Source organism: Paracoccus sp. SMMA_5_TC, assembly GCF_009696685.2.
Classification (GTDB): Bacteria; Pseudomonadota; Alphaproteobacteria; order Rhodobacterales; family Rhodobacteraceae; genus Paracoccus.
The window spans coordinates 222474-332996 of sequence record NZ_CP102355.1; the positions used below are offsets into that span (position 1 = coordinate 222474).

111 protein-coding genes (2 of these 111 running past the window's edge) are annotated in these 110523 nt (G+C 66.3%); 33 read left to right on the forward strand and 78 right to left on the reverse strand.

Annotated elements, in window-relative coordinates:
* Positions 1-402, forward strand: the 3' portion of a protein-coding gene (locus GB880_RS01120; RefSeq protein WP_154493795.1) for an outer membrane protein. Its footprint begins 201 nt before the window's first position; only the last 402 of its 603 coding nucleotides appear in the window; its start codon lies off the left edge, out of view; the stop codon is at positions 400-402.
* Between the two features lie 62 nt (positions 403-464).
* Here GB880_RS01120 and GB880_RS01125 read toward each other — a convergent pair whose 3' ends face one another.
* The 3 genes from GB880_RS01125 to GB880_RS01135 are packed head-to-tail and all read right to left on the reverse strand — an operon-like array spanning position 465 to position 4026.
* The gene (locus GB880_RS01125; protein WP_229774411.1) at positions 465-1853 is read right to left on the reverse strand and encodes an oligosaccharide flippase family protein; all 1389 of its coding nucleotides are present in this window, start codon (positions 1851-1853) and stop codon (positions 465-467) included.
* Position 1854: 1 nt separating this feature from the next.
* Positions 1855-3321 (reverse strand): GumC family protein, encoded by a 1467-nt coding sequence (locus GB880_RS01130; protein ID WP_154493800.1) that lies wholly within the window; start codon positions 3319-3321, stop codon positions 1855-1857.
* Positions 3322-3378: 57 nt separating this feature from the next.
* The gene (locus GB880_RS01135; RefSeq protein ID WP_263467228.1) at positions 3379-4026 is read right to left on the reverse strand and encodes a chromosome partitioning protein; all 648 of its coding nucleotides are present in this window, start codon (positions 4024-4026) and stop codon (positions 3379-3381) included.
* A gap of 180 nt (positions 4027-4206) precedes the next feature.
* Here GB880_RS01135 and GB880_RS01140 point away from each other — a divergent pair, with 180 nt between their 5' ends.
* On the forward strand, positions 4207-5100 hold the full coding sequence (locus tag GB880_RS01140) for a glycosyltransferase (RefSeq protein WP_154550641.1): 894 nt from the start codon (positions 4207-4209) through the stop codon (positions 5098-5100).
* Here GB880_RS01140 and GB880_RS01145 read toward each other — a convergent pair.
* Positions 5097-7913 carry a glutamine-synthetase adenylyltransferase gene (locus GB880_RS01145; protein ID WP_263467229.1) on the reverse strand — a complete coding sequence of 939 codons (2817 nt, stop codon included), beginning with the start codon at positions 7911-7913 and terminating at the stop codon, positions 5097-5099. The genes GB880_RS01140 and GB880_RS01145 overlap by 4 nt on opposite strands.
* A 211-nt stretch (positions 7914-8124) precedes the next feature.
* On the opposite strand from GB880_RS01145, the gene GB880_RS01150 reads away from it, so the two are divergent.
* From GB880_RS01150 to ilvN, 3 genes are all read left to right on the forward strand, one after another.
* Positions 8125-8958 carry an arginyltransferase gene (locus GB880_RS01150; protein WP_154493426.1) on the forward strand — a complete coding sequence of 278 codons (834 nt, stop codon included), beginning with the start codon at positions 8125-8127 and terminating at the stop codon, positions 8956-8958.
* Positions 8959-9120: 162 nt separating this feature from the next.
* Complete coding sequence (locus tag GB880_RS01155; RefSeq protein ID WP_154493424.1) at positions 9121-10875, forward strand: acetolactate synthase 3 large subunit; 1755 nt, start codon at positions 9121-9123, stop codon at positions 10873-10875.
* An 18-nt stretch (positions 10876-10893) separates the two neighbouring features.
* A complete protein-coding gene (ilvN, locus tag GB880_RS01160) occupies positions 10894-11454 on the forward strand; it encodes an acetolactate synthase small subunit (RefSeq protein WP_154493422.1) in 561 nt (186 codons plus the stop codon).
* A gap of 6 nt (positions 11455-11460) precedes the next feature.
* On the opposite strand, the gene GB880_RS01165 is transcribed toward ilvN, so the two are convergent.
* Complete coding sequence (locus GB880_RS01165; RefSeq protein WP_154493420.1) at positions 11461-11799, reverse strand: hypothetical protein; 339 nt, start codon at positions 11797-11799, stop codon at positions 11461-11463.
* Positions 11800-12049: 250 nt separating this feature from the next.
* The gene (locus GB880_RS01170; protein WP_154493418.1) at positions 12050-12796 is read right to left on the reverse strand and encodes a M48 family metalloprotease; all 747 of its coding nucleotides are present in this window, start codon (positions 12794-12796) and stop codon (positions 12050-12052) included.
* A gap of 118 nt (positions 12797-12914) precedes the next feature.
* Between GB880_RS01170 and GB880_RS01175 the strand changes: the two genes are divergently transcribed.
* Entirely contained in the window at positions 12915-13166 is a 252-nt protein-coding gene (locus tag GB880_RS01175) for a hypothetical protein (protein ID WP_154493416.1), read from the forward strand.
* On the opposite strand, the gene GB880_RS01180 is transcribed toward GB880_RS01175, so the two are convergent.
* Complete coding sequence (locus GB880_RS01180) at positions 13145-13411, reverse strand: DUF167 domain-containing protein (protein ID WP_154493414.1); 267 nt, start codon at positions 13409-13411, stop codon at positions 13145-13147. The two genes, GB880_RS01175 and GB880_RS01180, sit on opposite strands and share 22 nt — an antisense overlap.
* 106 nt (positions 13412-13517) lie before the next feature.
* Here GB880_RS01180 and GB880_RS01185 point away from each other — a divergent pair, with 106 nt between their 5' ends.
* Both GB880_RS01185 and GB880_RS01190 read left to right on the forward strand, forming a co-directional pair.
* Positions 13518-14087 carry a nitroreductase family protein gene (locus GB880_RS01185; RefSeq protein ID WP_263467230.1) on the forward strand — a complete coding sequence of 190 codons (570 nt, stop codon included), beginning with the start codon at positions 13518-13520 and terminating at the stop codon, positions 14085-14087.
* Positions 14084-14785: an EI24 domain-containing protein gene (locus GB880_RS01190; protein ID WP_154493412.1), complete on the forward strand. Its 702-nt coding sequence runs from the start codon at positions 14084-14086 to the stop codon at positions 14783-14785. Before GB880_RS01185 ends, GB880_RS01190 begins: the two co-directional genes overlap by 4 nt.
* Here GB880_RS01190 and GB880_RS01195 read toward each other — a convergent pair.
* On the reverse strand, positions 14751-15011 hold the full coding sequence (locus tag GB880_RS01195; protein WP_154493410.1) for a DUF1467 family protein: 261 nt from the start codon (positions 15009-15011) through the stop codon (positions 14751-14753). The two genes, GB880_RS01190 and GB880_RS01195, sit on opposite strands and share 35 nt — an antisense overlap.
* Positions 15011-15415, reverse strand: a complete 405-nt coding sequence (gene mce, locus GB880_RS01200; protein ID WP_154493408.1) for a methylmalonyl-CoA epimerase — start codon at positions 15413-15415, stop codon at positions 15011-15013. Before mce ends, GB880_RS01195 begins: the two co-directional genes overlap by 1 nt.
* Positions 15416-15554: 139 nt before the next feature.
* Between mce and GB880_RS01205 the strand changes: the two genes are divergently transcribed.
* Entirely contained in the window at positions 15555-16277 is a 723-nt protein-coding gene (locus tag GB880_RS01205) for a response regulator (protein WP_154493406.1), read from the forward strand.
* Between the two features lie 18 nt (positions 16278-16295).
* Here GB880_RS01205 and GB880_RS01210 read toward each other — a convergent pair whose 3' ends face one another.
* The 13 genes from GB880_RS01210 to GB880_RS01270 all read right to left on the reverse strand — a co-directional run bounded on the left by GB880_RS01210 (position 16296) and on the right by GB880_RS01270 (position 29518).
* Positions 16296-16997, reverse strand: coding sequence for a GNAT family N-acetyltransferase (locus GB880_RS01210; protein WP_154493404.1), 702 nt, complete (start codon positions 16995-16997; stop codon positions 16296-16298).
* A gap of 22 nt (positions 16998-17019) precedes the next feature.
* Entirely contained in the window at positions 17020-18192 is a 1173-nt protein-coding gene (locus tag GB880_RS01215) for a DUF1501 domain-containing protein (protein WP_154493402.1), read from the reverse strand.
* A gap of 13 nt (positions 18193-18205) precedes the next feature.
* Positions 18206-19561 (reverse strand): DUF1800 domain-containing protein, encoded by a 1356-nt coding sequence (locus GB880_RS01220; RefSeq protein ID WP_154493400.1) that lies wholly within the window; start codon positions 19559-19561, stop codon positions 18206-18208.
* Between the two features lie 100 nt (positions 19562-19661).
* A complete protein-coding gene (gene aspS / locus GB880_RS01225; protein WP_154493398.1) occupies positions 19662-21440 on the reverse strand; it encodes an aspartate--tRNA ligase in 1779 nt (592 codons plus the stop codon).
* Between the two features lie 61 nt (positions 21441-21501).
* On the reverse strand, positions 21502-22167 hold the full coding sequence (locus GB880_RS01230; protein WP_263467231.1) for a CPBP family glutamic-type intramembrane protease: 666 nt from the start codon (positions 22165-22167) through the stop codon (positions 21502-21504).
* A complete protein-coding gene (locus GB880_RS01235) occupies positions 22134-22919 on the reverse strand; it encodes a glycoside hydrolase family 25 protein (RefSeq protein WP_154493396.1) in 786 nt (261 codons plus the stop codon). The genes GB880_RS01230 and GB880_RS01235 overlap by 34 nt, the downstream gene beginning before the upstream one ends.
* A 197-nt stretch (positions 22920-23116) precedes the next feature.
* Complete coding sequence (locus tag GB880_RS01240; RefSeq protein WP_154550579.1) at positions 23117-24523, reverse strand: PepSY-associated TM helix domain-containing protein; 1407 nt, start codon at positions 24521-24523, stop codon at positions 23117-23119.
* 29 nt (positions 24524-24552) lie between these two features.
* Positions 24553-24951 carry a hypothetical protein gene (locus GB880_RS01245; RefSeq protein ID WP_154493394.1) on the reverse strand — a complete coding sequence of 133 codons (399 nt, stop codon included), beginning with the start codon at positions 24949-24951 and terminating at the stop codon, positions 24553-24555.
* Between the two features lie 51 nt (positions 24952-25002).
* Positions 25003-26391, reverse strand: coding sequence for an FAD-binding oxidoreductase (locus GB880_RS01250; RefSeq protein WP_154493392.1), 1389 nt, complete (start codon positions 26389-26391; stop codon positions 25003-25005).
* Between the two features lie 81 nt (positions 26392-26472).
* The gene (locus tag GB880_RS01255) at positions 26473-27438 is read right to left on the reverse strand and encodes a DUF808 domain-containing protein (RefSeq protein WP_154493390.1); all 966 of its coding nucleotides are present in this window, start codon (positions 27436-27438) and stop codon (positions 26473-26475) included.
* 165 nt (positions 27439-27603) lie between these two features.
* Positions 27604-28167 (reverse strand): fasciclin domain-containing protein, encoded by a 564-nt coding sequence (locus GB880_RS01260; protein ID WP_154493388.1) that lies wholly within the window; start codon positions 28165-28167, stop codon positions 27604-27606.
* A gap of 89 nt (positions 28168-28256) precedes the next feature.
* A complete protein-coding gene (locus tag GB880_RS01265) occupies positions 28257-28967 on the reverse strand; it encodes an anti-sigma factor (protein WP_154493386.1) in 711 nt (236 codons plus the stop codon).
* A complete protein-coding gene (locus GB880_RS01270; protein ID WP_154493384.1) occupies positions 28964-29518 on the reverse strand; it encodes a sigma-70 family RNA polymerase sigma factor in 555 nt (184 codons plus the stop codon). Before GB880_RS01270 ends, GB880_RS01265 begins: the two co-directional genes overlap by 4 nt.
* A 150-nt stretch (positions 29519-29668) precedes the next feature.
* On the opposite strand from GB880_RS01270, the gene cobS reads away from it, so the two are divergent.
* The 4 genes from cobS to GB880_RS01290 all read left to right on the forward strand — a co-directional run bounded on the left by cobS (position 29669) and on the right by GB880_RS01290 (position 35807).
* Positions 29669-30643: a cobaltochelatase subunit CobS gene (cobS, locus tag GB880_RS01275; RefSeq protein ID WP_154493382.1), complete on the forward strand. Its 975-nt coding sequence runs from the start codon at positions 29669-29671 to the stop codon at positions 30641-30643.
* Between the two features lie 88 nt (positions 30644-30731).
* Positions 30732-32594, forward strand: coding sequence for a cobaltochelatase subunit CobT (gene cobT / locus GB880_RS01280; RefSeq protein ID WP_154493380.1), 1863 nt, complete (start codon positions 30732-30734; stop codon positions 32592-32594).
* Between the two features lie 92 nt (positions 32595-32686).
* Complete coding sequence (gene epsE, locus GB880_RS01285; RefSeq protein ID WP_263467232.1) at positions 32687-33979, forward strand: exopolysaccharide biosynthesis GT4 family glycosyltransferase EpsE; 1293 nt, start codon at positions 32687-32689, stop codon at positions 33977-33979.
* A gap of 10 nt (positions 33980-33989) precedes the next feature.
* Complete coding sequence (locus GB880_RS01290; protein ID WP_154494507.1) at positions 33990-35807, forward strand: aminopeptidase P family protein; 1818 nt, start codon at positions 33990-33992, stop codon at positions 35805-35807.
* Here the strand turns inward: GB880_RS01290 and GB880_RS01295 are convergent.
* Positions 35804-36850: a DUF475 domain-containing protein gene (locus tag GB880_RS01295; RefSeq protein WP_154494506.1), complete on the reverse strand. Its 1047-nt coding sequence runs from the start codon at positions 36848-36850 to the stop codon at positions 35804-35806. The genes GB880_RS01290 and GB880_RS01295 overlap by 4 nt on opposite strands.
* A gap of 88 nt (positions 36851-36938) precedes the next feature.
* Here GB880_RS01295 and GB880_RS01300 point away from each other — a divergent pair, with 88 nt between their 5' ends.
* Positions 36939-37604, forward strand: coding sequence for a DUF1045 domain-containing protein (locus tag GB880_RS01300; protein ID WP_263467233.1), 666 nt, complete (start codon positions 36939-36941; stop codon positions 37602-37604).
* Here GB880_RS01300 and GB880_RS01305 read toward each other — a convergent pair.
* From GB880_RS01305 to GB880_RS01330, 6 genes are read right to left on the reverse strand one after another with little or no spacing between them, the layout of a single operon-like run.
* A complete protein-coding gene (locus GB880_RS01305) occupies positions 37601-38563 on the reverse strand; it encodes a magnesium transporter CorA family protein (protein WP_229774511.1) in 963 nt (320 codons plus the stop codon). The two genes, GB880_RS01300 and GB880_RS01305, sit on opposite strands and share 4 nt — an antisense overlap.
* Positions 38560-39870 (reverse strand): glycerate kinase type-2 family protein, encoded by a 1311-nt coding sequence (locus GB880_RS01310; RefSeq protein WP_263467234.1) that lies wholly within the window; start codon positions 39868-39870, stop codon positions 38560-38562. Before GB880_RS01310 ends, GB880_RS01305 begins: the two co-directional genes overlap by 4 nt.
* Positions 39870-40820 carry a 2-hydroxyacid dehydrogenase gene (locus GB880_RS01315; RefSeq protein WP_154550765.1) on the reverse strand — a complete coding sequence of 317 codons (951 nt, stop codon included), beginning with the start codon at positions 40818-40820 and terminating at the stop codon, positions 39870-39872. The genes GB880_RS01310 and GB880_RS01315 overlap by 1 nt, the downstream gene beginning before the upstream one ends.
* Positions 40820-41149 carry a tRNA-binding protein gene (locus GB880_RS01320; RefSeq protein ID WP_154494571.1) on the reverse strand — a complete coding sequence of 110 codons (330 nt, stop codon included), beginning with the start codon at positions 41147-41149 and terminating at the stop codon, positions 40820-40822. The genes GB880_RS01315 and GB880_RS01320 overlap by 1 nt, the downstream gene beginning before the upstream one ends.
* Entirely contained in the window at positions 41146-41949 is an 804-nt protein-coding gene (proC, locus tag GB880_RS01325) for a pyrroline-5-carboxylate reductase (protein ID WP_154494570.1), read from the reverse strand. The genes GB880_RS01320 and proC overlap by 4 nt, the downstream gene beginning before the upstream one ends.
* A gap of 36 nt (positions 41950-41985) precedes the next feature.
* Entirely contained in the window at positions 41986-42489 is a 504-nt protein-coding gene (locus GB880_RS01330) for a YbjN domain-containing protein (protein WP_154494569.1), read from the reverse strand.
* A 233-nt stretch (positions 42490-42722) separates the two neighbouring features.
* Here GB880_RS01330 and cobD point away from each other — a divergent pair, with 233 nt between their 5' ends.
* Positions 42723-43697: a threonine-phosphate decarboxylase CobD gene (gene cobD / locus GB880_RS01335; protein WP_263467235.1), complete on the forward strand. Its 975-nt coding sequence runs from the start codon at positions 42723-42725 to the stop codon at positions 43695-43697.
* Here cobD and GB880_RS01340 read toward each other — a convergent pair.
* From GB880_RS01340 to GB880_RS01350, 3 genes are read right to left on the reverse strand one after another with little or no spacing between them, the layout of a single operon-like run.
* Positions 43681-44724, reverse strand: a complete 1044-nt coding sequence (locus tag GB880_RS01340; protein ID WP_154493900.1) for a 5-(carboxyamino)imidazole ribonucleotide synthase — start codon at positions 44722-44724, stop codon at positions 43681-43683. The genes cobD and GB880_RS01340 overlap by 17 nt on opposite strands.
* Positions 44717-45202, reverse strand: a complete 486-nt coding sequence (purE, locus tag GB880_RS01345) for a 5-(carboxyamino)imidazole ribonucleotide mutase (protein ID WP_154493901.1) — start codon at positions 45200-45202, stop codon at positions 44717-44719. Before purE ends, GB880_RS01340 begins: the two co-directional genes overlap by 8 nt.
* A 49-nt stretch (positions 45203-45251) precedes the next feature.
* A complete protein-coding gene (locus tag GB880_RS01350) occupies positions 45252-45470 on the reverse strand; it encodes a YdcH family protein (RefSeq protein WP_154493916.1) in 219 nt (72 codons plus the stop codon).
* A gap of 186 nt (positions 45471-45656) precedes the next feature.
* On the opposite strand from GB880_RS01350, the gene GB880_RS01355 reads away from it, so the two are divergent.
* Positions 45657-46067 carry an Hsp20 family protein gene (locus tag GB880_RS01355; RefSeq protein ID WP_154493902.1) on the forward strand — a complete coding sequence of 137 codons (411 nt, stop codon included), beginning with the start codon at positions 45657-45659 and terminating at the stop codon, positions 46065-46067.
* A 13-nt stretch (positions 46068-46080) separates the two neighbouring features.
* On the forward strand, positions 46081-46308 hold the full coding sequence (locus GB880_RS01360) for a DUF1150 family protein (protein WP_154493903.1): 228 nt from the start codon (positions 46081-46083) through the stop codon (positions 46306-46308).
* 90 nt (positions 46309-46398) lie between these two features.
* Here the strand turns inward: GB880_RS01360 and trxB are convergent, their stop codons facing one another.
* A complete protein-coding gene (gene trxB, locus GB880_RS01365) occupies positions 46399-47409 on the reverse strand; it encodes a thioredoxin-disulfide reductase (RefSeq protein WP_154493904.1) in 1011 nt (336 codons plus the stop codon).
* Positions 47410-47571: 162 nt separating this feature from the next.
* On the opposite strand from trxB, the gene GB880_RS01370 reads away from it, so the two are divergent.
* Positions 47572-48072, forward strand: a complete 501-nt coding sequence (locus GB880_RS01370) for an Lrp/AsnC family transcriptional regulator (RefSeq protein WP_154493905.1) — start codon at positions 47572-47574, stop codon at positions 48070-48072.
* Between the two features lie 7 nt (positions 48073-48079).
* On the opposite strand, the gene pgeF is transcribed toward GB880_RS01370, so the two are convergent.
* The 3 genes from pgeF to lgt are packed head-to-tail and all read right to left on the reverse strand — an operon-like array spanning position 48080 to position 50762.
* Positions 48080-48844 (reverse strand): peptidoglycan editing factor PgeF, encoded by a 765-nt coding sequence (gene pgeF, locus GB880_RS01375; protein WP_154493906.1) that lies wholly within the window; start codon positions 48842-48844, stop codon positions 48080-48082.
* Positions 48844-49887: a class I SAM-dependent methyltransferase gene (locus GB880_RS01380; RefSeq protein ID WP_154493907.1), complete on the reverse strand. Its 1044-nt coding sequence runs from the start codon at positions 49885-49887 to the stop codon at positions 48844-48846. Before GB880_RS01380 ends, pgeF begins: the two co-directional genes overlap by 1 nt.
* Positions 49884-50762: a prolipoprotein diacylglyceryl transferase gene (lgt, locus tag GB880_RS01385; RefSeq protein WP_154493908.1), complete on the reverse strand. Its 879-nt coding sequence runs from the start codon at positions 50760-50762 to the stop codon at positions 49884-49886. The genes GB880_RS01380 and lgt overlap by 4 nt, the downstream gene beginning before the upstream one ends.
* Before the next feature lie 110 nt (positions 50763-50872).
* On the opposite strand from lgt, the gene GB880_RS01390 reads away from it, so the two are divergent.
* On the forward strand, positions 50873-51121 hold the full coding sequence (locus GB880_RS01390; protein WP_154493909.1) for an accessory factor UbiK family protein: 249 nt from the start codon (positions 50873-50875) through the stop codon (positions 51119-51121).
* On the opposite strand, the gene GB880_RS01395 is transcribed toward GB880_RS01390, so the two are convergent.
* Positions 51112-51417 (reverse strand): DUF6476 family protein, encoded by a 306-nt coding sequence (locus GB880_RS01395; protein WP_229774419.1) that lies wholly within the window; start codon positions 51415-51417, stop codon positions 51112-51114. The two genes, GB880_RS01390 and GB880_RS01395, sit on opposite strands and share 10 nt — an antisense overlap.
* Between GB880_RS01395 and GB880_RS01400 the strand changes: the two genes are divergently transcribed.
* The 3 genes from GB880_RS01400 to GB880_RS01410 all read left to right on the forward strand — a co-directional run bounded on the left by GB880_RS01400 (position 51416) and on the right by GB880_RS01410 (position 54550).
* The gene (locus GB880_RS01400; protein ID WP_154550652.1) at positions 51416-52441 is read left to right on the forward strand and encodes an RluA family pseudouridine synthase; all 1026 of its coding nucleotides are present in this window, start codon (positions 51416-51418) and stop codon (positions 52439-52441) included. The genes GB880_RS01395 and GB880_RS01400 overlap by 2 nt on opposite strands.
* 66 nt (positions 52442-52507) lie before the next feature.
* Positions 52508-53413: an RNA polymerase sigma factor RpoH gene (gene rpoH, locus GB880_RS01405; RefSeq protein ID WP_154493911.1), complete on the forward strand. Its 906-nt coding sequence runs from the start codon at positions 52508-52510 to the stop codon at positions 53411-53413.
* Between the two features lie 117 nt (positions 53414-53530).
* The gene (locus GB880_RS01410) at positions 53531-54550 is read left to right on the forward strand and encodes a hypothetical protein (RefSeq protein WP_154493912.1); all 1020 of its coding nucleotides are present in this window, start codon (positions 53531-53533) and stop codon (positions 54548-54550) included.
* 5 nt (positions 54551-54555) lie between these two features.
* On the opposite strand, the gene GB880_RS01415 is transcribed toward GB880_RS01410, so the two are convergent.
* From GB880_RS01415 to GB880_RS01440, 6 genes are all read right to left on the reverse strand, one after another.
* Positions 54556-55641 carry an SPOR domain-containing protein gene (locus GB880_RS01415; RefSeq protein WP_154493913.1) on the reverse strand — a complete coding sequence of 362 codons (1086 nt, stop codon included), beginning with the start codon at positions 55639-55641 and terminating at the stop codon, positions 54556-54558.
* A 66-nt stretch (positions 55642-55707) separates the two neighbouring features.
* Complete coding sequence (gene upp / locus GB880_RS01420) at positions 55708-56340, reverse strand: uracil phosphoribosyltransferase (RefSeq protein WP_154493914.1); 633 nt, start codon at positions 56338-56340, stop codon at positions 55708-55710.
* Positions 56337-57296: an adenosine deaminase gene (locus tag GB880_RS01425; protein ID WP_154493917.1), complete on the reverse strand. Its 960-nt coding sequence runs from the start codon at positions 57294-57296 to the stop codon at positions 56337-56339. Before GB880_RS01425 ends, upp begins: the two co-directional genes overlap by 4 nt.
* A gap of 5 nt (positions 57297-57301) precedes the next feature.
* Positions 57302-58456 carry a phosphopentomutase gene (locus GB880_RS01430; protein WP_229774420.1) on the reverse strand — a complete coding sequence of 385 codons (1155 nt, stop codon included), beginning with the start codon at positions 58454-58456 and terminating at the stop codon, positions 57302-57304.
* Positions 58457-58478: 22 nt separating this feature from the next.
* Positions 58479-59768 carry a thymidine phosphorylase gene (locus tag GB880_RS01435; protein ID WP_263467237.1) on the reverse strand — a complete coding sequence of 430 codons (1290 nt, stop codon included), beginning with the start codon at positions 59766-59768 and terminating at the stop codon, positions 58479-58481.
* Positions 59765-60160 carry a cytidine deaminase gene (locus GB880_RS01440; RefSeq protein WP_154490967.1) on the reverse strand — a complete coding sequence of 132 codons (396 nt, stop codon included), beginning with the start codon at positions 60158-60160 and terminating at the stop codon, positions 59765-59767. Before GB880_RS01440 ends, GB880_RS01435 begins: the two co-directional genes overlap by 4 nt.
* 160 nt (positions 60161-60320) lie before the next feature.
* Between GB880_RS01440 and GB880_RS01445 the strand changes: the two genes are divergently transcribed.
* Complete coding sequence (locus GB880_RS01445) at positions 60321-62600, forward strand: NADP-dependent malic enzyme (protein WP_154490964.1); 2280 nt, start codon at positions 60321-60323, stop codon at positions 62598-62600.
* 228 nt (positions 62601-62828) lie between these two features.
* Complete coding sequence (locus GB880_RS01450) at positions 62829-64745, forward strand: propionyl-CoA synthetase (RefSeq protein WP_154490961.1); 1917 nt, start codon at positions 62829-62831, stop codon at positions 64743-64745.
* On the opposite strand, the gene aroA is transcribed toward GB880_RS01450, so the two are convergent.
* The 28 genes from aroA to moaA all read right to left on the reverse strand — a co-directional run bounded on the left by aroA (position 64742) and on the right by moaA (position 92428).
* Positions 64742-66073, reverse strand: coding sequence for a 3-phosphoshikimate 1-carboxyvinyltransferase (gene aroA, locus GB880_RS01455; protein WP_154490958.1), 1332 nt, complete (start codon positions 66071-66073; stop codon positions 64742-64744). The two genes, GB880_RS01450 and aroA, sit on opposite strands and share 4 nt — an antisense overlap.
* A 57-nt stretch (positions 66074-66130) precedes the next feature.
* Positions 66131-66844, reverse strand: coding sequence for a tRNA (guanine(46)-N(7))-methyltransferase TrmB (gene trmB, locus GB880_RS01460; RefSeq protein ID WP_154490955.1), 714 nt, complete (start codon positions 66842-66844; stop codon positions 66131-66133).
* A gap of 36 nt (positions 66845-66880) precedes the next feature.
* On the reverse strand, positions 66881-68557 hold the full coding sequence (locus GB880_RS01465) for a ribonuclease J (protein ID WP_154490952.1): 1677 nt from the start codon (positions 68555-68557) through the stop codon (positions 66881-66883).
* Positions 68550-69329, reverse strand: coding sequence for a type III pantothenate kinase (locus GB880_RS01470; protein WP_154490949.1), 780 nt, complete (start codon positions 69327-69329; stop codon positions 68550-68552). The genes GB880_RS01465 and GB880_RS01470 overlap by 8 nt, the downstream gene beginning before the upstream one ends.
* 2 nt (positions 69330-69331) lie before the next feature.
* Entirely contained in the window at positions 69332-70090 is a 759-nt protein-coding gene (locus tag GB880_RS01475; RefSeq protein WP_263467238.1) for a biotin--[acetyl-CoA-carboxylase] ligase, read from the reverse strand.
* Entirely contained in the window at positions 70083-71567 is a 1485-nt protein-coding gene (gene nuoN / locus GB880_RS01480; protein WP_154490943.1) for an NADH-quinone oxidoreductase subunit NuoN, read from the reverse strand. Before nuoN ends, GB880_RS01475 begins: the two co-directional genes overlap by 8 nt.
* Positions 71568-71576: 9 nt before the next feature.
* On the reverse strand, positions 71577-73118 hold the full coding sequence (locus GB880_RS01485) for an NADH-quinone oxidoreductase subunit M (RefSeq protein ID WP_154490940.1): 1542 nt from the start codon (positions 73116-73118) through the stop codon (positions 71577-71579).
* Between the two features lies 1 nt (position 73119).
* Positions 73120-75231: an NADH-quinone oxidoreductase subunit L gene (gene nuoL, locus GB880_RS01490; protein WP_154490937.1), complete on the reverse strand. Its 2112-nt coding sequence runs from the start codon at positions 75229-75231 to the stop codon at positions 73120-73122.
* A gap of 6 nt (positions 75232-75237) precedes the next feature.
* A complete protein-coding gene (nuoK, locus tag GB880_RS01495; protein WP_010392916.1) occupies positions 75238-75543 on the reverse strand; it encodes an NADH-quinone oxidoreductase subunit NuoK in 306 nt (101 codons plus the stop codon).
* A 93-nt stretch (positions 75544-75636) separates the two neighbouring features.
* The gene (locus GB880_RS01500) at positions 75637-76239 is read right to left on the reverse strand and encodes an NADH-quinone oxidoreductase subunit J (protein WP_154490934.1); all 603 of its coding nucleotides are present in this window, start codon (positions 76237-76239) and stop codon (positions 75637-75639) included.
* Positions 76236-76640, reverse strand: coding sequence for a carboxymuconolactone decarboxylase family protein (locus GB880_RS01505; protein ID WP_154490931.1), 405 nt, complete (start codon positions 76638-76640; stop codon positions 76236-76238). The genes GB880_RS01500 and GB880_RS01505 overlap by 4 nt, the downstream gene beginning before the upstream one ends.
* A complete protein-coding gene (nuoI, locus tag GB880_RS01510) occupies positions 76637-77128 on the reverse strand; it encodes an NADH-quinone oxidoreductase subunit NuoI (protein ID WP_154490928.1) in 492 nt (163 codons plus the stop codon). The genes GB880_RS01505 and nuoI overlap by 4 nt, the downstream gene beginning before the upstream one ends.
* Before the next feature lie 91 nt (positions 77129-77219).
* Positions 77220-78257 carry an NADH-quinone oxidoreductase subunit NuoH gene (nuoH, locus tag GB880_RS01515; protein WP_154490924.1) on the reverse strand — a complete coding sequence of 346 codons (1038 nt, stop codon included), beginning with the start codon at positions 78255-78257 and terminating at the stop codon, positions 77220-77222.
* Positions 78258-78275: 18 nt separating this feature from the next.
* Positions 78276-79055 carry a hypothetical protein gene (locus tag GB880_RS01520; protein ID WP_154490921.1) on the reverse strand — a complete coding sequence of 260 codons (780 nt, stop codon included), beginning with the start codon at positions 79053-79055 and terminating at the stop codon, positions 78276-78278.
* Between the two features lie 5 nt (positions 79056-79060).
* Positions 79061-81079 carry an NADH-quinone oxidoreductase subunit NuoG gene (nuoG, locus tag GB880_RS01525; protein WP_154490918.1) on the reverse strand — a complete coding sequence of 673 codons (2019 nt, stop codon included), beginning with the start codon at positions 81077-81079 and terminating at the stop codon, positions 79061-79063.
* Positions 81080-81212: 133 nt separating this feature from the next.
* Entirely contained in the window at positions 81213-81665 is a 453-nt protein-coding gene (locus GB880_RS01530) for a hypothetical protein (protein ID WP_229774284.1), read from the reverse strand.
* Positions 81662-82060, reverse strand: coding sequence for a DUF5333 domain-containing protein (locus tag GB880_RS01535; protein ID WP_154490915.1), 399 nt, complete (start codon positions 82058-82060; stop codon positions 81662-81664). Before GB880_RS01535 ends, GB880_RS01530 begins: the two co-directional genes overlap by 4 nt.
* A gap of 163 nt (positions 82061-82223) precedes the next feature.
* A complete protein-coding gene (gene nuoF / locus GB880_RS01540) occupies positions 82224-83519 on the reverse strand; it encodes an NADH-quinone oxidoreductase subunit NuoF (protein ID WP_154490912.1) in 1296 nt (431 codons plus the stop codon).
* Positions 83520-83526: 7 nt separating this feature from the next.
* Complete coding sequence (locus tag GB880_RS01545; protein WP_154490909.1) at positions 83527-83787, reverse strand: DUF5337 domain-containing protein; 261 nt, start codon at positions 83785-83787, stop codon at positions 83527-83529.
* Positions 83787-84341: a hypothetical protein gene (locus tag GB880_RS01550; protein WP_154490906.1), complete on the reverse strand. Its 555-nt coding sequence runs from the start codon at positions 84339-84341 to the stop codon at positions 83787-83789. Before GB880_RS01550 ends, GB880_RS01545 begins: the two co-directional genes overlap by 1 nt.
* A gap of 26 nt (positions 84342-84367) precedes the next feature.
* Entirely contained in the window at positions 84368-85090 is a 723-nt protein-coding gene (gene nuoE / locus GB880_RS01555; RefSeq protein WP_154490904.1) for an NADH-quinone oxidoreductase subunit NuoE, read from the reverse strand.
* Positions 85090-86328: an NADH-quinone oxidoreductase subunit D gene (locus tag GB880_RS01560; RefSeq protein WP_154490901.1), complete on the reverse strand. Its 1239-nt coding sequence runs from the start codon at positions 86326-86328 to the stop codon at positions 85090-85092. The genes nuoE and GB880_RS01560 overlap by 1 nt, the downstream gene beginning before the upstream one ends.
* Before the next feature lie 5 nt (positions 86329-86333).
* Positions 86334-86756, reverse strand: coding sequence for a GFA family protein (locus GB880_RS01565; RefSeq protein ID WP_154490898.1), 423 nt, complete (start codon positions 86754-86756; stop codon positions 86334-86336).
* Positions 86756-87364, reverse strand: a complete 609-nt coding sequence (locus tag GB880_RS01570; protein ID WP_154490895.1) for an NADH-quinone oxidoreductase subunit C — start codon at positions 87362-87364, stop codon at positions 86756-86758. Before GB880_RS01570 ends, GB880_RS01565 begins: the two co-directional genes overlap by 1 nt.
* Positions 87365-87367: 3 nt before the next feature.
* The gene (locus GB880_RS01575; protein ID WP_154490892.1) at positions 87368-87901 is read right to left on the reverse strand and encodes a NuoB/complex I 20 kDa subunit family protein; all 534 of its coding nucleotides are present in this window, start codon (positions 87899-87901) and stop codon (positions 87368-87370) included.
* Positions 87892-88257, reverse strand: coding sequence for an NADH-quinone oxidoreductase subunit A (locus GB880_RS01580; protein WP_263467239.1), 366 nt, complete (start codon positions 88255-88257; stop codon positions 87892-87894). Before GB880_RS01580 ends, GB880_RS01575 begins: the two co-directional genes overlap by 10 nt.
* Positions 88258-88454: 197 nt before the next feature.
* Positions 88455-91313 carry an excinuclease ABC subunit UvrA gene (gene uvrA, locus GB880_RS01585; RefSeq protein ID WP_154490889.1) on the reverse strand — a complete coding sequence of 953 codons (2859 nt, stop codon included), beginning with the start codon at positions 91311-91313 and terminating at the stop codon, positions 88455-88457.
* Positions 91314-91420: 107 nt separating this feature from the next.
* Complete coding sequence (gene moaA, locus GB880_RS01590; RefSeq protein WP_154490886.1) at positions 91421-92428, reverse strand: GTP 3',8-cyclase MoaA; 1008 nt, start codon at positions 92426-92428, stop codon at positions 91421-91423.
* A gap of 140 nt (positions 92429-92568) precedes the next feature.
* Here moaA and GB880_RS01595 point away from each other — a divergent pair, with 140 nt between their 5' ends.
* Complete coding sequence (locus tag GB880_RS01595) at positions 92569-93123, forward strand: hypothetical protein (protein ID WP_154490883.1); 555 nt, start codon at positions 92569-92571, stop codon at positions 93121-93123.
* On the opposite strand, the gene GB880_RS01600 is transcribed toward GB880_RS01595, so the two are convergent.
* The 3 genes from GB880_RS01600 to glmU are packed head-to-tail and all read right to left on the reverse strand — an operon-like array spanning position 93120 to position 96984.
* Positions 93120-93788 (reverse strand): DNA alkylation repair protein, encoded by a 669-nt coding sequence (locus GB880_RS01600; protein WP_154490880.1) that lies wholly within the window; start codon positions 93786-93788, stop codon positions 93120-93122. The two genes, GB880_RS01595 and GB880_RS01600, sit on opposite strands and share 4 nt — an antisense overlap.
* A 35-nt stretch (positions 93789-93823) precedes the next feature.
* Positions 93824-95641 carry a glutamine--fructose-6-phosphate transaminase (isomerizing) gene (gene glmS / locus GB880_RS01605; protein ID WP_154490877.1) on the reverse strand — a complete coding sequence of 606 codons (1818 nt, stop codon included), beginning with the start codon at positions 95639-95641 and terminating at the stop codon, positions 93824-93826.
* Positions 95642-95643: 2 nt separating this feature from the next.
* Complete coding sequence (gene glmU / locus GB880_RS01610; protein ID WP_154490874.1) at positions 95644-96984, reverse strand: bifunctional UDP-N-acetylglucosamine diphosphorylase/glucosamine-1-phosphate N-acetyltransferase GlmU; 1341 nt, start codon at positions 96982-96984, stop codon at positions 95644-95646.
* A 103-nt stretch (positions 96985-97087) separates the two neighbouring features.
* Here glmU and GB880_RS01615 point away from each other — a divergent pair, with 103 nt between their 5' ends.
* Positions 97088-97765, forward strand: coding sequence for an HAD-IA family hydrolase (locus GB880_RS01615; protein ID WP_154490871.1), 678 nt, complete (start codon positions 97088-97090; stop codon positions 97763-97765).
* A 48-nt stretch (positions 97766-97813) separates the two neighbouring features.
* Here GB880_RS01615 and bfr read toward each other — a convergent pair whose 3' ends face one another.
* Together bfr and GB880_RS01625 are read right to left on the reverse strand one after the other, a co-directional pair.
* Positions 97814-98299, reverse strand: coding sequence for a bacterioferritin (bfr, locus tag GB880_RS01620; protein ID WP_154490868.1), 486 nt, complete (start codon positions 98297-98299; stop codon positions 97814-97816).
* A complete protein-coding gene (locus GB880_RS01625; protein ID WP_154490865.1) occupies positions 98247-98537 on the reverse strand; it encodes a (2Fe-2S)-binding protein in 291 nt (96 codons plus the stop codon). The genes bfr and GB880_RS01625 overlap by 53 nt, the downstream gene beginning before the upstream one ends.
* Positions 98538-98651: 114 nt before the next feature.
* Here GB880_RS01625 and queA point away from each other — a divergent pair, with 114 nt between their 5' ends.
* The 4 genes from queA to lpdA are packed head-to-tail and all read left to right on the forward strand — an operon-like array spanning position 98652 to position 103030.
* Positions 98652-99707: a tRNA preQ1(34) S-adenosylmethionine ribosyltransferase-isomerase QueA gene (queA, locus tag GB880_RS01630; protein ID WP_154490973.1), complete on the forward strand. Its 1056-nt coding sequence runs from the start codon at positions 98652-98654 to the stop codon at positions 99705-99707.
* A complete protein-coding gene (locus GB880_RS01635; RefSeq protein WP_154490862.1) occupies positions 99707-100951 on the forward strand; it encodes an MFS transporter in 1245 nt (414 codons plus the stop codon). Before queA ends, GB880_RS01635 begins: the two co-directional genes overlap by 1 nt.
* Positions 100952-101011: 60 nt before the next feature.
* The gene (locus tag GB880_RS01640) at positions 101012-101593 is read left to right on the forward strand and encodes a DUF924 family protein (RefSeq protein ID WP_154490859.1); all 582 of its coding nucleotides are present in this window, start codon (positions 101012-101014) and stop codon (positions 101591-101593) included.
* 45 nt (positions 101594-101638) lie between these two features.
* Positions 101639-103030, forward strand: coding sequence for a dihydrolipoyl dehydrogenase (lpdA, locus tag GB880_RS01645; protein WP_154490856.1), 1392 nt, complete (start codon positions 101639-101641; stop codon positions 103028-103030).
* Between the two features lie 846 nt (positions 103031-103876).
* Here lpdA and GB880_RS01650 read toward each other — a convergent pair.
* The gene (locus GB880_RS01650; RefSeq protein WP_154490853.1) at positions 103877-105046 is read right to left on the reverse strand and encodes a M20 aminoacylase family protein; all 1170 of its coding nucleotides are present in this window, start codon (positions 105044-105046) and stop codon (positions 103877-103879) included.
* 69 nt (positions 105047-105115) lie between these two features.
* Positions 105116-106948, reverse strand: coding sequence for an ABC transporter ATP-binding protein (locus GB880_RS01655; protein ID WP_263467240.1), 1833 nt, complete (start codon positions 106946-106948; stop codon positions 105116-105118).
* A 175-nt stretch (positions 106949-107123) separates the two neighbouring features.
* On the opposite strand from GB880_RS01655, the gene GB880_RS01660 reads away from it, so the two are divergent.
* The 3 genes from GB880_RS01660 to GB880_RS01670 all read left to right on the forward strand — a co-directional run.
* Positions 107124-108827, forward strand: a complete 1704-nt coding sequence (locus GB880_RS01660; protein WP_154490850.1) for a peptide ABC transporter substrate-binding protein — start codon at positions 107124-107126, stop codon at positions 108825-108827.
* A gap of 270 nt (positions 108828-109097) precedes the next feature.
* A complete protein-coding gene (locus GB880_RS01665; protein WP_154490847.1) occupies positions 109098-110105 on the forward strand; it encodes an ABC transporter permease in 1008 nt (335 codons plus the stop codon).
* On the forward strand, positions 110098-110523 hold the start of the coding sequence (locus GB880_RS01670) for an ABC transporter permease (protein WP_229774283.1). Its footprint extends 519 nt past the window's final position; only the first 426 of its 945 coding nucleotides appear in the window; its start codon is at positions 110098-110100; the stop codon falls past the right edge of the window. The genes GB880_RS01665 and GB880_RS01670 overlap by 8 nt, the downstream gene beginning before the upstream one ends.

Sequence of the window (110523 nt, forward strand, 5' to 3'; positions counted from 1 at the left end):
CGTCCTGATTTCGGCGATTTCGATGCCTATGGCCTGCACGCGGGTTATCAGCACGGTTTCGGCAAATTCGTTCTGGGTGGCGAACTTGACTACAACCGTGTTTCGCCCGACGAGAATTACAGCAACGGCGACCTGACGCGCCTGCGTCTGCGCGCCGGTGCCGACATGGGCAAGTTCCAGCCCTATGTCACCGTGGGTGCCGCCAAGCTGAAAACCGACGAGTTTTCGGACACCGGCATGACCTATGGCCTGGGTGTCGACTACAAGCTGGCCGAAAACTTCAGCGTCGGCGCCGAATATACGCGCAACGACTTCAAGGATGTGCTGGCCGATAGCGAAGGCATCAACGGCAATGATCTTGACCTGAACCTGGTGCAGCTGCGCGCCTCGTTCCGGTTCTGAACCAGACACGACCACAATCCCCCGCGCAGCCCGGGGGATTGTCCCCTCTGCACTGCCCCGCGTCAGGAAAACAGGGCCTTGGTGATCGCATCGCGGTGCGACGTCAGCGCCATCGCGATGGCCACAGTGGCGATGATGACGGCGACAAGGTCGTGGCGGGGATCCCAGGCATGATGGCGCCTGGCCAGCCAGACCGTCACCGGATAGCACAGAACCAGCGACAGTGCCTGCCCCACCAGCAACCCCGGCAGCCCATAGAGAAACGCCCCTGCCGAAACCATCGACATGTAGATCAGCGCCCGCAGCGACTGCATGACGAAAAATCCGCGCGAGTCGCCCGCCGCCAGCGCCGAATAATCATAGCTGATCGGAATGACCTGCAGCATCTGGATGCAGGCGATTGCCACCAGAACGCCACCGGCCGTAGCATAACGCGGATCATACAGCAATTCGACCAGAGGCGGTCCGATCCAGGCCAGCAGCACGGCAACACTGAGCAGCAGCGCCGTCAACCCGGCGCGCGTGCGCGCCAGCACCCGGCGATGGTCTGCGCCCTCTGCCGGCGGATGGTTGCGATACATCGGAATGAAAAGACGGCTGGCAATGGACGAACCCAGCATCATCGGCACGGTCGCCAGGAAAAGCCCGATATTGTAGATGCCAAGCTGATGCAGGGTCAGCACCAGGCCCAGGATGATGCGGTCGCCCTGAAACAGCATGAAACCGCAGATGGTGCTGAAAAAGATCCACTTGCCGAACTTCATCACCTCGGCCCGGGCCTCGGGCTCGATCCGCAGGCGATTGCGATGACCGGGCAGGAACAGCCGGAACATCAGCAACTGCACCAGCGAGCCCAGCACATTCCCCCAGACCAGTGCCCAGACCGATTGCAGGATCCAGGCCGCGGCAATCGTCAGCAGAATGCCGATCAGCTGGTTGGCCAGTTCGATCACCGTCAGCCGGCCGATCTGCAGATGGCGCGCGGCGGAATCGATGCGCGTGGGCAGAAAGCCCCCAACCAGCAGCGACAGCGCGGCCACCGGAAACACGACGGCAAATTCCGGCGCGTCATAGAACCAGGCCAGCGGCAAGGCCATCGCCGCCGCACTGAGCCACAGCAGACCCCCGCGGATGATCTTGAGCGTCCAGATCGTGTCGACAAAGTCCGGATCGTCGCCGCGCTTGCTTTGCATGATCGCCGGGCCGAAACCCATGTCGCTGAACATGGTCAGGGCGATCAGAAAGCTTGTGACCAGCGTCATCAGCCCGAAATCATCGGGACTAAGCAACCGCGTCAGCACTAGGTTCGACACCAGGCGCATGATCTGACCAAGACCGAAATTGGCCATGGACCAGGCGCCGCTTCCCAAGGCGCGCGACGCAAGGCTTTTGCGTGCGGCCTGACTTTCGTCACGGTCCGAACTGGACTGGGTGGCCGGCATCTCGTTCATCTCAGCCCATCCCGTCGGTGGGTAGCGGCACCACCGCGGGCGAGGGCAGACCGGGGATCATCCCCAGCATCCAGAGGGCCGCCAGCAGACCGAACACCACCAATGCCGCGACATAGATCAACCGCAGCCGCTGACGACGGAAATCCGCTTCGGACCAGCGATAGGGCAAAGAGATCACCGGCCGCGTTCCCGTGGCCCGCGCGAATTGTTCGCTGCGCCGCAGAACCGGATTCAGCATTTCCAGCAGCAGCGCCACCCCCAGGGAAAGCGCACCGCTGGCCCCGACCCCCAGAACCGCCATTTTCTTGCGGTTCGACAAGGCGGGATATTCCGGCGGCAGCGCAGGTTCCAGCACCACGAACCGTTCGGTCTGATCGTTGTCCATCAGCAGCTGCTGGGTTTCCACCTGCGCAAGCTGGCGGGAAATTTCGGCATAGCGATCCTGCAGGCGGCGCTGTTCGCGGGTCATCGCCTCCAGCTCGCGCGCGACCAGCGCACCTTGCGCCCGGGCGCGATCGATCTCGTCCCGACGGGCCTGGACATCGGATTTCTGTTTCTGCAGATCGGCCAGTTGCCGGTCGATCAGTTCCATCTGTCGACGCACGACGTCGGAACCTCCGCTGCCTGCCCCGCTGTTCAACCGGTCGAGCGTATCCTGCAGCCGCTTGATTTCGGGATGATCCGGCGCAAGCGTGCGACGCGCCTGGGCCAGTTCGACCTCGGCCGAGCGGATTTGCTGCACCAGCGTGGCCGAGGGGCGCGTCTCCGGGCCACCCCCGGCCTCGAGCGAAAGCCTTTCCCGCTGCAAGGTCATCACGTCGCGGTCGATGGTCGCCTCGGTCGCGGTCAACTGCGTCAACTCTGTCTGCAGATACTCTTGCGAGGTGGGCAGAGCATCCTGGTTACGGGTGCTGAACTCGACGATCTTGCGGTCCTGTTGGGACAGTTGCTCGTTCAGACGACGCTCTTCCTCGCGCAGGTAGTCCTGCGATTCCAGGATACGCCGGCTGCGGTTTTCACGGTCGCGATTGACCACGCTGTCCGCAAAGTCATTGGCCAGCGCCGCCGCCATGGTCGGGGTTTCGGCCGTCGAGGTGATGACGATGGCCGCAAGCGACATCCGGCTATCGACCGACACACCCGGGGCGGTAATGCTCTCGATGCGGGTCGAGGCGCGCAGAGCAGCGATTTTCTGGCTTTCGCTCAGCCCGGGGTTGTCCTCGAACAGGTTCATCCGATCGATCACTTCCAGCAGGTTGGCACGTGCCATCAGGCGCTGTTCGATCAACTGCACCCGACGCGAGGCCGGCAGGGAACTGTCGTTGCCTTGGTCGATGGCCGCGGGCACATCCAGCTGGATCACCGCCGAGGCCTGGTAGATACGCGGCGACGAGACGATCAGATACAGCGCGATCAGCACGCCCAGCACGGCAATTGTCATCACCAGCGGCAATCGCCGCCAGATCATCGAGATCAGATCCTGAACGGATTTAATCGGTCCCAATTCGTCACCCTGCCTGCTGCGTCAATCTTCGGACTGGTTCAGAACCACACCCATGACCGGGGGCATGCCGGTCAGCAGCCGCTCGGCCTCTTTCATGTGCGCGGCCGTCCCGCGACGGCCATCGGCAACCAGCAGGATGGCATCGGCCAGCGGCAGTGCGGCCAGCGCCGCATCCTCGGCCAGAAGCGCGGCCGTGTCGTATATGACGATGTCGGCCGGTTGCGCCTGCTGCAATTCGGCCAGGGCCTGGGACAGGCTTTCATCCTGAAGCATTTCCGCGGCGTCGGGCTCGGCGCCTTCGGGGGCCAGAACGCGCAGATTGGGCGCCTCGGCCACGGCGCTGACCAGCCTGGCCAGGCCTTTGCCCGACCCCAGGCAGGCCGAGACCGGGCCCGACCCCGTGACGCCCAGTTCCCCCGCAACCCCGGGCTTCCCCAGATCGAGGTCGATCAGCGTCACCCGTGTGTGCGGCTGACGCGCCAGCGCCAGGGCAAGGTTCACGGCGACGAATGTGCCCCCTGCCCCGCGCGTGACCGGAACCACCGCCAGGCGCGACCAGCCGCGGCTGCGCATCTCGCGCAGGATGCGCGTGCGCAGCAGGGCAAAGCGCTGGGCAATCACCTGGGCGTGCTTGGCGTCTGCTGCCGCCAACCCGGCCGCACGTCGCACCAGTCTGCTGGAAACCTGCGCTTGCGCGCCATTTTCCGCCGGCGCGCGGGGTTCAAGGGGGGCATGGTCGCTTGCCGGTGTCACAGCTGTGGCCTCTCTGCCGCTGACAAGTTTTCGCCGCCCCTGCAGGCGGCGTTGCGCCGATGACTTCCATCGACGGCTCATGGTAGCTTCCGCGCCATGAGCCCCACAACCCCAAACCCGCCCGATCACGACAATGCGCCGCATTTCGGCGCCCAACCCCGTGCCCAAGGCTGCAGTATCATCCTGCCCGCGCATGACGAGGCCGCGTATATCGGCGATTGCCTGCATCATGTTCTGGCCCAGGACTATCAGGGCGCCCTGCAGGTGATCGTGGTGGCCAACGGCTGCCGCGACGACACCGCGGCGCGGGCGCGGGCGCGGGCAGGCGATTTTGCGGCTCGCGGCTGGCAGTTGCAGGTCGAGGAACTGGCCCAGGGCGGCAAGATCGGTGCCCTGAACCATGGCGATGCCTGCGCGGTTGCCGGTATCCGCATCTATCTGGATGCCGATATCCGCATGGGGCCACGACTGCTGTCGGGCCTGCATCGGGTTCTGGACACGGATGTGCCGCGTTACGCCGGTGGGCGGCTGCGCGTGACCCCGGCCCGCAGCCGGGTGTCGCGCGCCTACGCCCGCTTCTGGCAGCGGCTGCCCTTTGTCGCGCAAGGCGTGACCGGGGCCGGACTGTTTGCGGTCAATGCCGCCGGCCGCGCCCGCTGGGGGGCGTTTCCGGCAGTGATTTCGGACGACACCTTTGCGCGGCTGCAATTCGCCGAATCCGAGCGTTTCCTGGTCGACGAACCCTATGACTGGCCGCTGGCCGAAGGGTTTGCCACCCTGGTGCGGGTGCGTCGGCGTCAGGACAACGGCGTGGCCGAGATTGCCCGGCTGTTTCCCGACCTGCCGGCGCGCCAGGGCCATGTGCGCCCGACGCGGGGCGAAGTGTTGCGCCTGGCGGCCGCCGATCCGCTGGGCTTTGCCGCCTATGCCAGTGTCGCGCTGGCCGTGCGGCTGGGCCGCAACCGGCAGGGCTGGGCGCGCGGACGCTAGAGCGCCGCCGCGTTCTGGCCTGCGCCCGCCAGCGCCGAATCGATCAGATCGCCAGCCTCGGCGACCGTGGCGGCAAGGCGCTGCGCCAGATCGTCAAGGCTTTCGGCGCCGGTTTCCCGCAGCAGGAATGCCTGCCCGCCCTCGCCCAGGCTTTCCATGTCCAGCGGCCGATCGGTCAGCAGCCGCGCCGCGCATTGCAGGTTCCACAGAAAGCGGCGCGCGGATGCCAGCCGTTCAGCGGCAGGCCGCGCGATCAGCCCGGCGCGCGGACCGGCGCGCAGCTGCGCCGCCACCCCCCGCGCCGCGGAGCCCGCGCGCAGGGCAAGGCTTTGCGCCAGCAATTCGATATCCTGCAGCCGGCCACGCCCGATCTTGCCTTCCCACGCGCCATCGGGGGCCTTGGCGGCAAAGATGCGCGCGCGCATCTCGGCCAGGTCGGGCAGAACGCGCGGATCGCCGCCGCGCGCCTGCAGGATCTCGACGCGCAGCGCCTCGACCTCGGCCGCAAGCTGGACGCCGTGATCGCCGCACAGCCCGACCACCCGTGCGCGCGTCAGCGCCAGATGCTCCCAAGTCCAGGCTTCGGTCATCTGATAGTCCCGGAACCCCTGCACCGAGGTCGCCACCGGCCCCTGCCGCCCCGAGGGGCGCAGCCGCATGTCCACCTCGTAAAGACGGCCGGCGGCGGTCGGCGCCGACAGCGCGGTGATCAGCGCCTGGGTCAGCCGCGCATAATAGCTGCGCGTGGCCAGCGGCTTGGTGCCCTCGGAGGTCTCTTGCCCGGCGGCGTCATAGATCACGATCAGATCAAGGTCCGAGCCGGCATTGAGCTGCCGCGCCCCCAGCGAGCCCATGCCCAGCACCACCGCACCCCGCCCCGGCGGCGGACCGTGGCGGCGGGAAAATTCGGCGGAGACCACCGGAAACAGCGCCGCCACCACGCTATCGGCAATATCGGCATATTGCCCGCCGGCCTCTTCGGCGCCGATCAGCGCGCGCAGGTGATGCACGCCGATGCGAAACTGCCATTCATGCGCCCAGCGCCGGGCCGCATCCAGCGCCCGCTCATAGCCGCCCGCCGGCGCCGCAAGCGCTGTATCGATGCTGTGGTCGAGATGACGGCGCAGTTCCTCGGACCCCGGCCAGGGCGAAAAGAAACTGCCGCCCAGCACCGCGTCCAGCACCTCGGGATGCTGCCCCAGATAGGCCGCAAGCCCCGGCGAGGTGGCGCAGATGTCGACGATCAGGTCGATCAGCTGCGGGTTGGCCTCGAACAGGGAAAACAGCTGCACCCCGGCCGGCAGGCCCGCCAGAAAGGTGTCAAAGCGTGCCAGCGCCTCGCCCGCATGGGCGGCGGCGGTCAGGCGGGTCAGCAGCTCCGGCTCGATGCGGGAAAAGACCTCGCGCCCGCGTTGCGAGCGCAGCGCCGGATAGCTGCGCCAGCGTTCGACCAGCGCCTCGGCCTCGGGCGACAACGCCGGGCGGGCGCGTTGTTCGCCGGGGGCAAAGAAATCGCCGGTCAGCGCCTCGACCCGGGCCAGGCGGCCTGCCAGCCGTTCGGCCCAGGCATCGGCATCGGCCTGTCCCGACAGCAGCGCGATGGTGCGCACACCCTCGGGGGTGGCGGGCACGGCATGGGTCTGGGCGTCGTTCACCATCTGGATGCGGTGTTCGATCTCGCGGTGTTCGCGATAATGCGCGGTCAGTTCCTCGGCCACCTCGGGCGGCACCCAGCCCTTGCGGGCCAGCTGGGCCAGCCCCTCGACGGTGCCGCGCGCGCGCAGGTCGGGATCACGGCCGCCGGCGATCAGTTGCCGGGTCTGGGTGAAGAATTCGATCTCGCGGATGCCGCCCTGACCCAGCTTCATGTCATGGCCGGGCACCTCGATCCGGCCGTGCAGCCCCTTGTGCCGCCGGATGCGCAGCCGCATGTCATGGGCATCCTGGATGGCGGCGAAATCCAGATGCCGCCGCCAGACAAAGGGCGTCAGCTCGCGCAGGAAGCGTTCCCCCGCCGCCAGGTCGCCGCCACAGGGCCGCGCCTTGATATAGGCGCTGCGTTCCCATGTGCGCCCCTCGGCCTCGTAATAGGCCAGCGCCGCCGAGAACGAGATGCAGACCGGCGTGACCGAGGCATCGGGCCGCAGCCGCAGGTCGGTGCGGAACACGTAACCCTGATCGGTATTGTCCGACAAGGTGGCCGCCGCCCGCCGGGTGGCGCGGATCAGGCAGGCGCGGGCCTCGTGCTGGTCGTCGGCAGCATAGGCGCTGTCGTCGTAAAGCACGATCAGGTCGATGTCCGAGGAATAGTTCAGCTCGGCCGCGCCCATCTTGCCCATGGCCAGCGCGACGATGCCGCCGGCATCGGCAGCGGTGGGCGGCAGCTTGCCGCGGGCAAGCTCGGCCGCCACATGCACGCGCAGCGCCAGATCGGTGGCGCGGTCGGCCAGATCGGTCAGCGCGCCGGTCACCTGCTCGAGCCGCCAGACCCCGCCCAGATCGGCCAGCGCCGTCCACAGCGCCACCCGCCGCTTGGCCCGGCGCAGCGCGGGGCCAAGCACGTCGGCCGTCAGCGCCTCGAACCCGGCGGTCTCGCGGGCCACGACATTCTCATGATCCTGATGGCTCAGGGCCTCGCCCAGCCAGTCGGCCTCGCGCTGGATCAGCCCGGCCAGATAGGGACTTGACCCTGCCGCGCCGCGGATCAGATCGCCCAGGCGCGGGTCGGAAATGCCCGTCGCCTGCCAGGCTGACAGCCCGCGGTCAGGGTCGGCGGCAAGTGGCAGGCGGGTGATGCGGGCAGCGAAATCCATGTCGAAACCCTAACCGCAGCAAGGCCAAGGTCAATGCCGCCCGACAGATCGCCGAGACACAAATCTTAGTCTTTTCGCCGCTTGGCCTGCGCCACAACTGTTGCTAGGCTTTGTCACGACGCGACCACGGACAGCCAAAGCGTGCCCAGATGACCCACCGACCGCACCCGCGCCCCTGCGTGCTGTGCCCGGAGAGCCGGGGACGCGATTGATGCGCCACAGCTTGCCCCACGCGCCGCAGTTCTATGTGACGGCCCCCCAGCCATGTCCCTATCTGCACGGTCGCGCGGAACGCAAGCTGTTCACCGCCCTGGCCGGCAGCGGCGCCAGCGAACTGAACAATGCCCTGTCGCGGCAGGGGTTCAGACGTTCGCAGAACGTGCTGTATCGGCCCAGTTGCGAAAGCTGCGTTGCCTGCATGTCGGCCCGGATCCGGGTGGCGGATTTCCAGCCCTCGCGCACGCAGCGGCGAATCCTGCGCCGGAATGGTCATCTGCGACGCCTCGCCACCAGCGCCTGGGCGACCGAGGAACAATACGACCTGTTCCGCGCCTATCTGGATCAGCGCCACGCCGATGGCGGCATGGCCGACATGGACATCTTCGAATTCGCGGCCATGATCGAGGAAACGCCGGTGCGCACCCGGGTCATGGAATATCGCACGCCGCAGGCCCCGCAGCTGGATCCGGCGGCGGACCGGCTGATGGCGGTATGCCTGACCGACGTGCTGGATGACGGGCTCAGCCTTGTCTACAGCTTCTATGACACGGCCGATGCCTCTGCCAGTCTGGGCACCTATGTCATTCTGGATCACATCGAACTGGCCCGCGCCGCCGGCCTGCCCTTTGTCTATCTGGGCTATTGGGTGCCGGGCAGCCGCAAGATGGAATACAAGGCCCGCTTTTCGGCGCTGGAGATCTACAAGGGCGGGGTCTGGCAGCCGATGGGCGACCCCAAGCTGCACAGTTCCGACATCCATCCGCTGTCGATCGATCCCATTGTCGAACAGGTGGCGCGCATCACCCTGCCGCAAATGCGCGGCTGATTGCGCAATGAACGCAGTTTCGGAAATATAATTTCAATAATTCGTTCCATCCGGTCATTTTCTTGGACAATCGCCATTGACCATCGCCGCGCGCGCAAATAGTTTCCCGCGACGCGGCGCAGCATTGCCCGCCGCAAGATGATACAGAGATGGAGAATCGGCATGTCCCGACAGATGACGGGTGCAAGAATGGTTATCGAAGCCCTGCGCGATCAGGGTGTCGATACGGTATTCGGCTATCCGGGCGGGGCGGTGCTGCCGATCTATGACGAACTATTCCAGCAGAACGACATCAAGCACATCCTGGTGCGCCATGAGCAGGGTGCTGTGCACATGGCCGAAGGCTATGCCCGCGCCACCGGCAAGCCGGGGGTTGTGCTGGTGACCTCGGGGCCGGGGGCGACCAATGCGGTCACCGGGCTGACCGATGCGTTGATGGATTCGATCCCCATCGTCACCCTGACCGGCCAGGTTCCCACCTTCCTGATCGGCACCGACGGCTTTCAAGAGGCCGACACGGTCGGGATTACCCGGCCGTGCACCAAGCACAACTGGCTGGTGAAGGACACCGACGAGCTGGCGGCAACCATTCACAAGGCCTTTCATATCGCCACTTCCGGCAGGCCGGGGCCGGTGTTGATCGACATTCCCAAGGATGTGCAGTTTGCCACCGGCGAATATGTCGGGCCGCAGGAAATCCAGACCCCCAGCTATCAGCCGGCACGCCAGGGCGATACCGCCACCATCACCCGCCTGGTCGAGTTGATGGAAACCGCCCAGCGCCCGATCTTCTATACCGGGGGCGGGGTAATCAACTCCGGCCCTCGCGCCAGTCAGCTGCTGCGCGACCTGGCCGAGGCGACGGGGTTCCCGGTGACCTCTACCCTGATGGGGCTGGGGGCCTATCCTGCCTCTGGCAAGCTCTGGATCGGGATGCTGGGGATGCATGGCCTCTACGAGGCGAACATGGCCATGCATGACTGCGATCTGATGATTGCGGTGGGGGCACGGTTCGATGACCGCATCACCGGTCGCGTCGCCGACTTCAGCCCCGGTTCGATCAAGGCGCAGATCGACATCGATCCCAGTTCGATCAACAAGGTGATCCACGTCGATCTGCCCATTGTCGGTGATGTGGCCCATGTCCTGGAACAGATGCTGGAAATCTGGCAGGCCCGCGGTCGGCGCACCAATAGCGAGGCGGTGGCCCGATGGTGGCAACAGATCGCACAATGGCAGGCACGCAAATGTCTGGCCTATCGCAACTCTGACCAGGTGATAAAACCGCAATATGCGCTGGAACGGCTGCAGGCGCTGACAGCCGATCGCAACCCCTATATCGCCACCGAGGTGGGGCAGCATCAGATGTGGGCGGCGCAATTCCTGCGCTTTGAGGATCCCAATCACTGGATGACCTCGGGCGGGCTGGGAACCATGGGCTATGGCCTGCCCGCCTCGATCGGCGCACAGATCGCGCACCCCGACGCCTTGGTCATCAACGTCGCAGGCGAAGCCAGCTGGCTGATGAACATGCAGGAAATGGGCACGGCGGTTCAGTTCCGCGCGCCGGTCAAGCAGTTCATCCTGAACAACGAACGCCTTGGCATGGTTCGGCAGTGGCAGCAATTGCTGCATGGCGAACGCTATAGCCAAAGCTGGTCCGAAAGCCTGCCCGACTTCGTCAAGCTGGCCGAAGCTTTCGGCTGCGGCGGCCGCACGGTCTCGGACCCGGCCGAGCTGGACGACGCGATCCGCGAGATGCTGGAATACGACGGCCCGTTCATCCTGGATGTGCTGGTCGAAAAGCACGAAAACTGCTTTCCGATGATTCCGTCGGGCAAACCGCACAACGAAATGCTGCTGGGCGAGGCATCGACCGAGGGCGCCATCACCGGCGCCGGCGCGGCGCTGGTCTGACAGACAGGGAACAGGAAAATGGCAGCTTTGAACATCCAGAAGGGCGCGTCCAGCCATTCGGCCTATGATCTGCGCGATCCGAACACGCAGGCGATCGAATCGCACACGCTGGCTGTATTGGTGGATAACGAGGCCGGGGTTCTGGCCCGGGTCATCGGCCTGTTTTCCGGGCGCGGCTACAACATCGACAGTCTGACCGTGGCCGAGGTGGACCACCTGGGCCACCGCTCGCGCATCACCATTGTCACCCGCGGCACGCCGGCGGTCATCGAGCAGATCAAGGCCCAGCTGGGGCGCATCGTCCCCGTGCACGAGGTTCACGACCTGACGGTCGAGGGACCACGGGTCGAGCGGGAACTGGGACTGTTCAAGGTCGCGGGCAAGGGGGACAAGCGGGTCGAGGCCTTGCGGATCGCCGAGATTTTCCGCGCCAGCGTGGTGGATTCGACCCTGGAAAGCTTTGTGTTCGAGATTACCGGCACCCCCGAAAAACTGGATGCCTTTGCCGAACTGATGCGGCCGCTTGGGCTGGCGGATCAGGCTCGAACCGGGGTAGCCGCCCTCGCCCGCGGCATCTGAACGCGATCAGCCGGCCGCCGCGACCTTCAGCGGGGGCCGGTATTCCGGCTCTCCGCCCGGAATGACGCGCAGCACCGGCCGGTTGTCGGTGCTTTTCTCGCTCATGCTGCGCAGCAGCCCGGGCAATTCGGGACGACGGTTGCCGTCCACCACATGCACCGCACGCGCGTGACGCAACCCGTCCAGCATTTCAACCTCAAGCTCGACCAGATCCCCCGCCTCGGGCCATGCCGCGGCGGTCATCAGATCCTCGGTGCCCTTCAGATAGGCCAGGGCGCCATGATCCTCGCACCAGATCACGGCCTTTTGTCTGGCCGGACTGCTCCACAGAATGACGCCGATCATGAAAGCTCCTAAAACAACCATCCGAAAATGCGGATGCGCTCAACCCAGACCGGAAACTATCGGCAGGTTCTCGCCTATGAAAGAAGATTCGCGCATCTGGATACAATTTGACGTTGCGTCGGATGGCTGAACCTAACTTTTTATACAGGCCGATGCGCGCTAGGACCAAGTTTTGCTGAATTGCACGCGGCCGATCCATGGCCGGGCGCGGCAAGGCCGATGCAAAGCTGCAACAGCCTTGGCCGGTGACCTAGCGCACAAGCCCCGCGCGGTAATCGGCAACTGCCCGTGACACCTGATTCATGCGCGCGGCCCGCGACGGGTGTGTGCCCAGGATCTTGTCACCGGGATCGGGGATCCGGGCAAAGAACAATGCGCCTCTCTCGGGGTCATAACCCGCATTAAGCGCGATGATCGCGCCCAGATAATCGGCCTCAAGTTCCCAGTCCTTGGAATAGTATCTTGCGCCGAACTGGGCACCGAAATCCTGCGCGCTGCGAATAGCCTCGGGGTTGCCGCCGTAGGCGCTTGCGAGACCGCCCAGAATCACCGCCCCCATCGTCGCTGCGCTGGTCTTGCGGTTGATGTGGCCAAGGATGTGATGGCTGGCCTCGTGTCCGACGACAAAGGCCAGTTCGTCGGCGTTGCGTGCCTCGCCGATCAGCGACAGGGTAAATCCGATGATCGGGCGCCCCGTGGCATCGACGGTCTGAAACGCGTTCGGCTCCAACCCTGGCCGGTCATCGACGACAAACTGGAAATCGCAGCTGATTGGCTGGGTGCGGCGGGCAGCACATTCGCGTTCGACCATCGGCTCCATCCGGTTGATGACCGAAATGAACGATCGTGCCGAGGCCTGCGCAGGTGTCGGGGCAACATCTGGCCGAACAGCCGTCGGCAGCGGACGGTTACCCGAGGCCGGCGGTGTTTCCGGCACCACGACACAGCCGGCCAATGCCAGCACGATGATCGACGCAGCCTGCCAGATCCGGATCATGCCATCCCCCGCGTTTTGCGCCACTGTAGCCATGGGGGCAGCGCGGCGCAAAGCCCTGCACTTGTCCGCCGACGACTATCACGCGATTGTTGAAGAAAGCTGAAGCGAAAGGATCGTGATGTTTACCATCGAGCACGAATTTGACGCCACGATCATCACCCTGATCGACGAACTGCCCGCGGGTGCCGGCGCCAGCCGTCCCTTGAACGAGGATGTCGTGATCCAAAGCTTCGACGACCGGGTGGTGATCGAGCAGTTCGATCCCGACACCGGCGAGCTGGCGCAGATCGTGATGACCATCGAACAGCTCGAAGAGCTGCGGGCGGCGCTGAACCTGCCGGAAGGGAATTACCGGCTCGACCGCGGCTGATCGAGGCGGAACAGCTTGTCCCGCGCAGAGGTACCGCGCAGCAGTGTCAGACGCGAAGGCGCCACGCCCAGAGCCTTGGCCAGCAGACGGACCACCGCATCATTGGCCTGCCCGTCATGCGCCGGGGCGGTGACCATGACCCGCAAACCGCGGTCATCGCAGATCACGGCATTGCGCCGGGCCCGCGGCGTCACCCGCACCCGGAATTGCCCGCCCGGGGCCACGAGGTCTTGCAGATCGTTCATGGCGCGATCAAGGTCGGCGGCGGCGAAAAAATCAACCCTGTGCCTTGGCGTCAGCGGCAGTCGGTGATTATCTGCCACGGACTGCAACATCCAGAACAATATCTTCATGCCCGCCCCAGACAACGCTGCCCTGTCCTTTCTGCGTAACCGTCGTTCGCACCCGCCCAAGCTGCTGCGCGGTCCGGCCCCTGATCGGGCGCAGCTGCTGGATCTGTTGACCTTGGCGGCGCGCGCCCCCGATCACGGCAAGCTGGAGCCCTGGCGTTTCGTGGTGCTGGAACGTGCCGCGCTGGACCGGCTGGCACCGGTGCTGGCCGATCACGTCGCGCAGAACGGCGGCGATGCGGCGGCAGTCGAAAAGGCCCGCAGCGCCTTTGCATCACCCGTCATCGTGGCGGTGGTCTTTTCTCCGGTGGACAGCCCCAAGATTCCGCAATCGGAACAGTTCCTGTCGACCGGCGCGGTCTGTCTGGGGCTGGTCAATGCCGCGCTGGCCGCGGGCTATGGCGCGGCCTGGCTGACCGGCCCGGCGGCGCAGCCCGATTTCGCCCGCGCCCATCTGGGTGTGGGCGCCAGCGAACAGGTCGCCGGCCTGATCCACATCGGCCATAGCGACAGCGCCCCGCCGGACCGCCCGCGTCCCGACATCGCGGCCAAGACGCTGTTCCTGTCATGATCCTGCGCGCGCTGATCCTGGCTTGGGGGGATCTTTTGCGCCCGCGGATCTTTCGCGTCGTGCTGTTGGGCGTTGCCTTGACCCTTCTGCTGTTCGTGGCGCTGCAAGCCGCAGCCTTCTGGGCCATACGCAGCTTCGCCCCCGACGCGCTGATGCTGCCCTGGGTGGGCGAAGTGCCGGTGGCGGCGCTGTTGTCCTGGAGTTCGCTGCTGCTGTTTCCGGTCATGAGCATCCTGCTGATGGCCCCTGTGGCCGCCGGATTCTCGGGACTGTTTGCCGAACAGGTGGCCGAAGCGGTCGAAGCCAGCCATTATCCGGCCAGGCAAGGCCTGCCGCTGCCCTTCTGGGAAGGATTGGGCGAATCGGCTGCGGTAATGGGGGCGGTGATTGCGGTGACGCTCGTCACCCTGATGCTGACGCCCTTTCTGGGACCGCTGGCATCGGTGCTGTTCTATGGCGGCAACGGCTGGCTTCTGGGGCGCGAATTCTTTCAGATGGCGGCCCGACGCCACCTGCACGCGCCGCAGGCGCATGCGCTGCGCCGGGTCATGGCGGCACAGGTCACCGGCCTTGGGGTGCTGATCGCGCTGCTGTTGACGGTTCCGGTGCTGAATATCCTGGTGCCGGTGCTGGCGGCGGCGGGCTTTACCCACCTTTACCATCTCAGCGCGTCCACGCCTCGAGATCGGCGCGTGTAATGACATCCGCCAGGATGATATAGGCGATTCCGGCCCACAGCAGCGCGGAAATCAAGGTCGCCCACAGCATCTTGCGGCGCAATTGCGGCTCGTGCGGGGCGCCTGCCGGTGTGCCTGGTGTGACCTGCCCCACATCGGCCTGGCTTTTCTGGCCGATCGGCAGCAGCACGAACAGCACCAGAAACCACAGCACCGAATACAGCACGATTCCCCCGGTCAGGCTCATCAGACCTGCTCCAGTTCGATCAGGCAGCCGTTGAAATCCTTGGGGTGCAGGAACAGCACGGGCTTGCCATGGGCGCCGATCTTGGGTTCGCCGTTCCCCAGGACACGGGCGCCTTCGGCCTTGAGCCGGTCGCGCGCGGCCAGGATATCCTCGACCTCGAAACACATGTGATGGATGCCGCCGGCAGGGTTCTTGTCCAGAAAGCCCTGGATAGGGCTGTTTTCACCCAGCGGATAAAGAAGTTCGACCTTGGTGTTGGGCAGTTCGATGAACACCACGGTCACACCGTGATCCGGCTCGTCCTGCGGCGCACCGACGCGCGCGCCCAGCGTGTTGGCGTATTGCGCCGCAGCCGCATCCAGGTCTGGCACGGCGATGGCGACATGGTTCAAGCGTCCGATCATGGCGTCCTCCTGTTCTCTGCGATGTTCTAGGGCGTTGCGCGGGCGAGGGGAAGGAAAACCCGGCGGCGTTAACCAGTTCTTAGCTGCTTCGGGGCAGGCTTGGGTTACCGGATGTGATTCTCAGGTCAGGATTTTAACGATGACGGAACAGCACCCTATCGAAACTGGCGCCCTGCCCGGCTGGCGGGTGACCCTGCCCCAGCGGCCGTTGACCGGCCTGACAATCCTGGTGGTCGAGGATTCGCGCATCGCGTCCGAGGCCGTGCGCCTGCTGTGCCTGCGTTCGGGTGCCCGCATCCGCCGCGCCGACAGCGTGCGCGCCGCGCTGCGCCATCTGCAGGCCTATCGTCCCGGCGCGGTGCTGGTCGACATGGGGCTGCCCGATGGCGATGGCGCGGGGGTGATCGCGACATTGGCCCAGGCACGCCCGCGGGTGCCCGCGATCCTGGGAATTTCGGGCGATCCGGGCAATCGCGACGCGGCGCTGGCCGCAGGGGCCGACGGTTTTCTGGCCAAGCCGATCGAAAGCCTGGCAGTATTTCAGCAGGCGATCCTGGCAGCGATGCCGGCAGAGTGTCAGCCGGTTGGACCGCGCCCTTTGCCCGACGATGTGATCGCGGCCGACCGGGACGCGCTGCGCGATGATCTGGCGCATGTGGCAGATGTGCTTGCCAACGCCGACGACACCGGCGCCATCGATTACATTGCCCGCTTTCTGGCCGGCGTCGCCCGTTCTGCGCATGACCGCCCGCTTGAAGAAGCCGCCGCAGCGCTCGCGCGCGATTACAGCGCGGGTCGGGCGCTGGCCGCCGATCTGGTCCGCATCAGCGGCATGGTGCACGACCGCCTTGCCCGGGCCTGAGCGCGGGCCGGCGGTTGCCTACGCACGGTCACCGCCCGCCGCCGCGATCACCTCGGAGAGGCGGCGGCGCTGCTGCCCCGTGGCGTCGAAGTTCTGCGGCTCCAACCAGTCACGATGCGCACGACCCATGCGTGGCCAGTCGCGGTCCAGCATCGCAAACCATGCGGTGTCGCGGTTGCGCCCCTTGTAGATCATGTGCTGGCGAAATACGCCCTCGAAACTGAAGCCATAGCGCAGCGCCGCCCGGCGCGAAGGCGCGTTCAGCGCATCGCATTTCCATTCCACCCGGCGATAGCCCGCGCCAAAGGCCCAGCCCAGCATCAGCGAAATCGCCTCGGTCACGGCGGGGCTGCGTTGCAGCGCGGGCGCGATCTGGATATGGCCGATCTCGATCACACCGTTTGCGCGATCGATGCGCATGAAGGCTGCCAGCCCGCCGACCCTGCCGCTGTGCTGCGCCCGCAGCGCGTAGAAACACGGATCGGACAGCGATGCCATTTCCGCCTGCCAGGCGCGATAGCCCTGCAAGTCGTCGAAGGGGCCATAGCCCAGGTAATCCCACAGCCAGTCATGGCCGCTGTTGGCCGCGAACAGGTCGGGGGCATGGGCATCGGGGCTAAGACGCTCCAGGGTGACATGCCGGCCAGGGATACTCGTCGGACCGGGCCCGGGCGGCGGGGTGAAATCGGGCACGGCCGGCCCCAGGGGACGTTCTGTCATCGTGGCCTTCGCGGTGTGACGTTCAGGCCAGAATGCGCGGATCAGGCCCCAGATCAAGCCCGGGAAAGATGCTGTCCTCAATCGCCCTGGCCTCGATCCCGAACAGACCGCGCATCGCCCAGCCGGCATAGGCGCGAATGTCGCGGGTCGGCATCAGGTCGCGCCCGGCATAAAGCTGGCCCTCGTCCAGGCCAGGCCAGTCGCCAAAGGCGCGCCCGCCCCTTAGCGCGCCCCCCGCCATCAGCAGCGCCCCGCCGGTGCCGTGATCGGTCCCGCCCGATCCGTTTTCCCGCACCGTGCGGCCGAATTCGGTCATCGCCAGCACCAGCGTGCGACCCCAGTTGTCACCCAGCCCCTGATGCAGCGCCAGAATTGCCGCCGACAGCCGGTCCAGCGCCCGACCCAGCACATTGGCCTGGGCGGCGTGACTGTCAAAGCCACCCAGCGAAAAGGCGGCGATGCGGCTGGCGCCGTTGAGGCGGCTGGCGGCAAATGCGCCCAGGGCCTGGGCATCGCCGGTGGGGCCGGTCATCCGTCCCATGCCGGGCGTCTCGGCCCCGATCTCGACCGCCTCGCGCGCGGCATCGCGAAACAGCGGATCGGCATGATAGACGTGGTCGAGCAACCGCTGCGCCTGCGGCGACAGGCTGAGCGCGGCGCGTGGCGCCCAGCTGAGATGCGCCGCACGGCCGGCCAGAATGGTCATCTGTTCGACACCCACGGAATAGGCGGTTTCGGCGGTGGCGCCGGGCAACACCTGCAACATGCGGTTGAGCCACCCGCCCACACGCCGGTCGATCGGCACATCGTTGCCGGTCCCGGCCTCGAGCATATCCTGACCGTCGAAATGGCTGCGTTTGTCGCGGTAGGGGGTCGAAACCGCCTGCGCAAAGCCAAGCTCGCCCGCCCGCCACAGGGGCAGCAAGGGGGCCAGGCGCGGATGCAGCGCGTAAAATCCGTCCAGATCCGTGGCGCCCTGCTGCGGACCGCCGGATAGCTGGCGGCGCAATTGCCGCAGCATCGGGTCGCCATAGGGCTGGAACACGTCCAGCCCATCCATCGCCCCGCGCAGGATGATGACCACCAGCCGGTTGTCCGATGGCAGCGCCGCGAAGGTCATCGTGTTCAGCAGCGGATGCGCCGCCGCCGAACAGCCCAGAACGGCCGCCCCGCGCAGAAACTGGCGTCTGTCCATGATCCCTGCCCCCTTATCGTCGATTGAAATCGGCCGAGGCCAGCACCAGGGCCACCCCTTCGGCAGCGCTTTCGGCGCGTGGCACCGCCCAGGACAGTTCCGCCGATTGCGTGCCACCCAGCGCGGTTGCCACCAGCGCCCGCGGGTCGGGCAATTCGTCCAGCAGCAGTCGCGGCACCCGCAAGGCCCAGTTGATCCGTGCCGCCAGCATCTGCGGCGCGATCCAGGATTGCGCGCGTTCGGGCCAGCCGTCGGGCCCCTTGGGCTGGCCCCAGGGTTGGCCCATCGCAGCCAGGGGCTGCATCAGCGCCCGGCGCAGCAGCCCCTGATCCAGCGCCGAAACCTGCGCCCCGGTAACGCCCAGCGCCCGCAACCCCGCCGCCAACAGATCGAGCGGCTGGCGCACCTTGTGCCGCAGGGTCGCGGGCAGCGCCGGATGCGTCACCAGCACCTCATGGACCACGGGCAACGCGCCGCCGCTGTCCTGCCACGCCGCCGTCAGCGCCTGCACCAGATCCTCGGGCGGGTCATCGGCGACGAAATGCACCGCCAGCTTGCGCGACAGGTGCCGGGCCGTTTCCGGCCGTCGGGCAATATCGCGCAGGGCGGAATGGATATCGGCCAGGTTGGGGCGGCCGCCGCCATAGCTGCGCCCCAGCACGGTTTCGGCACCCGGCTCGGCCCATTGCGGCCGAAACACGAAGCCCTCGCGCAGGTCATAGCTGAGCCCGGTCAGCAGTTCCGCCAGTTGCCGCACATCCGCCTGGCTGTAGGCGGCGCCCACGCCCAGCGAATGCAACTCCAGCGCCTCGCGGGCCAGGTTCTCGTTCAGCCCCAGCCCCGGACGGCGGCGGGCAAACGGGGAATTGGGCCCGCGACTGGTGATCTGGTCCAGATAGACCAGCATCATCGGATGGGTTTCGGCGGCGACGAACATGTCCTCGAACCGGCCGTTCAGATGCGGGCGGATCGCCTCATCCTGAAAGGCCAGCGCCAGGGCAAAGCGCGCCACCCCCATCGGCCGGACGGTGAAATGATCGCACCAGAATTGCACCAGCCTTTCGCCAAAGCCGCAAGGCGCGTCCAGCGCCCGCGCCAGCCGGCGGCGCAGATCCTGTTCGGGCAGCACGTTCAGCGCGGCGCGCGCCTCGGCGAAATCGGGGCTTTCCAGATCCTGGGCGCGCAGCTGCTGGGCCTGTTGCAGCCGCGCGGCCATCTGCGTAGCCCGTTCGGTGGTCATCGCATCGGTGCCGGGCCCGGACAGGGCCGGTTCGGCCAGCACCGCGCGGGCATCGGCCGGCGGCGGCCAATGCGGCGACAGGCCATAGCCCAGCCGAATTGCCGCCACCTCCGCAAAGCCGAAGCCCATGCCCATCATCCCTGCCGCGATGTTCCTGTCGGCGCCAGCTTATGCGATGGCGCAGGAAAGGTCAGATCACGCTTGCTTCAGCGCAGGCCGGGCGCGGGGGTCAGTCGCGCGGCAGCACCCGCAGCCGCAGGTCGCGCAGCTGTTCGTTCGTCGGTTCGCTCGGCGCGCCCATCATCAGATCCTCGGCCCGCTGGTTCATCGGGAACATGATGACCTCGCGGATGTTCACCTCATCGGCCAGCAGCATCACGATGCGGTCGATGCCGGCCGCGCAACCGCCATGGGGCGGCGCGCCATAGCGGAAGGCCTTGACCATGCCGCCGAAGCGCTTTTCCACCTCGTCCCTGCCATAGCCGGCCAGTTCAAAGGCCTTGAACATCACATCGGGGCGATGGTTGCGGATGGCGCCCGAAATCAGCTCATAGCCGTTGCAGGCCAGGTCATACTGATACCCCTTGATGTCCAAGGGGTTCTGCGTCTCGAGCGCCTCCAGCCCGCCCTGCGGCATCGAGAACGGGTTGTGCGAGAAGTCGATCTTGCCGTCCTCGCCCTTTTCATACATCGGGAAATCGACGATCCAGGCGAACTTGAACTGGTTCTCGACGGTCAGGCCCAGTTCGCGGCCGATCTCGTTGCGGGCCCGGCCGGCGACGGCCTCGAAGGTCTCGGGCTTGCCGCCCAGAAAGAACACGGCATCGCCCTCGCCCAGGCCCAGCTGCTGGCGGATCGCCTCGGTCTTGTCATGGCCCAGGGCCTTGGCGATGGGGCCTGCGGCCTCGGTGCTGCCGTCATCGCCCTTGCGCCAGAAGATATAGCCCATGCCCGGCAGGCCCTGCGCCTGCGCGAAGGCGTTCATGCGGTCGGCGAACTTGCGGCTGCCGCCGGTGGGCGCAGGGATGGCGCGGACCTGGTTGCCATCCTGTTCCAGCAGCTTGGCAAAGATTGCAAAACCCGAGCCGCGGAAATGTTCGCTGACGTCCTGCATCTCGATCGGGTTGCGCAGGTCGGGCTTGTCGCTGCCGTATTTCAGCATCGCCTCGGCATAGGGAATCCGCGGCCAGTCGGCATCGACCGGACGGCCGCCGCCGAATTCCTCGAACAGGCCCTGGATCACCGGCTGCACGGTGGCAAAGACATCCTCCTGCTCGACAAAGGACATCTCGAGGTCGAGCTGGTAGAAATCGGTGGGCGAGCGGTCGGCGCGCGGATCCTCGTCGCGGAAGCAGGGGGCGATCTGGAAATACTTGTCGAAGCCCGCGACCATGATCAGCTGCTTGAACTGCTGCGGTGCCTGCGGCAGGGCATAGAACTTGCCCGGATGCAGGCGCGAGGGCACCAGGAAGTCGCGCGCGCCTTCGGGGCTGGAGGCGGTGATGATCGGCGTCTGGAATTCGGTAAAGCCCGCATCCCACATGCGGTTGCGGATCGAGCGGATCACCCGCGACCGCAGCATGATGTTGTTGTGCAGCGACTCGCGCCGCAGGTCGAGGAAGCGATAGGTCAGGCGCGTTTCCTCGGGGTAGTCCTGATCGCCGAACACCGGCAGCGGCAGGTCGTCGGACGGGCCCAGCACCTCGGTATCTGTCGCATAGACCTCGATCTCGCCGGTGGGCAGCTTGGGATTGACCAGGCTGGGATCGCGCAGCTTGACCTTGCCGTCGATGCGGATGACGGTTTCGGCCCGCAACCGCTCCAGGGCCGGAAACGCCGGGCTGTCGCCGTCGGCGATCACCTGGGTGATGCCGTAATGGTCCCGCAGGTCGATGAACAGCACGCCGCCATGGTCGCGGACGCGGTGGACCCAGCCGGACAGACGGACCTCGGACCCGGCGGCAGCGGCGGTCAGCTCGCCGCAGGTATGGCTGCGATAGGCGCTCATCATCATTCCCCTTGCGTATCAGGCCACGCATGAAGCGCGTGCGTGGGGGGAAGTCAAGCGATCAGAACGGGCGCACCACGTTGCCGCTGTAGAAATAGACGCCCATGCCCACCGCAAACAGCGTGTTGCCGGCGATGGCGTGCAGCGCCCAGGCGGCGGGAAAGCCGCGCGTGACATAGGCGCGGGCAAAGACCCAGCCACCGACAAAGGTAAAGGCCGCCACCACCCAGGACCAATACATCAGATGGGCAAAGGCGAAAACCGCCGCATTCAGCAGCAGCGCCCCCTGCCCGCGCGGCAGGATGGGGCCGTAACGGTGAAAGAACAGCGGCCGAAAGATCAGCTCCTGCGGCAATGCCGACAGCAGCGGATAGAGGCTCCAGATCAGCAGCAAGAATTGCGGGCGGTGGCGCGGGATCTGAAAGATCGCCTCGGGCCGCGTCCACCACAGGATCGCCAGCCCCGAGACCAGCGTCACCATCACCAGCACGCCTGCCTCGCCCCATGGGATGCGACGCCATCCCCGCAGCAACCCCCGCCAGTCGAAACCGCCCGTTGCCCACAGCAGCCCCAGCCCCGCCAGGCTGAACAGCGCCAGCGCCTGAAACAGCATTCGCGGCGGCAGGAACAGCGCCATGGCCAGCGGCGCGCCCAGATACAGCGCCGCGAATTCCAGCCGCAGCCGCAGCACGCCTATTGCAGCCTCCGCGCCAGCCAGCGCCGCCACTCGGCCGTCGATCCGGCGAACACGTTCAGATCGACATTCCCGCTGATGCCGGGGACGATGCCGGTGCCGGTATATTGCCAGAAACTGTAGCGCTGGCCCGGATAGACGATGCGCGGATGCCCGGCGACTGAACGCAGCCAGAATTCCTCGGGCCATGAGGCCAGGTTGTTGTCGCGATAGAAGTCGACGGTGGTGTAGATGATCGGCCGCTGACCGTAGTATTGATGCAGGATGTCCTTGAATATCTTGGCCTCGCGCAGGATCTCGTGCGAGGGCGGCCGCCGGGGACAGGTTTTCGACGGTGTCCATTCCAGATCGATGACCGGCGGCATGGCGCCGCGCTCGCGCGGAACGTTGGCGATGAACCAGGCGGCCTGCTCCTGCCCGGTGCGGCAGAAATAGAAATAGTGATAGGCCCCACGAGGAATGCGGGCCTGGGCGGCCTCATACCAGTAACGGCGGAAGTTGGGATCCGCCCAGTCGCCGCCCTCGGTCGCCTTGATGAAGGCAAAGCTGACCCCCGAGGCGCGCACCCGCGCCCAGTCGATATTGCCCTGATAGCGGGAAATGTCGATCCCATGAACAGGGTGGTCATAGGGATGCCCGCCGACCCATGGGTGCGGTGCCGAATCGCCGAATTTCGGTCCCAGGCCCTGCCCCGCCATCACCACGCGCTGCTGGCTGGGTCCGCCACCGCAGGCCACCAGCGCCAGCAGCGCCCCGATTGCAACAATCCTGCCCAGAATCTTCATCTCTGCCCTCTGCCCGCGCGTCCTTGCCGACGCCTTCCGTTCTTATCGCAGCCCGGCGCGGCAAAGTCACGCCGGCGTGACTATCACGAATATGTCAGCCTGTCGCCGCGTCGTGGCCTTGGACAGAGCAGCGGCGAAACCCCTGCAAGACAGGGGTTTCGCGAGTCGCTTTGCCCCGCGCAACGCGGCGTTCAGGATCAGGACAGTGCCTGCCGCAAGGCGGGGAACTGCCGCAGCAGCAGGCGGTCAAGCAGCATTGCCGCCAGGATCGCGGCCCCGCCCAGCGGAAACGCCAGGCCCAGCAGCAGCAGGAGCGCCGTCAACCCCTTCGGGGTCGCAGCATCCGCTGCGCGCGGCGGTGCTGCAAGCCGACCGACCGCCTGCGGTCGCCGTCGCCACCACATCACCACACCCGAAACGGAAACCACGATAACCGAAATGCAGAACAGGCTGTTCAACACCAGGTTCCACAGGCCCAGATCGCCTTCGTGAAAGGCGATGCCCCAAGCCATCGCCTTGGCATAAGTGGAATAATCGTCATAGCGGATGTCTGCGAGAACGCGCCCGCTATGGCGATCGATATGCAGCGTGCGATCGGCGCCCGGATCCGGGCCATCGTTCGACATGCTGTCGTGGCTGATGGTCCAGACTCCGCTGTCGTCCTTGGGCAGGTTGATCTGATAACGGCCCTGAAATCCTAGCCCGGCGGCAAGCTCGGCGACCTTGTCGATATCGACCTTGCCCGTGATCGCCGGCTGCCCCGCAAGCGAGCCGGAAACCGGCAGCGGCGTCTGCTCCAGAGCCCAGGGCACTTCATGGGCGGCACCGTGATTCATCGCCGCATGGGTCTGTGAGGCGGAAACCGGCACGTCATCCCATTTCTGCGCCGGAAAGCTGGACCAGGCCTGAACGAACTTTCCGCCCCAGATGCCTGCCCAGCTCAGCCCCGACAGCAGGAATAGCAGCAGCAATGCCGAAATCCAGAATCCCGTTACCCCATGCAATGACTTCCAGAAACTGCGACCGCGCGCGGAAAGGCGCGGCATCAGGGCGTTGCGCCAGTCGCCGGCTTGCCGTGGCCAATGCAGATAAAGCCCGCTCGCGATCAGCAGGATGCCAAGGCTTGCGGCGATTTCGATCAAGCGGTCGCCAAACGTGCCGATCAGCAAGCTGCCATGGATCTCCGAGGCCAGGTCATACCATCCCGCGCGCCAGGGAAAACTGTGCAGCACCTCGGCCGTATATGGGTTCAGGGCCACGCCCACGCGCCCCTGCGGCCCATCGACCACGAAAGCGGCCACCCGGTCGGCGGCCAGCGGTGCCAGATACTGCACCGCCTGTCCGCCTGGAACCGCGACCTCGGCGGCGACCTGCAAACGGCTGACCGGCAGCGGTGTTCCTGCCGGCACCACCGCCATGCGTTCGGACCCTGTCCCGGCCACCCAGGAGATCCACAGCATGACCAACCCGGTCACGGCCAGCATGATCAGAAAGGGTATCACATAAAGGCCGGCGTAGAAGTGCCAGCGCCAGACAAGGAAGTGGTATTTGCGGACGCCACGCGCCGCCTGCGGGGCGGCAAGCCCCGTCGAACTGACTGTCATGTTTCATTTTCCTGCGAGTGATGTTGCGATCAGCGAACGTCGTGTCCCGCAGGGGGTGCACGGGCAAGGAACAGGGCGTGGGGCGCCTTGTCCGCCTGCCTGCGCCGCATGACCGCACGGACCCGCATGCGCAGCCGCACCGTGACGAAGGGCAACCGCCCAAGCCCCGCCAGCATGGCGGGGATATGCGCCACGGCCCAGGGGCAGTCATCGGGCCGCGCACCAGCGGGTTCGGGCTTGACCGGCTCCAGGGTCCGGGCATCGACCGTCTGGCGGATGATCCCGTGATCGGAGCAGATCACCAGCGTGACGGTCTGACCGATCCGCACCGGCATCACGCCATCGGACAGCATCGACAGCAGCGCGAACGGCAGCAGGCCGGCCCATAGCGCCAACCTTCGCAAGACCTGTGTCGAATGCATGCTCATGTTCCGCCCTTGGCACAAGGGTCAGCCCGCGTTCAACAGGATTTCGCAGCCCTAGGATTGCAGGGCTTCGTCGGGGATCAGCTTCCCGGGGTTCAGGATGTTTCCCGGGTCGAGGGCGCGCTTGATCGCGGCCATCACATCCAGCGCCTCGCCGTGCTGTGCAGCCATCAGCGGCCGCTTGCCCACGCCGATGCCATGTTCGCCGGTGATGGTGCCGCCGACGGCCAGGGCACGTTCGGCCATGCGGGTGGCGACGCGCTTGGCCGCGGCCAGTTCTTCGGCGTTGCCCGGCATCACCAGCAGCTGGGCATGGAAATTGCCGTCGCCGACATGGCCGATCATCGGCCCCAGCAGGCCTTCGTCGCGGATGTCGCGGGCCGCATCGGCGACCGCCTGCGGCAGGTGCGACATCGGCACGCAGACATCGGTGACAACCGCCGTCGCCCCCGGCCGCAGCGCCAGGCAGGACCGATAGGCACCGTGGCGCATTTTCCACAGCGCCGCCCGATCCTGCGGCGTGGTCGCCCAGTCGAAACCGGTGCCGCCGAAATCCTCGGCCAGCGCGCCAAAGGCCTGGGCATCGGCCTGGACCGAGGCAGGCGTGCCGTGGAACTCGACCATCAGATGCGGCGCCTCGGGCATCGCCGTCCCCGAAGCGCGGTTGAAGGCGCGCACGACATCCGCGTCGATGAATTCGATCCGGGCCATGGGAATGGCAGACTGGATGGTGGCGGTCACGCATTCCACCGCCTGCTCCAGCGTGTCGAAGCCGCAGACCGCAGCGGCCACCTCTTCGGGCTGGCCGTGCAGCCGCAGGGTCAGTTCGGTGATGATCCCCAGCGTGCCCTCGGCCCCCACGAACAGACCGGTCAGGTCATAACCGGCACTGGATTTCGCCGCCCGGGTTCCGGTGCGGATCACCCGACCGTCGGCCAGCACCACCTCGAGCGCCAGGATATTGTCGCGCATGGTGCCATAGCGCACCGCCGTGGTGCCGCTGGCGCGGGTCGAGGCCATTCCCCCCAGGCTGGCATTAGCGCCCGGATCCACGGGGAAGAACAGCCCCGTGGCCCGCAATTCCTGGTTCAACGCCTCGCGCGTGACGCCGGGCTGAACGCTTGCCTGCAGATCCTCGGCCCGGATCTCCAGCACCCGATCCATGCGCGCCATGTCCAGCACCAGCCCGCCGTGATAGGCCAGCGCCTGCCCTTCCAGCGATGTGCCCGCCCCCCATCCCAGCACCGGCACGCGATGGGCATTGCAGATCGCCATGATGGCTGCAACCTCGGCGGTGGTTTCCGGCCATGCCACCGCATCGGGCGGCGGCGCGCGATGATAGGCCTCGGACTGGGCATGCAGGTCGCGATCGCCCCCCCGGGTGGAAAAACGCGCGCCCAGCAGATTGCTCAGGGCTTCTGCGGCAGTGGGATCTAGGGGCATCGGGAACCTCGGTCGTTGGAACGGCGACAACTTAGTCTGCCAAGGCGACCGGGAACAAGCCAGAGGGGGGCGCCAGCAGTCTCAGCCGCCGCCGAAAGCGCGCTTGCCCATGCCTATCAGCGGGTTGAGCAGATAATGCGCGACCGGGATCAGCACCATGCCCAAGATCAGGCCCAGGATACCGTCGAAGAAGGCGGTGGTGACCCAGGCGGCGACGCCCGGGGCGGCCGGCACGGCATGGGCGGCGGCCTCGGCGCGGTGGTGGATCCACTCATAGGGTTGGTGCTGGCCCAGTTCGTGCAGGCCGTGAATGACGATCTGGCCGCCCACCCAGATCATCGCCGCGGTGCCGACGACGGTCAGCACCCGCATGAAGCCGGGCATCACCCGCACGATACCGCGCCCCAGCCCGGCCAGCGCGCCGCCACGCCGGGCCAGATGCAGCCCGAAATCGTCCGCCTTCACGATCAGCGCGACAAAACCATAGACCGCCACGGTGATCCCCACCGCGACCACGAACAGGATCACCGCCTTCATCCACAGCGTGTCGCTGCTGGGAATGGCGGCCAGCGCGATGGTCATGATCTCGGCCGACAGGATGAAATCGGTCTTGATGGCGCCGCGCACGCGCTCTTCCTCAAGTCCGGCGCCGCCGTCCGCGGTCGGGCGCAGATGCGCCTCGTTGCCATGGTCGTGGGCCAGCGCGTGCCAGACCTTTTCCGCGCCCTCGTAGCACAGATAGGATCCGCCCAGCATCAGCAATGGCGTGATCAGCCAGGGGGCGAATGCCGACAACAGCAGCGCCAGCGGCAACAGGATCACCAGCTTGTTGAACAGCGAGCCACGCGCGATCTTCAGCACGATCGGCACCTCGCGGGCGGCGGAAAAACCGTGCATGTATTTCGGGGTCACCGCGGCATCGTCGATCACCGCGCCTGCCGCCTTGGCACCGGCCTTGACGGCCTGACCTGCCACATCGTCGACCGATGCGGCGGCAATCTTGGCAATTCCCGCCACGTCGTCCAGCAGCGCCAGCAATCCGCTCATGCCCGATATCCCGTCCTGTCCCGAGGTCGCATCCCACGGGCGCTCCGCTGGCGCCCGTCGGCAAGTTCTGCGCATGTAACGCGCCAAGGGCAAGCGGGTTCGACATGCGAAGCGGCCCGCGGGGGGTGGACCCGCGGGCCTGCCGCCGAAGAGGCGAGAGGGGGCTTACATCTTCGGCAGCAGCACGGTGTCGATCACATGGATGACGCCGTTCGACTGGTCGACATCCGGAATGGTGACCGTGGCAACATTGCCGTTTTCATCCGTCAGCTGAAGGGCGTTGTTTTCGGCATTGATGCTGGCGGTCAGGGTGCAGCCGCCCAAGGTCTTGACGGCATGGCTGCCGCCGTCATCCTTGATCATCTTGCCGATCGCGGGGGACATCGCCTCGGCGCCCACCACGTGACAGGTCAGGATCTGGGTCAGCTTGTCCTTGTTCTCGGGCTTCAGCAGATCCTCGACGGTGCCCTTCGGCAGCTTTTCAAAGGCCGCATTGGTGGGGGCAAAGACGGTGAAGGGGCCGGGGCCCGACAAGGTTTCGGCCAGACCCGCAGCCGTAACGGCCGCGACCAGCGTGCTGTGGTCAGCCGACATCGAGGCGTTTTCGACGATGGTCTTGTCCGGCATCATTTCGGCGCCGCCAACCATGGTATTGGCGGCCAGCGCGGCCGAAGCCGCCAGGCCGGCAGCAAGGGTCAGGGCAACGGTCTTGCCAAAGCGGATGGTCATCGCAGTTTCCTCCGTTGATGGGCGGGCGCCTTGTCGCGCCCGATGCCCCTAGACACGCAAACGCGCGGGCAAAGTTGCGACACATCCCATCACGAAGCCGTGAGCGGCGCGATCGCCACCACCGGCCCTGTGGCCTGCCCGGTGGGCGAGCCGCCCGCCGGTTCGTCCGACAGCGCGATCTGCACGCCCGCCCCGGGATCCAGCCCCGCGGGCAGCTCTGCGCGCAACTCTCCCTGCCGCGGCACCACCCCCAGCGAGATGGGCGCCGAGCCGTCGGGCTTGATCCACCAGATTTCCCAATCGCGCCCCTCGGCAGCCGGGCCGCTTTGCAATTGCAGCCGGAATTCGCGGCCGCTGACCTGGGCCGCCACCCGCAACCCCTGGTCGGCAGCGGCCAGTTCGGCCCGCCAGCCGGGCGCGGGCGTCGTGCGTTCGGGCAGCATCGGCATCAGCCAGACCAGCGCCAGCGCCAGCACCGCCACTGCCCCCCCGAACAGCGCCCAGGGCCGCTGCCACCAGCGCGGGCGGGTCTCGATGGGCTGGCTGAACAGCGGCTGCGCATGGCCCAGCGCCTCGCGGATGCGCTGGCGGGTGCGCGCGGGCGGCAGGACAGGGGTCAGATCCTCGGTCAGGCTGGCCAGCCTTTCCTGCCAGGCCTGCACCCGCGCCTGAAAGTCCGGGTCCGCCAGCCGCGCCAGGATCAATTGCGCCTCGTCACCCTGCAAAAGGCCCAGCGCCAGCTCCGCGGCCAGAACCTCGTCCAGGTCATCGGGATCAAGGGGTTCGGTTTCCTGGCTCATTGGCTGACACAATCCTTCAGCCGCAGCAGGCTGCGCCTGAGCCAGCTGCGCAGGGTATTGAGCGCCATGCCCTCGCGCGCGGCCAGATCGGCATAGCTCATGCCTTCCAGATAGACGGCGCGCACCGCCCCCGCCTGAGCGGATTCGAGCCGCGACAGGCAATCGCCCAGCAGGCGCCGTTCCTGGGCACGGATGGCCGCCATTTCGGGCGAGGGCTGGGACGCGGGCAGATCGGCCGCCGCCTCGGCCGGGGCATGCGCCGGCTGACCGCGTCGCGCCCGCAGCCGGTCGATGGCACGGTTGCGGGCAATGGTAATCAGCCAGGTCATCGGCGAAAGACCATTCGCGGCATAGCGCGACGCGCCCTGCCAGACCCGGATGTAAACCTCTTGCAGGGTATCCTCGGCCTCGGGGCGATCCTTCAGCACCGCCAGGCAGACCGCGTGCAGCTTGGCCGAAGTCGCCTCATACAGGCTGTCGAAAGCCGCCCTGTCGCCCAGCGCGACGCGGGCGATCAGATCCTCGAGCTGGCGCAGGCGCGGATCGGGCAAGGCGGGCTCCTGTCCTGGGTCCGGCCAGCCTAGGCCGGGGTCGCGGCGGGCGTCAATCGCCGTGGACGGCTGCGGCGGCCATATGCGCGAATGCTTGCACGTGCCCGCCGAATGCGCGATCAATGCCGCGACAGAACGAAAGGGCCGCCAATGCTGGACATGAACGCGAAACCGACCGAGGAAATCGACCTGCGCGCGGTCTTTGGGCTGGACAGCGACATGAAGGTCAAGGGCTTTGCCGAGCGCAGCGAGCGCGTGCCCGAAATCGACCCGACCTACAAGTTCGATCCCGACACCACCCTGGCGATCCTGGCCGGGTTTGCCTATAACCGCCGGGTGATGATCCAGGGCTATCACGGCACCGGCAAGTCGACGCATATAGAACAGGTGGCGGCGCGGCTGAACTGGCCCTGCGTGCGGGTGAACCTGGACAGCCACGTCAGCCGCATCGACCTGATCGGCAAGGATGCGATCAAGCTGGTCGACGGCAAGCAGGTGACGGTGTTTCACGAAGGCATCCTGCCCTGGGCCCTGCGCAACCCGACCGCCATCGTCTTTGACGAATACGACGCCGGCCGGGCCGACGTGATGTTCGTGATCCAGCGCGTCCTGGAAGCCGACGGCAAGCTGACCCTGCTGGACCAGAACGAGGTCATCACCCCGAACCCCTATTTCCGGCTGTTCGCCACCGCCAATACCGTGGGCCTTGGCGATACCACCGGGCTTTACCATGGCACCCAGCAGATCAACCAGGGCCAGATGGACCGCTGGTCGCTGGTCAGCACGCTGAACTACCTGTCCCACGACGCCGAGGCCGCGATCGTGCTGGCCAAGAACCCGACCTACAACACCGAAAAGGGCCGCCGGATCATCAGCCAGATGGTAACGCTGGCCGACCTGACCCGCACCGCCTTCATGCAGGGCGACCTGTCCACGGTGATGTCGCCGCGCACGGTGATCGCCTGGGCCCAGAACGCCCGCATCTTCGGCGACAACATCGGCTACGCCTTCCGCCTGACCTTCCTGAACAAATGCGACGAACTGGAACGCCAGACCGTCGCCGAGTTCTATCAGCGCCTGTTCGACGAAGAACTGCCCGAAAGCGCGGCGGTCAAGGCGGGGTAAGGCGCGCGGCCAGGCGACTGCCGCCCGAACGGACCGGCTTCGGGGCCCGGCCCCGGTGCCTGACAGCCCGCCCACCGTTGGAGGAGAAATGAAGAAATCCGACAACCCCGCCGATCCGTTCAAGAAGGCCCTGACCGAAGCCACGCGCGCCCTGGCCGAGGATCACGACCTGAACGTCACCTTCAGCGCCGATCCCTCGGGCGTCACCGGCGACACCATGCGCCTGCCGCAGGTCAGCCGCCGCATGACGCGCGAGGAAATCCTGCTGGCGCGCGGGACCGCCGATGCCCTGGCGATGAAGCTGCGCCATCACGATCCGGCCACCCACGCGAAATACGTGCCCGCCGGCCCGATGGCGCGCGATCTTTATGAGGCGATGGAAACCGCGCGCTGCGAGGCACTGGGCGCGCGCGACATGCCCGGTGCGCTGTCCAATATCGACGCCCGCCTGGGCCATGACGCCGAACGCAAGGGCTATGGCCAGATCAAGTCGCCCGCCGACGCGCCGCTGGCGGTGGCGGCCGGCTATATCCTGCGCCAGGCCGCGACCGGGCGCCCCCTGCCCGCCGCCGCCCAGCACGTGGCCGACCTGTGGCGCCCCTTTGTCGAGGAACAGGCCGGCGCCGAACTGGAACAGGTCAACAGCGTGCTGGCCGATCAGGCGGCCTTCGCACGCCTTGCCCGCAAGGTCATCGCCGATCTGGGCTATGGCGACCAGCTGGGCGAAGACCCCGACGAGCCGCAAGAGGACGAGGCCCAGGAAAACGCCGAACAGGACGACGAGGCCGGCGACAACCAGTCGCGCGACCAGAACCCCGATGACGAGGCCGAGGCCAGCCCCGAACGCACCCAGGAACAGACCCAGGACGAACGCCAGGCCCAGGTCAGCATGGATGACCAGTCCGACGAGGAACTGGCCGACGAGGCCGAGACATCTGAGACCGAGCCCCCGCCCGACCTGCCGCCCCCGGTCAGCGAGGCCAGCCCCGACTATCGCGTCTATACCCAGCAGTTCGACGAGGAAATCCGCGCCGAGGATCTGGCCGACCCGGCGGAACTGGAACGGCTGCGCGCCTATCTGGACAAGCAGCTCGAGCCGCTGCGCGGCGCGGTCAGCCGCCTGGCCAACAAGTTGCAGCGCCGCCTGCAGGCGCAGCAGAACCGCAGCTGGGAATTCGACAAGGAAGAAGGCGTTCTGGACGCCGGGCGCCTTGCGCGCGTGGTGGCCAACCCGACCACGCCCCTGTCCTTCAAGATCGAAAAGGATACCGAATTCCGCGATACGGTGGTGACGCTGCTGCTGGACAATTCGGGTTCGATGCGCGGGCGCCCGATCAGCATTGCCGCCATCTGCGCCGATGTGCTGGCGCGCACGCTGGAACGTTCGCAGGTCAAGGTCGAGATCCTGGGCTTTACCACCCGCGCCTGGAAGGGCGGACAGGCGCGCGAATCCTGGCTGGCCGCAGGCCGCCCGGCCCAGCCCGGCCGGCTGAACGACCTGCGCCACATCATCTACAAGGGGGCCGACGCCCCCTGGCGGCGGGTGCGCCCGAACCTGGGCCTGATGATGAAAGAGGGGCTGCTCAAGGAAAACATCGATGGCGAGGCGCTGGAATGGGCGCATCGGCGCCTTGTGCGCCGCCCCGAACAGCGCCGCATCCTGATGGTGATTTCCGATGGTGCCCCGGTCGATGACAGCACCCTGTCGGTCAATCCGGCGAATTTCCTGGAAAAACACCTGCGCGATGTGATCGCGATGATCGAAAGGCGCAAGCAGGTCGAACTGCTGGCGATCGGCATTGGCCATGACGTCACCCGCTATTACCAGCGCGCCGTCACCATCACCGATGCCGAACAGCTGGCCGGTGCCATTACCGAACAGCTGGCCGCCCTGTTCGAGGCCGACCCGCGCAAGCGGGCCCGGGCCATGCAGCAGCGCCGCCCGGCCTAGAACGCGCAGGGCGGCTTGATCTGGCCCGGCACCCGTGCGACCAATCCGGGGTGCGGCCCAGGCGGGGCCCGGGCTTTCCGGTGGGATTTCAGGTGCTGAAAATCGGTTTCTTCATTCCCGAATTTCCGGGCCAGACGCATATCTTCCTGTGGCGGGAACGCCAGGCGCTGGCCGAACTTGGGATCCAGGCCGACCTGATCTCGACCCGGCCGCCGCCGCGCAGCATCGCATCGCACAGCTGGGGGGCGGCGGCCCAGGCCCAGACCCGCTATCTGCTGCCGCTGGAAGGCGGTCCGCTGCGGCTCGTCGCGGATCTGCTGCGGGCGGGGCCGCGCGGCTGGATGCGCGGATTGTCCGCGGCCCTGCGCGCCGAAACCCAGGGCGGGCTCAAGGGCCGGGTGCGGATGCTGGCGCTGCTGGCCATGGGGGCACGGCTTGCGGGGATCGCCCGCGACCGCGGCTGGACGCACGTCCATGTCCACAGCTGCGCCGACAGCGCCAATATCGCCATGTTCGCCCAGCGATTGGGCGGCCCCAGCTACAGCCTGACCCTGCATGGCCCGACGCTGGACGGATACGGCCCCAACCAGCGCCAGAAATGGCGCCACGCCCGCTTTGCCACCATCATCTCGCGCCTGCTGCTGGGGGTGGCGCAGCGCGAAATCGGCCCCGACCTGCCGCCGGTGGTGCTGGTGGCGCCGATGGGGGTCGATCTGGCGCAGATCCGGCGCGCCGCGCCCTGGCAGCCGCCTGCGCCCGGAACGCCGCTGCGCGTCTTTTCCTGCGGGCGGCTGAATGCGGTCAAGGGCCACGACCACCTGATCCGCACCATCCAGATCCTGCGCGATCAGGGCATCGACGCCCGGCTGGAAATCGCGGGCGAGGACGAACAGGGTGGCAGCGGCTATCGCCGCCAGCTCGAGGCGCTGATTGCCCAGGCCGGGCTGCAGGATGTCGTCACCCTGCTGGGCGCCGTCAGCGAGGATCGCGTTCGCCAGGGGCTGGAGCAGGCGCATGTCTTTGCGCTGGCCAGCCTGAACGAGGGGATCTCGGTCGCCATCATGGAGGCGATGGCAATGGAAATGCCGGTCGTCGTAACCGATGTGGGCGGCAATCACGAATTGATCACCTCGGGGCGCGACGCGATTCTGGTGCCGCCGGAACGGCCCGAGATCATGGCCGCCGAAATCGCCCGGCTTTACGCCGAACCCGACCATGCGCGGCAACTGGCGCAGGCGTCGCGCGCGCGCGTGGAACAGGATTTTCACCATCGCCGCAGCGCGCAGGCCGTGGCCGAAGGGCTTGCCCGCACCCTGCCCGGCGCGGCCGCGCATCTGCGGATCGCGCCCGCGACCGATTCACCCCACCCCCTTCGCCAGCACTGACAGGTTCGCCATGTTCCAGACCTATGACAGCCACTCTGATCCCGGCCTGCATCCGCCGCGGCTGGCGGCGCTGCGCCAGACCCTGGCCGCGCGCGATCTGAACGGCATGCTGGTGCCGCGCGCCGACGCGCATCAGGGCGAATATGTCGCCGCGCACGACGCCCGTCTGGCCTGGCTGACGGGCTTTTCCGGCAGCGCCGGCTTTTGCATCGTCACCCCGGACCGCGCCGGCGTGTTCATCGATGGTCGCTACCGCGTCCAGGTCAAGGCCGAGGTCGATCCCGCCCATTTCACCCCCGTCCCCTGGCCCGAGACGCGGCCCGCCGACTGGCTGCGCGAGTCCCTGCCCGAGGGCGGGCGTATCGGCTATGATCCCTGGCTGCACACCCGGCGCGAAATCCGAGATCTGGAAATCGGTCTGACGGGCTCGGGCATTGCGCTGATCGCGATGGAGACGAACCCCATCGATGCCATCTGGTCAGACCAGCCGGCGCCGCCGGTGGGTGTGGTCCGCCTGTGGCCCGATCAGATCGCCGGCCAGACCGCCGCGGAAAAGCGCGCCCGCATCGCGCAGGAACTGCGCAACTCGGGCCAACGGGCCGCCGTGCTGACCCTGCCTGATTCGATTTCGTGGCTGCTGAACATCCGCGGCGCCGATGTGCCGCGCAATCCCGTGGTGCAGGCCTTTGCCATCATCGAGGATAACGGCCATGTCGCGATCTTTGCCAACCCGGCCAAATTCCCGCCCGAGGTGCGCGCCGCCCTGGGCAACGAGGTCTCGGTGCTGCCGTCCGAGGCGCTGACGCCGGCGCTGACCAACCTGTCGGGGCCGGTGCGGGTCGATCCGGCCAGCGCCCCCGACCGGGTCTTTACCCTGATCGAAAGCATGAAAACCCCCATTGCCGAGGCCGCCGATCCGGTGATCCTGCCCAAGGCGACCAAGAACGCGGCCGAAATTGCCGGCATGCGCGACGCGCATCTGCGCGACGGCGCTGCGGTCTGCGAATTGCTGTGCTGGCTGGACGCCCGCGCCCACACGCTCGACAGCCAGCCGCTGACCGAAATCGACGTGGCGCGGCAACTGGAACAGTTCCGCCGCGACCGGGGCGCGCTGGACATCAGCTTTGACACGATTGCCGCGACCGGCCCGCATGCGGCGATCCCGCATTACCACGTCAGCACCGCCAGCAACCTGCGCATCCTGCCCGGCCAGGTTCTGCTGGTCGATTCCGGCGGCCAATACGACACCGGCACCACCGACATCACCCGCACCCTGCCGATGGGTCCGGTCGATCCGGCAGTTCGTCGCCCCTATACGCGGGTGCTGCAAGGCATGATCGCGGTGACGCGGCTGCAATTTCCGCGCGGCATCGCCGGTTGCCACATCGATGCGCTGGCCCGCGCCCCCCTTTGGGCCGAGGGCATGGATTACGATCACGGCACCGGCCATGGCGTGGGCGCGGGCCTGTCGGTGCACGAGGGACCGGTGCGAATCGCCCGCATATCCGACATTCCGCTGCAACCGGGAATGATCCTGTCGAACGAGCCGGGATATTACCGCGAGGGTGCCTTTGGCATCCGCATCGAAAACCTGATCGTGGTCGAACCGCGCGACAGCGCCGACGGCCGCGCGATGCTGGGGTTCGAGACCCTGACCTTTGCGCCGATCGACCGGCGGCTGATCGAGCCGGGCTTGATGTCGGCCGAGGACATCGCCTGGCTCGACGCCTATCACGCGCAGGTTTTCGACAAGCTGGCGCCGCTGGTCAGCGCGGCGACGCGCGACTGGCTGTTTCTGGCCACGCGCCCGCTGGCCAGCCTGTCCTAGCGGTCGCGCTGGCGCCGGCGCCAGGCAAGCGAGCTGAGAAAGGCGGTGCCGATGAAGCCCGCCCCCAGCAGCCCTGTCAGCACCTCGGGGATGGGGCGCAGGGTCTGGGCGAACATCAGCACCGACAGCACGAAGATCGACCAGAAGGCGCCGTGTTCCAGATAGCGGAATTCGGCCAGGGTGCCGCGTTCGACCAGCATCACCGTCATCGAGCGCACATACATCGCCCCGATCCCCAGCCCGATGGCGATCAGGAACAGGTTCTGGGTCAGGGCAAAGGCACCGATCACCCCGTCGAAGCTGAAGGAGGCGTCCAGCACCTCAAGATACAGGAACGCGCCCAGCCCGCCGCGGGCGATGCCCGCCTGGGCCTGGCTGGCGCCCCATTGGTCCAGCACATGGCCCAGCATGTCGACGCCCAGGTAGGTGATGACCCCCCAGATCGCCGCCACGATGAAGCCGTGTTCCTTTTCGGCCGGCAGCTGGCCCACAACGACCAGGATGCAGGCCAGCACAAAGCCCACCTCCATGCCACGAATCTCGCCCAGCTTGCGCAAGGCCGCCTCGACGCCCTTGATCCAGTCGACGTCCTTGGCCTCGTCAAAGAAATAGTTCAGCGCTACCAGCATCAGGAACGATCCGCCAAAGGCGGCGATGGGCAGATGCGCCTCGTGGATGATACGCGAATATTCCTGCGGCTGGGTAGCGGCCAGGCGCACCGCCTGCCACGGGCCCAGCCGGGCCGCGATCACCACCACCAGCAGCGGAAAGATCACCCGCATGCCGAACACCGCGATGATGATGCCCCAGGTCAGGAATCGCCGCTGCCATTTCGGCGTCATCTGCTTCAGCTTCTGGGCGTTGACGATCGCATTGTCGAAACTGAGCGAGATTTCCAGCACCGCCAGGATGGCCGCGATCAGGAAAAAGGCCAGAACCCCCGCCTGGCTGTGATGATACTGCCAGCCCAATGCGCCGGCCAGGACCAGACCGATGCCGGTGACGATCAGGGGCCAGACCAGATAGCTCAGCGTCGATCTCATGCGGGCCATTCCTGCGGTTGCTGTCCCCGTGATAGGCTGCGGCGCCCGGGCATACAACCTGGCGCGCATCTGCAAGGGACGCGGGAATTTGCGACGTTACGCCATCTATCACCTGCCCGGGGGCGATCTGGGGGCCTTTGGCAGCCGCTGGCTGGGCTGGGACGCGCGCCGGGGTTGCGCCGTCGCGCCCGCGCCCGACCTGCCCGGCCGGGCCGAGGCCGTTTCCACCCCGTGCCGCTACGGCTTTCACGCCACCTTGAAGGCGCCCTTTGCGCTGGCACCGGGGCGCAGCCCACAGGCGCTGGCGCGGGCGCTGCGCGACATCTGCGCGCATCTGCCCGCCGTGGACCTGGCGTTGACGCTCAGCTGCGACTGGGGATTTGTGGCGCTGCGCCCCACACAGACGCCGCCCGACCTGCGGCGGATCGAGGCGGCGCTGGTCACCGGGCTGGACGGGTTTCGCGCACCGCTTGACGATCACGACCGCCAGCGGCGGCGCCCCCAGACCCTGCCCGCCCGCGCCCGCGCACATCTCGAACGCTGGGGCTATCCGTTCGTGCTGGACCTGTTCCAGTATCACCTGACGCTCAGCGGGGCGCTGGAACCGGGGCCGGCAAGCGCGCTGGCTGCGGGGCTGGCACCGCATCTGGAGCCGCTGTTGGCCCGGCCGCTGGCGCTGGACCGCGTGGCCTTGATGGGCGAGGACGCGCAGGGCCGCTTTCACATGATCGAGGAAGTGCCGCTGACCGGCTAGAGCCAGCGCCGCCATTTCAGCACCAGGAAGGTCACCACCGACGACCCCAGCATCAGCCCCAGCGCCATCGGAAAGCCCCAGGCCAGATGCAATTGCGGCATGATGTCGAAATTCATTCCATAGATGCTGGCGATCAGCGTCGGCGGCAGGAACAAGGCCGCCACCACCGACAGGATGCGCACGCGGTCGTTCTGTTGCAGCCCGATCATGCCCATGGTGGCATCCACGGTCATACCGATGCGCGAGCCCAGGAAATCGGCATGAACCTCCAGCGCCTGGATATCGCGCTGCACGGCCTTTTGCAGCGCGCGAATGCGGTCGCGATCCCCCTGGCTGAGGGCGTTGGCAGCGTGATACACAAGGATGCGATCCATCGACAACAGGCCCAGGCGAACCCGGCTCATCAGTTCCGCCTGCTGGCCGATGGTGACCAGAGCAATGCGCAGAAAGCCACCGTCACGGCTGGCGTCGCGGGTCAGAACCTCGGCGGCGGTGCGGTCGATGACACGCGTCACCCCTTCGGAGATATCGGCAAGTCGGCCGACGATTTCCTCGACCAGGCCCAGAAAGACCCGCTCGGCACTAGCGCAGCCGCTGCTGGAACGATCGGCGCGGGTGGGAAAGGTCTCGAAGGGGCGTGGCGCATGATGCCGCACGGTAACCAGGCGCTGCCCATCCAGGATGAAGGCCACCGGCATGGCGACATGGGTGCCGTCGGGCAACTGCCCGGGCAGGACGGCGGTCATGTGCAGCCGCCCGGCCTCGGTATAAAGCCGGTTGGAAATCTCGATCTCTTCCATGTCGGCCAGGCTGGGCACCTCGATACCCAGGTCGGCCAGCCGCGCGACCTGCGTCTCAAGCGGTCGATACAGGTCGATCCAGATGGCCTGGGCCAGATCCTCGGCATCGTCCTGGCGCCGCAGATGGCCGTCACGGGTCACATAGCTGTAAAGCATCATCGGTCCGTCGTTTCATCCGGGTCGGGCGTGGCCGGGGGTTCTGCCCGCACCAGCACAGCCAGATCGGCGACATTGGTGCCGGTCGCCCCCGTGATGACCAGCGCCCCCGCCGCGTCCAGGGCAGGCGTCGAATCGTTGCGTGCAAGGGATTGATGCGGATCGATCCCGGCCGCGCGCATCCGCGTCAGCGTCAGCGGGCCGACCAGCCCCCCGGCCGCCTGCCCCGGACCGTCGCGCCCGTCGCTGCCCACGGTGGCAAAGGCCCAGCCTCCGGCCAGCGGCGCGGCCTCGGCCAGCACCGCCAAGCGCAACGCCAGTTCCTGATTGCGGCCGCCCAGGCCGTCGCCTTGCAGGCGCACCGTGGTTTCGCCGCCAAAGGCCAATGCCCGCCCGGGCGCCAGGCCCGCGGCCAGATTCCAGATCGCCTGCGCGCAATCCTGCACGTCGCCCGTCAGCGGGATCGGCGCCGGATCGGCCCCCGCCGCCACCATCGCCGCCACCGAAATCGCGTTCGAGCCGACCAGGATATTGCGCGCGGCCGGCAGGGCGCGGCGGTCCTCGGGGCGCAGCAGCGCCGCGCGTGCGGTCTCGGGCATTCGGTCCCAGATGCCCAGCGCCCGGGCCATGTCCACCGCCTGCGCGCGGCTGCCCACCGGCGCCACTGTCGGACCCGAGGCGATCACCCGCAGGTCGTCACCAAGCACATCCGACAGGATCAGCGCGGTGACGGGCGCCGCCGACAGGCGCAGCCAACCGCCGCCCTTCAGCCGCGACAGGCCCTGACGGATCAGATTGACCTGAGCAATGTCGGCGCCCGAGGCCAGCAGCAGCGCATTCACCGCCTGCTTGTCGGCCAGGCTCATGCCCGGCGCCGGTGCCGGCAGCATTGCCGACCCCCCGCCCGAGATCAGCGCCAGCACCCGGTCGGCGGGACGGGCCGCGCGCAACAGCCGCTCGACCTCGTCGGCGGCGCGGGCGCCATCCGCATCAGGCTGAGGATGGCCGGCGCGCAGCACCCGCGCCCCCGGCAGCGGCGCGTCATTGCCGGCATTGGTGACGACCAAGGCCTGTGGCGCCGCGCCCGTCCCGGTCAGCGCCGCCAGCGCCGCCCCGGCCATCGCCCGCGCAGCCTTGCCCAATGCGATCACCAGCCACGAACCGCCCGGCCCCGGCGGATCGTCCAGCACCACCTGCATGTGGCGGGTGACCGCGGCCGCGGGATCGGCGGCGGCGATGCCGGCCCGGATCAGCGCCAGCGCCCGCCGGGCCGGATCAGGTTCGGTCGCGTCGGTCGGGCTGGTCGACATCAGTTGACGCGGTCGGGCAGCGCCCGACCTTCGGCAAAGGCGATCAGGTTGTTCAGCGCCCGCATGGCCATGGCGGTGCGCACCTCTTCGGCGGCAGTGCCCAGATGCGGCAGCAGGGTGACGTTTTCCATCGCCACCAGCTCGGGCGCGACGCGCGGCTCGAATTCATAGACATCCAGACCGGCGCCGGCGATGCGGCCTTGTTGCAGCGCGCGGACCAGCGCCGCTTCTTCGACCACGTCCCCGCGGGCAATGTTGATCAGGAAGGAGCGCGGCCCCAGCCGGTCAAGCTGCGCGTCGCCGATCATGTGCCGGGTGCCCGCCCCGCCCGGCACGGCGATCACCGCGAAATCCGCCTGCGCCAGCAGTTCATCCAGCCCCGAAACCTGACGGGCAGGAAAATCCAGCGCGGACACCAGCGAGCGGTTGTGAAAGATCACCGTCATGTCAAAGCCGAAATGGCAGCGCCGGGCGATGGCCTTGCCGATCCGGCCCATGCCGATGATGCCGACGGTCTTGCCGCTGACATGCCGGCCCAGCAATTGCGTCGGCGTCCAGCCGGTCCATGCACCGCGACGCAACAGCCGCTCGCCCTCGCCGGCGCGGCGCGCGGTCATCAGCATCAGCGTCAACGCGATGTCTGCGGTCGCCTCGGTCACCGCATCGGGGGTATTGGTCACCGCCACCCCGGCCGCGGCGGCCGCGGCGGTGTCGATATGATTGTAGCCGGCGCCGAAATTCGCCAGCAGGCGGCAGCGCGGCGTGCCGGAAAACGCCTCGGCGGTGAAGCGGTCGCCCAGGGTCGGCATGATCGCGTCATATTCGGACAGGGCGCGCGCGGCCTCGTCCACGCTCAGCCCCTCGTTGCGGTCCAGCACGACGGCGTCGAAACGGGCGCGCAGCGCCTCTTCTGCGGCATCGGTCATACGCCGCGTCACCAGCAGTTTCATCAATAAAGCCTCCCGCCTTCGGGGACCGGTCGGTCCGGTCCGATCAGCACCACCTGTCCATCGGCGTCGGGCAGACCCAGCACCAGAACCTCCGAGCGGAACTTGCCGATCTGGCGCGGGGGAAAGTTCACCACCGCCAGCACCTGCCGGCCGACCAGCGATTCGGGCGCATAATGCGCGGTGATCTGGGCCGAGCTTTGCCGCTGGCCCAGGTCGCCGAAGTCGAGCCACAGCTTGATCGCAGGCTTGCGCGCCTCGGGGAAGGGTTCGGCGCGCAGGATACGGCCCACGCGGATATCGACCCTCTCGAAATCCTCAAGCTCGATCATCGGCCCAGTTCGCGCCCCCGCGCCGCCGCGGCGGCAATGGTGCGCCGCATCAGCGGGGCCAGACCGGTTTCGGCATCCATCAGTTGCGCCAGACCCGCCGCGGTGGTGCCGCCGGGCGAGGTCACGTTTTCGCGCAGGATCGCCGGATCCTCGTCCTCGGCCACCGCCAGGGCGCCGGCGCCGGCCACCGTCACCCGCGCCAGTTCCAGCGCCAGGGCGGGATCCAGCCCCTCGGCCACGCCAGCCGCGGCCATCGCCTCGATCAGGTGAAAGACATAGGCCGGCCCCGAACCCGACAGCGCCGTCACCGCGTCCATCTGATCCTCGCTGTCCAGCTGCACCACGCGCCCCACGGCCGACAGCAGGCCCCGCGCCAAGGCCAGCTCGGGCGCGCCTGCCCGGGAGTTGCCGATGATGGCGGTAATGCCCTGGCCGATCGCAGCCGGCGTATTGGGCATGCTGCGCACCACCGGCGCCTGCGGAAACGCTCGCTCATAGGCGGCAATCGTCACCCCGGCGGCAACCGACAGCACCAGCGTACGGGCACCGACCTGCAGGCGGGGCAGCACCTCGGCCATCATCTGCGGCTTGACCGCGATCACCAGCACCGCCGGATCGGGCGGCAGATCGCCATTGACCGACACGCCAAGCGTTGCCAGATCGGGGCGCGGGCGGGGATCGACCACATGCACCGCAGCCGGCTGCAACCCGACCCGCAGCCAACCGTCCAGAAGCGCCCCGCCCATGCGGCCGCAGCCGACCAGCACCAGGCCGCGCGCGTTCACATCCGAAAAATCCATGCCTGCCCCCTTGCCTGCCGCCCGTCGGACGGACGTTCAGGCGCGACCGTAGGCCGCAGACATGGCGATGTCGAGAGCGGCCTCGGGCGTGGCATCGCCCCAACAGGCCAGCTGGAAACAGGGATAGAACCGCTCGGCATTCTCGATCGCGGTGCGGATCATCTGATCGATCTGTTCGGGGCTGGCCATCGCGTCCCCGGACAGCACCAGACCATAGCGCCAGACCATCAGCTTCTGCGCCGCCCAGAAGGTAAAGCCCCCATCCCAGACCTGATCATTGGCCAGGTTCAACACCTCGTAAAGCGCGGGCAGGCGTTCGGCGGGCGGGTCCATGTCGAAGGTGCAGATCAGGCGCAGCACCTCTTCGCGGCCCGACCAGGACAGGGTCAGCGAATAGCTGCGCCACTGCCCTTCAACCGCCATGGCGATCTGATCCTCGGCCAGGCGGTCGAAATCCCAGGCGCGGTGATTGGCCACGGTTTCGACAATGTCTATGGGATGGATATCCTCGCTGTGGATGAAATCGCCGGTCTGTGCCATGTCCTGTCCCCCTGTTTGTCCAAGAGCGGATGCGGGTTATCCCCAACCCCTTGTGGCCTTAGACTACACCCGGCGTCTGAACGGGGTGTGCCTACCAGATATCGTGGAACCGATCCATAAGCCTGTAAAGTGAAATAATGGTTACCCCCAGCAAAATTGCTGCGACTGCATCCGCTTGACCCGCAGCCCGTCGCGAGGTTCAAGATCCAGGCAGGCACGGCAGGGGGTGGCGGATGCGCGATCACGGCGGCGATATCGACCGGGCGGCGGCGCAATGGGGCGGCGAGGACTGGATCGACCTGTCCACCGGCATCAACCGCCGTCCGTGGCCGGCGCCGCCGCTGTCACGGCACGCGCTGACCGCCCTGCCCACCGCCGCCGACCACGATCGGCTGATCGCCGCGGCGGCAGCGCGATTCGCGGTGCCACCGGCACAGGTGCTGGCGCTGGCCGGGGCCTCGGCCGCGATCCAGCTGTTGCCGCGCGTGCTGCCCCGCGGTCCGCGCGGCGGTCAGGCGGCGGTGCTGTCGCCGACCTATAACGAACATGCCGCCAGCCTGCAGGCGGCCGGCTGGCAGGTCGCGCAGCCGCAAAGCCCCGAGGGTCTGGCCGGCGCCGATCTGGCGGTGGTGGTCAACCCCAACAACCCGGATGGTCGCTGTCTGTCGCCCGACCGGATCGCAGCCCTGGCCGCACAGGTCGGGCACCTCCTGGTCGATGAAAGCTTTGCCGACGCGCGCCCCGACCTGGCGCTGGCGGCACGGCGGCCGGCGAATGTGACGGTGCTGCGCAGCCTGGGCAAGTTCTGGGGGCTGGCGGGTCTGCGGCTGGGGTTCGTCCTGGCCGAACCCGCGCTGCTGGCGCGGCTGGCCGCGATGGCCGGTCCCTGGCCGGTGTCGGGGCCGGCGCTGGAACTGGGCACCGCCGCCTTGAACGATACCGGCTGGACGCAGGCCACCGTGACCTGGCTGGCCGAGGCCGCGCTGCATCTGGACCAGATCGTCAGCCCGCACTGGCCGCTGGTCGGCGGCACGCATCTGTTCCGGCTCTATGCCGCGCCGGATGCGGGCGCCGCGCGCGATCGATTGGCGCGCGCCGGCATCTGGAGCCGCATCTTTCCCTGGCATCGGCACTGGATCCGCCTGGGCATCCCCGGCAGCCGCGAGGAATTCGAGCGCCTGCGGCGCGCGTTCACAACAGATGGTTGACGTGGCCCATCTTGCGGCCGGCCCGCGCCTCGCCCTTGCCGTATAGGTGCAGCTGCGCGCGCGGGCTGCGTAGCAGTTCGGGCAGGCGCAGCACATCGTCGCCGATCAGATTTTCCATGCGCACATCGGCATAACGCTGGCCATCGCCCAGCGGCAGGCCGGCGACGGCGCGGATATGCTGCTCGAACTGATCGACGGCGCATCCCGCCTGGGTCCAGTGCCCGGAATTGTGCACGCGGGGGGCGATCTCGTTGACCACCAACCCTTGCGCGGTCACGAAAAGCTCGACCCCCATCACCCCGATGTAGTCCAGCGCATTGACGATGCGCGCCGCGATCAGCACCGCATCGGTCAGCAGGTTCTGCGGCAGGCCGCTGGGCACTGTGGTGGTGCGCAGGATGCCGTCGCGGTGGACGTTCAGCCCGGGATCAAAGGCGGCTACCTGCCCGTCGGCGCCGCGCGCCACGATCACGCTGACCTCGGCCGAGAAATCGACAAAACCCTCAAGCACCGAAGGCGCCCCGGTCCAGTCGCGCTGGCCGGCATCCGAAAAACGGATCTGGCCCTTGCCGTCATAGCCCAGCCGCCGGGTCTTGAGAATCGCCGGCGTGCCCAGCGCCGCCAGCGCGGCGGGCAGATCATCGGCGGTTTCGACATTGCGATAGGGGGCGGTGGTCAGGCCGATGCCGGTCAGGAAATCCTTTTCCGTCAGCCGGTCCTGCGACACCGCCAGCGCCCGGCGATTGGGCCGGATCGGCCGCAGCGATTCCAGCAGGTCCAGGGCCGAGGTCGGCACGTTCTCGAATTCATAGGTGATGACATCGACCGAGCCGGCAAAGGCCCGCAGCGCCGCCTCGTCCTCGTAGGGGGCGGTGGTCAGCGCATGGGCGACATCGCCGGCGGGGGCTGGTCCGGGTTCATAGACATGACAGCGATAGCCCAGCCGGCTGGCGGCGACCGAAAGCATGCGCCCCAACTGGCCGCCGCCCAGGATGCCAATGGTCGCGCCGGGTTTCAGCTCAGTCATCGCTCGGCTCCTGCGGGATGGAATCGGACAGCGCCTGGCGCCAGGCATCCAGCCGCGCTGCCAGGTCGGGATCAGAGATCGCCAGGATCGCGGCCGCCATCAGACCGGCATTGGCGGCCCCCGCCGAGCCGATGGCCATGGTCGCCACCGGATAGCCGCGCGGCATCTGCAGGATCGAATAAAGCGAATCGACCCCGGACAGCGCCCGGGTCTGCACCGGCACCCCGATCACCGGCACGCGGGTCTTGCTGGCCATCATGCCGGGCAGATGCGCGGCCCCGCCGGCGCCGGCGATGATGACGCGCAGCCCCCGCGCCACCGCGTTCTTGCCATAGTCCCACAGCCGGTCGGGCGTGCGATGCGCGCTGACGATGCGCGTTTCGTAACCGACACCCAGCTCGTCCAGAATGGCGGCCGCCTCGCGCATGGTGGGCCAGTCGGACTGGCTGCCCATGATGATTCCGACGGGTTTTTCCATGGATCGCCCCCTTTTGCCCCGCCCTAGCGCCAAGGACGCGCGGATGCAATCAGGCGATGATGTCGGGCGTCAGCTCGTCCTCGAGCCGGGCGATGCGATCCTTTAGCGCAAGCTTCTGTTTCTTCAGCCTTTGCAAGGTCAGCGAATGGGTCAGGCTTTGCGCGGTCAGGGCCGCGATCGCCTCGTCAAGGTCGCGATGTTCGCGCCGCAACATCTCCAGCCGGGCGCGGGCGATCTCTTCATGGGACATCTCGTATTGGGCGTTCATGTCGGGCCTCGGGCTGGACTTGTGCATTTATAACCCTTGTGTCTTGCGGTGTTAATGGCAAAGGCGGGCAGCGGACGCCGGCATCGCACCTTGCACGGGCGCGCATCAGTTCACATATTGGTCCTGCCGGCCCGCCATACCGGGGGCCGGACGAACAGTCGCTTTGATGCAAAGGGCTTGGGCAAGATGACCAAGATCAGTCTGGCCGCTCATCCGTTCCTGCTGGGGTTCGATCAGTTGGAGCGCCTGGCCGAAAGGGCCGCCAAGGGGGCCGAGGGCTATCCGCCCTACAACATCGAACACCAGGGCCCGAACGGGTTCCGGATCACACTGGCCGTTGCCGGGTTTTCCGACGATGACCTGTCCATCACGCTCGAGGATCGCCAGCTGGTGATTCGCGGCCGTCAGGCCGAGCCCGATGAAGGGCGCGTCTTTCTGCATCGGGGTATCGCCGCGCGCGCGTTCCAGCGCAGCTTCGTGCTGGCCGACGGGGTCGAGGTGGTTTCGGCCGGGCTGGAAAACGGCCTGCTGAACATCGACCTGCGCCGCTCGGTCCCCGACAGCATCGTCCAGACCATTCCGATCAGCCGCAAATGAAAGGGGATCGCTGATGAACGAGAAATTCGATTTTGGCCCCGACAGCGCGGGCAACATCGTCTACATCCGCCGTGTCGCGACCGACAGCCTGCCTGACGAGGTGCGCCGCCAGGTGCCGGGTGTCGACGCGCTTTATGCCGTCCATGGCATCGACGGCGAGCGCCTGGCCCTGGTCCGCAACCGCAGCCTGGCCTTTGCGCTGGCGCGGCAGAATGAACTGACACCCGTCAGCGTCCACTGACGATCCCCACCCGGCAGCCGGGCACCTTTCCCGGCAATCTTGCAGTGGCCGGCGCCCAGCGCCGGCCTTTGCTCATGTATGACTGCGGGTTCAGGCCGAAATCTCGGCCGCATTCGGGGCAGGTTCGCCGGCCATGTCCTGCTCGGCCAGCCAGCGTTCGGCATCGAGTGCCGCCATGCAGCCCATGCCGGCGCTGGTCACCGCCTGGCGATAGACATGATCGGTCAGATCGCCTGCCGCAAATACGCCGGGGATCGAGGTGCGGGTGCTGCCCGGTTCGACCCGCACATAACCGCCGTGGTGCAGTTCAAGCTGATCCTTGACCAGTTCCGATGCAGGGGCGTGGCCGATGGCGACAAACACCCCCTCGCCCGCGATGCGGGTTTCCGCGCCGTCCAGCACATTGCGCAGTCGAACCCCGGTCACGCCCAGAGGCGATTCGGTGCCCAGAACCTCGATCAGTTCGTGATTCCAAAGAATCTCGATCTTGGGATTGCGGAACAGGCGGTCCTGCAGGATCTTTTCGGCCCGCAGGCTGTCACGGCGATGCACCAGCGTGACCTTGCTGGCGAAATTGGTCAGAAACAGCGCCTCTTCGACGGCGGTATTGCCCCCGCCGATCACGACCACCTCGCGATTGCGATAGAAAAAGCCGTCGCAGGTGGCACAGGCCGATACGCCGAAGCCCTTGAACTTTTCCTCGCTTTCAAGCCCCAGCCAGCGCGCCTGGGCACCGGTGGCCAGGATCACCGCATCGGCGGTGATGCGCGCACCCGAATCCAGTTCGGCGACAAAGGGCCGCTGGCTCAGGTCCAGGCGGGTCACGGTATCGACGAACACCCCTGCCCCCATCGCGCGGGCGTGGCTTTCCATTTTCACCATCAGGTCGGGGCCCTGGATCTCGGTCTCGCCGGGCCAGTTCTCGACCTCGGTGGTGATGGTCAGCTGGCCGCCCGGCTGCATGCCCTGGATCAGCACCGGGTTCAGCATGGCCCGCGCGGCATAAACGGCGGCGGTATAGCCTGCGGGACCAGAGCCGACGATCAGCACGCGGGTATGGGCGGGCAGGACGGTATCGGTTTCGATCGGGGCGTGGGACATGGAAGCTGGACCTTTCGCGTTCTGGCGCTTAGGTAAGCACCTCTGCCGCCGCATGCAATCCATCGCAAGACTTGCCGCAGGTCGGAAAGAATATTGCGCAAGTCGGGCCTACGGGATAGTTTCCGGCATGTTTTTTGCCCCGCAAGGCAACCAGAGGAACCGATGACCGCCGCCAGACTAGACGAAATCGACCGCAAAATCCTGGCGGAGCTTCAGGCCGATGGGCGCATGACCAATGTCGAGCTGGCCCGCCGGGTCGGCATTTCCGCGCCCCCCTGCCTGCGGCGGGTCCGCGCGCTGGAAGAGGCCGGCTACATCCGCGGCTATCACGCCGACATCGACGCGCGCGAACTGGGATTCGAGGTGCAGGTCTTTGCCATGGTGCGGCTGCACAGCCAGTCGGAACGCGACCTGTCGGCCTTCGAGGATCTGTGCCGGCAATGGCCTCTGGTCCGCGAATGTCACATGCTGAACGGGGAAATCGATTTCATCCTGAAATGCGTGGCCCCCGACCTGCCCAGTTTCCAGCGCTTCCTGACCGAATCGCTGACCGCCGCGCCCAATGTCGCCTCGGTCAAGACCTCGCTGGTGATCCGCTGCGCCAAGGACGAACCGGGGGTGCCGTTTTCCGTGGTCGAGGCGCGGGCCGCCGCGCTGGGATGAGCCCCGGCTAAAGCGCGATGGCCGAAATCAGCCGCCCGTAATCGGCCTGCTGCTGATGGGTGCTGCGGCGATAGGAATAGAACCGTTCAGGGTCGGAATAGGTGCAATGACGCGTCCATTCCGCCTCGACCCCCGCCTCGCGCAGCCGCATCAGACCGAAACCGGGCAGGTCGAACATCGGCCGTCCGTTCGGGCCGGCGACGAAAAAGCGGTGATGGGCGGGGTCTTCGGCCAGAACCTCGTCCATGAAATCCTCGCCCACCTCATAGGCGCGCTGGCTGATGCAGGGGCCGATGACGGCGCGGATATGGCGCGCGCCCAGGTCGGACATCGCCCCCACCGCGGCCTCGATCACCCCTGCCAGCGCCCCGCGCCAGCCGGCATGGACCGCGCCGATCACCCCGGCCTGCGCATCGGCCAGCAGGATCGGCTGACAATCGGCGGTCAGCACCGCCAGCGCCACGCCGGGGCGGTTGGTGACGATGCCATCGGCGCGGCGCCCTGCCAGATCGGCGATTGCCGCGTCTTGATCCAGCACGGCGATATCGGCCGAATGGACCTGATGCACCGTCAGCAGATGGTCGGCTTCGACGCCCATGGCATCGGCAACCCGACTGCGATTGATCGCCACCATCTCGGCCTGGTCGCTGGAACCAAGTCCGCAATTCAGCCCGGCAAACAGGCCCGAGGACGCGCCGCCCCGCCGGGTAAAGAAGCCGTGCCGCACCCGGTCCAGCAACGGATGGGTCAGGATTTCCAGCGTGGTCTGCATCAATCGTCCAAAGGTTCGAAGCCGGGCGGCACCGGCGCCCCGGGCGCCCAGAGTGCCAGAACTTTGAACAGGTGACCCATTTCGTCGGGCGCGGTCAAGCGATGAAGCGCGGCCATCGCGCCTGCGTCGCCCGCCGCCTGCAGCCGCGCGGCGCGCTGCGCCAGCCCCAGCGCCAACAGCCAGTCCCCCTGCCGCGCCAGCCGCGACACCCACGCGCCGCTGGCCCGCGCCTGGGCCGCGATCGGCTGAAAATCCACATGCGCGGTCAGGTCGGCCTCGCCCGGATGGTCGAAGGGGCTTTCCGGCTGGTGGCGGCGCAGCGCCTGGAAGGTATCGCCATGACCGGCCCAGCCGCCATAATCCAGCACGATTGCCAGCCCGCCGTGGCGGCCGATGCGTGCCGCGATCTGCTCGACAATCGGCAGCGCCGCGGGACAGTATTCGCGGATCTGGCCGATGGGGGCGGGCGGCCCGGGCTGCACGGCGCCCAGCGCAAAGCCCAGCCGGCCCGCATCGTCCAGCGTCACCAGCCGCGGCGCCCAACCGCCCGCCACCGCCTGCAGCTGACGGATCGGCAGCGCGTCGAAGAATTCGTTGGCCACCAGGAACAGCGGCAAGTCCGGCAAATCAGCCGCATGGTCCAGATGCGTCAACGGCCCCAGCCGTTCGCATTGGATGCGGCGCAGATGCGGCGATGCCTCGACCAGGTGCAGCCGGGCGGCCTGGCGCATACCGGGCACATGACCGATCGCGCGCAGGATGTCGGCCATCAGCGTGCCGCGCCCCGGGCCAAGTTCGGCCAGCACGAAGGGATCCGGCCGGCCCTGGTCCAGCCAGGCCTGCGCCAGCGCCAGGCCGACGATTTCGCCGAACATCTGGCTGATTTCCGGCGCGGTGGTGAAATCGCCGGCCGCGCCGAAGGGATCGCGCGTCGCGTAATAGCCGTGCTGGGGATGCAGCAGGCACATCTGCATGTAATCCTCGAGCGGCATCGGCCCGCTCAGCCGGATGCGGGCGGCGATCAGCCGCGCCAGCGGCGTCATCGCAGCGCCGGCCGGCTGCGGGCCCAGATCAGAAAGCCCAGACCCACCGCGACCATGGGCAGCGACAGAAGCTGCCCCATGGTCACGCCCCAGACCGGCCCGCCCAGGACATGGCCCAGGGGATTGTCGGGGGTGATGAACTGCGCATCGGCCTGGCGAAAGAACTCGACCACAAAGCGCGACAGCCCGTAGCCCGCCAGAAACAGCCCCAGCGCCTGACCCGGCCGCCGCAAGCCGCCGGCCCGGACCAACCACAGCAGCGCCAAGGCCAACACCACGCCTTCCAGGCCCGCCTCGTAAAGCTGGCTGGGGTGGCGGGCACAGGGGCCGGTCACGCCGGGGCAGGTCTGCGCCGCCTGGCCGGGAAAGATCACGCCCCAGGGCAGGTCGGTCGGCCGGCCCCACAGTTCGGCATTGATGAAATTGGCCACCCGGCCCAGCCCCAGACCAATGGGCGTCGCCACCGCCAGCGCATCGGCCAGCCGCAGCGCCGGGATGCCATGCCGCCGGCAGAACCACCAGGCAGCCACGACCACCCCCAGAAAACCGCCGTGAAAGGACATGCCGCCATGCCACAGCATCGGGATCTGACCGGGATTGGCCAGATAATAGGCCGGCTCATAGAACAGAACGAAGCCCAGCCGCCCGCCCAGCACCACCCCGGCGATGACCCAGGTCAGCAGTTCCTCGACCTGATCGGGGCGCATGGGCGGTGCATCGCCCCACAGTGCGGGCCGCCGCATCAGCGCCACCATGATCCGCCAGCCCAGGATCAGCCCGACCAGATAGGCCAGCGCATACCAGCGAAGCGAAAATTCGACCCCGCCCAGGCTGATGGTAAAGATTTCGGGCGAAATGTCGGGAAAGGCGATCATGGGCTCCTCGGGTTCGGGGCAGGCTACGCGGGGGGCAGCGGCTGTCAACCGATTGCACAGCCGACGCGCCGAGCCCATATAGGGGGTAACGCTGAACCGAAAGGCCCGCCATGACCGCCAACAACCGTTTCTTCGACGATCTCTCGAAATTGATGACCAATGCCATGGGCGTGGCCCAGGGCGCCAAGGACGAGGCCCAGACCGCCTTCAACAGCTGGATCGACCGCTGGCTGGCCGAGCGTGATTTCGTCACCCGCGAGGAATTCGAGGCGGTGCGCGAAATGGCGATCAAGGCCCGCACCGAAAACGCCGAGTTGCGCGCCCGGCTGGACGCGCTCGAAGCCAAGGTTCAGGGCTGACGCCGCTGCTGCAATCGCCCCTGGCGGTCGTAAAGCAGCACCTCGCCCGTCTCGGTCACAACCACCAGCCAGTCACGGGCGAAGGTTATCGCGGCCGGGCGGGCGCCTTGCGGCAATTCGACCTGCGGCGGCAGTTCCGGCAATGGTGGTTGCGACAGCCGCAACCACAGCAGGGCTGCGACCACCATCATGCCCAGACCCATCACCACCGCCAGCGATGTCACCAGGATGCGCAGCCAGCGCAGCATCGGCAGCGCTTCCTCTGGCGTCTGATCCCGCCTATCATCACCCGCCATGGCCGATATCCTCATCACCATTCCCGAAGGTCTTGCCGACCGGATTGATAAGGCGCTTGCCCAACATGCGCCAGAGGCGGCGGCGCTGTCGCGTTCGCGCCTGGGCAAGCTGATCGCGCAGGGGGCAGTCATCGGGCCGCGCGGCCCTGTCAGCGACGGCAAGGCCCGGGCCGAGCCGGGCGACTATCTGCTGCGCATCGGCGCACCCGAACCGCTCGAGGCCCGCCCCGAGGCGATCGCGCTGAACATCATGCATGAGGACGCCGATCTGATCGTGGTGGACAAGCCCGCCGGAATGGTGGTGCATCCCGCGCCAGGGGCCAGTTCCGGCACCCTGGTCAATGCGCTGCTGGCCCATTGCGCCGACAGCCTGTCGGGCATCGGCGGCGCCGCGCGGCCGGGCATCGTGCATCGCATCGACAAGGACACCTCGGGCCTGCTGGTGGTGGCCAAGACCGACCGCGCGCATCAGGGCCTGGCGCAGCAATTCGCCGATCATTCCGCCCATCGCCGCTATCTGGCGATCGCCCATGGCTGCATCGACGCCGCCGACGCCCGGCTGCGGGGCCTGCCCGGCGTGGCCTTCGAGGCCGGCGGCGTCCTGCGCATCACCACGCTGCTGGGCCGCCACCCGGGCGATCGCCAGCGCCAGGCGGTCAGCTTTCGCCAGGGCCGCCATGCGGTGACACGGGCGCGGCTGCTGGAAGCTTTTGGCCAGCCGCCGTCAGCGATGCTGATGGAGTGCCAACTGGAAACCGGCCGCACACATCAAATCCGCGTGCATATGGCGCATGTGGGTTTGGGTCTGGTCGGCGATCCGGTCTATGGTGGAAACAGGCGCGCCTCGGCGCGGGCACTGGGGCCTGCCGCGGCCCGGGCCGTGGACGCCTTTCCCCGCCAGGCGCTGCACGCGGCCGAGCTGGGGTTCCGACACCCGGTCAGCGGGGACTGGATGGCCTTTTCCAGCCCGCTGCCCCCCGACATGGCGGCGCTGCTGGCCGAACTGCGCGGCAATCCGCAGTGACGGAACCCGCATCGCGATGATAGCGTTCACAATTATCCGCCTTGGCGCGGAACAGGGAATTTTCGCATGGCGCAATATCAGAACCTTCCGGCACCCAGCCCCGAACAGGGCCTGAACCGTTATTTGCAGGAAATCCGCAAGTTCCCGCTGCTGGAACCCGAGGAAGAATACATGCTGGCCAAGCGCTGGTCCGATCATCAGGATCCCGAGGCGGCGCAAAAGCTGGTCACCAGTCACCTGCGGCTGGCCGCCAAGATCGCCATGGGCTATCGCGGATATGGCCTGCCGCAGGCCGAGGTGATTTCCGAAGCCAATGTCGGTCTGATGCAGGCGGTGAAGCGCTTTGACCCGGACAAGGGTTTTCGCCTGGCCACCTATGCGATGTGGTGGATCCGCGCCTCGATCCAGGAATACATCCTGCGGTCGTGGTCGTTGGTCAAGATGGGCACAACTTCGGCGCAGAAAAAGCTGTTCTTCAACCTGCGTAAGGCCAAATCCAAGCTGGGCGCGCTTGAAGAGGGGGATCTGCGGCCCGAGAACGTCACCCAGATCGCCCATGATCTGAACGTCTCGGAACAGGAAGTGATCGAGATGAACCGCCGGCTGTCGGGTGGCGATGCCTCGCTGAACGCAACGGTCGGGGCGGGCGACGGCGAATCGGCCGCGCAATGGCAGGACTGGCTGGAGGACGAGGATGCAAACCAGGCCGAAGCCTTTGCCGAGGCTGACGAACTGGCGGCACGGCGCGAAATGCTGGTGGCGGCAATGGCGGTCCTGAACGAACGCGAACGCGATATCCTGATGGAGCGGCGGCTGCGCGACGACCCGATGACGCTCGAAGACCTGTCTGCCCGTTATGATGTGTCGCGCGAACGCATTCGCCAGATCGAGGTGCGCGCCTTTGAAAAGCTGCAGAACCGGATTCGCGAACTGGCGCGTGAGCGGGGCATGAGTGTGCCGGGCGGGGCCTGATCGCGCCCCGTCAACCTGCGCAAGAATGCGGATTTATCTTGATGCCAGAGACGGTTGACCCGATTTGCTCTTAGCATATGGTCAGGACAGACGGGCAGCGGAGGGCGCTGGCGCGGCATGACGGCGCTGAACCAATACCAAAGACTTGAGGCCGCCGGTCTCTGGCGCGAAACGCCGCGTGCCAAGCTGCGCGAGGTGATCGTGTCCTTTGGCGATGCGACACTGATCCTGACCGATCCACGATCGGAAATCCCGCTGGCGCATTGGTCGCTGCCGGCCGTGACACGCCTGAACCCCGGCCAGCGCCCGGCGCGTTACGCTCCGGGCAGCGACGACGCCGGCGAAGAGCTCGAGATCGATGACGATCTGATGATCTCGGCCATTTCAAGGGTTCATCGCGCGATCGAGGCCAGCAAGCCGCATCCCGGCCGGCTGCGCGGCGGCTTGATGCTGGGCGCGGCTGTTCTGATGGGGCTGGTCGCCCTGTTCTGGGTGCCGCCGGCTCTGGTGCGCCATGCCGCATCGATCGCACCGCCGGCGCAACGGGCCGAAATCGGGCGCATGGTTCTGGCGGAAATCGCCAAGACAACCGGCAACGCCTGCTCGCGCCCCGCAGGCGACATGGTCCGCCAGAAGCTGGCCGAACGATTGATGGGACCAGAGGCGCAGATCGCGGTTCTGCCAAGCACGCTGCGGGGCGCCATACGTCTGCCCGGGCCGGTCACGGTAATCGGCCAGGATCTGATCGCCGGTCAGCTGACGCCCGAGGTCGCCGCAGGGCACATCCTGGCGGCACAGGCCAGCGCGGTGCAGAACGATCCGCTGCTGGCCGCGCTGCGCCATGCGGGTGCGCGTGCGACCTTTCAGCTGCTGACAACCGGCAACCTGCCCGCAAAGTCGCTGGCCGGTTATGGCGAGAAGCTGCTTTCCGTCCCAGCCCCACGTCCCGAGGACGAGGCCTTGCTGGGCTATTTTGCCCGTGCCGGGATTTCCAGCGAACCTTACGCCCGCTCGCTCGACCCGACCGGAGAGGCGGTTCTGGGCCTGATCGAAGCCGACCCTTTCCGCACGGCCGAACCCCGCCCGGTGCTGAGTCCGCGTGAATGGGTGGCCTTGCAGGAAATCTGCGATCAGTAGTTGCCCTAGCGGGGGACCGCTCCACCATAGCCGGCCTTGCGGATGTCGTGCAGGGCGCGGACGATCGCCTCGCGGCTGGCAAAGGGACCGGCCATCAGCAAGGGCGCCTTGTCCTTGACCACCGTGCCCTTGCCGCGCACCACAGGGAACCCCATGCCGATGAGCCGCGCGGCCGCGCGTTCGGCCGCTGCCGCGTCGCGCAAGCCGGTGATCTGGACATATCGCGCGCCTGCCGGAATTACGCCTTCCGACAGATTCACCCCCTTTGCGCCTGCCGCACCGCCCGCTGTCTGCCGCGCAGGCGTGCTTGTGTCGGTCCGTGACCTGGCTGGCAGCGATACAGATGCGCCTGCCGTTGACGGAACCGGGGCACGCCGTGCCGCCTTCACGGGTGCGGCAGAGACGCCCGTCCCTGATCCTTTCGCCGTTCTGGGGGCGAGCATCCCAGCCTCGGCATCGCCCGCGGCAGGCTTGGCCGCCAGCGGCGCCGGCCGGGCAAAACTCAGCCGCGCCAGATCGGCCTTTGGCAGGGAATCGCAGTAACCCCTGCTGGGATCATCGCCCGACCGGCCGCCTTGCCCGTCATAGCCCAGAAGCCGGCACAATCGCTGATTGGGCTGCAAATCGCCCGCCATGCCCTGCCGCAGCCGCGGCGCGGCCTGGACGGCGGCGCGCAGGGCATCCAGCGGCGCAGCCGAATGCGGCTCGGGCCCCAGGTCGGGCAAGGGTTGCAGCGGCCGGGGATCGCTGGCCAGTTCGCCCGGCTGAAGGTTTCCGATCACCTTTTCCGTCAGCGCCTGTTCGATCAGTTGGGCCCGGGACTTTCCCGCATCCGGGTCAAGGGCCGGCAAGCGCGGCCCGCCCCCCGCCCCGCGGATGGAAAGCGTGGGCGGATAGCCGCATGTCGGTTGCCCGTCGGCACCGGTCACGGCCGACCAATCACCCGTAGGGGTTTGGCGAAACACACAACCCCGGCTGTCGATATATTGCTGCGCCACGAATTCGGGCGGCGGCTCGGCCGGACGCAGATCCTGCGCCAATACCGGCCAGGCCATCAGCCCCATCGTCAGAACCCACAACCACCGCCGCATCGCCCACCTTCGAATCATCTCTGATCCGGTGATAGGCCAGATTGCTGAACCAGCGGTTAATACGGCCTATTTTGTGCCGAACATCCGGTCGCCCGCGTCGCCAAGCCCCGGCACGATATAGCCGTGTTCGTCCAGCCTTTCGTCAAGCGAGGCGGTGACGATCGGCACATCGGGATGGGCCTCGCGCATGCGCGCCACCCCTTCGGGCGACGCCAGCAGGCAGAGAAAGCGCAAGTTGCGCGCGCCTTCCTGCTTGAGCAGGTCGATGGCCGCGACCGAGGAATTGCCCGTCGCCAGCATCGGATCGACAACAATGGTCATGCGCGCGTCCAGCTGTTTGGGAACCTTGCAGTAATACTGCACCGGCTGCAGGGTCTCGGGGTCGCGATACAGCCCGACAAAGCCCACCCGCGCCGCCGGGATCAGTTCCAGAATCCCGTCAAGCAGCCCATTGCCGGCCCGCAGGATCGAGATCAGCGCCAGCTTCTTGCCCTCGAGCAGCGGCGCCTGCATGCTGGTCAGCGGCGTGTCGATGGTGACCGTGGTCATTTCCAGTTCGCGAGTGACCTCATAGGCCAGAAGCAGGCTTATTTCGCGCAGCAACCGACGAAAGCTGGCGGTCGACGTGGTCTTGTCGCGCATCAGCGTCAGCTTGTGCTGGACAAGCGGATGATCGACGACGGTCAGATGCGGGTTCATTGCAGTTCCTTTCGCAGACGGTCCTTGGTGGTTTCGTCGCAGAAGGCCGCATCGACGGCCCACAGGTTCATCTGCCGGAACTCGGCCTCGGCCCAGCCGAAGGTTTCGGCCAGCATCTGATATTCCTGCGACAGGTTGGTGCGGAAAAACGGCGGGTCGTCGGTCGAGACGGTGACGCGAACCCCGGCATCGGCCAGACTGGCGATGGGGTGGGCCGCCCAGCCCGACACCACGCCCAGCGCCACGTTCGAGCCGGGGCAGACCTCGAGCGTTATCCCCCGCTGCGCCAGCTCGCTGACCAGCGCCGGATCCTCGATGGCCCGGATGCCGTGGCCGATGCGCGTGACCCCCAGCGCCAGCGCGTCGCGGATCGAATCCGGCCCGCGCCATTCGCCGGCATGGGCAGTCAGCCCCAGCCCCGCCTCGCGCGCGCAATCGAAGGACCAGGCGAAATCGGCCAGATCGCCCGCATCCTCGGCGCCGCCGATGCCCAGCCCGGTCACCCAGTCGCCCATGGTCTCGGCGGCGCAGATCGCGGTTTTCCGCGCGCGTTCGGGACCGAAATGCCGGATCGCGGTCAGGATGGCGCGGCTGGAAATGCCCTGGCCCGCGGCCTTGTCGGCCACCTCTTGCATGGCCGCCAGATAATCGCGCCAGGCAAACAGGTCGGCGCCGCCACAAAATTCCGGCGACACGAACAGTTCGACATGGATGGCGCCATGGCTGGCGCATTGTTCCAGAACTTCGGCCAGCAGGCGGGCATAGTCCTGCGGACTGGTCAGCACCGAGGTCGCCGCCTCGTAGATACGCAGGAACTCGGGGAAATCGCGGTAAGCATAATTGCCTTGGGCATCGAAGATGCGTCCCAGGTCAAGATGCTTTTCCGCCGCCAGCGCGCGGATGAAGCCGGGCGGCGCCGCGCCTTCGATATGCAGGTGCAGTTCGATCTTTTTCATCGCGCTCACAGAAAGCTCCTTCCCGGTCCGACAGGCGGCAGGTCAAGATGCGCCGCGATCGAGGCGGCGACATCGGCAAAGCCCACCTGCCCCACCGCGCGCGCGCCGTAACCCCAGCCCAGCACCGGCACCCGCTCGCGCGTGTGGTCGGTGCCGTGCCAGCTGGGGTCGTTGCCGTGATCGGCGGTGAAGATCGCCAGATCGCCCGGTCGCAGTCGCGCGATCAGCGCCCCCGCCACCCCGTCGAACCATTCCAGCGCCCGCCCATAGCCCTGCACATCGCGGCGATGGCCATAAAGCGTGTCGAATTCGACGAAATTGGCGAACACCAGGCTGCCGGGCGCGGCCTCGTCGCCCAGGCGCAGCAGATGACCGGCCAGGTCGGCATCGGACTGGCCCTTGTGCAGCGCGCCGATGCCGCGGTGGGAAAAGATGTCGCCGATCTTGCCGATGGCATGGGTCTGGCGTCCAGCGTCCTGCGCCACGTCCAGCAGCGTCGGCGCCGGGGGCGCGATTGCATAGTCGCGGCGATTGGCGGTGCGGTAAAAGCCGCCCTCCTGCCCCAGGAACGGCCGGGCGATCACCCGCCCCACCCGCATCGGATGCACCATCGCCGCCACGTCCTGGCACAGCCGCAACAACCGATCCAGTCCGAACGCCTGTTCATGGGCGGCAATCTGGATGACACTGTCGACGGAAGTGTAGCAGATCGGCCAGCCGCTGCGCAGATGCTCGGCCCCCAACCGGGCGATGATTTCCGTGCCCGAGGCATGTTCGTTGCCCAGTATACCCTCGGTTCCCGCCGCCCGGGCGATGCGGGCCGACAGTTCGGCCGGAAAGGCCGGGCGGCTGTCGGGGAAATAGTGCCAGTCGAAGGGCACCGGAACCCCGGCCAGTTCCCAATGCCCCGAGGGCGTGTCCTTGCCGCGCGATTGTTCGGTCGCCGCGCCCCACAGGCCCTGCGGCACCGCGCCCAGCCCCGGCGCCTCGGCCCCCGAGGCCAGGCGAATGGCCGCCCCCAGCCCCAGCGCGTCCAGATGCGGCATGGCCAGCCCGCGCAATTGCGCGATATGGGCCAGGGTGTTGGCGCCGGTATCGGGGCGGCCGTCGTTGAAATATTCGGCCGCGTCGGGCGCCCCGCCGATGCCGGCGGAATCCATCACGATCAGAAAGGCGCGTCTGTCAGTCACCAGATACCTCGGTCTTGACCAGCGGGCCGGGGGCGGGCCCGTCCCCCAGCAGATAGGCCGCCTGGACGGTGGCGATGGCGGCCTGGGCCGCGGCCTCGCTGGCGGCATGGACCATGGCCAGCGGCCGGTCGGGGCCCGCCTCTTCGCCGATCCGCAGCAACTGCGCAAGCCCCACCCGTGGGTCGATACGGTCGCCGGCGTGCAACCGGCCGCCACCCAGCGCCACCACCGCATGGCCCAGCGCCTCGGCGTCGATGGCGGCGACCCGACCCCTCGCCGGAACCGGGCGAATGACCGGGGCGGGCGGCAGGTAACGGTCCGGCCGCTCGATCAGGTCAGAGGGGCCGCCCTGGGCCGCCACCATGCGGGCAAAGCGTTCGGCCGCCGCGCCCGATTCCAGCGCCGACCGGGCGCCGTCCAGACCCACCAGATCCAGACAGGCCTGCGCCAGACGCAGCGACAGCTCGCGCAGCCCCCCCGAGGCGCGATCGCCCCGCAGCACCGCGATCGCCTCGCGCAGCTCCAGCGCATTGCCGGCGGCGCGCGCCAGCGGCTGGTCCATGTCGGTGATCAGCGCCCGCGTCGGGCAACCGGCCGCGCAGGCGGTCTGCACCAGCGCCCGCGCCAGCGCCTGCGCGGCCTCGGCGCTGCGCAGAAAGGCGCCCGAGCCCTGCTTGACATCCAGCACCAGACCATCCAGCCCCGCCGCCAGCTTTTTGGACAGGATCGAGGCGGTGATCAGATCGACCGAACCGACCGTCGCGCTTTCGTCGCGCAGCGCGTAAAGCCGCGCATCCGCCGGCGCCAGATCCGGCCCGGCGGCAACAATGGCACAACCCGCCTTCGCCACCACGCGCCGAAACTCCTCCCCCGCCAGGTCAACGCGCAGGCCCGGAATCGCCTCGAGCTTGTCCAGCGTGCCGCCGGTATGGCCAAGGCCGCGGCCCGAGATCATGGGCACATGGCCCCCGCAAGCCGCGACGAGCGGCGCCAGCACCAGGCTGACCGTATCGCCGATGCCGCCGGTCGAATGCTTGTCCACCACCGGCCCGGGCAAATCCCAGTCGAGCACCCGGCCGGTGTCGCGCATGGCCAGCGTCAGATCGACGCGCGCCTGCGCCGTCAGCCCGCGCAGCAGCACCGCCATGGCAAAGGCGCCCGCCTGGGCATCGCTGACCCAGCCCCGGGCCAGCCCTTGGGCAATCAGCCGCGCGCCCGACGCGTCGAGTCCCCGTCCGTCGCGCAGCGCGGCGATCACCGGGCGCGGATCGGTTGCGGTCATTCGCGGCCCGACATGTGGCTGATGTCGAAACGCCCCGGCAGCAGATCGCCGACCGTCGTCGCCAAGGCGTCGCCGCGCAGCGTGCCCAGCAGCACCGGCGTTTCCGCGCGGGCAAATTCCGCCAGCTTCTGCCGGCAGCCGCCGCAGGGCGGCACGGGCCCCTGGGAATCGGCGATCACCGCCACCTCGGCGATTTCGGTCTCGCCGGCGGCGACCATCGCGGCGATGGCCCCGGCTTCGGCACATGTGCCCTCGGGATAGGCCACGTTCTCGACGTTGCAGCCGGCATATATGCGCCCCGAAACGCCGCGCACCGCCGCGCCGACCTTGAATCCCGAATAGGGCGCATAGGCCCTTTCGCGCACCTCGCGCGCCGCATCCATCAATGCCATTGCCAAGCCCCGTCCACCGCGACGATCTGCCTTCGCAGTTTGCGCGGCCGGGGCCGCTGATGCAAGACCGGCGCAAGTTCGCCATTTCGCCCCCGCCCCCCTGTTCGGGTCCGAAAAAATAGTTTAACGCTGAACCATATCGAGAGGAGAGGTTCCGGCCATGGAAGAACGCAGGCAGGACAACGCCAGGCAGGCAGCACTGGATTATCATGAATTCCCGCGCCCCGGTAAGCTGGAGGTGCGCGCGACCAAGCCACTTGCCAATGGCCGCGACCTCAGCCGTGCCTATTCCCCGGGCGTGGCCGAAGCCTGCCTGGAAATCAAGGCCGACCCGGACACCGCCGCGCGCTATACCGCCCGCGGCAACCTGGTGGCGGTGGTCTCGAACGGCACCGCGGTGCTGGGCCTGGGCAATATCGGCGCGCTGGCGTCCAAGCCGGTGATGGAGGGCAAGGCCGTCCTGTTCAAGAAATTCGCCAATATCGACTGTTTCGACATCGAGGTGAACGAATCGAACCCTGAAAAGCTGGCCGATATCGTCTGCGCGCTGGAACCCAGCTTTGGCGCCATCAACCTTGAAGATATCAAGGCGCCCGACTGCTTCATCGTCGAAAAGATCTGCCGCGAGCGGATGAACATTCCGGTCTTTCACGATGACCAGCACGGCACCGCCATTGTCGTCGGCGCCGCGGCGACCAATGCGCTGCACATCGCCGGCAAGAAGTTCGGGGACATCAAGGTGGTCTCGACCGGCGGCGGCGCGGCCGGCATCGCCTGCCTGAACATGCTGCTGAAGCTGGGCGTGCGGCGCGAAAACGTCTGGCTGTGCGACATCGCCGGCCTGGTTTATGAAGGCCGGACCGAGGAAATGACGCCGCAAAAGGCCGAATATGCGCAGAAATCGGACTTGCGCACCCTGGCCGAGGTGATCGAGGGCGCCGACCTGTTCCTGGGCCTGTCCGGTCCGGGCGTGCTGAAGCCCGAGATGGTGCAGAAGATGGCGCCGCGGCCGATCATCTTCGCCCTTGCCAACCCGACGCCCGAAATCCTGCCCGAGGATGCCCGCGCCGTCGCCCCCGACGCGATCATCGCCACCGGCCGGTCGGATTACCCCAACCAGGTCAACAACGTCCTGTGCTTTCCCTTCATCTTCCGCGGCGCACTGGATGTCGGCGCGACCAGGATCAACGACGAAATGCAGCTGGCCTGCATCGAAGGCATCGCGGCGCTGGCGCGGGCGACCACCTCGGCCGAGGCCGCGATGGCCTATCGCGGCGAGACGCTGACCTTCGGCGCCGACTATCTGATCCCGAAACCCTTCGACCCGCGGCTGATCGGCGTGGTGTCGACCGCCGTGGCCCGCGCGGCGATGGAAACCGGCGTCGCCACCCGCCCGCTCGAGGACATCGACGCCTACAAGCGCAAGCTGGACGGCTCGGTTTTCCGCACGGCGATGATCATGCGCCCGGTGTTCGAGGCGGCCGCCACCGCCAAGCGCCGCATCGTCTTTGCCGAGGGCGAGGACGAGCGCGTGCTGCGCGCCGCCAACGCCATGCTGGAGGAAACGACCGACACCCCGATCCTGATCGGCCGTCCCGAGGTGATCGAGATGCGGGCCGAACGTGCCGGCCTGCCGATCCGCCCGGGCCGCGACTTCGAGATCGTGAACCCCGAAAACGACCCGCGCTATCGCGACTATTGGGGCACCTATCACGAGCTGATGGCCCGCGAGGGTGTGTCCCCCGACATCGCCCGCGCCATCATGCGCACCAACACCACCGCGATCGGGGCGGTCATGGTGCATCGCGAGGAAGCCGACAGCCTGATCTGCGGCACCTTCGGCCAGTTCAGCTGGCACCTGAACTATGTCACGCAGATCCTGGCGCGCGACGGTCTGCGCCCGCACGGGGCACTGTCGCTGATGATTCTCGAGGATGGGCCGCTCTTCATCGCCGACACCCAGGTGCACCACTCTCCGACGCCGGAACAGGTGGCCGAGGCTGCCATCGGCGCCGCGCGCCATGTCCGGCGCTTTGGCCTGGTGCCCAAGGTGGCGCTGTGCAGCCATTCCCAGTTCGGCAACCTGGAAACGGAAACGGGGCGCAAGATGCGCGCGGCCATGCGCATTCTGGAAGAACGCAAGGTGGACTTCATCTTTGATGGCGAAATGCATGTCGATTCCGCACTGGACCCCAGCATCCGCGAACGGCTGCTGCCCAATTCGCGCATCGAAGGTGCGGCGAACACGCTGATCTTCTCGGGAACCGATTCAGCATCGGGCGTGCGCAACGCGCTGAAGCTGAAGGCGAACGGGCTTGAGGTCGGTCCCATCCTGATGGGCATGGGCAACCGTGCGCATATCGTTACCCCATCGATCACCACCCGGGGCCTGCTGAACATGAGTGCGATCGCCGGCACCCCGGTCGGCCACTATCGCTGATCCAGGCCGATTCGTCCCTGCGTGGGGCGGATTGGCGCTGCATTTGCAAAATGCCGCGCCATTCCGACGGCCGCCGCAAAGCGCGCACGAGTTTGCAAAACTTTTTGTGTCGCCCAGGGTGGTTATGCAAATTTCCCCGGGGCCTGCCTTGACTGTGGGCGGTAACATGCTTGCCGCCCCCCTGCTCCGCTGCCTAAACCCGGTGCATGACCTTGGGGGGAGGGCACGATGCGCTACAGTGAAATCTATTCCGCCTGGCAAAAGGATCCTGAAGGCTTCTGGATGCAGGCAGCCGAGGCGATCGATTGGGTGCGCAAGCCCAGCCGCGCGCTCAGCGATGACCGTGCCCCCTTCTACGAATGGTTCGCTGACGGGTTGGTCAATGCCTGCTGGAACGCGGTCGACCGCCACGTGCTGGCCGGCCGCGGCGATCAGGTCGCGATCATGCATGAAAGCGCGATCACGCTGTCCAGCAAGGGCATCACCTATCGCCAGTTGCAGGATCGCGTCGCCCGTCTGGCCGGGGCGCTGCGGGCGCAGGGCATCGAAGCAGGCGACCGCGTCATCATCTACATGCCGATGGTGCCCGAGGCGCTCGAGGCGATGCTGGCCTGCGCCCGACTGGGGGCGATCCATTCGGTGGTCTTTGGCGGTTTTGCCGCGAACGAGCTGGCGGTGCGCATCGACGATTGCCAGCCCAAGGCGGTGATCGCCGCCTCTTGCGGGCTGGAACCGAACCGGGTGGTCGCCTACAAGCCGCTGCTGGACGCGGCCATCGACATGGCTCGGCACAAACCGGATTTCTGCGTCATCTTTCAGCGCGAACAGGCCCAGGCCGAGATGACACCCGGCCGCGACCTGGACTGGCACCGGTTTCAGGACGGTGCCCAGCCGGCGGACTGCGTGCCGGTGCCGGGCACGCATCCGGCCTATATCCTTTACACTTCCGGCACCACCGGCCAGCCCAAGGGCGTGGTGCGCGCCACCGCCGGCAATCTGGTCGCGCTGCAATGGTCGATGACCAACATCTACAACATCCATGCGGGCGACCGCTTCTGGGCGGCCTCGGATGTGGGCTGGGTCGTGGGCCACAGCTACATCTGCTATGGTCCGCTGATTGCCGGCGCCACCACCATCGTGTTCGAGGGCAAGCCCGTGGGCACGCCGCATCCGGGCGTGTTCTGGCGCATCATCCAGAACCACCGCGTCAAGAGCTTCTTCACCGCGCCCACCGCGCTGCGCGCAATCCGGCGCGAGGATCCCGACGGCGCCTGGATCCGCCGCTACAAGCTGCACGAATTGCAGGCCCTGTTCCTGGCCGGCGAACGCGCCGATCCCGACACCGTCGCCTGGGCGCAGCAGCACCTGGGCGTGCCGGTGGTCGATCACTGGTGGCAGACCGAAACCGGCTGGGCCATCGCGGCCAACCCCATCGGCATCGAGATCCTGCCAACGAAACCCGGCAGCCCCTCGGTTCCGATGCCGGGCTATGACGTGCAGGTGCTGGACGAAGGCGGCAACCCGGTGCCGCCGGGCACGCTGGGGGCAATCGCCATCCGCCTGCCGATGCCGCCCGGCACCTTGCCGACGCTGTGGAATGCCGATGACCGCTTTCGCAAGAGTTATCTGGAGCATTTCCCCGGCTATTACGAAACCGGCGACGCCGGCTACATGGACGAGGACGGCTATCTTTACATCATGGCCCGCACGGATGACGTGATCAACGTCGCCGGCCACCGCCTGTCCACCGGCGCGATGGAGGAGGTGCTGGCCAGTCATCCGGCGGTGGCGGAATGCGCGGTGATCGGCGTGGCGGATGCGCTCAAGGGGCAGGCACCGCTGGGCTTTCTGTGTCTGAAGGCGGGCGTTGATACCCCGCATGAGCAGATCGTCGCCGAGGTGGTGGCGATGGTGCGCGATCGCATAGGTCCGGTTGCAGCCTTTCGCCAGGCCTGCGTCGTGGATCGCCTGCCCAAGACGCGCTCGGGCAAGATCCTGCGCGCCACCATGGCCCGAATCGCGGACGGTGACGAGTTCAAGATGCCCGCCACCATCGAGGATCCCGCCGTCCTTGACGACATCCGTCAGGCGCTGGCGGGTCTGGGTTATCCGACCGCGGATCGGCGGCCCGGGGATCAGACCTAGCCGATCTGCGCCCCCAGCCCCCGCATCAACGGCAGGAAATCGGGGAAAGAGGTGGCGATGGGTCCGGCATCGTCAACCGTGATTGGCCGCTGCGCCGCCAGCCCTGCCACCAGGAAGGACATCGCGATGCGGTGATCCAGATGCGTGGCCACGGTGGCGCCCCCAGCCAGCCCCTGCCCGCCCTGCACGGTCATGCTGTCCTGCGTCGATGAGACCCGGGCGCCGTTGGCGATCAGCCCCGCCTCCATCGCGGCGATGCGGTCGCTTTCCTTGACCCGCAGCTCATGCACGCCCTGCATCACCGTGGGGCCATCGGCAAAGGCGGCGATAACCGACAGGATCGGAAATTCGTCGATCATGCTGGCGGCGCGTTCGGGCGGCACTGTCACGCCGCGCAGCGGACCGTGGGTGACCACCAGATCGGCCACCGGCTCGCCCCCCTCATCACGGGGATTCTCGAAACGGATATCGGCGCCCATTTCCAGCAGCGTGACATAAAGCCCGTCGCGGGTCGGGTTGCGGCTGACGCCCGGCACCCGCAGCTGCGAGCCCGGCACGATCAGCGCCGCCGCCACCGGAAAGGCCGCGCTGGAGGGGTCGCGCGGCACCGAAATCGGCTGGGGCACCAGTTCGGGGCGCCCGGTCAGGGTAATGACATGGCCCTCGTCGGTCTGCTCGCAACGGATCTGCGCACCAAAGCCGGCCAGCATCCGTTCAGTATGGTCCCGAGTCGGTTCGGATTCGATCACCACCGTTTCGCCGGGCGCATTCAGCCCGGCCAGCAACAGCGCAGACTTGATCTGCGCGCTGGCAACCGGGGTCCGGTAGCGGATCGGGACCGGCTCGGCCGCGCCCTGGATGGTGACCGGCAGCCGCTTGCCTTCGCGCGCCGTCACCGTGCAGCCGAACAGTTCCAGCGGATCGGTAACCCGTCCCATCGGGCGCCGCGACAGGCTGGCATCGCCGGTAAAGGTGGCGGTGATCGGGGTGGTGGCCATCGCGCCCATGATCAGGCGCACCCCGGTGCCGGAATTGCCGCAATCGATCACCGACTCGGGTTCGGCAAAGCCGCCGACACCCACCCCGTTGACCTTCCACTCGCCCGGGCCAAGCCTTTCCACCCTGGCGCCGAAGGCCTGCATGGCCTTGGCGGTGTCCAGCACGTCCTGCCCCTCGAGCAGGCCGGTGATATGGGTTTCGCCCACCGCCAGCGCCCCCAGGATCAGGGCGCGGTGACTGATCGACTTGTCGCCCGGCACCGCCGCCTCGCCCGTCAACGGACCCGAGCGGCGCGCGGTCATCGGAAGCGGTTCGGCGGAATGTGACATCGGGGCCCCCTGCTGCTTGTCGCGCAAGGTGATAGCGGTCACGCAGGGGCTATGCAATCAACCCTGACGCCGAAAGGTGACGTAATGCGGCACCCGACCCTCGCGCAGGGCCTTTTGTTCATAGCGTGTGCTCAGCCAGTCATCCCAGGGCCGCGGTCCCTGATCGATCAGGTCGAAACCCGCAGGCGGCACCTCTTCCAGAGTCTGCCGCACGTAATCGGGAATGTCGGTGGCCACGCGAAATTCGGCACGCGGCCTCAGCACCCGTGCCAGCGGGATCAGATGTTCGGGCGTGACAAAGCGGCGGCGGTGATGGCGCGCCTTGGGCCAGGGATCGGGATAGTTCAGAAACGCCTTGCTGATCGAGGCATCGGGCAGCACATCCATCAGGTCGCGCGCGTCCCCCGGATGCACGCTGACATTGCTGACGCCGGCCGTTCGGATCTTGCCCAGCAGCATGGCCACGCCGTTGATGAAGGGTTCGCAGCCGATGATGCCGACATCCGGATAGCGGGCGGCCATATGCACCATGTGCTCGCCCCCGCCAAAGCCAATCTCCAGCCAGACGGGGCGATCATCGCCAAAGATCGCGGCAGGGTCGATCGGCAGGCGCTGGGGATTTTCCTGAACGGTGATGCCGCGCGGGCGCAGATCGCCCAGATCCTCGGACAGATAGCCCTTTTGCGACTGGCGCAGGGTCTTGCCATGGCGCCGGCCATAGAAGTTGCGGCGCGGCGGGTTTGGGTCGAAAGAGGTCTTGCTGTCATTCATGCGGGGGCTTTGCCGCGCCCCCGCCGCAAGGTCAAGTCATTCCGCCGCAAGTCGCGAAATGATCACGGTCACCTCGGGTTTCTTGCCGATTTCGTCCATGGCGACCTGACGGGTCAGCCGGCGGATTGCCTCTTCAAAACGGTCGTCATCCATGACCGTGCGGTCATCGGCCCGTTCCAGCAGGTCGGCCAGCTCATCCTCGATCCGGTTGGCCAGCGGCGCGCCGCTGCGGCCCTTTTCCGGCAGGCCCATCAGCTCGACCCAGGCATCGGGCAGCGGGCTGTCGTCCTCGTCCACGATGACCGAGACGATGACATGGCCGTTCAACGCCATGCGGATGCGGTCGCGCACCACCCCGTCCATGGCGCCGATCAGCACCGAGCCATCCAGATACAGCCGTCCGGTTTCGATGCGGTCGACCACGCGGGGCGCATCGCCGCCGATATCCAGCATGGTGCCGTTGGTCGCCACGGCCGTGGCAATGCCGCGCGCCTCGGCCAGCTTGGCATGTTCGCGCAGATGCATGTGTTCGCCATGCATCGGGATGACGATCTGCGGTTTCAGCAATTCGTGGACCGCCTCGATGTCGGGGCGGTTGGCGTGGCCCGAGACGTGATAGGTGCCGTCATCGGCGTCGTAAAGATCGACGCCCATTTCGCTCAGCGCGTTCATCACCCGGATCACGCCGCGTTCGTTGCCGGGAATGGTGCGCGAACTGAACAGGAAGCTGTCGCCCTCCTTCAGTTCGATGCCCAGATAGCGGCCGCGCGCCAGCTGGGCGCTGGCGGCACGGCGTTCGCCCTGGCTGCCGGTGACGATCAGCATGACCTTGTTGCGCGGCAGATCTGCGGCCTCTTCGGGGCTGATGACCTGCGGAAAGCTGGTCAATATGCCGGCCTCGATCGCGGTGGTCACCATGCGACGCATGGCGCGGCCCAGCAGGCAGATCTTGCGCCCGGCGGCGATGCCGGCCTCGGCCAGGGTCTTGAGCCGCGCGATGTTGCTGGCGAACGTGGTCGCCACAACCATCTGCGGCTGCGCCATCACGAAATCCAGCAGGGGATTTGCCAGGATCGACTCAGACCGGCCGGGGTGGGTGGAAAACACATTGGTCGAATCGCAGGTCAGAACCTTGATCCCCTGCCCCTCCTGCGCGATGTCATGCCACAGGATCGGGTCGAAGGCTTCGCCCACCACCGGGGTGCCGTCCAGCTTGAAATCGCCCGTATGCACGATGCGCCCGGCGGGCGTGTCGATCACCAGGGCCGAGCTTTCCGGGATGGAATGGCTGACCGGCACGAATTGCACCTGGAACGGGCCGGCGCTGACCACCTCGGGGCGCGGGGCATGGATATGCAGCTGATCGACGGGTTGGCCGGCCTCTTCCAGCTTCAGCCGGGCCAGAGCGCCGGTAAAGCGGCGGCAATGGATCGGTTTTTGCAACCTGTGCCACAGCAGTCCCAGCGCGCCGACGTGATCTTCGTGACCATGGGTGATGAAGATGGCCTCGATCCGGTCGCGGTTCTGTTCCAGCCAGCCGATGTCGGCCAGAATCAGATCGATGCCCGGCGCGCTGTCCATGTCGCCGAAGGTCACCCCCAGGTCGACGACGATCAGCCGTTCGCGGCCCGGCTCGCCATAGCCATAGACATAGGCATTCATGCCGATTTCGCCCGCGCCGCCCAGCGGCAGATAGATCAGGCGCTCAGCCATTGCCCATCTCCTTGTTGTAGTCATGGATCAGACGCAGGCCGTGGATGGTCAGGTCATCCTCGATGGCGTCAAACAGATCAAACCCCTGATCGAATAACGGCGCAAGCCCGCCGGTGGCAATCACCTTCATCGGCCGGCCGCGTTCCTCGCGGATCTTGTCCACGATCCCCTGCACCAGGCCGATATATCCCCAGTAAATCCCTGACTGGATGCAGGCGACGGTATTGGTGCCGATGACCTTGCCCGGCATGGTCACATCCACATGCGGCAGGCTGGCCGCGCCCATGTGCAGCGCCTCGAGCGACAGGTTCACGCCGGGGGCAATGACACCGCCGACATAGGCGCCATCGGTATCGACCACGTCAAATGTGGTCGCGGTGCCGAAATCGACCACGATCAGGTCCGGGCCGTGACGATCAAAGGCGCCGACGGTGTTCACCAACCGGTCCGGGCCGACGACAGTGCCGAAATCGACCCGGGGTGCCACCGGCAGCAGGCAGTCGGGCTTGCCCACCACCAGCGGGCGGGTGTCGAAATAGCGATTGCACAGCACCCGCAGGTTGAACACCACCCGCGGCGCGGTCGAGCTGATGATGCAGTCGGTGATGTGCAGGTCCAGCCGCTGCAGCGCGATCAGCGACGAAAGCCAGACGAAATATTCGTCCGCCGTACGCCGGTGATCGGTAGAGATGCGCCACATCCCTGCGATCTTGCTGCCATCCCAGACCGAGAACACGGTGTTGGTATTGCCGGTGTCGATGCACAATAGCATGGCTAGCCCTCGAAAAAGACGTCGGCGGCGGGGATGGTCTGGCGACCGGCGGCGCTGCGCAGGATCAGCGCACCGGCATCGTCGATGCCCTCGAAGATGCCGCGCGCCTCGGCAGTGCCGGTGCGCGCGACGATGGTTTCGCCCAGACGCGCGGCCCGCGCGAGCCACGCGTTGCGGATCGGTCCAAAGCCATAGGCCTGCAATTGCCCTTGCCACTCGGCAAAGGCGGGGGCCAGCAGATCCAGGAAATCCTCGGGGGCGACGGCATGGCCGGTTTCGCCCAGCACCGAAACGGGGGTCAGGGCGCCCGGCTCGACGGCATCGGCGGCAGGCGCCGCCGCCAGGTTAACGCCAATGCCCACCGCGACCGCCTGCACCTGACCGCCGGGGCCCGCGCTTTCCAGCAGGATCCCCGCGACCTTGCCAGCATTCAGCAGCACGTCATTGGGCCATTTGATCGACAGCCGCGCCGCCGGCCCGCAACAGGCCGACAGCGCATCGTGTAACGCCAGGGCAGCAACAAAGGACAACTGGGCCGCCACCAGGGCACCGCCCGGTGGTCGGGTCAGCAGGCTGGCGGCAAAATTTCCCGCAGGCATTTCCCAACCGCGCCCACGCCGGCCGCGGCCGGCCAGCTGCTCGCGCGCCATGATCCAGGTGGGGCCGCTGAGCGACGGCGCCAGGCGCAGGGCCTCGGCATTGGTGCTGTCGGTGCGCGCCAGGATGTGGCGCGCCACCCCTTGCGGCCAGCCGTCACTCACCTTGCGCAGGCTCGGCCGGCTGGTCGAGGTTCATCGCCGGCCCTACCAGGGTTTCCGCCGCGCGCCCTGCCGCGCTGTCAACGCCGAACATGTTGATGGCACCCAGCAGCATGATCAGCGCCGGCAGCATCAGACCCAGATACTGCACGACCCCCATGCGCGAACTGACCCCCTCGGTCTCGGCACCGAAATACATGTAATAGACGATGCGCAGGTAGTAGAAGGCACCGATGACCGAGGCGATGACGCCCAGAAGCGCCAGCCAGCCCAGGCCGGCATCGACTGCGGCCGTCAGCACCCCGAACTTGGCAAAGAAACCAAGCGTCGGCGGCACACCGGCCAGGCTGAACAGCAGCACCAGCATGGCAAGGCCCTTGACCGGCTCTTGCCAGGCAAAACGGTTCAGCGACGCCAGGTCCGTCACCGGCACACCGTCGCGTTCCATCGACAGGATGAAGGCGAAGGTGCCGACGTTCATCACCGCATAGATCGCCATGTAGAGCAGCATGGCCTGCACGCCGATGCCGGTGCCGGCCGCCAGCCCGACCAGCGCAAAACCCATATGCGCGATCGAGGAATAGGCCATCAGCCGCTTGATGTTGGTCTGGCCGATCCCGGCGATCGAGCCCAGGAACATCGACATCACCGCCAGCGCCGCGACGATCTGGCTCCAGTCGCCGATGACCTGGCCGAAGGCATCGAACACCAGCCGCGCGATCAGCGCCATCGCGGCCACCTTGGGCGCAGTGGCGAAAAAGGCGGTAACCGGCGTGGGCGAGCCCTCGTAAACGTCGGGGGTCCACATGTGGAAAGGCACCGCCGATACCTTGAAGGCCAGGCCGACCAGCATGAACACCAGGCCGAACAGCACCCCAAGCGACAGGCGCCCATCCTGCACCACGGTGATGATGCCGGCGAAATTCGTGGTGCCAGCAAAGCCATAGACCAGCGAGGCCCCGTAAAGCAGCAGCCCCGAACTGAGCGAGCCCAGGACGAAATACTTAAGCCCCGCCTCGGACGAACGCACCGAGTCGCGGCGCATCGCGGCCACCACGTAAAGCGCCAGCGATTGCAGCTCCAGCCCCATGTAGAGGGTCAGCAGATCGCCCGCCGACACCATGAACATCATCCCCAGCACCGACAGCGCCACCAGGATCGGGAATTCAAACCGCAGCATGTTGCGGCGCTGCATGTAATCGGCGCTGACTGCCATCACCGCGGCCCCGGCGATCAGCATCACCACCTTGGAAAACCGCGAGAAGCCGTCGTCGATGAACATGTCGTGGAAAGAGGTGGCGTCTGCACGGCCGCCCATGCCGATCATTGCGGCAATCAACAGCAGCACGCCGACAGTGGTCCACAAAAGCGTCGGGGCCAGACGGTCCTTGCCCAGGTAGGAACCCGCCATCAGCGCGGCCAGCGCATAGGCGGCCAGCACCACCTCGGGCAGAATGGTCGAGAAATCGAGCGAGGTCATGGCTGCCCCCTAGTGGCTGGTCGTGGCCACGGTGGTTTCCCCCACCGGCTGGCTTTGGTTGTAATGGTCAAGCAGGCTGGCCACCGCCGGCCCGGTCACATCGGTGACCAGCCGCGGATAGACCCCAAGGATCAGCGTCATCGCGATCAGCGGCACGAATATCCAGCGCTCCCGCGGGGTCATGTCGGTGATCGACTTCAGACTTTCCTTGATCAACTGGCCCAGCGTCACCCGGCGATAAAGCCACAGCGCATAGGCCGCCGAAAAGATCACCCCGGTGGTGGCGACCAGCGCCACCCAGGTGTTTTCGCGGAAGGTGCCAAGCAGCGTCAGGAACTCGCCCACGAAACCCGAGGTGCCCGGCAGGCCGACATTGGCCATGGTAAAGAACATGAACACCGCCGCATAGGCCGGCATGCGGTTCACCAACCCGCCATAGGCGTCGATCTCGCGCGTGTGCATGCGGTCATAGATCACGCCCACGCACAGGAACAGCGCCCCCGAGATGAAGCCATGCGACAGCATCTGGAAGATCGCGCCATCGACGCCGACCTGGTTGGCCGCAAAAATGCCCATGGTCACATAGCCCATATGCGCGACCGAGGAATAGGCGATCACCTTCTTCATGTCCGACTGCGCCAGCGCCACAAGCGAGGTATAGACGATGGCGATGGCCGACAGCCAGAACACCACCGGCTGCATGATCCCCGATGCGACCGGGAACATCGGCAGGCTGAAGCGCAGGAAGCCATAGCCCCCCATCTTCAGCAGCACCGCCGCAAGCAGCACCGAACCCGCGGTCGGCGCCTGAACGTGGGCATCGGGCAACCAGGTATGCACCGGCCACATCGGCATCTTGACCGCGAAGCTGGCAAAGAAGGCCAGGAACAGCAGCATCTGCGTGCCGCCGATGACCGTCACACCCAGCAGGCGATAGGTTTCCGACGGGAAATCGAAGCTCAGCAGCGTCGGAATGTCGGTGGTGCCAGCCATGCGATACATGGCGATCATCGCCACCAGCATCAGCACCGACCCCAGGAAGGTGTAAAGGAAGAACTTGAAGGCCGCATAGATGCGATCCTTTCCGCCCCAGATGCCGATGATCAGGAACATCGGGATCAGCCCGGCCTCGAAGAACAGGTAGAACAGCACCAGGTCCAGCGCGGTGAACACGCCGATCATCAGCCCTTCCAGCACCAGAAAGGCGATCATGTATTCCTTGACCCTGGTGTCCACCGACCAGCACGACAGGATCGTCAGCGGCATCATGAAGGTGGTCAGCAGCACGAACAGCACCGAAATGCCGTCCACGCCCATCTTGTAGCGCAACCCCATGATCCAGGCGTGATCCTCGACGAACTGGAAGCCCGTGTTTGCCGGATCGAAGCGGAACAGCACGACCAGCGAGATCACGAAGGTCGCCGTGGTCGTCAGCAGCGCCAGCCATTTGGCGTTGCGGGCCGCAGCCTCGTCCTGACCGCGCAGGAACAGCGCCAGGATGATCGCCGCTACGATCGGCAGGAAGGTGATGATGGAAAGAAGGTTCGTCATGTCAGTGCGCGCCCCGCATCATCACCCAGATCAGCAAGCCTACGATGCCAAGCACCATCGCAAAGGCGTAATGGAACAGATAGCCCGACTGCACGCGGACCGCCGCGCGCGTCAGCCTTGGGATCAACCCCATGGCGACCCCGTTGATCGTGCCGTCGATGACCGCGCCATCGCCGCCCTTCCACAGGAAGCGCCCCAGCCACAGTGCCGGGCGCACGAAGATGAACTGGTAGATCTCGTCGAAATACCACTTGTTGAGCAGGAACCGATACAGCGCCGGCTGCTGCGCCGCCAGTCGCACCGGCAGCGACGGGTTGACGATATAGAACATCCAGGCAGTGAACAGACCCAACAGCATGGCGACAAAGGGCGATACCTTGACCCAGGCCGGGGCGTGATGCGCCTCGTCCATCACATGATTGTCGGGCGCCATGTAGATCGCGCCGCCGACCGGCGCGGCCGGGTGATCGGCCGCCGCAGCGGCATGGCCTTCGGCCGCAGGTGTCGCGTCGTCGGTCGCGGGGGCGGCATGCGCATCCGGGGCCGGGGCGGCATGGTCCTCGGTCGCGGCGGTTTGCGCATGTTCGGCGCCGGCGATGTGGAAAAATTCGGTCACCTTGTGATGGTCGCCAAAGAACGGCCCATACCAGACCATGCCGGCAAAGATCGCGCCGATGGCCAGCACGCCCAGCGGAATGGTCATCACCGGCGGGCTTTCATGCGCATGGTCATGCGCGTGATGGTCGCCGCGCGGCTTGCCAAAGAAGGTCATGAAGATCAGCCGCCAGCTGTAGAAGCTGGTGAAACAGGCCGCGATCACCAACAGCCAGAAGGCGAAGCTGCTGCCCGCCCAGGCGCTTTCGATGATTGCGTCCTTGGACAGGAAGCCGGCAAAGCCGATATGGGTCAGGGGGATGCCGACGCCGGTGATGGCGAAGGTGCCGATCATCATCGCCCAATAGGTCAGCGGGATCTTCTTGCGCAGACCACCATAGTTGCGCAGATCCTGTTCGTGATGCATGGCATGGATGACCGAGCCGGCCCCCAGAAACAGCATCGCCTTGAAGAAGGCATGGGTGAGCAGGTGGAACATCGCCGCCGAATAGACCCCGACCCCCGCGGCCACGAACATGTAGCCCAGCTGCGAACAGGTCGAATAGGCGATGACCCGCTTGATGTCGTTCTGCACCAAGCCCACGGTCGCGGCGAAGAAGGCCGTCGTGGCGCCGATGACAACGATGATGTTCTTGGCGTCCGGCGCAAATTCATACAGCGGCGACATGCGGCAGACCAGGAACACCCCGGCGGTCACCATGGTCGCGGCGTGGATCAGGGCCGACACCGGCGTCGGGCCTTCCATCGCGTCGGGCAACCAGGTGTGCAGGAACAACTGCGCCGACTTGCCCATGGCGCCCACGAACAGCAGGAAGCCCAGCAGGTTGGCGGCATTCCAGTCGCGCCACAGGAAATGCATCTGCGTCTGGGCGATCTGCGGCACCTGCTGGAAGATTTCGTCGAACCGCACCGAACCGGTCAGCCAGTAAAGCCCGAAGATGCCGAGCAGAAAGCCGAAGTCACCGACACGGTTGACGATGAAGGCTTTCATCGCCGCGGCATTGGCGCTGGCCTTCTTGTAGTAGAAGCCGATCAGCAGATACGAGGCGACGCCCACGCCTTCCCAGCCGAAGAACATCTGCAACAGGTTGTCGGCCGTCACCAGCATCAGCATGGCAAAGGTGAAGAACGACAGATAGGCGAAGAACCGGGCCTTGTAATGTTCGTGATGGTCCCAGTTGTCGTCATGGGCCATGTAGCCCAGCGAATACATATGCACCAGCGCCGACACCGTGGTCACCACGATCAGCATGATCGCGGTCAGCCGGTCCAGCCGGATCGACCATTCGGCGTGGAAATCCCCCGCCACCACCCAGTCCAGGACCGGTATGTGGCGCGGCACGCCGTCAAAGGACAAAAACAGATACCAGCTGAGCGCACAGCACAGGAACAGGATGCCGGTGGTCAGATATTGCGCGGCCTTTTCGCCGATCATGCGCCAGCCAAGGCCGGCGATCAGCGACCCGATCAGGGGCGCGAACAGGACGATCTTTTCCATGCCTTGTTACCCCTTCATCACGTTGACGTCTTCCACCGCGATGGTGCCGCGGTTGCGGAAGAACACGACCAGGATCGCCAGGCCGATCGCCGCCTCGGCCGCGGCCACGGTCAGCACGAACATGGTGAACACCTGCCCGGCCAGATCGCCCAGGTGGGTCGAGAAGGCGACGAAATTGATGTTGACCGCCAGCAGCATCAGCTCGATCGACATCAGAATGACGATGACGTTCTTTCGGTTCACGAAGATCCCGAAAATGCCGGTGACGAAGAGTATCGCCCCCACAACAAGATAATGAGTCAATCCGATCATCGTCCTGGTCCCTCCGGGTCGTTCACCCGTTGAATATTCTCTTGCTTGCCGTTCCGCGCCACGGGCGCAGGGCCGCCGGCACCGGGCTGGGGTCTAGAGCCCCTGCCCGGGTTTGACATCCTTCATTTCCAGCTGCTTTGCCGGATCGCGCCACATCTGTTCCAGCACGTTCTGGCGCTTGACATCCTTGCGATGGCGCATGGTCAGCACGATGGCACCGATCATCGCCACCAGCAGCACCAGCCCGGCCAGCTGGAACATCAGCACATAGCGGTCATAAAGCACCATGCCAATGCCCAGGGTGTTGTGGACGCCCTCGGCCACCGGCGCCGCGCGCAGGCCCTCGGCCTGGTCCGACACCGCCCAGCCCGAAAAGGCGATGCCCAGCTGTGCCATCAGCACAACCGCGATCACCAGCGCCAGCGGCAGATAGCGCGCCAGCTCGCCCTTGAGCTTGGCGAAATCGACGTCAAGCATCATCACCACGAACAGGAACAGCACCGCCACCGCGCCGACATAGACCACGACCAGCAGCATGGCGACGAACTCCGCCCCCTGCAGCACGAACAGGCCGGCCGCCGAAAAGAAGGCCAGGATCAGCCACAGCACCGAATGCACGGGGTTGCGGCCGATCACCACCATGAAGCCCGCGACGCAGCAGCAGATCGCGAACAGGTAGAATGCGAAGGTCATCATTCCTCATCCTCCTCGGCATAGACGCTCTGGGCGATCTCGAGCGCCTTCTGCATGGCAGGCAATCCGCCGAACATGCTCATCTGAAAGATCGTCTCGGCGATCTCGCGCTTGGTGGCACCGGCGGTCAGCGCCTGACGAATGGTCATGCGCAGCTGCGGCTCGGCCAAGGCGCCCTGAACGGTGATCGCGCCGATGGTCAGCAAAAGGCGGGTCTTGGCGTCCAGGCCCTCGCGGTTGAAGGTCTTGCCGAACCACATCTCCAGCATGTCGGCCGGCACGGTCGGCACCAGCTTTTCAAAGGCGCGCATGTCGAAATGTTCCAGCGCCGGGTTGAAGGCGCGCGCCATTTCCTGGCCCGAAGCCATCATCTGCGCGAAAAGCTTGGTGAACGCATCGGTCATCTGTAGGGCGCATCCATCTGAAGGTTGCGGGCGATCTCGGCCTCCCAGCGTTCGCCGTTGGCCAGCAGCTTCTGCTTGTCGTAGAACAGCTCTTCGCGGGTTTCGGTGGCGTATTCGAAATTCGGCCCCTCGACAATGGCATCGACCGGACAGGCTTCCTGGCAGAAACCGCAATAGATGCATTTGGTCATGTCGATGTCGTAGCGCGTGGTGCGGCGCGAGCCGTCCTCGCGCGGTTCGGCGTCGATGGTGATGGCCTGCGCCGGGCAGATCGCCTCGCACAGCTTGCAGGCGATGCAGCGTTCCTCGCCGTTGGGATAGCGGCGCAGCGCGTGCTCGCCCCGGAACCGCGGCGACAGCGGACCCTTTTCATGGGGATAGTTCAGCGTCGGCTTGGGCGACACGAAATAGCGCATCCCCAGGCCGAAGCCCTTGATGAAATCCCACATCAGGAAATACTTGGTTGCCCGCGCAAGATCGAAGGCCATCAGACATGCTCCCGTTGCTTCGGGGCCGCGACACGATCGGACGCGGCAGGTTTTGTTGCGCCAGCGGCGGGGGTGTGATCACGCATGGTCTCTAGCCTCCGACCGCGAACCGGGCCCAGAAACCGCCCAGCACCTCATAGCGCGCCAGGATCGCGACCAGCACCACCCAGCCCAGCGACAGCGGCAGGAACACCTTCCAGCCGATCCGCATCAGCTGGTCGTAGCGATAGCGGGGCACGATCGCCTTGACCATGGCGAACATATAGAACCAGAACCACATCTTGATGACCATCCACCACCAGCCGTCGGCGATGAAGGGCACCGGCGACAGCCAGCCGCCGAAGAACAGCAGCGACAGCAGCGCGCACATCAGATAGATGGCGATATATTCGCCGGCCATGAACAGCAGATACGGGGTCGAGGAATATTCGACCATATGCCCGGCGACCAGTTCCGATTCCGCCTCGGCCAGGTCAAAGGGCGGGCGGTTGGTTTCCGCCAGCGCCGAGACGAAGAACAGCACCACCATCGGCAGATGCGGCAGCCAGTACCAGTTGAGCAGCCCGTAATCGCCCTTTTGCGCATGCACGATCTGGGTCAGGTTCATCGAGCCGGTCGAGATGATGACGCCGATGATGATAAGCCCCATCGACACTTCATAGGAAATCATCTGCGAGGCCGACCGCAGCGAGGCCAGGAACGGATATTTCGAGTTCGAGGCCCAGCCACCCATGATCGCGCCATACACCTCGAGCGACGAGGCGGCAAAGACGAACAGGATGCCCACATTGATGTTGGCCATGACCCAGCCTTCGTCAAACGGAATCACGACAAAGGCGAAAAGCGCCAGCATCATCGACAGGAACGGCGCCAGGAAGAAGATGAACTTGTCGGCGCCGGCAGGGATCACGATTTCCTTGACGACATATTTCAGCGCGTCGGCAAAGGTCTGCAACAGGCCCCAGGGGCCGACCACGTTCGGGCCGCGGCGCATCTGCACCGCCGCCCAGATCTTGCGGTCGCCATAGACCATGAAGATCAGCGAGCCCATCACAAAGGCGATGACCGCCAGACCCTGCAAGAGCAGGCTGAGCGCGAAACCATAGGGCGAGGCCCAGAATTCAGCCATGATCGTTCGTCCCTCTCATCACGCCGCGGGAATGCCGCGCGTCTTGCATTCCTGCAAGGTCTCTTTCGTTGTCATCACCGTCAGTCCCATCGGTTTCCGATTCGACAGGGTAAAGACGGATCCGACGATCATCTTGCCGTTGCGCTTGTCGCTGAGCGTCCGGATATGGCGGGCATAGACCGCGCCCTTGGCATCCGCCCAGCTGGCCAGCGCGCATGTGGCATAGGCGAAGGCCGTGTCGGCGTCCACCCCACTGCGCAGGTTTGCCGTCACTTCGACCAGGCTGTCGTCGCCCTTGCGCGAGCTGGCCAATGCCGCGACCCGGGCCCCACGGTAATCCTTGGGATCGGCGGCGAAACTCTTGGGCAGGTTCAGGCGCAGCGGCCGGGTGCGGGCGGCGAAATCGGCCAATGCCTTTTCCTGGGCGGTGGGCGCGCGCCGCCGCACCGGCCCCAGATCGGGCATTCCCGACAGGTCCAGGCCCAGATTGGCGTTCAGCGCCATCAGATCCGCCTCGGTCACGGCAAAGGCGTCGCGGCCGCCGGGGCTGTCCAGCGCCATCTCGCTGACCGATCCGTCAGGCTCGAGAATCAGGATCGCCCCGGATTTCGTCGAGATGCGCGCGCGGCTGAGCACCTGCTTGCCCGGCGCACCGGCATCGCTGTGCAGCACCGCCACGGCCAGCGCCTCGGGTTTGCCCTTGGGGCGAGCGTGATCGCGCAGCGCATCGGATGCACACCCCGCCAGCAGCGCGGCTGCCAGGATCGCCGGGATCACGTTCCGCAAGGCGCCACGCATCGCGTCTACTCCGCCGCCAGGGCCGGGGCGCGGCGTGCCGCGGCCATCGCCGACAGTTCCGCCATCAACGGCGAGCAGCGCGCGATGGGGTTGGTCAGGTAGAAATCCGACACCGCGGGACGGAAGCTGGCCTGTCCCAGATCGAACCGGGTCAACGCCTGCCAGGCGTTTTCCGGCACCTGGTCGATCTGCGCCAGATGCGGCACCGCCGCAATGAGCTGGCGGCGCAGGCCGGCCAGGCTGTCCCAGGGCTGGGTCATGCCCAGTTCGGCCGACAGGGCGCGCAGGATCGCCCAGTTTTCCTTGCCCTCGCCGGGGGCGAAATTCGCGCGCATCGCCAGCTGCGGCCGGCCCTCGGTATTGACGAACAGGCCGTTTTCCTCGGTGTAGCAGGCGCCGGGCAGGATGATGTCGGCCCGATGGGCGCCACGGTCGCCATGGCTGCCCTGATAGATCACAAAGGCACCAGCGGCGATGTCGATTTCATCCGCGCCCAGGTTATAGATCACTTCGGCGCCATCGACCGCGGCGGCAAGGCCGCCTTCGGTGACCGCGCCGATGTCCATGGCCCCCACGCGGCTGGCGGCAGTATGCAGCACCAGCAGCTTGCAATCCGCCATCTCGCACAGGCGCATGGCATGGGCCAGCACCGCCTCGCCATCGGCCTCGCGCAGCGCGCCCTGGCCCACGATGACGATGCCGGGGGTTCCTGCACTGTCCTTGAAATCGCCGTCGGCCAGCCGTTCCAGCGCCGCGCGATCCTCGCCGAGATGGCGATAGTCATAGGTCAGGTCCGCCGCCGGCCCCACCAGCGACACCTGCGCGCCATTGGCCCAGGCCTTGCGGATGCGGGCATTCAGCACCGGCGCCTCGTCGCGCGGATTGGTGCCGATCAGCAGGATGCGGCGGGCCGTGTCGATGTCGGCGATGCGGGCGGTGCCGACATAGGCCGAGCGGTTGCCCGCCGGCAGGCGCGCACCATCGGTGCGACATTCGACGCGGCCGCCAAGCCCCTCGACCAGCTGCTTCAGCGCAAAGGCCGCCTCGACCGGGACCAGATCGCCGATCAGGCCGGCCAGCTTGCGCCCGCGCATCGCGGCCGCCGCGGCGGCAAGCGCCTCGGGCCAGCTGGCCGGGCGCAGACGGCCGTTTTCGCGGATATAGGGCCGGTCCAGGCGCTGGCGGCGCAAGCCGTCCCAGACGAAACGGGTCTTGTCGCTGATCCATTCCTCATTCACGCCGTCATGGTTGCGCGGCAGGATGCGCATGACCTCGCGCCCCTTGGTGTCGACGCGGATGTTGCTGCCGAGCGCGTCCATCACGTCGATGGTCTCGGTCTTGGTCAGCTCCCACGGCCGGGCGGTAAAGGCATAGGGCTTGCTGACCAGCGCACCGACCGGGCACAGGTCGATGATGTTGCCCTGCAGGTTCGATTCCAGCGTCTGGTTCAGATAGCTGGTGATCTCGGCATCCTCGCCGCGGCCGGTCTGGCCCATCTGGGTGATGCCCGCGACCTCGGTGGTAAAGCGCACGCAGCGGGTGCAGCTGATGCAGCGGGTCATGTGGGTTTCGACCAGCGGTCCCAGGTTCAGATCCTCGCTTGCGCGCTTGGGTTCGCGATAGCGGCTGAAATCGACGCCATAGGCCATGGCCTGATCCTGGAGGTCGCATTCGCCCCCCTGGTCGCAGATCGGGCAGTCCAGCGGATGGTTGATCAGCAGGAACTCCATCACCCCTTCCCGGGCCTTCTTGACCATGGGAGAGTTGGTGCGGATTTCGGCCGGGGCACCGTCCGGACCAGGGCGCAGATCCTTGACCTGCATCGCGCAGGACGCCGCCGGCCTGGGCGGGCCGCCCACCACCTCGACCAGGCACATCCGGCAGTTGCCGGCGATCGACAGCCGCTCGTGATAGCAGAAGCGCGGCACCTCGATTCCAGCCTGTTCACAGGCCTGGATCAGGGTCAGGTTCGGATCGACCTCGATCACCACGTCGTCGATCTTGAGCTTGCGAAGGTCCGCCATTCTGTCTTTCCTTATCCCGCGCGGCGACTGGTGCTGCCGGACGCGCGTCCGGCAGAATGCACGCGATGCAAATGCAGGCCGCAGCCGGGCCCGGTTTCCTGTGCTGAAAGGCTGTTCATGCGCCGCGCCATGGTCACTGAACCCTTACAAAGGCGCGGGGCAGCACCCGTGCGATGCGATCCTGATCGCCGCGGCGCAAGACCACTGTCATGGCATCGCGGGCCGCGTCGAAGCTGACGGTGGCCCGCACGGGTTCGGCCGAGTTATAGGGCAAGGCGCGGTTCGCGCGGGTGACATAGCGGCTGCCGTCCGGTCGCCAGCAGCTGATTTCCGCATCCGAGACATTGCCCGTCAGCCGCAGCACCGGCTTGCCGACCAGATTGCGCGTCGCCTTGACCCGCACGCCGGGACCGCTGGCATCGCAGGAAATATCCGCAGGGGCCAGCAGGTCGAACTGAAGATAGAACTTTTCGGCGGTCGGCGCCCAGGGCTGCGACGGCTCACCGGCCAGGGCATCGCCTGCGATCATCGCCGCTGCCGCCGCCGCCATCAGCCCCAATCCGATCCAGTTCAGCCATTTTCTCATTTCGCCACCAACAAGCTGCCGATCACGGAATTGTTGCGGATTTCCTGACGGCCCACCATGCAGAAACTTTCGGGGTCGCCGGGCCTGGCGCCCTTGCGGGTCAGGTAATCCTCGGCCACGGCATAGATTCTGGCCTTTTCGGTCTTGCTGTCCAGAAAGGCGTCGATCTGGGCCTTGCTGTAACCCTTTTGCTCGGCATAGCGCTTGAGCTTGCGCGCCTCGCCATAGGCATAAAGGATCCGGCCATCGATGCTGGGACAGGTGCGGCGGATGCGATCGGCCACGCGGGCCGCGATCAGCCGGTCGTTGATGTATTTTTCCTTGGCCAGGGGCTCCAGTGCAGCCGCAGGCGTGGCCAGGGTGGCCGCGATCAACGCGATGGGCAGAAGTTTCATGGCAATTGCCTCCTTGTCATGGCGTGCAGCCATAACACGGCGCCAACCTGCCGGTTCGCCACCATCCTGTGATCCCGGCGTGAACACGCGCATCGCGCACGACCGTGCCGCCCCCTTGAACAGGGCAGCTGGCGGCAGGCTGAAACGCGCGCGCCAAGCCATGTCACTCGGCCGCCATGGCGCCCATGCGCCCGCTGCGCCTGGCCTTGATCCGATCCTCGATCTCTTCGCGGAAATTCCGGATCAGGCCCTGAATCGGCCAGGCGGCCGCATCGCCAAGCGCGCAGATGGTGTGGCCCTCGACCTGCTTGGTCACGTCGAAGAGCATGTCGATTTCCTCGATCTCGGCCTCGCCGCGAACCAGGCGCTCCATCACCCGCATCATCCAGCCGGTGCCTTCGCGGCAGGGCGTGCACTGACCGCAGCTTTCGTGCTTGAAGAACTTGGACAGCCGCCAGATCGCCTTTACCACGTCGGTGGACTGGTCCATCACGATCATGCAGGCGGTGCCGAAGGACGAGCGCAGTTCGCGCATGCCGTCATAATCCATGATCGCGTTTTCGCACTGCTCGGCCGTCAGCACCGGGCACGAGGCGCCGCCGGGGATCACCGCCTTCAGGTTCTTCCATCCGCCGCGCACACCGCCACCGTGCTTTTCGATCAGCTCGCGCATGGGGATCGACATGGCCTCTTCGACCACGCAGGGGGTGTTCACATGACCGGTCAGACCGAACAGCTTGACGCCGGCATTGTTCGGCCTGCCGAAGCTGGCGAACCACTCGGCCCCGCGCCGCAGGATGGTGGGCACCACTGCGATGGATTCGACGTTGTTGACCGTGGTCGGGCAGCCGTAAAGCCCGGCCCCGGCGGGAAAGGGCGGCTTCATCCGCGGCATGCCCTTCTTGCCCTCGAGGCTTTCCAGCAGCGCGGTTTCCTCGCCGCAGATATAGGCGCCGGCACCGTGATGCAGATACAGGTCGAAATCCCAGCCCGACCCGGCGGCGTTCCGGCCCAGCAGGCCGTCGTCGTAACATTCGTCGATGGCGGCCTGCAGTGCCTCGCGCTCGCGGATGAATTCGCCGCGGATGTAGATATAGGCCGCATGCGCGCCCATGGCGAAGCTGGCGATCAATGCCCCTTCGATCAGCGTATGCGGATCGTGGCGCATGATCTCGCGGTCCTTGCAGGTCGCGGGTTCGGATTCGTCGGCGTTGATGACCAGATAGGACGGCCGCCCGTCGGATTCCTTGGGCATGAAGGACCATTTCATCCCGGTCGGAAAGCCCGCCCCGCCCCGTCCGCGCAGGCCCGAGGCCTTCATCTCGTTGATGATGGCATCACGGCCACGCTGGATGATGCCGGCGGTGCCGTCCCAATGGCCCCGCTTCTTGGCACCGGCCAGGCTGCGATCGCCCATGCCGTAAAGATTGGTAAAGATCCGGTCCTGATCGTTCAGCATCGTCGTCTTATCCTTGTCGCTGCGAGGACGCATTGCGCCGCCGCCAGATCCGCCAGGTCACCAGAAGCGACCAGATCAAGGCCCCAATCGCCATGAGATCGGCGAGAAAGGCGTATTTCGCAGGCCAGCCCATTCGGCCCCCCAGCCATTGCACCCCCAGCCACAGCAAAATGGTGACGGCGATCACCACCGCCACCAGCCGCATCTGGCCCGCATCTGCCGCCGCACTCGCTGGCGACGACAGTTGATTTCTGTCAGGCCGCGTCATCACGCCGCCCCGTCGTTCTGGCCGTCTGCCAGCGCACGCGCCTGCCCGACCCAATCATCTGCACGAATGCGGCTGCCCATCCGGCCAAGCCGCTGGGCAAAATCGGCTTCGGTCGCGGCATCCCAGGCCGCGATCTGGGCATAGCGGGTAACACCGTTCTGGCGCAACCAGTCCGACAGCTTCGGCCCGATGCCCTTGATCCGGGTCAGGTCATCGCCATCCTCCATCGCCGGCGCGGCCTCGATCGGCATCTGCACCGGCTGGCGCGGCTCGGGCCCCATGCCGGCCGCCACCAGCAGCGCCTGCGGCTGCACCTCGGCCTGACGGCTCTGCCAGTCGCGCGGCGGCACCGCCTCGAGCGGCGGCAGGGGCGCAGGCTGATCGTGGCACACCAGCCATTGCATCAATGCCCCGAACAGAACTGCCGTCACCACACCCAGAAACAGCCCGCCCCAGAAGGACAGATCGCCGATGCCGGCCGTGAACAGCACCACCAGAACCCCGGCGATTGCCGCCGAGATCCAGCAGTTCCTGTTGCATTCCGACCGTTCCATTGCGGGCTGTCCCTTGCTGTCGCCGGTCAGGCGGTTTCCCCGGCCTTGAGCCAGGGGGTCTTGATCGGCAGTTCGGTGCCGTCGATGCGCTTGATGGTGTCGGCCTGTTCCAGCGCCAGCGCCACGCTGGCATTGCGGTCCGGACCGCTTCCCTTCAACCCCGCCAGCGCCACCGGCCCGCCCAGCGGCTCGGCAGCGAAACGGCCGTTCTGCGGCCCCGGCACCGGCACCTCGCCGGCGGCAAAGCTGTCGATCAGCGCCGACAGCCTTTCGGCCGTCAGATCCTCGTAGAAGTCCTTGCCGATCTGCGCCATGGGCGCATTGGTGCAGGCACCCAGACACTCGACCTCTTCCCAGCTGAAGCGGCCATCCGCCGACAGGGTGTGCGGCGTGGGCGCGATCTTTTCCTGGCAGACCCGGATCAGATCCTCGGCGCCGCAGATCATGCAGGTGGTGGTGCCGCAGATCTGGATATGCGCCACACTGCCCACGGGTTGCAGCTGGAACATGAAATAGAAGGTCGCAACCTCCAGCGCACGAATATGCGGCATGCCCAGAAGGTCGGCGCAATATTCGATGGCGGGCCGGCTCAGCCATCCCTCCTGCTCCTGGGCGCGCCACAATACCGGAATGATCGCCGATTGCTGGCGACCCGGCGGGTATTTGGTCATCTGGGCCCGGGCCCATTCCAGATTGGCGGGCGTGAACTCGAACGAGTCCGGCTGATGGGGGGACAGTCGGCGCAGCATCAGCGGTCAACCTCTCCGAAAACGATGTCAAGGGTGGCGATGATCGCCGGAACGTCCGCAAGCATGTGGCCGCGCGACATCCAGTCGATCGACTGCAGATGCGCAAAGCCCGGCGCGCGCAGCTTGGCCCGCCAAGGCTTGTTGGTGCCGTCTGCAACCAGATAGACGCCGAATTCGCCCTTGGGCGCCTCGACCGCGGCATAAACCTCGCCGGCGGGGACGCGGAAACCTTCGGTGTAAAGCTTGAAGTGGTGGATCAGGCTTTCCATGTCGCGCTTCATGTCGGCGCGGCGCGGCGGCGTCAGCTTGCCGCGCGCCAGCACGTCGCCCGCCGGCTCGGCCCGCAGCTTTTGCACCGCCTGCTTCATGATCTTGCAGGATTCGCGCATCTCGGCCATGCGGCACAGATAGCGGTCATAGCAGTCCCCGTTCTTGCCGACCGGGATCTGGAAATCGAATTCGTCATAACACTCATAGGGCTGCGCGCGGCGCAAGTCCCAGGCCAGGCCCGAGCCGCGCACCATCACGCCGGTATAGCCCCAGTTCAATGCATCCTCTTCGGTGACGATGCCGATATCGACCAGACGCTGCTTGAAGATGCGGTTTTCGGTCAGCAGCGTGTCCAGGTCATCGACCAGACGCGGGAAGCGTTCGCACCATTCCTCGATGTCGTCCAGAAGATCGGGGGGCAGATCCTGATGCACGCCGCCGGGGCGGAAATAGGCCGCATGCAGCCGTGCACCGCAGGCGCGTTCATAGAACACCATAAGCTCTTCGCGGGCCTCGAACCCCCACAGCGGCGGGGTCAGCGCGCCCACGTCCAGCGCCCCGGTCGTCAGCCCCATCAGGTGGTTCAGGATGCGGCCGATTTCCGAATACAGCACCCGGATCAGGCTGGCGCGGCGCGGCACCACGGTGCCGGTCAGCCGCTCGATCGCCAGGCACCAGGCATGTTCCTGGTTCATCGGCGCCACATAATCCAGCCGGTCCAGATAGGGCAGGTTCTGCAGATAGGTGCGGCTTTCCATCAGCTTTTCGGTGCCGCGATGCAGCAGGCCGATATGCGGATCGGCGCGTTCGACCACCTCGCCGTCCAGTTCCAGCACCATGCGCAACACGCCATGGGCCGCCGGGTGCTGCGGGCCGAAGTTGATGTTGAAGTTGCGGATGCTCTGTTCGCCGGTCAGCGCATCGACCGAGCCATCGTCATAGGTGTTCTTGCGGATGTCGCCGTCCATGGTGATCACTCCTGCTGTGCGGCGTATTGGGCCATGAATTCGGCCTCGGTCAGGGTCTTGGTATCGCCGGCCAGCGCGTAACCGGCGGGCTTGCAGTCGATGAAGAGCTCATGCGTGACAGCAAAGCGCCCCGGATCGTCAAAAGCCTGGATCGAGACGAAAGCCATGCTGCCATCGCGCGCCAGCCAGGCCAGCGACGACCCACAGCGTCCGCAAAAGACGCGCTCGCCCCATTCGCTGGACTGGAAACGGCTGACCGGAGCGCCCTCGGCAAATTCCAGCGTGCCCGAACAATCGGCGACAATGAACATCCCGCCCGAGAACTTTCGGCACATGCCGCAATGGCAGACCCCCGCCTCGGTCGAGGCGGGAGCCGCGGTCAGCGTGCAGGCACCGCACAGACAGCTGCCGGTCAGACGCTGAGCCATTACCGGGCGCCCCCCTTTTCGTCGCCGGGCAGCACGTATTTCGCGCCCTCCCACGGGGACAGGAAATCGAACTGGCGGTATTCCTGCACCAGCTTCACCGGCTCGTAGACCACACGCTTTTCAAGGTCGTTCCAGCGCACTTCGGTATAGCCGGTGGTCGGAAAATCCTTGCGCAGCGGATGGCCGCGGAAACCATAATCGGTCAGGATGCGGCGCAGGTCGGCATGGCCCGAAAACAGGATGCCGAACATGTCGAACACCTCGCGCTCATACCAGCCGGCGCCGGGGAACACCCCGGTCAGGCTGGGCACGACCTCGTCCTCGCGCACCTGAACCTTCACGCGGATGCGCTGGTTCTGATACATCGACAGCAGGTGATAGACCACATCGAAGCGCGCCGGCCGCGCCGGATTGTCCACGGCGGTAATGTCGATCAGCGTCGAAAACCGGCAATTGCCGTCGTTGCGCAGGAATTCGATCAGGTCGATCACGCCGGACAGCGTGGCCTGCACGGTCAGTTCGCCAAAGGCCACCTGCGTCGAGACCACGTCGTTTTCGCGACGCAGGCTGATGTGTTCGGCCAGTTCCAGCAGGGTTTCGTCAGACATGGCTTACCTCACCAGCGTGCCGGTGCGCCGGATGCGGCGCTGAAGTTGCAGGATGCCGTAAAGCAGCGCCTCGGCCGTGGGCGGGCAACCGGGGACATAGATGTCCACCGGCACGATGCGGTCGCAGCCGCGCACCACCGAATAGGAATAATGATAATAGCCGCCGCCATTGGCGCAGCTGCCCATGCTGATGACATAACGCGGCTCGGGCATCTGGTCATAGACCTTGCGCAGCGCGGGCGCCATCTTGTTGGTCAGCGTTCCGGCCACGATCATCAGGTCGGACTGGCGCGGGCTGGCGCGCGGGGCGGTGCCAAAGCGTTCCAGATCATAGCGCGGCATCGAGGTCTGCATCATCTCGACCGCGCAGCAGGCCAGGCCAAAGGTCATCCAGTGCAGCGAGCCGTTGCGCGCCCAGTTGATGATGTCCTCGGTCGTGGTCAGCAGGAAGCCCTTGTCCTGCAATTCGCGGTTCAGCTCGGCCGTGGCATATTCGCGGTCGACCCCGGCGGTATTGGCTCCGGTCATCACGCCCATTCCAGCGCCCCTTTCTTCCATTCATAGGCAAAGCCCACGGTCAGCACGCCCAGAAACAGCATCATGCCCCAGAAGGCGACATCGCTCAGGCTGCCGAAGGCGACCGCCCAGGGAAACAGAAAGGCGACCTCGAGGTCGAAGATGATGAACAGGATCGACACCAGATAGAAGCGCACATCGAACTTCATCCGCGCATCGTCAAAGGCGTTGAAGCCGCATTCATAGGCGCTGACCTTTTCCGGGTCGGGGTTGCGCACCGCGATCACGGCCGCGGCCAGAATCAGGACGATCGCCAGTCCCGAGGCCATCCCCAGGAAAACCAGGATGGGCAGATATTCTTGCAGCAGGTATTCCACTGAATTGGGCTCCCTTTCGCTCGCAGGAACCCGAGTGGCACCCCGCGATGGGTTTGGCTAAGGCCCGTTTAGCCCCGGCGGCGAATATGGTCAACGGTCGGACCCCTCGCAGCGCGGGGATTCGACACACCCTGACCCCCGAAATGCCCGCATTTTTCCGCGTCCGCCCCCGGCCTGCCGCGAGCGGACCGGGCGGGCTATTCCGCCGCGCGGCTGCGGGCCGCGGCCAGCATCGGGGCAAGATATCGGCCGGTATGGCTTTCGGCGACCATGGCAACCTGTTCGGGGGTGCCGGTGGCGACGATGCGGCCGCCGCCATCGCCGCCTTCCGGGCCGATGTCGATGATCCAGTCGGCGGTCTTGATGACGTCCAGATTGTGTTCGATCACCACCACGGTATTGCCCTGATCGACCAGCGAGTGCAGCACCTCGAGCAGCTTGCGCACATCCTCGAAATGCAGGCCGGTGGTGGGCTCGTCCAGGATATACAGGGTCTTGCCGGTGGCGCGGCGCGACAACTCCTTGGACAGCTTGACCCGCTGTGCCTCGCCGCCCGACAGGGTGGTGGCCTGCTGGCCGACCTTGATATAGCCCAGCCCCACCTCGACCAGGGCCTCCATCTTGTCGCGGATCGAGGGCACCGCCTTGAAGAATTCAAGCGCGTCCTCGACGGTCATGTCCAGCACATCGGCGATCGACTTGCCCTTGAACTGCACCTCCAACGTCTCCCGGTTGTAACGCTTGCCCTTGCAGGTTTCGCAGGTGACATAGACGTCGGGCAGGAAGTGCATCTCGATCTTGATGACGCCGTCGCCTTGGCAGGCCTCGCAGCGGCCGCCCTTGACGTTGAAGCTGAAGCGGCCCGGCTTGTAGCCGCGCGCCTTCGATTCCGGCAGCCCGGCATACCAGTCGCGGATATGGGTATAGGCGCCGGTATAGGTCGCGGGGTTCGACCGCGGCGTGCGGCCGATCGGACGCTGGTCGATGTCGATCACCTTGTCCAGATGTTCCAGCCCCCTGATCGTCTCGCAGGGGGCGGGGGTCTGGCGGGCGCCGTTCAGACGCAGGCTGGCGGTCTTGAACAGGGTCTCGATGGTCAGCGTGGACTTGCCCCCGCCCGAAACGCCGGTCACGCAGACGAACTTGCCCAAGGGAAAATCCACCGTCACGTCCTTGAGGTTGTTGCCGGTGGCGCCGACGATGCGGATGGCCTTGCCATTCCCCGCGCGGCGACTGTCCGGAACGGCGATTTCGCGCGCGCCGGACAGATACTGGCCGGTCAGGCTGTCGGGGTGGGCGGCGATTTCGGCCGGCGTGCCCTTGGCGACGATCTGACCGCCGTGAACGCCTGCCCCCGGTCCCATGTCGAATACATAATCGGCATGGCGGATTGCATCCTCGTCATGCTCGACCACGATCACCGAATTGCCCTGATCGCGCAGCCCCTTCAAGGTCGCCAGCAACCGGTCGTTGTCGCGCTGATGCAATCCGATCGACGGCTCGTCCAGCACATACAACACCCCCGTCAGCCCCGAACCGATCTGGCTGGCCAGCCGGATGCGCTGGCTTTCGCCGCCCGACAGCGTGCCGGCAGCGCGGCTGAGCGTCAGGTAATCCAGCCCGACATTGACCAGAAAGCCCAGCCGTTCGCGGATTTCCTTGAGGATGGCGGCGGCGATCTCGTTCTTCTGGCGCGACAGATGCGCGGGCGCTGCCTCGACCCAGGCCAAGGCCTCGCGGATCGACAGTTCGGTGACATTGCCGATATGGGCGCCGGCGATCCGCACCGCCAGCGCCTCGGGCTTCAGCCGGTAGCCCTGGCAGGCGCCACAGGGGCGATTGTTCTGATATTTCTCGAACTCTTCCCGCACCCAGGCCGAATCGCTTTCGCGCAGGCGCCGTTCCATGTTCGGGATGATCCCCTCGAAGCTGCGGGTGACTTCGTAAACGCGGCCCGAATCATCGAAGCGGAACGGGATTTCATCGCTGCCCGAGCCGCGCAGGAACATCTGGCGCACGCTGTCGGGCAGATCCTTCCACGGGGTTTTCTTGTCGAAACCGTAGAATTTCGCCAGCGCATTGATTGTCTGAGTCAGATAGGCGGATTTCGACCTGGCCCAGGGCGCCAGCGCCCCCTGCGCCACCGAAAGCGAGGTATCGGGCACGATCAGCCGTTCGTCAAAGAACAGTTCGGCCCCCAGGCCGTCACAGACCGGACAGGCCCCGAACGGCGCGTTGAAGGAAAACAGCCGCGGTTCGATTTCCGGGATGGTGAAGCCGCTGACCGGGCAGGCAAAGTTTTCGCTGAAGGTGATGCGCTGCGGCTCGCCCTCGGCCGGGGCGGTTTCCAGCAGCGCGATGCCATCGGCCAGGTCCAGCGCGGTGCGCAGCGAATCGGCAAGGCGGGTTTCGATGCCCGGCCCCACCACCAGGCGATCCACCACCACGTCGATGTTGTGACGCAGCTTCTTGTCCAGGACCGGGGGTTCCTCAAGGTCGTGGAACTGGCCGTTGACCTTGACCCGCTGAAAGCCCTGCTTGCGCAGGTCAAGGAATTCCTTGCGGTATTCGCCCTTGCGGTCGCGCACGATCGGGGCCAGCAGATAGGCCCGGGTGCCTTCGGGCAGATCCATGATCCGGTCGACCATGTCCTGCACCTGCTGGGCCTCGATCGGCAGGCCGGTGGCGGGCGAATAGGGGGTGCCGGCGCGGGCAAACAGCAGCCGCAGATAGTCGTAGATCTCGGTCACGGTGCCCACGGTGGACCGCGGATTCTTCGATGTGGTTTTCTGCTCGATGCTGATGGCGGGCGACAAACCGCTGATGTGGTCAACATCCGGCTTGCCCATCATGTCCAGAAACTGGCGGGCATAGGCCGACAGGCTTTCGACATAACGTCGCTGGCCTTCGGCATAAATGGTATCGAAGGCAAGGCTGGACTTGCCCGAACCCGACAGTCCGGTGATGACCACCAGCTTGTCGCGGGGAATATCCATGTCCACGCTTTTCAGATTGTGTTCGCGTGCGCCGCGAACCTCGATGAACTTCTGTTCCATCGCCACGTCCTGATTCCGCCAGAGGCATCAGATAGGCATTCGCAGCCAAATGGCAACCATGGAAAGAACATCCGGCGAACATTCGCCGGCGTGGCAGCCTTGCGGCCCTAGCCGCCGGTGTGGCTCATGAAACGGCTCATCTGGCCGCTGACATGCCGGCGCGAGTAATCGAAATCATGCCCCTTGGGCTTGTGGCGGATCGCCTCGCGGATGGTATCGGTCAACAGGCGGTCGTCGTCGCTGGCCCGCAGCGGCGCGCGCAGATCGGCGCGATCCTCTTGCCCAAGGCACATGAACAGTTCGCCCGTGCAGGTCAGCCGCACCCGGTTGCAGCTTTCGCAGAAATTATGTGTGAGCGGGGTGATGAAGCCGATTTTCTGCCCGGTCTGTTCGACCCGGACATAACGGGCCGGGCCACCGGTGCGTTCGGTCAGCGGCGTCAGCGTCAGTCGCTGTTCCAGCCGCGCGCGCAGGTCCGACAGCGGCCAATACTGGTCAAGCCGCTGTTCCTCGCCCATGTCGCCCATGGGCATCACCTCGATGAAGGTCAGGTGATGGCCCTGATCGGCGCACCATTCGGCCAGGCCGAACAATTCGTCCTCGTTGAAGCCCTTGAGCGCGACGGTGTTGATCTTGACCCGCAGCCCGGCGCGTTGCGCGGCGCGGATGCCATCCAGCACCTGCGGCAGCCGGCCCCAGCGGGTGATCCGGGCAAAGCGGTCGGGGTCCAGCGTATCCAGCGACACATTGACGCGCCGGACGCCGCAGGCGGCCAGTTCATCCGCAAAGCGCGCCAACTGGCTGCCGTTGGTGGTCAGCGTCAGCTCCTCCAGCCCCTGGCCCAGATGGCGCGACATGGCGCGAAAGAATTCCATGATGTTGCGCCTGACCAGCGGCTCGCCCCCGGTGATGCGCAGCTTGCGCACGCCCAGCCTGACAAAGGCCGAACACAGCCGATCCAGTTCCTCAAGCGTCAGCAAGTCCCGCTTGGGCAGGAATTGCATGTGTTCCGACATGCAGTAGGTGCAGCGGAAATCGCAGCGATCCGTGACCGACACCCGCAGATAGGTGATCGGGCGGGCAAACGGGTCCACAAGCGGGGCGACAGCGTCCATGATGCGAAGATACGCCCCGCCACCATGCTTCACAAGCATGCCAAAGCGTTGAAACTGTCGTAACCATGCGGGCATGTCGCGATGGACAAGCAACCTTTGCAGGCCCTAGGCTGCGACCATTTCCAAGGACGGAGAGTTTCATGCGCATCCCATCCCTGCCCCTGATCGGCACCCTGTGCCTGCTGGGCCTTGCCGCCTGCAGCCAGGATGGCGCCGGCAAGGACACGCCCCCTGCCCCCGGCGCGGTCCTGCCCAGCATGACCGATCCGGCCACCGGGGCGGCGGTGATCCCCGGCCCGGTGCTGACAGGGACCGCGCCGCGCACGCCGGGCAAGGTCAGCGGCGCCTCGAGCATCGGAGCACCGGTTTCGGCCACGGTCAGCCAGCTTGACCGCGCGACTCCTGCCGAAAGACAGGCCGCGGCAGCGGCCCCGGCGACAGCCGAGCGGCGGCTGGGCAGCACCATCGCCTCGCTGGGCGATCCGTCGATGCCGGGCTTCTGGATCAAGACGCCGCTGGTCAAGAGCGAAACCGCCGGACGCATCGTCAACCCCGCCAACGGCAAATCGGCCAAGGTGCGGCTGCTGCCCCTGCCCGGCCCGGCCGGTGCCGGCAGCCAGGTGTCGCTGTCGGCGCTGCAATTGATCGGTGTCAGCCTGACCGACCTGCCCGAAATCGAGGTCTATCAGGGCTAGCCCAGCCAGCGCCCGGCCTCGCGCCGGGCAAAGGGTTTCAGCCGCGGGCCATGCTGCGCCAGCCAGTCGCGCACGGCCTGCGGGTCATGTCTTGACAGATCGCGCAACCACCAGGCGATGGCCTTCTGCACGAACCATTCGCGGTCGTCGGCCAGCCGGCCCAACCAGCCCAGGATGCGGTCGCGACGCGCCAGGTCCAGCGGCTTGGGGTTGCGGATCCGGGTCCAGGGCAAGGTGCCGACCAGGGCCGCGCGCCGCACCCAGAACTGCGGATGGTCCAGCCAGGTTTCCACCTCGTCCAGCCGGACGGGATCGGCGACAAGGCGCCGGGCCCCTGCGCCCATGGCGTGGTCGGCGATCGCCCAGGCATCGAATTGCGGCACCCAGCCGGCGATCAGGCGCCAGACCGCGTCATCGGGCCGTATCCGGGCCTGGGTCAGCAGCTTGGCCGCGGCAATGCGGGCCTCGTGCACGTTGCTGTCCCATAACCGGCCAGCCAGATCGATGCGGCCGGGCAGATCCAGTTCGGCCCGCCAGCCGCGCGCCAGTTCGTCGATCACCGGCACCGCCACGCCCAGATAAGGGCGCGGGACCTTGTGATAGGCGGCCATGTCCGCCGCCTTTGCGGCATCGGCCCGTGCCTGCAACTGCTCAAGCTCGCGCATGGTCATCCTTTCGCCACGCCTGCCGTGGCAATGGGCTATTCCACCGTTACCGACTTGGCCAGATTGCGCGGCTGGTCGACATCGGTGCCCTTGGCCACTGCGGTGTGATAGGCCAGATATTGCATCGGCACCGCGTAAAGGATCGGCTGGAACAGGCCGCCGCCCTGCGGCATGGTCAGGCTGGCGCGCACGCCATGACCGCCGCTCGCGATCCCCTCGGCATCCGAAATCAGCAGCACCTGGCCGTGGCGGGCCATGACCTCCTGCATGTTGGACACGGTCTTGTCGAACAGCCCGTCGCGCGGCGCCACCACCACCACCGGCACATTGCGGTCGATCAGCGCGATCGGGCCGTGCTTGAGTTCGCCCGAGGCATAGCCTTCGGCATGGATATAGCTGAGTTCCTTGAGCTTCAGCGCCCCTTCCAGCGCCACGGGATAAAGCGGCCCGCGGCCCAGATAAAGCACGTCCTGCGCCTCGGACAGCCAGCCCGCCAGCCGCCGGCATTCGTCGCTGAGCAGCAGCGCCTGATTGACCAGCCCCGGCAGTGCCCGCAGGTCGGCCAGATGCGCCGAGAGGCCGGCGTCATCCAGCCGGCCGCGGTCATGCGCGGCCTTCAGCGCCAGCACCGCCAGCACCGCCAGCTGGCAGGTGAAGGCCTTGGACGAGGCGACGCCCACCTCGATCCCGGCCAGGGTGGGCAGGGCGATATCGGCGTCGCGGGCAATGGCCGAGGTGCCGACATTGACCACGCCGATGGTGCGCGCAACCTTGCCGCGCGCGTAATGCAGCGCCGCCAGCGTATCGGCGGTTTCCCCCGACTGGCTGACGAACAGCGCCCAGCTGTCGGGCGACAGCGGCGGCTCACGATAGCGGAATTCGGACGCCACATCCAGATCGCAGGGCAGCCCGGCAAGGCTTTCGAACCAGTAGCGCGCCACATGCGCCGCGTAATAGGCGGTGCCGCAGCCCACCAGCGTCAGCCGGTCGACATCGCGGAAATCCAGCGCCTCGGGCAGCACGATGCGGTCGCCCTTGATGTAATGGTTCAGCGCATCGCCCAGCACCACCGGCTGTTCGGCGATTTCCTTGGCCATGAAATGGCGGTGCCCGCCCTTGTCGATTCGGGTGGCGCCAACATCGATCTGCTGGATCTCGCGGTTCGCGGGCCGGCCCTGCGCATCGAAGATCTGCGCGCCGTCGCGGCGCAGGATCACATGGTCGCCGTCCTCGAGATAGGTGATCCGGTCGGTAAAGGGCGCCAGCGCGATCGCGTCCGAGCCCAGGAACATTTCCCCCTGGCCATGGCCCACCGCCAGCGGGCTGCCGCGACGGGCCCCGATCATCAGATCGGTCTCGCCCTCGAACAAAAAGGCCAGGGCAAAGGCCCCGTGCAGCCGCGCCAGCGTCGCACGCGCCGCGGCAATCGCATCCAGCCCCTGGGCCATGTGCCAGGCGGTCAGCAGGGCCACGGTTTCGGTGTCGGTCTGCGATTCCGGCTGCAAGCCCAGCGCGATGACCTCGTCGCGCAATTCGCGGAAATTCTCGATGATGCCGTTATGGACCACGGCCACGGGACCGCGGCGATGGGGATGGGCGTTCGCCTCGGTCGCGGCGCCGTGGGTGGCCCAGCGGGTATGGCCGATGCCGGCATGGCCCGGCAGCGGCTCATGCACCAGCCGGTCCGACAGGTTGATCAGCTTGCCCACGGCGCGGCGGCGGTCGAGCCGGCCCGATTCGTCCACGGTGGCAACGCCGGCACTGTCATAGCCGCGATATTCCAGGCGCTTGAGCGCCTCGACCAGTTGGGGCGATACCTCGTGATCGCCCAGGATGCCGATGATCCCGCACATGCCTATTTGCCCTTTTTCTGGCGCAGGGCCTGCATCAGACGCGCTGCCAGACCTGCCTTGTTCACCTGCTTGGCGCGGCCCAGTGCCAGCGCCTCGTCCGGCACATCCTGGGTGATGACCGAGCCCGAGCCCGTCATCGCCCGCGCCCCGACCCGAACCGGTGCGACCAGCATGGTGTCGGAACCGATGAAGGCATCGGCGCCGATTTCGGTCCGGTGCTTGTTCACGCCGTCGTAATTGCAGGTCACGGTGCCGGCGCCGATATTGCTGCGTTCGCCGACATGGGCATCGCCCAGATAGGTCAGATGGCCGACCTTGGCGCCCTCTTCCAGCACGCTGTTCTTGATCTCGACGAAATTGCCGACATGGACATCGCCGCCCAGTTCCGCCCCGGGCCGCAGCCGGGCAAAGGGGCCCACGGTGGCGCCGGCGCTGACATGGCAACCCTCGAGATGGCAGAAGGCCAGGATCTCGGCGCCGCTTTCGATGGTCACCCCCGGTCCCAGCACCACATTCGGCCCGATGATGGCGTCGCGGCCCACGCAACTGTCCAGCGAGAACCAGACCGTCGCCGGATCGGTCAGCGTCACCCCGTCCTCGAGCGCCCGGGCACGGGCGCGCGCCTGAAAGGCGGCTTCGGCCCGGGCCAGCTCGGCGCGGGTGTTGATGCCCATGGTCTCGGATTCGTCGCAGGTGACGACATCGACCTGCAACCCCGCCGCGCGCACCAGCGCCGGCAGATCGGTCAGATAATACTCCCCGGCCGCATTGCGATTGCCGATGCGCGGCAGGAACGTGCGCAGCAACTCTGCATCCGCCGCGATCACCCCGGAATTGACCAGGCCGATGGCCCGGGTTTCGGCATCGGCATCCTTGTATTCGACGATCCGTTCCAGCCCTTGGGGCCCGACCACCAGCCGGCCATAGCGTCCGGGATCGGCGGCGTGAAAGCCCAGCACCACGACATCCGCCGGGTGTTCGACCAGGACCGCCAGGGTTTCCGGCTGGATGAAGGGGGTATCGCCGTAAAGCACCAGCACCCGGCCCTGGAATCCCTCCAGCAATGGCAGGGCCTGGGAAACGGCATGGGCCGTGCCCAGCTGTTCGGCCTGCATGGCGATGCGGGCATCGGGTTCGATGCGGGCAACGGCGCGGCTGACGGCATCGGCACCATGGCCGGCGACCACGACCACCTGTTGCGGATCCAGCGCCCGCCCGGCGGCCAGGGCATGGGCCAGCAACGGCACGCCCCCCAGCCGGTGCAGCACCTTGGGCAGATCCGATTGCATCCGGCTGCCCTGCCCGGCAGCAAGGACGATCAGCGCAACGGGTTTCTCGACCATCACTGCCTCTTGCCTGTTCCCTATCCCTGGCCGGCGTTCTACCTAGAGGGCGCTGGCGGGGAAAGGCCCCAACGCATCAAACATCTTGACGAAAGGTTTCAGCATGGCCGGAACGGTGGTCTTTGATCTGGACGGAACCCTGGCCGACACCTCGGGCGACCTGATCGCGGCGGCCAATGCCTGTTTTCGTGCCCGCGGGCTGGGCGATCTGCTGGACCCGGTCGGCGATGCGCTGATCGCCTTTCATGGCGGTCGGGCCATGCTTCGCGCGGGCTACGCCCGCCTGTCCCCCGAGATTCTGCTGCCCCCCGGCGCCGAGGACGAGGATTATGGCCGGCTGCTGGATCACTACGGGCAGGCAATCGCGGTTCACACCCGGCTTTATCCCGGCGCCGAAGCCGCGCTGGAGGCGTTGGCACATGCCGGCCATCGTCTGGCGGTCTGCACGAACAAGCCCGCGGCACTGGCCGAGACGCTGTTGCAGGAACTCGGCATCCGTGACCGGTTCGCGGCTATGGTCGGGGCCGACAGTCTGCCGGTGCGCAAGCCCGATCCCCGCCCCTATCGCGAGGCGGTGCGCGCCGCCGGCGGTCAGGTCGCGCGTTCCTTTCTGGTCGGGGATACCGAAACCGACCGCAAGACCGCAGCAGCCGCCGGGGTGCGGGTGGCGCTGGTCGCCTTTGGCCCCGAAGGTGCCGGCCTGGCGCGGCTGGCGCCCGAGGCGATGCTGCGCCATTTCGACGATCTGCCGCAACTGGCCCGCGACTGGCTGACGGCCTGATCCAGGATGCTGCGGGGGAAACCCGCCCCCGCAGCGGTTCCAGATCGATTATTCGGCCTCGTCAGCCGATTTGGCGTTCAGCTGGCCATAATTCTGGGCGCCGATCTGTTCATAAAGCCCCAGCTGGGTTTCCAGAAAGTCGATATGGCCTTCCTCGTCGGCCAGCAGTTCGTCGAACAGGCTGCGGCTGACGTAATCGCCGACCTTGTCGCAGTATTCGCGCGCCTCGATATACAGCGTCCGGGCATCGTGTTCGGCGGCCAGATCGGATTCCAAGGTTTCCTTGAGGTTCTGGCCGATGCGCAGCGGGTCCAGCTTTTGCAGGTTCGGATGGCCTTCCAGGAAGATGATGCGCTGGATCAGCCGGTCGGCGTGGTGCATTTCCTCGATCGACTCGGCGCGGGACTTGTCGGCGATCTTGCCAAAGCCCCAGTCCTGCTGAAGCCGGTAATGCAACCAGTACTGGCTGACTGCCGTCAGTTCAGACCGCAGCGCTGCGTTCAGATATTCGATGACCTTTGCGTCGCCCTTCATGGCTTACCCCTGTGCGGTTATGTCTCAGCCCTCGCAGGACCGGAGGAACCGCCAGATTATCGCAAGCGCGCATGGTGTCCAGAAACAAAGGCATGCAACCGCCGCAGTCGGCGCGCTTGCCCAGGGCATGATAGATCTTGCCGGGGGTGATGATCGTCTGCGGGTCGGCGGCACGCATCCAGTCCACCGCGGCGCGAATGTCATGGTCGGAAATCTGCGTGCAGTGGCAAACGATCATGGGGTCACCTCATGCGCGATTACTTAGCAAATTTCTCGGACAAGTAAAGCCCGAGCATTTCACTTGTGGATGAGCATGCTTGACGCCAACCGGCGGCGGCGACACAACCCGGCCATGAAACTGGACGATTTCGACTTTGACCTGCCCGAATCGCTGATCGCCACCCGCCCGGCCCGGCCCAGATCCTCGGCCCGGCTGCTCTTGGCGCAGGGCGACGACATCCGCGACCTGCATGTGCGTGATCTGGCCGACCTGCTGGGGCCGGGCGATCTGCTGGTGCTGAACGACACCCGGGTGATCCCGGCCCGGCTGACCGGCACCCGCAGCCGCCAGACCGCGCAAGGCGAGGTGCAGGCCCGGATCGAGGTCACGTTGCTGGAACCGGCGGCCGACGGCTGGCGGGCGCTGGCCAAGCCGCTGCGCAAGCTGCGTCCGGGCGAGGTGATCCGCTTTTCCGACCGGTTTTCGGCCGAAGTCGTCAGCATGGCCGAGGGCGGGCTGACCCTGCGTTTCGATGCCGAGGGCGAAGATTTCGACGCGGCGCTGGCACAGGTGGGGGCGATGCCGCTGCCGCCCTATATCGCCGCGCTGCGGCCGCCGGATGCCGCCGATCACCAGGACTATCAGACCGTCTGGGCCCGCAAGTCCGGGGCCGTCGCCGCCCCCACCGCCAGCCTGCATTTCGATCACGACCTGCTCGACCGCCTGCGCGCCAGGGGGGTCGAATTCGTGCATGTCACCCTGCATGTCGGCGCCGGCACCTTCCTGCCGGTCAAGGTCGAGGATGTGACCACCCACAAGATGCATGGCGAATGGGGCGAGGTCACCCCCGAGGCGGCCCAGGCCATCAACAGGGCCCGGCAGAGCGGCAGACGCGTGATTGCGGTCGGCACCACCGCGCTGCGCCTGATCGAATCGGCGGCAGATCCCGAGGGTGTCATGCATCCTTTTCGCGGAGTTACGGAAATCTTCATCTATCCGGGCTATCGTTTTCGGGTGACGGATGCGCTGATGACCAATTTCCACCTGCCCCGATCGACATTGCTGATGCTGGTTTCAGCCCTGATGGGCCAGGATCGCATCCGTGCCATCTATCGGCATGCCGTCGATTCGGGCTATCGCTTCTTCAGCTACGGCGACGCATCCTTGCTGATCCCCGGGGGAACCTGATGCTGAATGTGCTGCGCACCACCTGGCCCCTGCTGCTGGGCATCCTGCTGCTGATGGTCGGCAACGGAATGCAGGGCACGCTGCTGGGTATCCGCGGCAAGATTGAGGCGATTTCGACCACACAGATGTCGGTGGTGATGTCGGCCTATTTCGGCGGGTTCCTGCTGGGATCGCGGGTGGTTCCGGGGCTGATCCAGCGGGTGGGGCATGTGCGGGTCTTTGCCGCCCTGGGCTCGCTGATTTCGTCGGTGCTGATCCTTTATGCGGCCGCGCCGCATTGGCTGGCCTGGTCGCTGATGCGGCTGCTGATCGGGTTCTGCTTTTCGGGCGTCTATATCACCGCCGAAAGCTGGCTGAACGCCTCGGCCAGCAACGAATCGCGTGGCCAGGCCATGTCGGCTTACATGATCATGCAGATGCTGGGCATCATCAGCGCCCAGTTGCTGATCAATGTCGCCGACCCGGCCGGCTATCTGCTGTTCGTGATCCCATCGGTGCTGGTCAGCCTGTCGTTCCTGCCGATCCTGCTGTCCGCGCAGCCGGCACCGCAATTCGCCACCCTGAAACGGATGAGCTTTGGCAAGCTGTTCCAGGTGTCGCCGCTGGGCTGCATCGGCCTGTTCCTGATGGGCGGGGTGTTTTCTGCGATCTTCGGCATGGCTGCGGTCTGGGGCTCGATGAAGGGGCTGTCGGTGCGCGACATTTCCGCCTTTGTCGCAGCGATCTATGCGGGCGGGCTGCTCTTGCAATATCCCATCGGCTGGTTGTCCGATCACGGCGACCGGCGGGCCATCGTCCTGACCCTGGCGATCCTGGGCGCGGCGGTCTGCATGCTGACGGTCATGCTGCAGCCCGGCATCTGGGGCCTGCTGCTGGCGGCGGCGCTGATCGGCGGCGTTGCCAACCCCGTCTATTCGCTGCTGCTGGCCTATACCAACGACTTCCTGGACAATAGCGACATGGCGGCCGCTTCGGCGGGGCTGCTGTTCATCAACGGCATCGGCGCGATGACCGGCCCGCTGATTACCGGCTGGCTGATGGACTGGATCGGCCCTGACGGGTTCTGGCTGTATCTTTTCGCGCTGATGACGCTGCTGGCCGGCTATACCGCCTATCGCCGGATGCGGCGCGCAGCGCCTACCCTGGACCAGAACTTTGCCATCATCGCCCCCTCGGCCACCCCGGTCGCGGTGGAGGCCGCACTGGAAACCGCCAGCGGCGAGGACGGTCCGCGCGCGGGCTGAAGGGCTTGCGGCAAGGCCCCGTCGGTGCAACCATTCCCCCATCAACAGCAGGGGGCCGCAATGTCGTCACATGCCACCGCAGAGCAGATCAATCATTTCTGGTTGGTCGAGGTTGGGGAAAAGGGCTGGTATGAACGGTCCGACACGCTGGATGCCGAAATCCGTGATGGCTTCATGCACACGTGGGAACAGGCCGCCTATCTGGCGCCGGCATGGGCGCGCACGGCTGAAGGCGCGCTGGCCGCGCTCATCCTGACCGATCAGTTCCCGCGCAACATGTTCAGGGACGATCCGCGCGCATTTGCCACCGACCCGCTGGCGCGCGATCTGGCGCGGCAGGCAATTGACGCCAGTTATCACCTGCAGATCGAACCGCCCGCCCGCCAGTTCCTGTTCATGCCCTTCGAGCATTCCGAGGATCTGGCCGATCAGGATCTGGCCGTCGATCTGTTCACACGCTTCATGCCCGGCGAAAATCTTCGCCACGCGCAGCTGCATCGCGACACCATCGCCCGTTTCGGGCGCTTCCCCTGGCGCAATGCCGCCCTTGGCCGCACCCCCACGCCGGCGGAAAACCGCGTGATGGAGGCCGGCGGCTATGGCGCATTGGTGTCGGGCAAGCTGTCGCTTGCTGACGTCTGAGAAATGGTTTAACGCTCAACTATCTTTTTTCAGAGGGGGAAGTCCATGGCGCAGTCCTTCGACATGGTGGTGATCGGTTCCGGGCCTGGCGGCTATGTCTGCGCCATTCGCGGCGCCCAGCTGGGCCTTAAGGTCGCCTGCATCGAGCGCGAACATCTGGGCGGCATCTGCCTGAACTGGGGCTGTATCCCGACCAAGGCACTGCTGCGTTCGGCCGAGGTGTTCCACCTGATGCACCGCGCCAAGGAATTCGGTCTGTCGGCGGACAAGATCGGCTACGATCTGGGCGCCGTGGTGCAGCGCTCGCGCGGGGTGGCCAAGCAGCTGGCGGGCGGCGTCGGGCACCTGCTCAAGAAGAACAAGGTCACCGTCATCATGGGCGAGGCCACGCTGACCGCGCCGGGCAAGCTGTCGGTCAAGACCGACAAGGGCACCGAGGAAGTGACCGGCAAGGCCATCGTGCTGGCCACCGGCGCGCGCGCGCGCAATCTGCCGGGTCTCGAGGCTGACGGCGATCTGGTCTGGAACTACAAGCATGCGCTGCAACCGCCGCGGATGCCGAAAAAGCTGCTGGTGATCGGCTCGGGCGCGATCGGCATAGAATTTGCCAGTTTCTTCAATACTCTGGGCGCCGACACCACCGTGGTCGAGGTGATGGACCGCGTGCTGCCTGTCGAGGATGCCGAAATCTCGGCCCTGGCGAAGAAACAGTTCGTCAAGCAGGGCATGAAGATCATGGAAAAGGCGACGGTCAAGAAGCTGGACCGCGCCGCCGGCAAGGTCACCGCCCATATCGAAAAGGACGGCAAGACCGAGACTCAGGAATTCGACACGGTGATTTCGGCCGTGGGCATCGTCGGCAATGTCGAAAACCTGGGCCTGGAGAAACTGGGCGTCAAGATCGACCGCACCCATGTGGTGACCGACGAATATTGCCGCACCGGGGTCGATGGGCTTTATGCCATCGGCGATGTGGCGGGCGCGCCCTGGCTGGCGCACAAGGCCAGCCACGAAGGCGTGATGGTGGCGGAACTGATCGCCGGCGGTCACCCGCATCCGATCAAGCCGAATTCGATCCCCGGTTGCACCTATTGCAACCCGCAGGTGGCATCTGTCGGTCTGACCGAGGAAAAGGCCAAGGCCGCCGGTTATGAGGTCAAGGTGGGCCGCTTCCCCTTCATCGGTAATGGCAAGGCCATCGCCCTGGGCGAGCCCGACGGGCTGATCAAGACCGTGTTCGACGCCAAGACCGGCGAACTTCTGGGGGCCCATATGGTCGGCGCCGAGGTGACCGAGCTGATTCAGGGCTATGTCGTGGGCCGCACGCTGGAAACGACCGAAGCCGAGCTGATGGAAACCGTATTCCCCCACCCGACGCTGTCGGAAATGATGCACGAGGCGGTGCTGTCCGCCTATGGCCGCGCCATCCATTTCTAGACCGCAGGCAAGCACGATCTGCCCCCTGCCCGCGACAGGCTGAAGGTCGGGGGGCTAGATCGCTCTTCCCGCAGCGCGGCGGCTGCGGCAGGCCCCAGCGTAATGCCGGGGCCTCTGCCACCGCAACGTGTTGAAAAAGCAATATTATCCCTGTTCGTGGGGTTCAGAGAGGCTGCCGAAGGGATAATCGCGGCATACTATTGCCCCCGGCAGCGAAGAGGATCCGCTTGCAAGACCCGGCCCGGCAGCAATTGCCCGCCGCCCAGCGCTGTCCCGCACAAGCGTCAGCGCCAAGGACATGCGACGGGCGCCACCCCTGCCGCCAGCATGTCCACGGATCGCACCAAGGCTCTGCACGTGCATGAGGGCGGCGCGGGCCTGCGCTGCGGGAATGACCTCGGGGACGACGGTTCCGTCCCAAACCACGGAACATTCCCCGGCCCAACGGATGGCCGGATGCCGGTCATCGCCCGCAACGCGATCCGGCCCAGGGCGCGCGACGGCAAAGACATCCCTCCGCTGTCGGAAGGCAGGCGTTCGGGCACAGGTATTCTGCACGCAGCTTCGCGCCAATAGGCAGAAAAGGTGGCGGGGGAGTGTCACCAGAGCCGCAGGCGGGGTGCCGTGCAGGTGCGGATTCGACCCGAGCAGGGGGAAGGGGTCCGCGCGGGCCGGCTCTACGACCGTCGACACCTTGCAAGACAGGGTTTATCGGAAGCCTCCCACCCGAGGCCCGGTCGCGCACATGCGGATGCCGAAAAGAGTGGCCGCAGGGCGACCAACCAGGGCTGCATCTCGACGGGCGCGTCTAGCCCGGCCCCGAGGCTGGCGGTGCCGGGCGACAGTTCACGCCGGCACGGGCATGCGCCTTTCGATCACACCGGCAAACCAGCTTGAGCCGGCAGGAATGGCGTTGTCATCAAAGTCATAGGCCGGGTTGTGAACCATGGCCGTATCGCCATTGCCGACAAAGATATAGGCGCCGGGTCGTTCCAGCAGCATGTAGCTGAAATCCTCGCCCCCCATCAGCGGTGCGATATCGGTCTTGACCGAGCCCGCGATCTCGCGCGCGACCTCGGCGGCAAAAGCGGTGGGCTCGGGGTGATTGACCGTCACCGGATAGCCGCGATCATAGTTCACCACGGCCTCAGCCCCCAGTGCGGCGGCGGTATGGGTAGCGACGCGCCGGATTCCTTCTTCAAGCTGATCGCGCACCTCGGGGGTCAGGCTGCGGGCCGTGCCCTTGAGCCGCACCACCTGGGGGATGACGTTGTGGGCGGTGGAATCGGTTTCGACCACGCAGACGGAAATCACCCCGCTTTCCAGCGGATCGACGTTGCGCGCCACCACCGATTGCAGCGCCACGATGATCTGCGCGGCAACCAGAGTGGTGTCGATCGCCTCGTGCGGCTTGGCGGCATGGCCGCCCTTGCCGGTCACCACGATGTCGAACTGATCGGCTGCCGCCATCATCGCGCCCTCGCGGATGGCGAAACTGCCCACCGGATAGCCGGGCATGTTGTGCATGCCATAGAATTCCTGAATGCCCCAGCGTTCGACCAGCCCGTCCTGGATCATCGCCTGACCGCCGGCGCCGCCTTCCTCGGCCGGTTGAAAGATCACCACGGCCGTGCCGTCGAAATTGCGGGTCTCGGCCAGATATTTTGCGGCCCCCAGCAGCATGGCGGTATGGCCGTCATGGCCGCAGGCATGCATCACCCCCGGCGTGTTCGAGGCATGTTCGGCCCCGGTCAATTCATGGATCGGCAAGGCATCCATATCGGCCCGCAGGCCGATGACACGGCCGCTTTTGGTGCTGCGGCCGCGGATGACACCGACGACACCGGTGCGACCCACGCCCTCGGTCACCTCATCGACGCCGAAACTGCGCAACAGTTCGGCCACGCGCGCAGCGGTGCGATGAACCTCGTATTGCAATTCGGGGTGCTGATGAAAATCCCGTCGCCAGGCGGTGATTTCGGGCAACAGTTCGGCGAAGCGGTTCTTGACAGGCATGTGACATCTCCTTCGCCGGCAGGTTACGCCTTTCCCCCGCCGCCGCAAGCCCGGCATCCACGCAAGCGGCTAGTCCTGATGCGTTACGGGCTCGACCAGCACCAGATGTCCCGGCGCCACCTGCCGATAGGTCGAGGCCGGCGCGACATATCCCACCGGGTGGATCGGCGAGGGGATGGGACGAAAGCGCAGATCCTCGGATATCTTGCGCCGGCCGGGATCGGCCACCGGCACCGCCGCCATCAACTGGCGCGTATAGCTGTGCTGGGGCGTTTCAAACACCTGCCGACGGCTGCCGATCTCGACGATGCGGCCCAGATACATCACCGCAACCTGATGGCTGACCCGTTCCACCACGGCCATGTCATGGCTGATGAACAGAATGGCGATGCCCAGGTCGCGCTGCAACTCCATCAGCAGGTTCAGCACCTGCGCCTGCACCGAAACATCCAGCGCCGACACCGCCTCGTCGGCGACGATCAGCCGCGGGTTCAGCGCCAGCGCGCGGGCAATGGCGATGCGCTGCCGCTGACCGCCCGACATTTCATGCGGATAGCGGCGCATGAAGGCGCGCGGCAGTTCGACCCGGTCGAACAGATGCGCGATGCGATCATGACGTTCGGCGCGGTTGCCGATGCCATAGTTCAGCATCGGCTCTTCGATCTGGTCAAAGAGCCGCATCTGCGGATCAAGGCTGGCAAAGGGATCCTGAAAGATCATCTGCATGTCGCGCCGCGCATCGCGCAAGCCCGAGGGGGAAAGCGCCAGCACATCCTGCCCATTCAGGCGCACCGTGCCGGAACTGGGCTCGATCAGCCGCAGGATCGAACGGCCGGTGGTCGATTTGCCGCAACCCGATTCGCCGACCAGCGACAGGGTTTCACCTGGCCGCAAGGTAAAGCTGACATCTTCGACCGCATGAACCTGGGCGACGGTGCGACGCAGCAATCCTCCCTTGACCGCGAAACGGGTGCAGAGATGGGCCACCTCCAGCAGCGGTTCGGGGCCGGGCGGGGGCATGGGCGCCGGGGCGACGTCGCGGCCATCACGCATCAGTCGCATCGGCTCGGGCGCATCGCGTCCGGTCATTTCGCCCAGACGCGGCACCGCGGCCAGCAATGCACGGGTATAGGGCTGGCCGGGGCGGTCGAATATCTGCTCGACCGGGCCTTCCTCGACCTTGTTGCCGCGAAACATGACCACCACGCGGTCGGCCATCTGCGCCACCACCGCCATGTCATGGGTGATGAACAGCACTGCCATGCCGGTTTCACGCTTGAGCCGGTCGATCAGTGCAAGGATCTCGGCCTGGATGGTGACATCCAGCGCCGTTGTCGGCTCGTCGCAGATCAGCAGCCGCGGACGGCAGGCCATGGCCATGGCGATGACGACGCGCTGCCGCATCCCCCCCGACAGTTCGTGCGGATACTGGCCCAGCCGCCGCTCGGGTTCGGGGATTCGCACCTCGCGCAACAGTTCAAGCGCCCGCGCACGTGCTTCGCGGCGCGAAAGGTCGCGATGGGTCATCAACCCCTCGGCCAGCTGGTCCCCGACGGTAAAGACGGGATTCAGCGCGGTCATCGGTTCCTGAAAGATCATCGCGATCTGGTTGCCGCGAATGTCGCGCATCACGGCAGGTGCAGCCTGCGCCAGGTCGGTAACGCCCTCGTCGCGCTGAAACAGCAACTCGCCCTGAGCGATGCGGCCACCGCCGAATTCGACCAGACGCATCAGCGACAGCGAACTGACAGATTTTCCCGAACCGGATTCGCCAACGACACAGACGCATTCGCCGGGCGCGATGTCGAAAGACAGATCGTGCACACCCGTGACGCGCCCGTCGCGGGTCTGAAAATCGACCCGCAGCCGGCGGATCGAAACAAGCGGTGGTTCATCCAGCATCGGCCACTCCTGTCGCGCAAGTCAGCCAAGGCTAGCGCGGCAGGACAACAATGCAACCTCTTGACAGCCGGAAGTTGCACCTTGCTTTTGCCGCAAAACCGGTCTGAAACTTGGGCAGCAGGCGGCTCTGACCACTGATCGGCCGCAAATGCCATGGGTCCAACGGGAGAATGCGATGAAAGTGAGACACCTGATGCTGGGCGCAGCCGCCGCCGCGCTGACGACGCAGGCGGCATGGGCAGAACGCGGCGCGGATGGCCAGGTCAACGTGATCATGTGGCAGGCGCCGTCGACGATGAACCCCTATCTGTCGGCCGGCACCAAGGATGTGATTGCCAGCAGCGTGGTGCTGGAACCTCTGGCCAGTTTCACCACCGAGGGCACGATCGAGCCGCGCCTGGCCGCCGAAATCCCCTCGGTCGAGAATGGCGGCATCGCCGAAGACCTCAAGAGCGTGACATGGAAGCTGAAGCCGGGGGTGAAATGGGCCGATGGCACGCCCTTCACCGCGGCCGATGTGGTGTTCACCGCCAATTACTGCATGGATCCTGCCGGCGGCTGCGCGCAGCTGGCCAAGTTCGAGGGTGTCGACAAGGTCGAGGCCGTGGATGATCTGACCGTGCGCATCAGCTTCAAGGCGCCGCGGCCCGATCCGTTTTCGGCCTTTGTCGGTGCGCAAAGTCCCGTGCTGCAACAGGCCCAGTTCCAGAACTGCACCGGAGAAAAGGCCCCGACCTGCACCGAGCAGAACTTCAACCCTCACGGCACCGGCGCCTTCAAGGTGACGGAATTCCGCACCAATGACACCATCACCTTCGAGGCCAATCCCGAATATCGCGATGCGGCCAAGCCGGCATTCGCGCGGCTGGTGATGAAGGGGGGCGGCGATGCGGCGGCGGCGGCGCGTTCGGTCCTGGAAACCGGCGAATTCGATTATGCCTGGAATACGCAACTGGCACCCGATGTGATCGCCAGCATGGAGGCTGCGGGCAAGGGCAAGAGCGTGGCGGCCTTTGGCAGCCTTGTCGAACGGTTGCACGTCAACCTCAGCAACCCCTCTTCCGACCTGCCTGAGGGTGAACGCTCGACGTTGAAACATCCCCACCCCTTCCTGACCGATCCGGCGGTGCGCAAGGCGCTGTCCATGGCCATCGACCGTCAGCTGCTGACCGAAATCGGATATGGTCCTGCCGGTCAGCCCACCTGCAACCTGGTGCCGGCGCCGGCCGCCTGGGCCTCGGACAACACCGAATGCCTGACCCAGGACATCGAAGGCGCCAAGGCATTGCTTGAGCAGGCCGGATGGGTCGCCGGCGGCGACGGCATCCGCGAAAAGGACGGTCAGCGTCTGAAGCTGGTGTTCCAGACCTCGGTCAACGCCGTGCGCCAGGACTTTCAGGCCTTGATCAAGCAATGGTGGCAGGAAATCGGGGTCGAAACCGAACTCAAGACGGTCGATCCTTCGGTGTTCTTCGGCGGCGACGCCGGATCGCCCGACACCTTCCAGAAGTTCTATGCCGACATCGAAATGTATGCCAACAACTTTGAGGGCAACAATCCCGAACCCTATCTGGCGCGCCAGACCTGCGACAAGGTGCCCAGCCCGGCGAACCAATGGCAGGGCGAAAACACCAGCCGCTACTGCGATGCCGAATATGACCGGCTGATCGCCGAAATGTCGCAGACCGTCGACCCGGCAGCGCGCGGCGAGCTGGGCAAGAAGCTGAACGACATGTTGACCAAGGACAGCAATGCAGTGATCCCGCTGGTCTATCGCGGCACCGCGTCGGCGGTTTCCAACACGCTGGGCGGGGTCAAGCTGAACGCCTGGGACAGCGAATTGTGGAACGTCGCCGATTGGTATCGCGTCAAGCCGTGATCGCTGACGCCACCGACCGGCCCTGCGCGGGGCCGGTCACCACCTGAACGACGGAACATGCGCAGGATGGCGGGATGGGTCGCGCCGGCGCGGCACTGGACCCTGCCGACGATAACGGCGAAACGAGGATTGCGCATTGGCAAGCCGCGACGATCTTGAACCCCTGTCCTTCGACGGGCCTGCCGCACGCCGAAGCGGCCCGGATGACGGTAGGGCCGACTGTGGAGCTTGCTCGCCGGACCCACATGAAATGACCGCAGGGGGACCACCATGCTGACCTATGCCTTGCGCCGGGTGTTGCTGGCGATCCCGACCTTGCTGTTCATCTCTCTGGTGATCTTTCTGCTGCTTGAGGCATCACCCGGCGATCCGCTGGGCGACGTGCCGCTGACCGTCCCGCCCGAGGTCAAGGAACGCATGCGCGAGGCCCTGGGTCTGGGGCAGGCATGGTATATCCGCTATGCATTATGGCTGAAGCAGTTCTTCTGGGTCGAACCGCTCTACTGGTTCGACCGCGTATTCGGCACCGGCTTCAGCGCGGGCATGCAGCGCATCATCAGCTTCCAGTCGCGCAGCCCGGTGTTCGATGTGATCGCCCAGCGCCTGCCGCAGACCCTGACCGTGGTCGGGATGTCCTATCTGCTGGGGGTGCTGATCGCCATTCCCATCGGCATCATCTCGGCCTATCGGCAATACAGCTGGTTCGACCAGATCGGCACCTTCATCGCCATGGTCGGTTTCTCGCTGCCCACATTCTTCACCGGCGTGGTGCTGATCATCGTGTTCGGGATCAAGCTGCAATGGTTTCCCTCGATCTACGACACCACGCTGCGGGTCACCGACTGGAACAGCTTCGTCGCGCAGGTGCGGCAGATGGTGATGCCGGTCACGGTGCTGGCGCTGTATAACGCCGCCCAGATCAGCCGTTTCATGCGCGCCGCGATGCTGGACAACCTGCGCCAGGATTATGTGCGCACCGCCCGCGCCAAGGGGTTGTCGGAACGGGTGGTGGTGTTGAAGCACGTCCTGCGCAACAGCCTGATCCCGGTGGTCACAGTCATCGCACTGGGCCTGCCGGCGGTGTTCGGCGGCGCCATCATCACCGAACAGGTGTTCAAGGTGAACGGTCTGGGCCAGCTGCTGATCCTGGCCATCAACGCCAATGACATTCCCATGGTGATGACGCTGACCTTCATCTTTGCGGTGCTGATCGTCACCTTCACCCTGATCGCAGACCTGCTTTACGGCATCCTGGACCCGCGGATTCGCTATGACTGACCCTGTGCCGCCCCAAGATCCTGCCCTGACGCCCAGCGAGGGCGCGAACCAGGACGCGCCAGCGCGCAGCCAATGGCGCGATGTCTGGTATCAGTTCCGCCGACACCGGGGGGCGATGGTGGCGCTGGCCGTGTTTCTGGGCATCGTCCTTTTCGTCAGCATCGGCCCGCTGCTCTGGACCATCGATCCGACCTATGTAGACTACCGCGCCCGCAATCAGGGGTTCAGCATGGCGCACCCCTTGGGCACGGACCAGCTGGGCCGCGATCTGCTGGCGCGGATGATGGCGGGCGGGCAGGTCTCGATCGCCGTGGGCCTGGTCGCCATGTCCATCGCGCTGAGCCTGGGCAGTCTGATCGGCGTCTGCTCGGGCTATTTCCGCCGGCTGGACGCGCCACTGATGCGCCTGACCGAACTG

Bases quoted from the DNA above. Each gene is read 5' to 3' on its own strand.
- GB880_RS01125 (WP_229774411.1), bottom strand. From the start codon at position 1,853: ATGAACGAGATGCCGGCCACCCAGTCCAGTTCGGACCGTGACGAAAGT.
- GB880_RS01130 (WP_154493800.1), bottom strand. From the start codon at position 3,321: ATGATCTGGCGGCGATTGCCGCTGGTGATGACAATTGCCGTGCTGGGC.
- GB880_RS01140 (WP_154550641.1), top strand. From the start codon at position 4,207: ATGAGCCCCACAACCCCAAACCCGCCCGATCACGACAATGCGCCGCAT.
- GB880_RS01145 (WP_263467229.1), bottom strand. From the start codon at position 7,913: ATGGATTTCGCTGCCCGCATCACCCGCCTGCCACTTGCCGCCGACCCT.
- GB880_RS01150 (WP_154493426.1), top strand. From the start codon at position 8,125: ATGCGCCACAGCTTGCCCCACGCGCCGCAGTTCTATGTGACGGCCCCC.
- GB880_RS01155 (WP_154493424.1), top strand. From the start codon at position 9,121: ATGTCCCGACAGATGACGGGTGCAAGAATGGTTATCGAAGCCCTGCGC.
- ilvN (WP_154493422.1), top strand. From the start codon at position 10,894: ATGGCAGCTTTGAACATCCAGAAGGGCGCGTCCAGCCATTCGGCCTAT.
- GB880_RS01165 (WP_154493420.1), bottom strand. From the start codon at position 11,799: ATGATCGGCGTCATTCTGTGGAGCAGTCCGGCCAGACAAAAGGCCGTG.
- GB880_RS01170 (WP_154493418.1), bottom strand. From the start codon at position 12,796: ATGATCCGGATCTGGCAGGCTGCGTCGATCATCGTGCTGGCATTGGCC.
- GB880_RS01175 (WP_154493416.1), top strand. From the start codon at position 12,915: ATGTTTACCATCGAGCACGAATTTGACGCCACGATCATCACCCTGATC.
- GB880_RS01180 (WP_154493414.1), bottom strand. From the start codon at position 13,411: ATGAACGATCTGCAAGACCTCGTGGCCCCGGGCGGGCAATTCCGGGTG.
- GB880_RS01185 (WP_263467230.1), top strand. From the start codon at position 13,518: ATGCCCGCCCCAGACAACGCTGCCCTGTCCTTTCTGCGTAACCGTCGT.
- GB880_RS01190 (WP_154493412.1), top strand. From the start codon at position 14,084: ATGATCCTGCGCGCGCTGATCCTGGCTTGGGGGGATCTTTTGCGCCCG.
- GB880_RS01195 (WP_154493410.1), bottom strand. From the start codon at position 15,011: ATGAGCCTGACCGGGGGAATCGTGCTGTATTCGGTGCTGTGGTTTCTG.
- mce (WP_154493408.1), bottom strand. From the start codon at position 15,415: ATGATCGGACGCTTGAACCATGTCGCCATCGCCGTGCCAGACCTGGAT.
- GB880_RS01205 (WP_154493406.1), top strand. From the start codon at position 15,555: ATGACGGAACAGCACCCTATCGAAACTGGCGCCCTGCCCGGCTGGCGG.
- GB880_RS01210 (WP_154493404.1), bottom strand. From the start codon at position 16,997: ATGACAGAACGTCCCCTGGGGCCGGCCGTGCCCGATTTCACCCCGCCG.
- GB880_RS01215 (WP_154493402.1), bottom strand. From the start codon at position 18,192: ATGGACAGACGCCAGTTTCTGCGCGGGGCGGCCGTTCTGGGCTGTTCG.
- GB880_RS01220 (WP_154493400.1), bottom strand. From the start codon at position 19,561: ATGGGCTTCGGCTTTGCGGAGGTGGCGGCAATTCGGCTGGGCTATGGC.
- aspS (WP_154493398.1), bottom strand. From the start codon at position 21,440: ATGAGCGCCTATCGCAGCCATACCTGCGGCGAGCTGACCGCCGCTGCC.
- GB880_RS01235 (WP_154493396.1), bottom strand. From the start codon at position 22,919: ATGAAGATTCTGGGCAGGATTGTTGCAATCGGGGCGCTGCTGGCGCTG.
- GB880_RS01240 (WP_154550579.1), bottom strand. From the start codon at position 24,523: ATGACAGTCAGTTCGACGGGGCTTGCCGCCCCGCAGGCGGCGCGTGGC.
- GB880_RS01245 (WP_154493394.1), bottom strand. From the start codon at position 24,951: ATGAGCATGCATTCGACACAGGTCTTGCGAAGGTTGGCGCTATGGGCC.
- GB880_RS01250 (WP_154493392.1), bottom strand. From the start codon at position 26,391: ATGCCCCTAGATCCCACTGCCGCAGAAGCCCTGAGCAATCTGCTGGGC.
- GB880_RS01255 (WP_154493390.1), bottom strand. From the start codon at position 27,438: ATGAGCGGATTGCTGGCGCTGCTGGACGACGTGGCGGGAATTGCCAAG.
- GB880_RS01260 (WP_154493388.1), bottom strand. From the start codon at position 28,167: ATGACCATCCGCTTTGGCAAGACCGTTGCCCTGACCCTTGCTGCCGGC.
- GB880_RS01265 (WP_154493386.1), bottom strand. From the start codon at position 28,967: ATGAGCCAGGAAACCGAACCCCTTGATCCCGATGACCTGGACGAGGTT.
- cobS (WP_154493382.1), top strand. From the start codon at position 29,669: ATGCTGGACATGAACGCGAAACCGACCGAGGAAATCGACCTGCGCGCG.
- cobT (WP_154493380.1), top strand. From the start codon at position 30,732: ATGAAGAAATCCGACAACCCCGCCGATCCGTTCAAGAAGGCCCTGACC.
- GB880_RS01290 (WP_154494507.1), top strand. From the start codon at position 33,990: ATGTTCCAGACCTATGACAGCCACTCTGATCCCGGCCTGCATCCGCCG.
- GB880_RS01295 (WP_154494506.1), bottom strand. From the start codon at position 36,850: ATGAGATCGACGCTGAGCTATCTGGTCTGGCCCCTGATCGTCACCGGC.
- GB880_RS01305 (WP_229774511.1), bottom strand. From the start codon at position 38,563: ATGATGCTTTACAGCTATGTGACCCGTGACGGCCATCTGCGGCGCCAG.
- GB880_RS01310 (WP_263467234.1), bottom strand. From the start codon at position 39,870: ATGTCGACCAGCCCGACCGACGCGACCGAACCTGATCCGGCCCGGCGG.
- GB880_RS01315 (WP_154550765.1), bottom strand. From the start codon at position 40,820: ATGAAACTGCTGGTGACGCGGCGTATGACCGATGCCGCAGAAGAGGCG.
- GB880_RS01320 (WP_154494571.1), bottom strand. From the start codon at position 41,149: ATGATCGAGCTTGAGGATTTCGAGAGGGTCGATATCCGCGTGGGCCGT.
- proC (WP_154494570.1), bottom strand. From the start codon at position 41,949: ATGGATTTTTCGGATGTGAACGCGCGCGGCCTGGTGCTGGTCGGCTGC.
- GB880_RS01330 (WP_154494569.1), bottom strand. From the start codon at position 42,489: ATGGCACAGACCGGCGATTTCATCCACAGCGAGGATATCCATCCCATA.
- cobD (WP_263467235.1), top strand. From the start codon at position 42,723: ATGCGCGATCACGGCGGCGATATCGACCGGGCGGCGGCGCAATGGGGC.
- GB880_RS01340 (WP_154493900.1), bottom strand. From the start codon at position 44,724: ATGACTGAGCTGAAACCCGGCGCGACCATTGGCATCCTGGGCGGCGGC.
- purE (WP_154493901.1), bottom strand. From the start codon at position 45,202: ATGGAAAAACCCGTCGGAATCATCATGGGCAGCCAGTCCGACTGGCCC.
- GB880_RS01350 (WP_154493916.1), bottom strand. From the start codon at position 45,470: ATGAACGCCCAATACGAGATGTCCCATGAAGAGATCGCCCGCGCCCGG.
- GB880_RS01355 (WP_154493902.1), top strand. From the start codon at position 45,657: ATGACCAAGATCAGTCTGGCCGCTCATCCGTTCCTGCTGGGGTTCGAT.
- GB880_RS01360 (WP_154493903.1), top strand. From the start codon at position 46,081: ATGAACGAGAAATTCGATTTTGGCCCCGACAGCGCGGGCAACATCGTC.
- trxB (WP_154493904.1), bottom strand. From the start codon at position 47,409: ATGTCCCACGCCCCGATCGAAACCGATACCGTCCTGCCCGCCCATACC.
- GB880_RS01370 (WP_154493905.1), top strand. From the start codon at position 47,572: ATGACCGCCGCCAGACTAGACGAAATCGACCGCAAAATCCTGGCGGAG.
- pgeF (WP_154493906.1), bottom strand. From the start codon at position 48,844: ATGCAGACCACGCTGGAAATCCTGACCCATCCGTTGCTGGACCGGGTG.
- GB880_RS01380 (WP_154493907.1), bottom strand. From the start codon at position 49,887: ATGACGCCGCTGGCGCGGCTGATCGCCGCCCGCATCCGGCTGAGCGGG.
- lgt (WP_154493908.1), bottom strand. From the start codon at position 50,762: ATGATCGCCTTTCCCGACATTTCGCCCGAAATCTTTACCATCAGCCTG.
- GB880_RS01390 (WP_154493909.1), top strand. From the start codon at position 50,873: ATGACCGCCAACAACCGTTTCTTCGACGATCTCTCGAAATTGATGACC.
- GB880_RS01400 (WP_154550652.1), top strand. From the start codon at position 51,416: ATGGCCGATATCCTCATCACCATTCCCGAAGGTCTTGCCGACCGGATT.
- GB880_RS01395 (WP_229774419.1), bottom strand. From the start codon at position 51,417: ATGGCGGGTGATGATAGGCGGGATCAGACGCCAGAGGAAGCGCTGCCG.
- rpoH (WP_154493911.1), top strand. From the start codon at position 52,508: ATGGCGCAATATCAGAACCTTCCGGCACCCAGCCCCGAACAGGGCCTG.
- GB880_RS01410 (WP_154493912.1), top strand. From the start codon at position 53,531: ATGACGGCGCTGAACCAATACCAAAGACTTGAGGCCGCCGGTCTCTGG.
- GB880_RS01415 (WP_154493913.1), bottom strand. From the start codon at position 55,641: ATGCGGCGGTGGTTGTGGGTTCTGACGATGGGGCTGATGGCCTGGCCG.
- upp (WP_154493914.1), bottom strand. From the start codon at position 56,340: ATGAACCCGCATCTGACCGTCGTCGATCATCCGCTTGTCCAGCACAAG.
- GB880_RS01425 (WP_154493917.1), bottom strand. From the start codon at position 57,296: ATGAAAAAGATCGAACTGCACCTGCATATCGAAGGCGCGGCGCCGCCC.
- GB880_RS01430 (WP_229774420.1), bottom strand. From the start codon at position 58,456: ATGGATTCCGCCGGCATCGGCGGGGCGCCCGACGCGGCCGAATATTTC.
- GB880_RS01435 (WP_263467237.1), bottom strand. From the start codon at position 59,768: ATGACCGCAACCGATCCGCGCCCGGTGATCGCCGCGCTGCGCGACGGA.
- GB880_RS01440 (WP_154490967.1), bottom strand. From the start codon at position 60,160: ATGGCATTGATGGATGCGGCGCGCGAGGTGCGCGAAAGGGCCTATGCG.
- GB880_RS01445 (WP_154490964.1), top strand. From the start codon at position 60,321: ATGGAAGAACGCAGGCAGGACAACGCCAGGCAGGCAGCACTGGATTAT.
- GB880_RS01450 (WP_154490961.1), top strand. From the start codon at position 62,829: ATGCGCTACAGTGAAATCTATTCCGCCTGGCAAAAGGATCCTGAAGGC.
- aroA (WP_154490958.1), bottom strand. From the start codon at position 66,073: ATGTCACATTCCGCCGAACCGCTTCCGATGACCGCGCGCCGCTCGGGT.
- trmB (WP_154490955.1), bottom strand. From the start codon at position 66,844: ATGAATGACAGCAAGACCTCTTTCGACCCAAACCCGCCGCGCCGCAAC.
- GB880_RS01465 (WP_154490952.1), bottom strand. From the start codon at position 68,557: ATGGCTGAGCGCCTGATCTATCTGCCGCTGGGCGGCGCGGGCGAAATC.
- GB880_RS01470 (WP_154490949.1), bottom strand. From the start codon at position 69,329: ATGCTATTGTGCATCGACACCGGCAATACCAACACCGTGTTCTCGGTC.
- nuoN (WP_154490943.1), bottom strand. From the start codon at position 71,567: ATGACCTCGCTCGATTTCTCGACCATTCTGCCCGAGGTGGTGCTGGCC.
- GB880_RS01485 (WP_154490940.1), bottom strand. From the start codon at position 73,118: ATGACGAACCTTCTTTCCATCATCACCTTCCTGCCGATCGTAGCGGCG.
- nuoL (WP_154490937.1), bottom strand. From the start codon at position 75,231: ATGGAAAAGATCGTCCTGTTCGCGCCCCTGATCGGGTCGCTGATCGCC.
- nuoK (WP_010392916.1), bottom strand. From the start codon at position 75,543: ATGATCGGATTGACTCATTATCTTGTTGTGGGGGCGATACTCTTCGTC.
- GB880_RS01500 (WP_154490934.1), bottom strand. From the start codon at position 76,239: ATGATGACCTTCGCATTCTACCTGTTCGCGATCTGCTGCTGCGTCGCG.
- GB880_RS01505 (WP_154490931.1), bottom strand. From the start codon at position 76,640: ATGACCGATGCGTTCACCAAGCTTTTCGCGCAGATGATGGCTTCGGGC.
- nuoI (WP_154490928.1), bottom strand. From the start codon at position 77,128: ATGGCCTTCGATCTTGCGCGGGCAACCAAGTATTTCCTGATGTGGGAT.
- nuoH (WP_154490924.1), bottom strand. From the start codon at position 78,257: ATGGCTGAATTCTGGGCCTCGCCCTATGGTTTCGCGCTCAGCCTGCTC.
- GB880_RS01520 (WP_154490921.1), bottom strand. From the start codon at position 79,055: ATGCGTGGCGCCTTGCGGAACGTGATCCCGGCGATCCTGGCAGCCGCG.
- nuoG (WP_154490918.1), bottom strand. From the start codon at position 81,079: ATGGCGGACCTTCGCAAGCTCAAGATCGACGACGTGGTGATCGAGGTC.
- GB880_RS01530 (WP_229774284.1), bottom strand. From the start codon at position 81,665: ATGAGAAAATGGCTGAACTGGATCGGATTGGGGCTGATGGCGGCGGCG.
- GB880_RS01535 (WP_154490915.1), bottom strand. From the start codon at position 82,060: ATGAAACTTCTGCCCATCGCGTTGATCGCGGCCACCCTGGCCACGCCT.
- nuoF (WP_154490912.1), bottom strand. From the start codon at position 83,519: ATGCTGAACGATCAGGACCGGATCTTTACCAATCTTTACGGCATGGGC.
- GB880_RS01545 (WP_154490909.1), bottom strand. From the start codon at position 83,787: ATGACGCGGCCTGACAGAAATCAACTGTCGTCGCCAGCGAGTGCGGCG.
- GB880_RS01550 (WP_154490906.1), bottom strand. From the start codon at position 84,341: ATGGAACGGTCGGAATGCAACAGGAACTGCTGGATCTCGGCGGCAATC.
- nuoE (WP_154490904.1), bottom strand. From the start codon at position 85,090: ATGCTGCGCCGACTGTCCCCCCATCAGCCGGACTCGTTCGAGTTCACG.
- GB880_RS01560 (WP_154490901.1), bottom strand. From the start codon at position 86,328: ATGGACGGCGACATCCGCAAGAACACCTATGACGATGGCTCGGTCGAT.
- GB880_RS01565 (WP_154490898.1), bottom strand. From the start codon at position 86,756: ATGGCTCAGCGTCTGACCGGCAGCTGTCTGTGCGGTGCCTGCACGCTG.
- GB880_RS01570 (WP_154490895.1), bottom strand. From the start codon at position 87,364: ATGTCTGACGAAACCCTGCTGGAACTGGCCGAACACATCAGCCTGCGT.
- GB880_RS01575 (WP_154490892.1), bottom strand. From the start codon at position 87,901: ATGGGCGTGATGACCGGAGCCAATACCGCCGGGGTCGACCGCGAATAT.
- uvrA (WP_154490889.1), bottom strand. From the start codon at position 91,313: ATGGAACAGAAGTTCATCGAGGTTCGCGGCGCACGCGAACACAATCTG.
- moaA (WP_154490886.1), bottom strand. From the start codon at position 92,428: ATGGACGCTGTCGCCCCGCTTGTGGACCCGTTTGCCCGCCCGATCACC.
- GB880_RS01595 (WP_154490883.1), top strand. From the start codon at position 92,569: ATGCGCATCCCATCCCTGCCCCTGATCGGCACCCTGTGCCTGCTGGGC.
- GB880_RS01600 (WP_154490880.1), bottom strand. From the start codon at position 93,788: ATGCGCGAGCTTGAGCAGTTGCAGGCACGGGCCGATGCCGCAAAGGCG.
- glmS (WP_154490877.1), bottom strand. From the start codon at position 95,641: ATGTGCGGGATCATCGGCATCCTGGGCGATCACGAGGTATCGCCCCAA.
- glmU (WP_154490874.1), bottom strand. From the start codon at position 96,984: ATGGTCGAGAAACCCGTTGCGCTGATCGTCCTTGCTGCCGGGCAGGGC.
- GB880_RS01615 (WP_154490871.1), top strand. From the start codon at position 97,088: ATGGCCGGAACGGTGGTCTTTGATCTGGACGGAACCCTGGCCGACACC.
- bfr (WP_154490868.1), bottom strand. From the start codon at position 98,299: ATGAAGGGCGACGCAAAGGTCATCGAATATCTGAACGCAGCGCTGCGG.
- GB880_RS01625 (WP_154490865.1), bottom strand. From the start codon at position 98,537: ATGATCGTTTGCCACTGCACGCAGATTTCCGACCATGACATTCGCGCC.
- queA (WP_154490973.1), top strand. From the start codon at position 98,652: ATGAAACTGGACGATTTCGACTTTGACCTGCCCGAATCGCTGATCGCC.
- GB880_RS01635 (WP_154490862.1), top strand. From the start codon at position 99,707: ATGCTGAATGTGCTGCGCACCACCTGGCCCCTGCTGCTGGGCATCCTG.
- GB880_RS01640 (WP_154490859.1), top strand. From the start codon at position 101,012: ATGTCGTCACATGCCACCGCAGAGCAGATCAATCATTTCTGGTTGGTC.
- lpdA (WP_154490856.1), top strand. From the start codon at position 101,639: ATGGCGCAGTCCTTCGACATGGTGGTGATCGGTTCCGGGCCTGGCGGC.
- GB880_RS01650 (WP_154490853.1), bottom strand. From the start codon at position 105,046: ATGCCTGTCAAGAACCGCTTCGCCGAACTGTTGCCCGAAATCACCGCC.
- GB880_RS01655 (WP_263467240.1), bottom strand. From the start codon at position 106,948: ATGCTGGATGAACCACCGCTTGTTTCGATCCGCCGGCTGCGGGTCGAT.
- GB880_RS01660 (WP_154490850.1), top strand. From the start codon at position 107,124: ATGAAAGTGAGACACCTGATGCTGGGCGCAGCCGCCGCCGCGCTGACG.
- GB880_RS01665 (WP_154490847.1), top strand. From the start codon at position 109,098: ATGCTGACCTATGCCTTGCGCCGGGTGTTGCTGGCGATCCCGACCTTG.